114 protein-coding genes, 2 tRNA genes and 1 pseudogene (2 of these 117 only partly in view) are annotated in these 110830 nt (G+C 70.1%); 55 read left to right on the top strand and 62 right to left on the bottom strand.

Translation table 11 applies throughout. The features are described from left to right. A protein-coding gene (locus tag ND450_RS25635) for a nicotinate phosphoribosyltransferase (RefSeq protein WP_253321196.1) crosses the window boundary here: on the bottom strand, nt 1–1255 show its 5' portion. Its footprint begins 29 nt before the window's first position; the window shows 1255 of its 1284 coding nt (coding positions 1–1255); it begins with the start codon at nt 1253–1255; its stop codon lies off the left edge, out of view. A 79-nt stretch (nt 1256–1334) separates the two neighbouring features. On the opposite strand from ND450_RS25635, the gene clpS reads away from it, so the two are divergent. The 4 genes from clpS to ND450_RS25615 are packed head-to-tail and all read left to right on the top strand — an operon-like array spanning nt 1335 to nt 3412. Then, the gene (gene clpS / locus ND450_RS25630; protein WP_030479230.1) at nt 1335–1634 is read left to right on the top strand and encodes an ATP-dependent Clp protease adapter ClpS; all 300 of its coding nucleotides are present in this window, start codon (nt 1335–1337) and stop codon (nt 1632–1634) included. Next, nucleotides 1631–2188, top strand: a complete 558-nt coding sequence (locus ND450_RS25625) for a DUF2017 domain-containing protein (protein WP_371927412.1) — start codon at nt 1631–1633, stop codon at nt 2186–2188. Before clpS ends, ND450_RS25625 begins: the two co-directional genes overlap by 4 nt. Continuing rightward, nucleotides 2185–3096, top strand: coding sequence for a P1 family peptidase (locus ND450_RS25620; RefSeq protein ID WP_253321195.1), 912 nt, complete (start codon nt 2185–2187; stop codon nt 3094–3096). Before ND450_RS25625 ends, ND450_RS25620 begins: the two co-directional genes overlap by 4 nt. A 19-nt stretch (nt 3097–3115) precedes the next feature. After that, nucleotides 3116–3412 (top strand): hypothetical protein, encoded by a 297-nt coding sequence (locus ND450_RS25615; protein WP_089921970.1) that lies wholly within the window; start codon nt 3116–3118, stop codon nt 3410–3412. Here ND450_RS25615 and ND450_RS25610 read toward each other — a convergent pair. Genes ND450_RS25610 through ND450_RS25600 form a run of 3 tightly spaced genes read right to left on the bottom strand, consistent with a single transcriptional unit; the run spans nt 3396 to nt 4670 of the window. Further along, the gene (locus tag ND450_RS25610; RefSeq protein WP_253321194.1) at nt 3396–3815 is read right to left on the bottom strand and encodes an SRPBCC family protein; all 420 of its coding nucleotides are present in this window, start codon (nt 3813–3815) and stop codon (nt 3396–3398) included. The genes ND450_RS25615 and ND450_RS25610 overlap by 17 nt on opposite strands. Further along, nucleotides 3812–4333: an SRPBCC family protein gene (locus ND450_RS25605; protein WP_253321193.1), complete on the bottom strand. Its 522-nt coding sequence runs from the start codon at nt 4331–4333 to the stop codon at nt 3812–3814. The genes ND450_RS25610 and ND450_RS25605 overlap by 4 nt, the downstream gene beginning before the upstream one ends. Further along, nucleotides 4326–4670, bottom strand: a complete 345-nt coding sequence (locus ND450_RS25600; RefSeq protein ID WP_253327996.1) for a helix-turn-helix transcriptional regulator — start codon at nt 4668–4670, stop codon at nt 4326–4328. The genes ND450_RS25605 and ND450_RS25600 overlap by 8 nt, the downstream gene beginning before the upstream one ends. Before the next feature lie 110 nt (nt 4671–4780). Between ND450_RS25600 and ND450_RS25595 the strand changes: the two genes are divergently transcribed. The 4 genes from ND450_RS25595 (at nt 4781) to ND450_RS25580 (ending at nt 7181) form a co-directional block, all read left to right on the top strand. Continuing rightward, a complete protein-coding gene (locus tag ND450_RS25595) occupies nt 4781–5191 on the top strand; it encodes a Mov34/MPN/PAD-1 family protein (RefSeq protein WP_089921971.1) in 411 nt (136 codons plus the stop codon). 31 nt (nt 5192–5222) lie between these two features. After that, a complete protein-coding gene (locus ND450_RS25590; protein WP_089921972.1) occupies nt 5223–5495 on the top strand; it encodes a MoaD/ThiS family protein in 273 nt (90 codons plus the stop codon). Between the two features lie 8 nt (nt 5496–5503). Continuing rightward, a complete protein-coding gene (locus tag ND450_RS25585) occupies nt 5504–6454 on the top strand; it encodes a PLP-dependent cysteine synthase family protein (protein ID WP_253321192.1) in 951 nt (316 codons plus the stop codon). Between the two features lie 148 nt (nt 6455–6602). Beyond that, on the top strand, nt 6603–7181 hold the full coding sequence (locus ND450_RS25580) for a DinB family protein (RefSeq protein WP_253321191.1): 579 nt from the start codon (nt 6603–6605) through the stop codon (nt 7179–7181). Between the two features lie 3 nt (nt 7182–7184). On the opposite strand, the gene ND450_RS25575 is transcribed toward ND450_RS25580, so the two are convergent. Then, nucleotides 7185–8045: an SMP-30/gluconolactonase/LRE family protein gene (locus ND450_RS25575; protein WP_253321190.1), complete on the bottom strand. Its 861-nt coding sequence runs from the start codon at nt 8043–8045 to the stop codon at nt 7185–7187. 33 nt (nt 8046–8078) lie between these two features. On the opposite strand from ND450_RS25575, the gene ND450_RS25570 reads away from it, so the two are divergent. Genes ND450_RS25570 through ND450_RS25555 form a run of 4 tightly spaced genes read left to right on the top strand, consistent with a single transcriptional unit; the run spans nt 8079 to nt 10633 of the window. Next, complete coding sequence (locus ND450_RS25570; protein ID WP_089921976.1) at nt 8079–8690, top strand: rhomboid family intramembrane serine protease; 612 nt, start codon at nt 8079–8081, stop codon at nt 8688–8690. 11 nt (nt 8691–8701) lie between these two features. Further along, nucleotides 8702–9451 (top strand): glutamate racemase, encoded by a 750-nt coding sequence (gene murI / locus ND450_RS25565; protein ID WP_253327995.1) that lies wholly within the window; start codon nt 8702–8704, stop codon nt 9449–9451. A gap of 1 nt (nt 9452) precedes the next feature. Continuing rightward, nucleotides 9453–10220: an MBL fold metallo-hydrolase gene (locus tag ND450_RS25560; RefSeq protein ID WP_253321189.1), complete on the top strand. Its 768-nt coding sequence runs from the start codon at nt 9453–9455 to the stop codon at nt 10218–10220. Then, entirely contained in the window at nt 10217–10633 is a 417-nt protein-coding gene (locus ND450_RS25555; protein WP_089921979.1) for an OsmC family protein, read from the top strand. Before ND450_RS25560 ends, ND450_RS25555 begins: the two co-directional genes overlap by 4 nt. Here the strand turns inward: ND450_RS25555 and ND450_RS25550 are convergent. Continuing rightward, a complete protein-coding gene (locus tag ND450_RS25550) occupies nt 10591–11085 on the bottom strand; it encodes a DUF2231 domain-containing protein (protein WP_245786445.1) in 495 nt (164 codons plus the stop codon). The two genes, ND450_RS25555 and ND450_RS25550, sit on opposite strands and share 43 nt — an antisense overlap. A gap of 49 nt (nt 11086–11134) precedes the next feature. On the opposite strand from ND450_RS25550, the gene rph reads away from it, so the two are divergent. Both rph and rdgB read left to right on the top strand, forming a co-directional pair. Further along, nucleotides 11135–11899 (top strand): ribonuclease PH, encoded by a 765-nt coding sequence (rph, locus tag ND450_RS25545; RefSeq protein ID WP_089921981.1) that lies wholly within the window; start codon nt 11135–11137, stop codon nt 11897–11899. Beyond that, the gene (rdgB, locus tag ND450_RS25540) at nt 11896–12495 is read left to right on the top strand and encodes an RdgB/HAM1 family non-canonical purine NTP pyrophosphatase (RefSeq protein WP_253321188.1); all 600 of its coding nucleotides are present in this window, start codon (nt 11896–11898) and stop codon (nt 12493–12495) included. The genes rph and rdgB overlap by 4 nt, the downstream gene beginning before the upstream one ends. Here rdgB and ND450_RS25535 read toward each other — a convergent pair. From ND450_RS25535 to ND450_RS25505, 6 genes are all read right to left on the bottom strand, one after another. Continuing rightward, nucleotides 12492–15347: an NACHT domain-containing NTPase gene (locus ND450_RS25535; protein WP_371927411.1), complete on the bottom strand. Its 2856-nt coding sequence runs from the start codon at nt 15345–15347 to the stop codon at nt 12492–12494. The genes rdgB and ND450_RS25535 overlap by 4 nt on opposite strands. Nucleotides 15348–15357: 10 nt before the next feature. Beyond that, the gene (locus tag ND450_RS25525) at nt 15358–15696 is read right to left on the bottom strand and encodes a multidrug efflux SMR transporter (RefSeq protein WP_089921984.1); all 339 of its coding nucleotides are present in this window, start codon (nt 15694–15696) and stop codon (nt 15358–15360) included. 284 nt (nt 15697–15980) lie between these two features. Beyond that, complete coding sequence (gene bcp, locus ND450_RS25520; protein WP_177229999.1) at nt 15981–16448, bottom strand: thioredoxin-dependent thiol peroxidase; 468 nt, start codon at nt 16446–16448, stop codon at nt 15981–15983. A gap of 23 nt (nt 16449–16471) precedes the next feature. After that, the gene (locus ND450_RS25515) at nt 16472–16999 is read right to left on the bottom strand and encodes a hypothetical protein (protein ID WP_253321185.1); all 528 of its coding nucleotides are present in this window, start codon (nt 16997–16999) and stop codon (nt 16472–16474) included. Nucleotides 17000–17336: 337 nt separating this feature from the next. Next, complete coding sequence (locus tag ND450_RS25510) at nt 17337–18365, bottom strand: LLM class flavin-dependent oxidoreductase (RefSeq protein WP_089921987.1); 1029 nt, start codon at nt 18363–18365, stop codon at nt 17337–17339. A 7-nt stretch (nt 18366–18372) separates the two neighbouring features. Then, nucleotides 18373–19122 (bottom strand): hypothetical protein, encoded by a 750-nt coding sequence (locus ND450_RS25505; RefSeq protein ID WP_253321184.1) that lies wholly within the window; start codon nt 19120–19122, stop codon nt 18373–18375. Between the two features lie 94 nt (nt 19123–19216). On the opposite strand from ND450_RS25505, the gene ND450_RS25500 reads away from it, so the two are divergent. Beyond that, nucleotides 19217–20263 carry an FAD-dependent oxidoreductase gene (locus ND450_RS25500; RefSeq protein WP_253321183.1) on the top strand — a complete coding sequence of 349 codons (1047 nt, stop codon included), beginning with the start codon at nt 19217–19219 and terminating at the stop codon, nt 20261–20263. Between the two features lie 9 nt (nt 20264–20272). On the opposite strand, the gene ND450_RS25495 is transcribed toward ND450_RS25500, so the two are convergent. Next, complete coding sequence (locus ND450_RS25495) at nt 20273–20887, bottom strand: DedA family protein (RefSeq protein WP_253321182.1); 615 nt, start codon at nt 20885–20887, stop codon at nt 20273–20275. Between the two features lie 223 nt (nt 20888–21110). Here ND450_RS25495 and ND450_RS25490 point away from each other — a divergent pair, with 223 nt between their 5' ends. Then, complete coding sequence (locus tag ND450_RS25490; protein WP_253321181.1) at nt 21111–22178, top strand: hypothetical protein; 1068 nt, start codon at nt 21111–21113, stop codon at nt 22176–22178. Between the two features lie 13 nt (nt 22179–22191). Here the strand turns inward: ND450_RS25490 and ND450_RS25485 are convergent. Further along, nucleotides 22192–22265 (bottom strand) — tRNA-Leu (locus ND450_RS25485). A 193-nt stretch (nt 22266–22458) separates the two neighbouring features. Here ND450_RS25485 and ND450_RS25480 point away from each other — a divergent pair. Further along, the gene (locus ND450_RS25480; RefSeq protein ID WP_030469566.1) at nt 22459–22680 is read left to right on the top strand and encodes a DUF3618 domain-containing protein; all 222 of its coding nucleotides are present in this window, start codon (nt 22459–22461) and stop codon (nt 22678–22680) included. Here ND450_RS25480 and ND450_RS25475 read toward each other — a convergent pair. From ND450_RS25475 to ND450_RS25465, 3 genes are all read right to left on the bottom strand, one after another. After that, a complete protein-coding gene (locus ND450_RS25475; protein WP_245786449.1) occupies nt 22677–23291 on the bottom strand; it encodes a TetR/AcrR family transcriptional regulator in 615 nt (204 codons plus the stop codon). The two genes, ND450_RS25480 and ND450_RS25475, sit on opposite strands and share 4 nt — an antisense overlap. Nucleotides 23292–23436: 145 nt before the next feature. After that, nucleotides 23437–24189 carry a trans-aconitate 2-methyltransferase gene (locus tag ND450_RS25470; RefSeq protein ID WP_253321180.1) on the bottom strand — a complete coding sequence of 251 codons (753 nt, stop codon included), beginning with the start codon at nt 24187–24189 and terminating at the stop codon, nt 23437–23439. Continuing rightward, nucleotides 24186–25322 (bottom strand): carboxylesterase family protein, encoded by a 1137-nt coding sequence (locus ND450_RS25465; protein ID WP_253321179.1) that lies wholly within the window; start codon nt 25320–25322, stop codon nt 24186–24188. Before ND450_RS25465 ends, ND450_RS25470 begins: the two co-directional genes overlap by 4 nt. Nucleotides 25323–25432: 110 nt before the next feature. Between ND450_RS25465 and ND450_RS25460 the strand changes: the two genes are divergently transcribed. Further along, nucleotides 25433–26467: a zinc-dependent alcohol dehydrogenase family protein gene (locus ND450_RS25460; RefSeq protein ID WP_253321178.1), complete on the top strand. Its 1035-nt coding sequence runs from the start codon at nt 25433–25435 to the stop codon at nt 26465–26467. Here the strand turns inward: ND450_RS25460 and ND450_RS25455 are convergent. Then, nucleotides 26451–27923 (bottom strand): NAD(P)/FAD-dependent oxidoreductase, encoded by a 1473-nt coding sequence (locus ND450_RS25455; protein WP_253321177.1) that lies wholly within the window; start codon nt 27921–27923, stop codon nt 26451–26453. The genes ND450_RS25460 and ND450_RS25455 overlap by 17 nt on opposite strands. Before the next feature lie 115 nt (nt 27924–28038). Here ND450_RS25455 and ND450_RS25450 point away from each other — a divergent pair, with 115 nt between their 5' ends. Then, nucleotides 28039–28608 carry a TetR/AcrR family transcriptional regulator gene (locus ND450_RS25450; protein WP_253327994.1) on the top strand — a complete coding sequence of 190 codons (570 nt, stop codon included), beginning with the start codon at nt 28039–28041 and terminating at the stop codon, nt 28606–28608. Between the two features lie 55 nt (nt 28609–28663). Here the strand turns inward: ND450_RS25450 and ND450_RS25445 are convergent, their stop codons facing one another. From ND450_RS25445 to ND450_RS25430, 4 genes are all read right to left on the bottom strand, one after another. Continuing rightward, the gene (locus tag ND450_RS25445) at nt 28664–29371 is read right to left on the bottom strand and encodes a type 1 glutamine amidotransferase (protein ID WP_253321176.1); all 708 of its coding nucleotides are present in this window, start codon (nt 29369–29371) and stop codon (nt 28664–28666) included. Continuing rightward, nucleotides 29364–30611 carry a MurT ligase domain-containing protein gene (locus ND450_RS25440; RefSeq protein WP_253321175.1) on the bottom strand — a complete coding sequence of 416 codons (1248 nt, stop codon included), beginning with the start codon at nt 30609–30611 and terminating at the stop codon, nt 29364–29366. Before ND450_RS25440 ends, ND450_RS25445 begins: the two co-directional genes overlap by 8 nt. A 90-nt stretch (nt 30612–30701) precedes the next feature. Beyond that, entirely contained in the window at nt 30702–31187 is a 486-nt protein-coding gene (locus ND450_RS25435) for a helix-turn-helix domain-containing protein (protein WP_245786451.1), read from the bottom strand. A 116-nt stretch (nt 31188–31303) separates the two neighbouring features. Then, complete coding sequence (locus ND450_RS25430; RefSeq protein ID WP_253321174.1) at nt 31304–33301, bottom strand: LCP family protein; 1998 nt, start codon at nt 33299–33301, stop codon at nt 31304–31306. Nucleotides 33302–33453: 152 nt separating this feature from the next. Between ND450_RS25430 and ND450_RS25425 the strand changes: the two genes are divergently transcribed. After that, entirely contained in the window at nt 33454–36384 is a 2931-nt protein-coding gene (locus tag ND450_RS25425; RefSeq protein WP_253327993.1) for a glycine--tRNA ligase, read from the top strand. 63 nt (nt 36385–36447) lie between these two features. On the opposite strand, the gene ND450_RS25420 is transcribed toward ND450_RS25425, so the two are convergent. From ND450_RS25420 to ND450_RS25405, 4 genes are all read right to left on the bottom strand, one after another. Continuing rightward, the gene (locus ND450_RS25420; RefSeq protein ID WP_371927786.1) at nt 36448–37218 is read right to left on the bottom strand and encodes a chitosanase; all 771 of its coding nucleotides are present in this window, start codon (nt 37216–37218) and stop codon (nt 36448–36450) included. A gap of 222 nt (nt 37219–37440) precedes the next feature. Then, complete coding sequence (locus ND450_RS25415) at nt 37441–38901, bottom strand: alpha/beta hydrolase (protein WP_253321173.1); 1461 nt, start codon at nt 38899–38901, stop codon at nt 37441–37443. Between the two features lie 54 nt (nt 38902–38955). Next, nucleotides 38956–39672 (bottom strand): MerR family transcriptional regulator, encoded by a 717-nt coding sequence (locus ND450_RS25410; protein ID WP_253321172.1) that lies wholly within the window; start codon nt 39670–39672, stop codon nt 38956–38958. Between the two features lie 171 nt (nt 39673–39843). After that, complete coding sequence (locus ND450_RS25405) at nt 39844–41547, bottom strand: S8 family serine peptidase (RefSeq protein ID WP_253327992.1); 1704 nt, start codon at nt 41545–41547, stop codon at nt 39844–39846. 229 nt (nt 41548–41776) lie between these two features. On the opposite strand from ND450_RS25405, the gene ND450_RS25400 reads away from it, so the two are divergent. Then, entirely contained in the window at nt 41777–42874 is a 1098-nt protein-coding gene (locus ND450_RS25400) for a sugar ABC transporter substrate-binding protein (RefSeq protein ID WP_089922000.1), read from the top strand. Nucleotides 42875–42890: 16 nt separating this feature from the next. Here ND450_RS25400 and ND450_RS25395 read toward each other — a convergent pair whose 3' ends face one another. Together ND450_RS25395 and ND450_RS25390 are read right to left on the bottom strand one after the other, a co-directional pair. Next, on the bottom strand, nt 42891–43643 hold the full coding sequence (locus ND450_RS25395; RefSeq protein ID WP_253321171.1) for a hypothetical protein: 753 nt from the start codon (nt 43641–43643) through the stop codon (nt 42891–42893). A gap of 27 nt (nt 43644–43670) precedes the next feature. Then, nucleotides 43671–43886: a hypothetical protein gene (locus ND450_RS25390; RefSeq protein WP_253321170.1), complete on the bottom strand. Its 216-nt coding sequence runs from the start codon at nt 43884–43886 to the stop codon at nt 43671–43673. 237 nt (nt 43887–44123) lie between these two features. Between ND450_RS25390 and ND450_RS25385 the strand changes: the two genes are divergently transcribed. The 5 genes from ND450_RS25385 (at nt 44124) to ND450_RS25365 (ending at nt 47577) form a co-directional block, all read left to right on the top strand. After that, nucleotides 44124–44330, top strand: coding sequence for a cold-shock protein (locus ND450_RS25385; RefSeq protein ID WP_030468404.1), 207 nt, complete (start codon nt 44124–44126; stop codon nt 44328–44330). Nucleotides 44331–44440: 110 nt separating this feature from the next. Beyond that, nucleotides 44441–45319 (top strand): glutamate ABC transporter substrate-binding protein, encoded by an 879-nt coding sequence (locus ND450_RS25380; RefSeq protein WP_253321169.1) that lies wholly within the window; start codon nt 44441–44443, stop codon nt 45317–45319. Further along, nucleotides 45316–45930 (top strand): amino acid ABC transporter permease, encoded by a 615-nt coding sequence (locus ND450_RS25375; protein ID WP_253321168.1) that lies wholly within the window; start codon nt 45316–45318, stop codon nt 45928–45930. Before ND450_RS25380 ends, ND450_RS25375 begins: the two co-directional genes overlap by 4 nt. Next, the gene (locus ND450_RS25370) at nt 45930–46697 is read left to right on the top strand and encodes an amino acid ABC transporter permease (RefSeq protein ID WP_253321167.1); all 768 of its coding nucleotides are present in this window, start codon (nt 45930–45932) and stop codon (nt 46695–46697) included. The genes ND450_RS25375 and ND450_RS25370 overlap by 1 nt, the downstream gene beginning before the upstream one ends. Next, nucleotides 46678–47577 (top strand): asparaginase, encoded by a 900-nt coding sequence (locus ND450_RS25365; RefSeq protein ID WP_253321166.1) that lies wholly within the window; start codon nt 46678–46680, stop codon nt 47575–47577. Before ND450_RS25370 ends, ND450_RS25365 begins: the two co-directional genes overlap by 20 nt. Here the strand turns inward: ND450_RS25365 and ND450_RS25360 are convergent. Continuing rightward, complete coding sequence (locus ND450_RS25360; RefSeq protein ID WP_253321165.1) at nt 47574–48014, bottom strand: ester cyclase; 441 nt, start codon at nt 48012–48014, stop codon at nt 47574–47576. The genes ND450_RS25365 and ND450_RS25360 overlap by 4 nt on opposite strands. Before the next feature lie 68 nt (nt 48015–48082). Between ND450_RS25360 and ND450_RS25355 the strand changes: the two genes are divergently transcribed. Further along, the gene (locus ND450_RS25355) at nt 48083–48709 is read left to right on the top strand and encodes a TetR/AcrR family transcriptional regulator C-terminal domain-containing protein (protein WP_253321164.1); all 627 of its coding nucleotides are present in this window, start codon (nt 48083–48085) and stop codon (nt 48707–48709) included. Here the strand turns inward: ND450_RS25355 and ND450_RS25350 are convergent. Continuing rightward, on the bottom strand, nt 48706–50388 hold the full coding sequence (locus ND450_RS25350; RefSeq protein ID WP_253321163.1) for an acyl-CoA dehydrogenase: 1683 nt from the start codon (nt 50386–50388) through the stop codon (nt 48706–48708). The two genes, ND450_RS25355 and ND450_RS25350, sit on opposite strands and share 4 nt — an antisense overlap. Before the next feature lie 147 nt (nt 50389–50535). On the opposite strand from ND450_RS25350, the gene ND450_RS25345 reads away from it, so the two are divergent. After that, complete coding sequence (locus tag ND450_RS25345) at nt 50536–51615, top strand: exo-alpha-sialidase (protein WP_253321162.1); 1080 nt, start codon at nt 50536–50538, stop codon at nt 51613–51615. Continuing rightward, nucleotides 51612–51896: a MoaD/ThiS family protein gene (locus ND450_RS25340; protein WP_089922046.1), complete on the top strand. Its 285-nt coding sequence runs from the start codon at nt 51612–51614 to the stop codon at nt 51894–51896. The genes ND450_RS25345 and ND450_RS25340 overlap by 4 nt, the downstream gene beginning before the upstream one ends. Before the next feature lie 83 nt (nt 51897–51979). On the opposite strand, the gene ND450_RS25335 is transcribed toward ND450_RS25340, so the two are convergent. The 3 genes from ND450_RS25335 to ND450_RS25325 form a co-directional block, all read right to left on the bottom strand. Beyond that, nucleotides 51980–52126 carry a hypothetical protein gene (locus tag ND450_RS25335; RefSeq protein ID WP_253321161.1) on the bottom strand — a complete coding sequence of 49 codons (147 nt, stop codon included), beginning with the start codon at nt 52124–52126 and terminating at the stop codon, nt 51980–51982. 167 nt (nt 52127–52293) lie between these two features. After that, nucleotides 52294–53262, bottom strand: coding sequence for a zinc-binding dehydrogenase (locus ND450_RS25330; protein WP_253321160.1), 969 nt, complete (start codon nt 53260–53262; stop codon nt 52294–52296). Nucleotides 53263–53336: 74 nt separating this feature from the next. Beyond that, nucleotides 53337–54803 carry an aromatic amino acid ammonia-lyase gene (locus ND450_RS25325; RefSeq protein WP_253321159.1) on the bottom strand — a complete coding sequence of 489 codons (1467 nt, stop codon included), beginning with the start codon at nt 54801–54803 and terminating at the stop codon, nt 53337–53339. Nucleotides 54804–54833: 30 nt separating this feature from the next. Between ND450_RS25325 and ND450_RS25320 the strand changes: the two genes are divergently transcribed. Both ND450_RS25320 and ND450_RS25315 read left to right on the top strand, forming a co-directional pair. Beyond that, entirely contained in the window at nt 54834–57809 is a 2976-nt protein-coding gene (locus ND450_RS25320) for a DEAD/DEAH box helicase (RefSeq protein ID WP_253321158.1), read from the top strand. Then, a complete protein-coding gene (locus ND450_RS25315) occupies nt 57802–58641 on the top strand; it encodes an SWIM zinc finger family protein (protein WP_253321157.1) in 840 nt (279 codons plus the stop codon). The genes ND450_RS25320 and ND450_RS25315 overlap by 8 nt, the downstream gene beginning before the upstream one ends. Here the strand turns inward: ND450_RS25315 and ND450_RS25310 are convergent, their stop codons facing one another. The 4 genes from ND450_RS25310 to ND450_RS25295 form a co-directional block, all read right to left on the bottom strand. Next, nucleotides 58642–60831 carry an esterase-like activity of phytase family protein gene (locus ND450_RS25310; protein WP_253321156.1) on the bottom strand — a complete coding sequence of 730 codons (2190 nt, stop codon included), beginning with the start codon at nt 60829–60831 and terminating at the stop codon, nt 58642–58644. Between the two features lie 883 nt (nt 60832–61714). Beyond that, nucleotides 61715–61987: a GlsB/YeaQ/YmgE family stress response membrane protein gene (locus tag ND450_RS25305; protein ID WP_089922051.1), complete on the bottom strand. Its 273-nt coding sequence runs from the start codon at nt 61985–61987 to the stop codon at nt 61715–61717. Nucleotides 61988–62054: 67 nt separating this feature from the next. Continuing rightward, nucleotides 62055–62537 carry a hypothetical protein gene (locus tag ND450_RS25300; protein ID WP_253321155.1) on the bottom strand — a complete coding sequence of 161 codons (483 nt, stop codon included), beginning with the start codon at nt 62535–62537 and terminating at the stop codon, nt 62055–62057. A gap of 75 nt (nt 62538–62612) precedes the next feature. Continuing rightward, nucleotides 62613–63665, bottom strand: a complete 1053-nt coding sequence (locus tag ND450_RS25295) for a DUF2786 domain-containing protein (RefSeq protein WP_253321154.1) — start codon at nt 63663–63665, stop codon at nt 62613–62615. Between the two features lie 62 nt (nt 63666–63727). Between ND450_RS25295 and folP the strand changes: the two genes are divergently transcribed. The 3 genes from folP to ND450_RS25280 are packed head-to-tail and all read left to right on the top strand — an operon-like array spanning nt 63728 to nt 65838. Then, a complete protein-coding gene (folP, locus tag ND450_RS25290) occupies nt 63728–64552 on the top strand; it encodes a dihydropteroate synthase (protein WP_089922054.1) in 825 nt (274 codons plus the stop codon). A 14-nt stretch (nt 64553–64566) separates the two neighbouring features. After that, the gene (locus ND450_RS25285) at nt 64567–65505 is read left to right on the top strand and encodes a hypothetical protein (protein ID WP_253321153.1); all 939 of its coding nucleotides are present in this window, start codon (nt 64567–64569) and stop codon (nt 65503–65505) included. A gap of 48 nt (nt 65506–65553) precedes the next feature. Beyond that, nucleotides 65554–65838 (top strand): hypothetical protein, encoded by a 285-nt coding sequence (locus ND450_RS25280; protein ID WP_089922056.1) that lies wholly within the window; start codon nt 65554–65556, stop codon nt 65836–65838. On the opposite strand, the gene ND450_RS25275 is transcribed toward ND450_RS25280, so the two are convergent. Further along, the gene (locus tag ND450_RS25275) at nt 65795–66847 is read right to left on the bottom strand and encodes a cytochrome P450 (RefSeq protein WP_253321152.1); all 1053 of its coding nucleotides are present in this window, start codon (nt 66845–66847) and stop codon (nt 65795–65797) included. The genes ND450_RS25280 and ND450_RS25275 overlap by 44 nt on opposite strands. 84 nt (nt 66848–66931) lie before the next feature. Between ND450_RS25275 and ND450_RS25270 the strand changes: the two genes are divergently transcribed. The 3 genes from ND450_RS25270 to ND450_RS25260 are packed head-to-tail and all read left to right on the top strand — an operon-like array spanning nt 66932 to nt 70261. After that, nucleotides 66932–69208, top strand: coding sequence for a LuxR C-terminal-related transcriptional regulator (locus ND450_RS25270; protein ID WP_253321151.1), 2277 nt, complete (start codon nt 66932–66934; stop codon nt 69206–69208). Nucleotides 69209–69239: 31 nt separating this feature from the next. Then, on the top strand, nt 69240–69740 hold the full coding sequence (locus tag ND450_RS25265) for an exonuclease domain-containing protein (RefSeq protein ID WP_253321150.1): 501 nt from the start codon (nt 69240–69242) through the stop codon (nt 69738–69740). 17 nt (nt 69741–69757) lie between these two features. Next, nucleotides 69758–70261, top strand: coding sequence for a hypothetical protein (locus ND450_RS25260; protein ID WP_253321149.1), 504 nt, complete (start codon nt 69758–69760; stop codon nt 70259–70261). Here the strand turns inward: ND450_RS25260 and ND450_RS25255 are convergent. The 9 genes from ND450_RS25255 to ND450_RS25215 form a co-directional block, all read right to left on the bottom strand. Next, nucleotides 70242–74018, bottom strand: a complete 3777-nt coding sequence (locus tag ND450_RS25255) for an SbcC/MukB-like Walker B domain-containing protein (protein ID WP_253321148.1) — start codon at nt 74016–74018, stop codon at nt 70242–70244. The genes ND450_RS25260 and ND450_RS25255 overlap by 20 nt on opposite strands. Then, nucleotides 74011–75075 (bottom strand): TIGR02678 family protein, encoded by a 1065-nt coding sequence (locus tag ND450_RS25250; RefSeq protein ID WP_253321147.1) that lies wholly within the window; start codon nt 75073–75075, stop codon nt 74011–74013. The genes ND450_RS25255 and ND450_RS25250 overlap by 8 nt, the downstream gene beginning before the upstream one ends. Then, complete coding sequence (locus tag ND450_RS25245) at nt 75072–76475, bottom strand: TIGR02677 family protein (protein WP_253321146.1); 1404 nt, start codon at nt 76473–76475, stop codon at nt 75072–75074. Before ND450_RS25245 ends, ND450_RS25250 begins: the two co-directional genes overlap by 4 nt. 90 nt (nt 76476–76565) lie before the next feature. Next, on the bottom strand, nt 76566–76988 hold the full coding sequence (locus tag ND450_RS25240; RefSeq protein ID WP_253321145.1) for a DUF6346 domain-containing protein: 423 nt from the start codon (nt 76986–76988) through the stop codon (nt 76566–76568). Beyond that, nucleotides 76946–77455 carry a hypothetical protein gene (locus ND450_RS25235; RefSeq protein ID WP_253321144.1) on the bottom strand — a complete coding sequence of 170 codons (510 nt, stop codon included), beginning with the start codon at nt 77453–77455 and terminating at the stop codon, nt 76946–76948. Before ND450_RS25235 ends, ND450_RS25240 begins: the two co-directional genes overlap by 43 nt. Next, nucleotides 77452–77895 carry a DUF6346 domain-containing protein gene (locus ND450_RS25230; protein ID WP_253321143.1) on the bottom strand — a complete coding sequence of 148 codons (444 nt, stop codon included), beginning with the start codon at nt 77893–77895 and terminating at the stop codon, nt 77452–77454. The genes ND450_RS25235 and ND450_RS25230 overlap by 4 nt, the downstream gene beginning before the upstream one ends. Continuing rightward, the gene (locus tag ND450_RS25225) at nt 77892–79193 is read right to left on the bottom strand and encodes a WXG100 family type VII secretion target (RefSeq protein WP_253321142.1); all 1302 of its coding nucleotides are present in this window, start codon (nt 79191–79193) and stop codon (nt 77892–77894) included. The genes ND450_RS25230 and ND450_RS25225 overlap by 4 nt, the downstream gene beginning before the upstream one ends. Then, nucleotides 79190–79498: a type VII secretion target gene (locus tag ND450_RS25220; RefSeq protein ID WP_253321141.1), complete on the bottom strand. Its 309-nt coding sequence runs from the start codon at nt 79496–79498 to the stop codon at nt 79190–79192. The genes ND450_RS25225 and ND450_RS25220 overlap by 4 nt, the downstream gene beginning before the upstream one ends. Next, nucleotides 79495–79947 (bottom strand): YbaB/EbfC family nucleoid-associated protein, encoded by a 453-nt coding sequence (locus ND450_RS25215; RefSeq protein WP_253321140.1) that lies wholly within the window; start codon nt 79945–79947, stop codon nt 79495–79497. Before ND450_RS25215 ends, ND450_RS25220 begins: the two co-directional genes overlap by 4 nt. 56 nt (nt 79948–80003) lie before the next feature. Between ND450_RS25215 and ND450_RS25210 the strand changes: the two genes are divergently transcribed. The 3 genes from ND450_RS25210 (at nt 80004) to ND450_RS25200 (ending at nt 82635) form a co-directional block, all read left to right on the top strand. Continuing rightward, nucleotides 80004–80564, top strand: a complete 561-nt coding sequence (locus ND450_RS25210; RefSeq protein ID WP_253321139.1) for a type VII secretion system-associated protein — start codon at nt 80004–80006, stop codon at nt 80562–80564. Nucleotides 80565–80647: 83 nt separating this feature from the next. Continuing rightward, the gene (locus ND450_RS25205) at nt 80648–81268 is read left to right on the top strand and encodes a hypothetical protein (RefSeq protein WP_253321138.1); all 621 of its coding nucleotides are present in this window, start codon (nt 80648–80650) and stop codon (nt 81266–81268) included. A gap of 56 nt (nt 81269–81324) precedes the next feature. Continuing rightward, nucleotides 81325–82635 (top strand): cytosine permease, encoded by a 1311-nt coding sequence (locus tag ND450_RS25200; protein WP_253321137.1) that lies wholly within the window; start codon nt 81325–81327, stop codon nt 82633–82635. A gap of 2 nt (nt 82636–82637) precedes the next feature. On the opposite strand, the gene ND450_RS25195 is transcribed toward ND450_RS25200, so the two are convergent. Then, nucleotides 82638–83696, bottom strand: coding sequence for a sensor histidine kinase (locus ND450_RS25195; RefSeq protein ID WP_253321136.1), 1059 nt, complete (start codon nt 83694–83696; stop codon nt 82638–82640). A gap of 206 nt (nt 83697–83902) precedes the next feature. Then, nucleotides 83903–84730: a DUF4082 domain-containing protein gene (locus ND450_RS25190; protein WP_253321135.1), complete on the bottom strand. Its 828-nt coding sequence runs from the start codon at nt 84728–84730 to the stop codon at nt 83903–83905. 111 nt (nt 84731–84841) lie between these two features. Between ND450_RS25190 and ND450_RS25185 the strand changes: the two genes are divergently transcribed. The 11 genes from ND450_RS25185 (at nt 84842) to ND450_RS25135 (ending at nt 95564) form a co-directional block, all read left to right on the top strand. After that, nucleotides 84842–87055, top strand: coding sequence for a xanthine dehydrogenase family protein molybdopterin-binding subunit (locus tag ND450_RS25185; protein WP_253321134.1), 2214 nt, complete (start codon nt 84842–84844; stop codon nt 87053–87055). A gap of 14 nt (nt 87056–87069) precedes the next feature. Then, the gene (locus ND450_RS25180) at nt 87070–87525 is read left to right on the top strand and encodes a (2Fe-2S)-binding protein (protein ID WP_089922073.1); all 456 of its coding nucleotides are present in this window, start codon (nt 87070–87072) and stop codon (nt 87523–87525) included. A 42-nt stretch (nt 87526–87567) separates the two neighbouring features. Beyond that, nucleotides 87568–88800 carry an SLC13 family permease gene (locus ND450_RS25175; RefSeq protein ID WP_371927785.1) on the top strand — a complete coding sequence of 411 codons (1233 nt, stop codon included), beginning with the start codon at nt 87568–87570 and terminating at the stop codon, nt 88798–88800. 2 nt (nt 88801–88802) lie between these two features. Beyond that, nucleotides 88803–89228, top strand: coding sequence for a universal stress protein (locus ND450_RS25170; RefSeq protein ID WP_253321132.1), 426 nt, complete (start codon nt 88803–88805; stop codon nt 89226–89228). A gap of 52 nt (nt 89229–89280) precedes the next feature. Then, nucleotides 89281–90264, top strand: coding sequence for a hypothetical protein (locus ND450_RS25165; RefSeq protein ID WP_253321131.1), 984 nt, complete (start codon nt 89281–89283; stop codon nt 90262–90264). A 43-nt stretch (nt 90265–90307) separates the two neighbouring features. Next, nucleotides 90308–91093, top strand: a complete 786-nt coding sequence (locus ND450_RS25160; protein WP_253321130.1) for a TIGR02452 family protein — start codon at nt 90308–90310, stop codon at nt 91091–91093. Between the two features lie 99 nt (nt 91094–91192). Next, nucleotides 91193–91714, top strand: a complete 522-nt coding sequence (locus ND450_RS25155) for a ribbon-helix-helix protein, CopG family (RefSeq protein WP_253321129.1) — start codon at nt 91193–91195, stop codon at nt 91712–91714. Nucleotides 91715–91782: 68 nt separating this feature from the next. Beyond that, entirely contained in the window at nt 91783–92625 is an 843-nt protein-coding gene (locus tag ND450_RS25150; RefSeq protein WP_253321128.1) for a DUF4097 family beta strand repeat-containing protein, read from the top strand. Nucleotides 92626–92635: 10 nt separating this feature from the next. Further along, the gene (locus tag ND450_RS25145) at nt 92636–93571 is read left to right on the top strand and encodes an ATP-binding cassette domain-containing protein (protein ID WP_253321127.1); all 936 of its coding nucleotides are present in this window, start codon (nt 92636–92638) and stop codon (nt 93569–93571) included. Next, nucleotides 93568–94350, top strand: coding sequence for an ABC transporter permease (locus ND450_RS25140; protein WP_089922080.1), 783 nt, complete (start codon nt 93568–93570; stop codon nt 94348–94350). The genes ND450_RS25145 and ND450_RS25140 overlap by 4 nt, the downstream gene beginning before the upstream one ends. A gap of 17 nt (nt 94351–94367) precedes the next feature. Next, a complete protein-coding gene (locus ND450_RS25135; protein WP_253321126.1) occupies nt 94368–95564 on the top strand; it encodes a cytochrome P450 in 1197 nt (398 codons plus the stop codon). Nucleotides 95565–95567: 3 nt separating this feature from the next. Here ND450_RS25135 and ND450_RS25130 read toward each other — a convergent pair whose 3' ends face one another. After that, nucleotides 95568–96269 (bottom strand): SDR family NAD(P)-dependent oxidoreductase, encoded by a 702-nt coding sequence (locus tag ND450_RS25130; protein ID WP_253321125.1) that lies wholly within the window; start codon nt 96267–96269, stop codon nt 95568–95570. Nucleotides 96270–96320: 51 nt separating this feature from the next. Beyond that, nucleotides 96321–97319, bottom strand: coding sequence for an acyl-CoA desaturase (locus ND450_RS25125; RefSeq protein ID WP_253321124.1), 999 nt, complete (start codon nt 97317–97319; stop codon nt 96321–96323). A 213-nt stretch (nt 97320–97532) separates the two neighbouring features. On the opposite strand from ND450_RS25125, the gene ND450_RS25120 reads away from it, so the two are divergent. Continuing rightward, nucleotides 97533–98681 (top strand): 4-hydroxybenzoate 3-monooxygenase, encoded by a 1149-nt coding sequence (locus ND450_RS25120; protein WP_253321123.1) that lies wholly within the window; start codon nt 97533–97535, stop codon nt 98679–98681. An 18-nt stretch (nt 98682–98699) separates the two neighbouring features. Continuing rightward, complete coding sequence (locus ND450_RS25115; RefSeq protein ID WP_253321122.1) at nt 98700–100358, top strand: acetylserotonin O-methyltransferase; 1659 nt, start codon at nt 98700–98702, stop codon at nt 100356–100358. Here ND450_RS25115 and ND450_RS25110 read toward each other — a convergent pair. From ND450_RS25110 to ND450_RS25095, 3 genes are read right to left on the bottom strand one after another with little or no spacing between them, the layout of a single operon-like run. Next, the gene (locus ND450_RS25110) at nt 100348–100698 is read right to left on the bottom strand and encodes a VOC family protein (RefSeq protein ID WP_253321121.1); all 351 of its coding nucleotides are present in this window, start codon (nt 100696–100698) and stop codon (nt 100348–100350) included. The genes ND450_RS25115 and ND450_RS25110 overlap by 11 nt on opposite strands. 48 nt (nt 100699–100746) lie before the next feature. Beyond that, entirely contained in the window at nt 100747–101469 is a 723-nt protein-coding gene (locus ND450_RS25105; protein ID WP_305885175.1) for an anti-sigma factor, read from the bottom strand. Then, on the bottom strand, nt 101466–102065 hold the full coding sequence (locus tag ND450_RS25095; protein WP_253321120.1) for a sigma-70 family RNA polymerase sigma factor: 600 nt from the start codon (nt 102063–102065) through the stop codon (nt 101466–101468). Before ND450_RS25095 ends, ND450_RS25105 begins: the two co-directional genes overlap by 4 nt. Nucleotides 102066–102307: 242 nt before the next feature. Here ND450_RS25095 and ND450_RS25090 point away from each other — a divergent pair, with 242 nt between their 5' ends. Continuing rightward, nucleotides 102308–102964 carry a fasciclin domain-containing protein gene (locus ND450_RS25090; protein WP_253321119.1) on the top strand — a complete coding sequence of 219 codons (657 nt, stop codon included), beginning with the start codon at nt 102308–102310 and terminating at the stop codon, nt 102962–102964. 66 nt (nt 102965–103030) lie between these two features. Here ND450_RS25090 and ND450_RS25085 read toward each other — a convergent pair whose 3' ends face one another. The 5 genes from ND450_RS25085 to ND450_RS25065 all read right to left on the bottom strand — a co-directional run bounded on the left by ND450_RS25085 (nt 103031) and on the right by ND450_RS25065 (nt 107171). After that, the gene (locus ND450_RS25085; RefSeq protein WP_253321118.1) at nt 103031–103945 is read right to left on the bottom strand and encodes a CPBP family intramembrane glutamic endopeptidase; all 915 of its coding nucleotides are present in this window, start codon (nt 103943–103945) and stop codon (nt 103031–103033) included. Between the two features lie 80 nt (nt 103946–104025). Continuing rightward, entirely contained in the window at nt 104026–104799 is a 774-nt protein-coding gene (locus tag ND450_RS25080) for a maleylpyruvate isomerase family mycothiol-dependent enzyme (RefSeq protein WP_253321117.1), read from the bottom strand. Between the two features lie 96 nt (nt 104800–104895). Next, nucleotides 104896–104969: transfer RNA gene (locus ND450_RS25075), tRNA-Lys, on the bottom strand. Nucleotides 104970–105047: 78 nt separating this feature from the next. Then, nucleotides 105048–105656, bottom strand: a complete 609-nt coding sequence (locus ND450_RS25070; protein ID WP_253321116.1) for a lysoplasmalogenase — start codon at nt 105654–105656, stop codon at nt 105048–105050. A 30-nt stretch (nt 105657–105686) separates the two neighbouring features. Next, nucleotides 105687–107171, bottom strand: a complete 1485-nt coding sequence (locus ND450_RS25065; protein WP_253321115.1) for an NAD(P)/FAD-dependent oxidoreductase — start codon at nt 107169–107171, stop codon at nt 105687–105689. A gap of 98 nt (nt 107172–107269) precedes the next feature. Between ND450_RS25065 and ND450_RS25060 the strand changes: the two genes are divergently transcribed. Continuing rightward, nucleotides 107270–107896: a TetR/AcrR family transcriptional regulator gene (locus ND450_RS25060; RefSeq protein WP_253321114.1), complete on the top strand. Its 627-nt coding sequence runs from the start codon at nt 107270–107272 to the stop codon at nt 107894–107896. Between the two features lie 74 nt (nt 107897–107970). Here the strand turns inward: ND450_RS25060 and ND450_RS25055 are convergent, their stop codons facing one another. The 3 genes and pseudogenes from ND450_RS25055 to ND450_RS25045 all read right to left on the bottom strand — a co-directional run. After that, nucleotides 107971–108753, bottom strand: coding sequence for a hypothetical protein (locus tag ND450_RS25055; protein WP_253321113.1), 783 nt, complete (start codon nt 108751–108753; stop codon nt 107971–107973). Between the two features lie 169 nt (nt 108754–108922). Next, nucleotides 108923–109932: pseudogene (locus tag ND450_RS25050) on the bottom strand (amidohydrolase). A 246-nt stretch (nt 109933–110178) separates the two neighbouring features. Next, nucleotides 110179–110830 carry the 3' portion of a class I SAM-dependent methyltransferase gene (locus ND450_RS25045; protein ID WP_371927410.1) on the bottom strand. The gene runs 86 nt beyond the window's last position, so only the last 652 of its 738 coding nucleotides appear in the window; the start codon falls outside the window, past its right edge; the stop codon is at nt 110179–110181.

The raw sequence follows: 110830 nt of genomic DNA, 5'->3' as shown, positions 1-110830 counted from the left end.
CGGGCTCGCCGCGCGAGAGCTTGAGGCCCTCCCACGGCACGCTCACCAGAGCCGCGCGCAGGCGTTCGCGGCTCTGCTCCAGCGTGGGCACCTCGTCGGTGAGCTCCCCGGCGCGCACCAGCGGGATCTGCACCAGCCTGTCGTGCGGGCCGAGCTCGGGTTCCGCCGGGGCCTGGAACACGACCTCCTCGATGGCCGTGCCCGTGTCCTTGTGGCGCCGCAACGCCTTCTTCCAGCCGCCGCGCGACTGCTTCGACGTGCTGCGCTTCTCGACGTGCCTGCCGTCGACCTCGACCAGCTTGTAGACCATGCCCGCGGTCGGCGCGCCGGAGCCGGTCACGACCGACGTGCCGACGCCGTACGCGTCCACGGGCTCGGCGCGCAGGGCGGCGATGGCGTACTCGTCGAGGTCGCTCGACACGACGATCCGGGTGTTCTTCGCGCCCAGCGAGTCCAGCAGGTCGCGGGCCTGCCGGGCCATCACGCCCAGGTCGCCCGAGTCGATGCGGATCGCGCCCAGTTCGGGGCCGGCTACCGCGACCGCGGTCTTGATGCCCTCGGTGATGTCGTAGGTGTCGACCAGCAACGTCGTGCCGACGCCCAGGGCCTCGACCTGGCTGCGGAACGCCTCTTCCTCGGTGTCGTGCAGCAACGTGAACGCGTGCGCGCACGTGCCGGCCGTCGGGATGCCGTGGCGGCGCCCGGCCTCCAGGTTGGACGTCGCGTGGAAGCCCGCCAGGTAGGCCACGCGGGCACACGCCACAGCGGACTCCTCGTGCGTGCGGCGCGAGCCCATCTCGATCATGTGACGGCCGTTGGCGGCGGTCACCATGCGGGCGGCGGCGGACGCGATCGCGCTGTCGTGGTTGAGGATCGAGAGGGCGAGCGTCTCCAGCACGACCCCCTCGGCGAACGACGCCCGGACCGTGAGCACCGGCGATCCGGGGAAGTAGAGCTCGCCCTCGGGGTAGCCGTCGATCTCGCCGGAGAAACGGTAGTTCGCGAGCCATTCCAAAGTGGAGTCGTCGACCACCGAGTTCCGGCGCAGCTGCTCGATCTCCTCCTCGCCGAAGCGGAAGTCGCCGATCGCGTCCAGCAGCCGGTTCACGCCGCCGACCACGCCGTAGCGGCGCCCGTCCGGGAGCCGGCGCGCGAAGACCTCGAACACGCACGGACGGTCACCGGTGCCGTCACGGAGCGCGGCCGCGAGCATCGTGAGCTCGTAGTGGTCGGTCAGCAAGGCCGTCGAGTTCATGGTCACCAACCCTAAGGTCGCATCCGGTTTACCCGCACGCGGTCTCCGTCACTGCGGCGAACATGACACCATTGGCGGTATGACCACGCCCGTCGAACAGGAACGGACGCAGCCGGAGGCCGTCGGTGAGGAAGTCGCCGCCGAGGACCGACCCTGGCAGACCGTGGTCTGGAACGACCCGGTAAACCTCATGTCCTACGTGACGTACGTGTTCCAGAAGCTGTTCGGCTTCAGCAGGGACCATGCGACCAAGCTGATGCTCGACGTGCACCACAAGGGCAAGGCGATCGTGACATCGGGGACGAAGGACAAGGTGGAGGCCGACGTGGCGAAGCTCCACGCGGCAGGGCTCTGGGCGACCATGCAGCGGGCCTCGTGAAGAGGTGGATGCGCGACGGTGACGTCGTCGTCGGCAGGCTGGACCGGCAGGAGGCCGCGGTCGTGCGCGGTCTGGTGAGCCAGATCCAGGACATGCTGCTGGCGCGCGCCGAGGAAGCGCCCCAGGACGAGCTCGCGGAGCTGACCGGCATCAGGACGGGCCCGTCGGAGGCTCCCGACGACCCGATCCTGGGCAGGCTCCTGCCCGACTTCCACCGCCTCGACGACGACGCGCCCGACCCGGACGAGGTCAACTCGGCCGCGGCGTTGCGCTCGCTGCACGAACCGGAGCTTCTGGACCACAAGACGGCGGCGGCCGAGACCGTGCTGCAGACGTGCTCGCCCGACGGCGGTGAGCTGCGGCTGACCATCGCGCAGGCCGAGGCCTGGATGGCGTCGCTCAACGACGTGCGGCTGGCCCTCGGGACCGCTCTCGACGTCACCGAGGACATGCCGGACGAGCTGCCGCCGGAGGACCCGAGATCGCCGCACCTCGGCGTCTACCACTGGCTGACCTGGGTGCAGGACACCCTGGTCGAAGCGATGATGCCGTGATCCCCGGCGTTCTCGTCGGTCACCACCACCGCATCGAGGACGGCTGGGCGACGGGCACGACCGTCGTGCTCGTGCCTTCCGGGGCCGTCGGCGCCGTGGACGGACGCGGTGGCGCGCCCGGCACGCGGGAGACCGACCTGCTGGACCCGGCGAACCTGGTCCAGCAGGTGCACGCGGTGTGCCTGTCCGGCGGGTCCGCGTACGGGCTCGCGGCCGCGGACGGCGTCATGAGCTGGCTCTCCGCGCGCTCGATCGGCTTCCGCGTGGGCGCCGAGCCGCACCACGTCGTGCCGATCGTGCCCGGCGCGGTGATCTTCGACCTGCCGATGTCGGAGTGGGGCAACCGGCCGGACGCCTCGTTCGGCCACGCGGCCTGCGAGAACGCCGCCGAGTCGTTCGACCTGGGCTGTGTCGGCGCCGGTGCCGGTGCGCGGGTCGGATCGCTGAAGGGCGGCGTGGGCGCGGCCTCGTCGACGGTCGGAGCGCACCGGATCGGTGCGCTGGCCGTGGTCAACGCGGCCGGCGAGGTCGTCGACCGCGCTTCCGGGCTGCCGTGGCTGCCCTCGCTCGGGACGTCTCCCGTGGCGTTGCCCGACCGCAAGCCCGAGGGCCTGAACACCACGATCGGGGTCGTCGCGGTCGACGCGGACCTGTCCAAGGCGGAGTGCCAGCGGCTCGCGATGGCCGCGCAGGACGGCCTGGCCCGCGCCGTGCGGCCCGCGCACTCGATGTTCGACGGCGACACGGTGTTCGCGCTGGCCACGGGTGCCGTGCCGCTGGCGGAGCCGCGTGCGTTCGCGTTGGACGCGCTGTGCACCGCCGCCGCCGAGGTGTTCGCGGAGGCCGTGGTGTCCGGTGCGCACGAGGCGACTTCGCTCAACGGTGTGACGGCGTTCCGCGACCTCTGAGCCTGGGTAACCACCTCGCATGGCCGATGTCATCGATCAAGCAGCAGGTGTCGTCACCGAGCTCGCGCCGCCCGGTGCGGCCCGCGAGATCCCCGGCAGGGAACTGGCCGTGGTCGCGCCCGCCGGGTTGTTCGCGCTCGCGTTCCTGGTGCCGCCCGGAGTGGGCAAGGTGCTGATGAAGCTGGGCGTCGCCGCCACGCCGCTCGCCGCCTGGGCGGAGCTGGCCGCGTGGCGGGGACTCGACCAGGCGCAGCGGCGGCGCGGGGTGGCGTTGCTCGCGCTCTACGCCGTGGTGGTGCTCAGTCGGCGTCGATGAACGTCTTGAAGTTGCCGACGTTGCGTTCGACCTGCTCGCGCAGCGACTTCTCCAGCATCCTGCGGCCGAGCGCGAGCAGGCCGGAGAGCTGGAACTCGTTGTCGCACACCAGGAGCGTGCGCTGGTCGTCGATCGCCGAGTAGCGGTTGGTGATCGTGTGGACCATGCCGCGCGTCTCGTAGCGGGAGATCCGTTCGTCGGCGTTCGCTGCCAGCACGGTCTCCTCGAGCGTGAACTTGCGGTAGGTCAGCGTCGCCGTGGAGCCCACCGCGCCGGGCGTCTCACCGTGCGGGGTGATGCCGACCAGGTCCGGCTGCCAGCGGTGCAGGTGCGCGGGGTCGGACGTGAGCACCCGCACCCGTTCGATCGGCTGCTCGAGGACGACCTCCTGGGTGAACCTCATCGCAGCACCTCCGTCCACGCGTCGCTGATCTGCTGTGCCTGGACACCCGCGGCCATCAGGTCCTCGGGGGACGCGGTGGCGATCCAGTCCTTCGCGGCGCCCTCCGGCAGTTCGCCGTCGAGGAACTTCTCCAGCGCGTTCAGGCCCATCTCCCAGCCCGCGCCGAGACCCCAGACCGCGGGGGACGCGTTCGGGACGAGCTCGCCGGGCACTGGGGAGTGCGACAGCGTGAGCACCGTGGAGTCGCCTTCCGCCTCCAGTCGCACGACGACCTCGGTGACACCACCGCCCATCTCCCAGGTCAGGCCGATCTCGGCGGGCCGGTCGCACCGGACGATCTCGCCGCCGGCGTTGCCCTCCAGCTGGTACCGGCCGCCGACAGACAGGTCGCCGCTGATCGGGAGGAACCACCTGACCAGGCGTTCCGGTGTGGTGATGGCGTCCCAGACGTCCTCGCGGTCCGCCTTGTAGATCCGCCGGATGACGAGCTTGCCGTCCTCGTAGGCGCGGTCAGTCACCTTCTGCCTCCAGTCTGCGTTCCCTTTTGCCCCGTGCCAGTTCGGTGGCGAGCGCGTCGAGGTGCGGTTCCCAGAACCGCCGGAAGTGGGCGAGCCACGCGTCGACCTCCCGCAACGGGCCGGGCGCGACCGCGTACAGCCGCCGGGTTCCGGACGCTCTGACCTCGACGAACCCGTTCGAACGCAGCACCTTGAGGTGCTGTGACACAGCAGGCTGGGTGATCCCGAACTCGGCCTGGACCACCTCGCCGACGTCCCCGGCCGCCCGTTCGCCACTGGCGAGCAGCTCCAGGATCCGCCGGCGGACCGGGTCCGCGAGTACGTCGAACGCGTGCACGGCGCCCACTGTAGTAGTCATCGCTAATATAAGCCAGTACTGAATAATGCTGCGTGACGTGGGTATCTCGCATACCGAGACAACTCTCGCCAGCCCGTAGGATTGAGCGCGTGCTGGTGATTCGCCGTGACCTGGTGGACGCGATGGTGGCCCACGCGCGCCGCGACCATCCCGACGAGGCGTGCGGGGTGATCGCAGGGCCGTACGGCTCCGACCGCCCCGAGCGCTTCATCGAGATGGAGAACGCGGAGCGGTCACCGACGTTCTACCGGTTCGACGCGGCCGAGCAGCTCAAGGTGTGGCGCGAGATGGACGCGAACGACGAGGTGCCCGTGGTCATCTACCACTCGCACACCGCGACGGAGGCGTACCCGTCCCGCACCGACATCTCGTTCGCGGGCGAGCCGGAGGCGCACTACGTGCTGGTCTCCACGCGTGACCCGATCGAGCACGAGCTGCGGTCGTACCGGATCGTCGACGGTGTCGTGACCGAGGAACCGGTCAAGATCACCGAATCCTGAGTTGCCCCTGTTTCCCGGAGGTAGAACCACCATGGCAGTCACCGTGTCGATCCCGACCATCCTGCGCACCCACACCGGGGGCGAGAAGTCGGTGTCCGCCAGCGGTACGACGCTCGCCGAGGTCATCGACGACCTGGAGAACAACCACGGCGGCCTCAAGGCCCGCCTGGTCAAGGAGGGCTCGCTGCACCGCTTCGTCAACGTCTACGTCAACGACGAGGACGTGCGCTTCTCCGGTGGCCTCGCGGCCGAGGTGAAGGACGGCGACAACGTCACCATCCTCCCGGCCGTCGCCGGAGGCTGATCCTCCCCATGGCCCGCTACGACTCGCTCCTGGACGCGCTCGGCGGCACGCCACTGGTCGGCCTGCCGCGCCTGTCGCCGTCCGAGGACGTGCGCATCTGGGCGAAGCTCGAGGACCGCAACCCGACCGGCTCGATCAAGGACCGGCCCGCGCTGGCCATGATCGAGGCGGCGGAGCGGGACGGCGTGCTGCGTCCCGGCGCGACGATCCTGGAGCCGACGTCCGGCAACACCGGCATCTCGCTCGCCATGGCCGCGAAGCTCAAGGGCTACGGCCTGGTCTGCGTGATGCCCGAGAACACCTCGACCGAACGCAAGCAGCTGCTGCAGGCGTACGGCGCGCGGATCGTGTTCTCACCCGCCGCCGGCGGGTCGAACCAGGCCGTCGCCACCGCCAAGGAGCTCGCCAAGCAGAACCCGGACTGGATCATGCTGTACCAGTACGGGAACCCGGCGAACGCCGAGGCGCACTTCCGCGGCACCGGTCCGGAGATCTTGAAGGACCTGCCTGAGATCACGCACTTCGTGGCCGGACTCGGCACGACGGGCACGCTGGTGGGCGTCGGCCGGTACCTGCGCGAGGCGAAGCCGGACGTGCAGATCATCGCCGCCGAACCCCGCTACGGCGAGCTGGTCTACGGCCTGCGGAACCTCGACGAGGGCTTCGTGCCGGAGCTGTACGACGAGTCGGTGCTGACCGGCCGCTACTCGGTCGGCTCGTACGACGCGTTGCGCCGCACCCGGCAACTCCTCGAGACCGAGGGCATCTTCGCGGGCATCTCGACGGGCGCGATCCTGCACGCGGCGCTGGCCGTGGCGCAGAAGGCGTTGGTGGCGGGGAAGTCCGCGGACATCGTGTTCATCGTCTGCGACGCCGGGTGGAAGTACCTGTCGACCGGGGCGTACGCGGGGACGCTGGACGAGGCCGCGGCGAAGCTGGACGGGCACCTCTGGGCGTGAGCCGGCCGATCTTGTCGGTGGTGCCGAGTACGTTGTGACGCAGGGGTTCCCGGCTCGGGGGTACCCCTGCGCGAGCGCGGCCGGTGACGTGGGGTGGTACGGGTGACCACAGGGCTGTGGGGTCGCCGGTGACCACTATCCTGCGGCGGTGCCGGTGACCGCTGACGACCTCGAAGCCGCCGTCTCCTGCCTGGCCGACGCGCTCGCCCCCGCGACCACCCGCGACTGGACGACCCGGCCCGGCACGGGGGAGTGGCACGCCCGCCAGACCGCCGAACACCTCGGCGACTGCCTGCTGTCCTACGCGGCCCAGCTCGTCGCCCGGCCCGCCGACCGCTACGTGCGCTTCCTCGCCGTCGCGGACGAGAAGGCGAGCCCGGCCGAGGTGCTCGAGTTCGCGGTGGCCGGCGGCAGGATCCTCGCCTCGGTGGTGCGGACGACGGAGCCGTCCGCGCGCGCCTACCACCCCACCGGCGTGGCCGGTCCCGCGCACTTCGCCGGCATGGGCTGCGTCGAGGTGCTGGTGCACGGCGAGGACGTCGCCCGCGGCCTCGGACTGGCGCTCGACCCGCCCCGCGACGTCTGCGCCCGCGTGCTCGCCGCGATGTTCCCCCACGACGACCTCGACGTGGATCCCTGGACCGGTCTGCTGTGGGCGACCGACCGGGTCAGCCTGCCCGGCCGCGCGCCGCAGACGGGCTGGCGCTGGCAGGGCCCGCCGGAGTGAGCGTCAGCCGTTGAACGCGGTGCCCGGCACGCCCTGGCCCACACCCGGCAGCACCAGCACGGACCCGTTGAGCTGCCGGTCCATCAGCGCCTGGTCGGACAGCCCCGACCGCGCTGAGGTCACGTAGAGGTCGGTGAAGTCCGCTCCGCCGAAGCAGCACGCCGTCGGGTTGTCGACCGGCAGTTCGATCTCCCGGTCCAGCTCCCCGCCGGGCGTGTACCGGCGCACCGCGTGCCCGCCCCACAACGCGACCCACACGCAGCCGTCGGCGTCCACGGTCAGTCCGTCCGGCCAGCCCTCGGTGTTGCCGACGTGCACGAACGGACGCCGGTGCGCGATCGTTCCGGAGGCGTTGTCGAAGTCGAGGACGTCGATGCGGCGGGTCGGCGTGTCGATGAAGTACATGAGCTTCGCGTCCGGGCTCCAGCCGACGCCGTTGCTCGTGTTCACCTTGTCCAGCATGACCTTCGCCGCGCCCTCGCCGGTGACCCTGGCGAGCCAGCCCTCGTCGGCGGCCTGGTCGTAGCGCATCGTGCCGGCCCACAGGCGGCCCGACGGATCGATGCCCGCGTCGTTGCCGCGCACGCCCTCGCGCGCCCAGTAGACGAGCCACGACTTGGTGCCGTCGCGGTCGATCAGCGCGATGCCGTCGCGCAGGTTGCAGACGATGCCACCCTGCGCGCGCGGCTTGGCGGCGCCGACGTGCTGCGGCACGGTCAGCACCGCGTCGTCGTCGCGCGCCGGTGCGTACCGGTGCACCTCGGAGGCGAGGATGTCCACCCACAGCAACGTGGAACTGCTGTGGTCCCACGTCGGGCCTTCGCCCAGCTGGGCGGACGCGCGCACCGCTACTTCGATCGACACCCAACCACCCTAAACGCCACGTACTCTGAGGACGTGGACCGCACCGCGCTCGCGAAACGGGTCATCCCGCCGCACCCCGTGCTGTCGTTGCTCGTCGTGGCCGGGTTCGTCGGCTTCCTCTACGTCGTCGAGGCCTTCGACGTGGCGACCGGCGGCTCGCTGGAGGACGACGGCGTGCGGCCGCGCGACTTCAGCGAGTGGGACAACCTGCTCTGGATGCCGCTCGTCCACGGTGACTGGAGCCACCTCACCGGCAACGCCGTTCCGTTGCTGCTGCTCGGGTTCCTCGCGACGTCGGGCGGGTTGAAGCAGTTCTTCCAGATCACCGCGGTCATCTGGCTCAGCAGCGCGCTCGGCGTGTGGGTGTTCGGCAGTCCCGGCAGCCACATCGGCGCGTCCGGGCTGGTGTTCGGGTTCCTCGCGTTCCTGCTGGTGCGCGGCGTCTTCGCGCGCTCGTGGCTGCAACTCGTGATCGCGGTCGGCGTGTTCGCGCTGTACGGCGCCGCGCTGTGGGGCGTGCTGCCCGGTCAGCCGGGTGTGTCGTGGGAAGGCCACCTGTTCGGCGCAATCGGTGGCGTCCTGGCCGCGTGGGGCGTGGCTCGTGACCACCGCCGCAGTACAACACCGGCTACATTCACCGCGTGACGATCGGGATCATGGACTCGGGCGTCGGCGGCCTCACGGTCGCCCGCGCGATCATGGACCAGTTGCCGGGCGAGTCGATCCACTACATCGGCGACACGGCGCACGGTCCCTATGGGCCGCTCCCGATCGCGCAGGCGCGCAAGCACGCGCTGGAGGTCTGCGACCGGCTCGTGGACGAGGGCGCGAAGATGCTGGTGATCGCGTGCAACACCGCGTCCGCCGCCTGCTTCCGCGACGCCCGCGAGCGCTACGACGTGCCGGTGGTCGAGGTGATCCTCCCGGCCGTGCGGCGCGCGGTGATGACGACCCGCTCCGGCCGCGTCGGCGTGATCGCGACGGTCGGCACGATCAACTCGCACGCCTACCAGGACTCGTTCCAGGCCGCGCGCGACGTGACGGTGACGGCGGCGCCGTGCCCGCGGTTCGTCGACTTCGTGGAACGCGGCGTCACCTCCGGCCGGCAGGTGCTCGGGCTGGCGCAGGCGTACCTGGAACCGTTGCAACGCGCCGACGTCGACACGGTCGTCCTGGGCTGCACGCACTACCCGTTGCTGACGGGCGTGATCCAGATCGTGATGGGCGAGCACGTGACGCTGGTGTCGAGCGCCGAGGAGACGGTCAAGGACGTCGTGCGGCTGCTGACCGAGCGGGACGAGTTCGCCACCGAACCCGCCGTGCACCGCGTGACGTGCACCGGCCCGCCCGAGCGGTTCGCGAAGCTCGCCGCCCGGTTCCTGCCGACCTTCGAACAGTGGGGCTGACGTGCTGCTGACCGTGCTCGGCTGCTCCGGCAGCATCCCCGGACCGGGCGAGGCCGCGTCGGGCTACCTGCTGGAAGCCGACGGCTTCACGCTGGTGCTGGAGTTCGGCAACGGCGTGCTGTCGCGGTTCCAGGAGGAACGGCCGCTGTTCTCGATGGACGCCCTGGTGCTCTCGCACCTGCACCCCGACCACTGCGTCGACGTGTCGTCCCTCTACGTGGCGCGCAAGTACCACCCGGAGCCGCCTGCGGGACCGTTGCCGGTCTACGCGCCCGCCGAGGCCCCGTCGCGGTTCGTCGCCGCCTACGCCCCGAACGCCGACGAGCGGTCCTCACTGGACTTCACCGACGTGTTCTCGTTCCACGGCCTGGGTGCGAAGGTCGAGATCGGCCCGTTCACCGTGGACTCCGCCGTGGTCGCACATCCTTGCGAGGCCTACGGGTTCCGCATCTCGTGCGGCGGCGTGACGCTCGCCTACACCGGGGACAGCGGGCCGTGCGCGGCGCTGGACTCGCTGGCCGACGGCGTCGACGTGCTGCTGAGCGAGGCGAGCTGGACGCACGCCCCCGGCCGCCAGGCGGACCTGCACCTGTCCGGGCGCGAGGCGGGCGAACTGGCCGCGCGGGCGGGAGCCGGGCGGCTGCTGATCACGCACGTGCCGCCGTGGACGTCCCGCGAGGCCGTGCTGCAGGAGGCCCGGTCGGCGTTCGGCGGGCCCAGTGAGCTGGTCGTGCAGGGCGGCCGGTACGAGGTGGGGGAGCGGACATGATCAACCTGGAGCGCGTCGGCGAGCACGAGTTCGTCGCGACGAACGACAGAGGCGCGTCGGTGCGGATCGGGCGCAAGGGCCAGGACGGCTCGTTCAGCCCGGTCGAACTGCTGGTCGCGGCCGCCGCGGGCTGCGCGGCGGTGACGTCGGAGACGCTGATCCTGCGGCGAACGGGCGGCGAGGAGCTGACCGCCGTGGCGGACGCGGTGCAGTCCGAGAGCGGCAACGAGGTGATCTCCATCCCGGTGACGCTCTCGTACGACCTGTCCGCCGTCGACGACCCGGAGGCGCTCGAAGTCGTCGTCCGGCGCGCCGTGGAGCAGTTCTGCACGGTCACGCGGACGCTGAAGCAGTCGGCGACCGCCCCGCTTCAGCTGCCGACACCGCTCCAGACGGCCTCCGACCCGCTGTGACCGGCGCGCACGGTCTGGACGGTCGTCCCGATCGCGAGCAGTACGACCAGCACGGACACCACGACTGAGACCACCCGCCACGTCTTCGTGGTGGGGGCCTCGGCCTGGCGTTCGCGGTCCGCGAGCCGCCCGGCCACGAGCAGCGCGATCACCGCGACGCCGAAGCCGAGCGCGATGGGCAGCAGCATGTCGCCTAGGTCCGCGTGGGTCTGGATGGCGGGGTTGGGCCCGACCCTGGACTCGAGCGCCGCCTGGAGGTCCTCACCGGCCTGCTTGGCGACGGGAACGGCCGCGACACCGGCCAGCGTGACGCCCAGAACGGGCCACGCGTACCTGCGCCGCCAGGCCGGGACCAGGGCGATCGCGATCGAGCTGAGCGCCGCGAGGGGCAGCAGCACGACCACCGCGTGCACCAGCAACGGGTGAAGCGGAATACCGTCGATCGTCAGCATGTCTCTCCCTACGCCATGGCGCTCCGCAGGGTTCATTAGGGTAGGCGCCGTGGTGCGAAGCGACGGGCGAAACGACGACGTGTTGCGTGACATCCGGATCACGCGTGGATATCAGACCTGGCCCGCGGGCTCGGTCCTGATCGAGTTCGGGAACACCCGCGTGCTCTGCGCCGCGAGTGTCACCGAAGGCGTCCCCCGGTGGCGCCAAGGCTCCGGCCTCGGCTGGGTGACCGCCGAGTACGCGATGCTCCCCTCCGCCACGCACAGCCGCAGCGACCGCGAGTCCGTGAAGGGCCGCATCGGCGGCCGCACGCACGAGATCTCGCGCCTCATCGGCCGTTCGCTGCGCGCCTGCATCGACCTGGCGGCCCTGGGCGAGAACACGATCGTCATCGACTGCGACGTCATCCAGGCCGACGGCGGCACCCGCACGGCCGCGATCACCGGCGCCTACGTGGCCCTGGCCGACGCCGTGACGTACCTCGGCGCGGCCGGCCGCCTGGCCGACCCGTCGCCCCTGTCGTGCGCGGTCTCGGCCGTGTCGGTGGGCGTGGTCGACGGCCGCGTGCGCCTCGACCTGCCGTACGAGGAGGACTCGCGGGCGGAGGTCGACATGAACGTCGTCGCCACCGACGCCGGCACCCTGATCGAGGTGCAGGGCACCGGCGAGGGCGCCACCTTCGCCCGGTCCACTTTGGACCGCATGCTCGACGTCGCCCTGCAGGGCTGTGCCGAGCTGAACCGCCTCCAGGCCGAGGCGCTCTCCGCCCCGTACCCCGGCGTCCTGCCCGAGCCCAAGGCGAGCAAGCGATGAAGCTGTTGCTGGCTTCGCGCAACGCGAAGAAGCTCCGCGAACTCCAGCGCATCGTCGTGGCGGAGTCTTTGGACGGCATCGAGGTGCTGTCGCTGGCCGACGTGCCCGAGTTCCCCGAGGCGCCCGAGACCGCGCCCGACTTCGAGGGCAACGCCCTGGCCAAGGCGCGTGACGCCGCCGCGGCCACCGGTCTGGTGTCCGTCGCCGACGACTCCGGGCTGGCCGTGGACGAGTTGAACGGCATGCCCGGCGTGTTGTCCGCGCGGTGGTCGGGCCGGCACGGTGACGACGAGGCCAACCTGGACCTGCTGCTGGGGCAGTTGGGCGACGTGCCTGACGAGCGGCGTGGTGCGGCCTTCGTGTCCGTGGTGGCTCTTGTTGTTCCTGGCGGCGAAGAGGTCGTCGTTCGCGGGGAGTGGCGCGGCACGTTGTTGCGGGCTCGTCGTGGGACCAACGGGTTCGGGTACGACCCGATCTTCGTGCCGGAGGGGTCGGAGATCACGTCGGCCGAGATGACGGCGGAGGAGAAGGACGCGGAGTCCCATCGGGGCCGCGCCCTCAAGCTCCTGGTCCCGCACCTCCGCAAGCTCGCTTAGTCGAACCAGTACACCCTGACGTCGGGGCCGAGTTCTTCGATCCCGACATAGGTGCTCGTTCGGCGCAGTCGCAGGGTGAGTGACCGCTTGCTCAGCGGACGAACGTCGATCGGCTCTGTTCCCGCCAGGGAGAGATCCTTTAGGAGCGGTAGCGCTGCGAGCATCTCCGGATCACTCCAGTTTCTGCAGTAGAGGCTTTCCAACCGCGGCAGCTCGTTGAGCACGCTCAGATCACAGCCGGTGGCCGGCGCGCTCAAGTGCAGGCTCAACAACGACCTGCCACGCAGGAAGTCGAGGCTTCGCCACTTCTCGAGTTGGTACAAGGCCAGCGAGATGACCTCGGGCAGGTGCTCGACGTTTCTGTACCGCTGGGCATTCACCAGATAAATCGTCTGCAGGGGGTGCCCCGCCAAGGGGGTTAGATCGATCTCGCCCGTCAGATTCGCAGAAAGATGTACCAGCGAAGACAGCTGCCCGACGAAACCCAAGCTCGACAGCCGCTCCTCCGTCAGCGACATGTCCACGCGTGTCAGGTGCCGAAGGTGGATCAGGTGAGGTAGCTGCGTGGTCGACTTCACGATGGCCATGCCGTTGATCAGCGGTGCTTCCGCGAGGACCTTTTCCGCATACAGCCGAAGATCAAAGCTTTGCCACGCTTTCAGCAGTTCTGACTGGACCCGTCGATCGCTTGCGTAGCTGGCGAGTTTGGCCATGGCTTCCGGTGATGCCACTAACGCAGCGCTGCGTACCGTCTCCTCAGCTTCGGCCAGGGAGAGTTCGTCCAGCGAAGCCGGCAGGTAGCGGAGGATTCGATGACCGATCGTCGCGAGTGACGCGGTCTCTTCCGGGGTGCGTGGTGGTACCAGCCGGTCCTTGACGATCGCGTCGATCCGGTCGCACAGGTCGGCGTCGACATCGCTGACGGTCTCCAGGCACGCGGCCGCCAGCAGGTGCAGCCGGCGTGCGTCCTCCGGCTGTCGCTCGGCGAGGTCCAGCAACGACGTCAGCAGTTCGTTCACCTGGGAGCGCTGGCCGTGCCCGCAGGCCAGCACGATCGTCTGCGTCCACGAGTCCTGAACGGCGTGCGCGACCAAGGTCTCGACCTGGCCGTCCTGCATCGCCTCCTCACCCGCCAGGTACTCCTGGAAGGTCCTGTGCACGAAGTCGACCTGCCCCGGCACAGGCTCGCGGATCACACCGCTGCGCTCCAGCAGGTGCGCGACGACGGCGTCCGGTTCCTCGTCCACGTTGGGCATGGAGCGGATCTTGCGGGCGACGTGCTCGTGCACCTTGGCGGTCGGCAGCTGCGACAGGCCACCCAGGGTCAGGCGCCAGGCCAGGTCTCGCAGCAACACCGTCTTGTCCGACGTGGTCAAGATGCGGGCGATGCCGCGTTCCGCGTCACGCAGGTCGAGCAGCATGGTCAACGCCGCCGCGTACAACTCCATGCGGTTGTGCGGGAGGTCGGAGACGCGGCCCAGGTTCAAAGCGCACAACATCGCGCACAGCAAGGGAGAAGAGGCCAGGCCCTGGAGGTGCTGGCGGCTTTCGATCTGGGTGACCAGACGCCGCTGGGCTTCCTCGGATGCCTCGGCCGCTTCGTGCCAGCGTTGCAGGAAGGCCTTCACGTCGGCGGGGCTCATCTGCTCCAGCGAGACAGCGGAGAAGTTCAGCTCTGCCAACCACTTGTCGTCCGTGGCGGCGGGGCGTGCGGTCACAACGGCCCGTGCGTCGGGGAAGGCCTGCAACAGGTCGCGCAGCCACTCGCGGACCTTCGGGCGTATCTCGAGCGGCACCTCGTCGACGCCGTCCACGAGCAGAAGTCCTTTGCCCGCGCGGAGAACTCGGTGCACCCAACCCGCCGGCATGATGCCCGCCAGCCAGCCGGTGACGAAGTCCTCCGGCCTGGTCGGGAGCGGCTTGTCGGCGTAGGAGCGCAGGCGGATCGGGAACGGGACCATGCCGTTCCACCGCTGGAGTCTGCCGGTGAAGCCGCTGCGGGCCGCGGTGACGGCCAGCCAGTCGAGCAACGTCGTCTTGCCCGAACCCGCTTCGCCCCGCACGTAGGTGCGCCTCACCAGTGCCGACTCGACTCGCATGCCGGAGTAGGCGTGCTGGTCGGGTTCGGCGAACCAGTTGTCGCGTGCCCGTTTCTCGCCGGAGACGGTGAGGCTCAGGTAGGCGACGCTCAGCGCCAGGCGGGGGCGGTCCTTCATGGTCAGGCCGAGGAGTTCGAGGCGGTCGAGGGTGGCGCCGATGTAGCGGAGGTACTCGTCGCGGAACTCGTCGTCGTTGTCGGTGCCCTGCGGGGCGTAGAGCGAGGTTCGTGGGAGGCGGGAGAGGACGTCGTCCAGCATCGCGGCCTGGGCGGTGGCGCGGGACAACACCTCGGCCAGCGCGCGGGGCTGGAAGGACGGCAGGTTGCGGATGATCTGCACCAGGTAGCGGCAGGACTGGTCCAGTGCGATCTCGTGGCAGCGGCCCAGGTCGGCCCGCGGTAGTGAGCGGCGGATCCGCTGGGCCAGGACTTCCGGGTCCGCGTCGGCCGCCAGCAGTGCCGCGTCGGAGAGGTCCACTGACGACAGCGCCTCCTCCACCGCGGTGAGGGAGGAGGCGATGTCGGCGTCGGAGAAGCGTTCCAGCGCGGTCTCCAGCTGCTCGGTGACCTGGTGGCCGATGTGGTCGACCAACGTCTTGAGCTTGGCCTGCTGGGTGGGCTTGGAGAGTTCGGCCGCGGCGATCTCGGTCAGCGACAGGGTTCGTTCGTCGGTGTTGGTGGCGAGCCACTCGGTGGCGGCGCGCAGGGCGACGGACTGGCCCAGCTTGGAGACGGCGGCGATTTCTAAGCCCACCCAAACGAGGTTAGACGGCCGCCTGGGCGTGCGAGGCCACCGACACGACGCAGACGCCCGCGGCGATCAGGGCCATGCCGCCCAGCATCGCGAGGTTCAGCGGGTCGGCGAACAGCACGCGGCTCGTGATGGCCACGAGCGCGATGCCGGCGCCCGCCCAGATCGCGTAGGTGATGGCGACGGGCAGGCCCATTCTGATCACGAGCGATTCCAGGTAGAGCGCGGTGAGGAAGCCCGCGGCCAGACCGGCGACGGGCCACGGTTTTGTGAAGCCCTCGGAGTATTTGAGGCAGAGGGTCGCGAAAACCTCCGCGCCCACGGCGAGGGCGAGCAACATCCACTTGAGCATTGAATTTTCCCAGCACGAAATGCGCGCAGCCTGAGGCGTGCGCGTGGAAGACAACAGGTGACGTCGAGGCGAAAAGTCCTGGTCAGCCGCCGCGTGCGGGGAAGTGGACTCGCAAGGTGAAATCAGACGGGATGTCGGGGCCGTTAGGTGCCGTCAAACGACACACGGTGTATCACCCTCACCGGAACAGGGGCGGCTTTGTTGCACGCCCTCCATCCGACCATACCTGAAAAAAGGGCCGCCGTTGCAACCATTGCGACGGCGGCCTCACATCGGGTGGGAATTCAGGCGGGGAGTTCGCGCAGGAGCTTGGCGACGTGGCCGGTGGCGCGGACGTTGTACATCGCCTTGACGATCTTGCCGTCGGGGCCCACGAGGAACGTCGAGCGGATGACGCCCTGGACGGTCCTGCCGTAGTTCTGCTTCTCGCCGAACGCGCCCCACTCGGTGAGGACCTTCTTGTCCGGGTCGCCGAGCAGCGGGAAGTTCAGGCCCTCGCTGTCGCGGAACTTCGCGAGCTTCTCCTGCTTGTCGGGCGAGATGCCGACGACCTCGTAGCCCGAGTCGGCGAGCACGCCGAGGTTGTCGCGGAAGTCGCAGGCCTGCTTCGTGCAGCCCGGCGTGCTCGCTGCCGGGTAGAAGTACACGACCACGGACTTGCCGAGGTAGTCGGACAGGGACACCGGCTTGCCCTCGCTGTCGGGCAGCGTGAACGCGGGCGCGGTGTCACCAGGTTCGAGACGACTGGTCATGCCCCAGAGACTATTCCGGGGAGCTACGCCTGGCCCTCGAAGACGGTGGGCGCGTCCTGGTCCTGCCCGCCCGGCTTGATGGTCAGTTCCACCTGCGCCGGCGACTCCGGCACCACGAACGCCAGCTGGAGTTGCGTGTCGCGGCCCGGCGGGAGCTCCGCCACGGCCGTGGCGAGGCCGTTGAGGCCCTGCACGGAGTCGACGAGCTCGGGGGCGGGCTGGCCGTTCGCCAGTGCTCTGACGGCGAGCTGGGAGGGGCGGTAGGACGTCTTGGAGCCGTTGTAGACGGTGATCGTGAAGACCGCCGTGCGCCTGGCCGGGGGAACGGCCGTCTCGGACGGCTTGAGCGAGCGGGGCGCGGAGACCACAACGGACAGACCCGACGCCCACACGCGTTGCGTGCCGAACGCGGCGGCACCGGACGCGCTCGGCGTCTCGGCCCGCTGTTCGACGGTCAGGTTCTCGTCGGGGGTGACGGCGACACTGGGGCCCGCACATCCCGCCACGGCCAGCAGCAGGCACAGGCCCGCGGCCGTGTTGGCGAACTTCACGAACTCCCCTTTCCCACCCCGGCGGTGGGTGTGAGCGACTCCCGTCAACTGTGACGGTGCTGAAGGGGGAGTGCGAACGAAAGAGCCCTGAAGAAGCGGACCTGGTGCCGGGCCGTGGCCGACTCGTGATGGGCGGCGTGGGCGGCGCCACAGCGGCACCGGCCCCACGCCGTCCTAGTGGTCGAGACCACTGGGTGAAGCTAGGGAGCGCGTCGGGGGGCGTGCGCGCTCACTCCGATCATCGCCCACTGTGTGCCACGCGCTACAAGCGGAGCCGGTTTTCACCCGTTCAGAGCAACGCCAGTCGTACAAAACGTGAAGCTCACGCCTGGGCGACTCACGTATGTGCGGCTGAACGGCCCAGCGACGGCGTCCGTTCGGCCACTTCGCTGAGCAGTTGGAACGAACGCAGACGGTCATCGTGCCCGTGGACGATGGTCGTCACCATGAGCTCGTCGGCCGCCGTCGACTCCATCAACTCGTCCAGCCCGGCGCGGACCGTTGAGGGGGATCCGATGATCTGGGTGGACATGCGGTCCTCCACCACCAGCTGGTCGATCTCGGTGTACGGGTAGTCCGCGGCCTCCTGCGGCGTCGCCAGCGGACCGGGGCGGCCCTGGCGCAGCTTCACGAAGGAGAGCGCTCCCGGGCCCGCCAGGTACCGCGCCTGCTCGTCGTCGTCGGCGATGAGGACCGAGGCGCACACCATCGCGTACGGCGCGTCGAGCGTCTCGGACGGCCGGAAGTTCCGCCGGTACAGCTCCAGCGCCGGCAACGTGTTCTGGGCGCTGAAGTGGTGGGCGAACGCGAACGGCAGGCCCAGCAGCCCGGCGGCCTGCGCGCTGTAGCCGGACGAACCCAGCAGCCAGATCGGCGGCTTGTTGCCCGCGGCCGGCACGGCGTTGAGCTCGGCGGTGCCCTCGAAGTACTTGATCAGCTCGGTCAGCTCCTGCGGGAAGTTCTCCGCGGACAGACCGGCCTCCGTGCGCCGCAACGCCCGCGCCGTCTTCTGGTCGGTGCCGGGGGCGCGGCCGATGCCCAGGTCGATGCGGCCGGGGTGCAGCGCCTCCAGCATGCCGAACTGCTCGGCGACGACGAGCGGGGCGTGGTTGGGCAGCATGACGCCGCCCGAACCGACGCGGATCGTCTCGGTGGCGTCCGCGACGTGCCCGATGAGCACGGCGGGCGCCGACGAGGCGATGCCGGGCATGTTGTGGTGCTCGGCGAACCAGTAGCGGTGGTAGCCGAGGCGTTCTGCCTGCTGAGCGAGTTCCCGCGAGTTCCGCAGGGCGGTCGTCGCGTCGGACCCCGCCGTGATGGGCGCGAGGTCGAGTACGGACAGCGGGATCTCACTCAGACGGCTCATACATCGATCAACACCGATACTTCGTCACTTCTTCCGTGAGCCGGGTAACTCGTTTCGCCGCCTTCTCGTAGCTGGTGCCCTCGGGGTGCAGGGTCAGCACCGCGACGACGCTGAACCAGCACGTCCCCGAGGTGTGCAGGGCAGGTGACTTCGTGTCCAGCTCCCACTGGATGCGCGGCCGCGGCCGGTCGACGCACGGTTTCGCGGGGTCGCCGAACCCCGACCAGCCCTGCTTGAACGCGGGGTTCCACGTCACCGACGGCAGTCCGAACGACTGGTCGAACCCGTCCGACGCGCACTTCTCGGCCCGTTGGAGGTGCCCCATGATCGTGCGCCGCACGTGTGGTTTGGCGTCCTCCAGGAGGTACTTGTAGATCTTCACGACGTCATGCGCACTCACGGCCGTGTAGCCCCACATGCCCCGGTTCTCGGGCGGCAGCGTGTCCTTGAGCTTCAACCGCTCGGCCGTGCGCACGACGAGCTGCTCCCAGCCGTTCTCCACCCACAGCTCACTGGCCGCGTTGTCGTCGCTGACCCGCAGCATGGGTTCGACGCGCGGGTCGTCGCCGCGCGTCTCCAGCTGTTCGATCGCGATCAGGATCTTCACCAGGGAGGCGGACCTGATCTTCTTGTGCACGTCCCGGCCGGTCACCTGGTGCGTGATCCGGTCGTAGACCGCGTAGGAGGCCGTCGGTGCGGGGACCGGGGCCGGGGTCGTCGGTGCCGCGAGCAACGCCATCGTCAGAAGTAGGTGCACGGCCCCGGAAGCTAGCGAGGTCCCGGACCTTTCGCCCGATGTTTCGTAGCTCACACGTGAGACGGACCGGTTGCCCCGGTTCGTTGTTCGTGATGTGACGGACGTGGTGGTGATCGGTGCCGGACAGGCGGGCCTGTCCGCCTCCTACTTCCTGCGGCGGCGCGGTGTGGACCACGTCGTGCTGGACGCGAACCCCGCTCCCGGCGGCGCGTGGCTGCACCGCTGGCCGAGCCTGCGCATGCGGACCGTGCACGGCATCCACGAGCTGCCGGGCATGCCGTTCGAGCAGCCCGCACCCGACGAACCCGCGAACGAGGCGATCCCGTCCTACTTCGCCCGCTACGAACAGCTCTTCGACCTGCCCGTCGTGCGCCCGGTGAACGTCACCCAGGTCGTGAACGACGGCGCGTTGCTCAAGGTCGAGACCAGTGACGGCGTCTGGACCACCCGCGGCCTGATCAACGCGACGGGCACCTGGCGCCGCCCGTTCTGGCCGTACTACCCCGGCCAGGAGACGTTCCGCGGCCGCCAGCTCCACACCGCCGACTACCAGGGCCCGGCCTCGTTCGCCGGCAAGCGCGTCGTGGTCGTCGGCGGGGGTGCCTCGGCCACGCAGCAGTTGCTGGAACTCGCTCCTCTCGCAGCGGAGACCCGCTGGGTCACCCGGCACGAACCGGTCTGGCGGGAGGGCCCGTTCACCGAGGACTACGGCCGGTGGGTGGTCGGCATGGTCGACGAACGCGTGCGGGCGGGCCTGATCCCGCGCAGTGTCGTCAGCGTCACCGGGCTCGCCCTGAACGCCGAGACCCGCGCCGGGCTGGAAGCCGGGGTGCTGGACCGGTGGCCGATGTTCGAACGGATCACGCCGTCCGGTGTGGAGTGGGCCTCCGGGGAGAGGTTCGACGCCGACGTGATCCTGTGGGCGACCGGGTTCCGGCACGACCTCGAGCACCTCGCGCCGTTGCACCTGCGTGCGGCCGGGGGCGGGATCCAGGTCGACGGCACGCGCGTGGTGTCGGACCCGCGGATCCACCTGGTGGGGTACGGGCCTTCGGCCAGCACCATCGGGGCCAACCGGGCCGGGCGGTCCGCTGTCCGGGAGCTGACGGCGCACCTGGACGGCGCGAAGGTCGCCGGGTAGCTCACGCGGTCAGGCGTTGGTGCCGGCCCGGCGTTTCGAGACGCGGGTGACCACGAAGACGACGACGGCCACGGCCGCGAGGCCCAGGACCACCTTCGAGCCGAGGCCCACGTACTGCTCGACCAGGTGCCAGTTGTCGCCCAGCAGGTAGCCCGCGAGGATCAGGGCCGTGTTCCAGAGCAGGCTGCCCGCGGCGGTGTAGGCGAGGAACGGCACCAGGCGCATGCGTTCGACGCCGGCCGGGATCGAGACCAGGCTGCGGAAGACCGGGATCATGCGGCCGAAGAAGACCGCGCGGTAACCGTTGCGCAGGAACCAGGCCTCAGTTCTGTCCACATCGGACACCCGGACCAGCGGCATGCGGGCGGCGATGCGGCGGACCCGTTCGCGGCCCAGCGACGCGCCCACCCAGTAGAGCAGGAGCGCGCCGGCCACGGAGCCGAAGGTGGTCCAGGCGATGGCGTCGAAGAGCGACATCTTGCCCTGGGCCGCGGTGAAGCCGGCCAGCGGCAGGAACACCTCGCTGGGCAGGGGCGGGAACAGGTTCTCCAGCGCGATCGCCAGTGCCGCTCCGGGTGCGCCGAGTGTGTGCATCAGGTCGGTGACCCAGTCGACCAGGTTCATGCCTTCCACGTTACGGACGGGATCGGCTGGTGACATTGGGGTGATCCGCACACTTGGGGTGGGGTTCACCCCACCCCGGCCCTCGGGGAAGTCCACTAGTGGACAGGCTGATCCGAACATTATTCACAATAGAGGGTCTACAAAGGACGAATTCCGGTCCGTTGGTGCACATCGCGCGGGAAAGGCTTTTCCGGACGGGATTCGTTTGACTACGATCATTTCGATGGCTGACCAGGTGGGGACGTGCTCGACCTGCGGCACCGCGACCGCCGCCTCCCGGCGCAGGCGCGCGCGGTACTGCTCGAACGCGTGCCGGCAGCGGGCCTACCGGCAGCGCGTGAACGAACCGGGTCCGGCGCTGGACAGCTTCATCGGCCGCGACACCGAACTGGCGCACCTCGCGAGGAGCGACGCCCGCGTGCTCACCCTCGTCGGGCCCGCCGGCGTCGGGAAGAGCAGGCTGGCCAAGGAGTTCGCGGGGGACCGGGCGGCGTGGGTCGACCTCGCCGGGACGTCGGAGGTGGCGAAGGCGTGCGCGGTGGCGCTCGGCCGGCCCACCGAGGAACCCGTTCTCGGCACGTTGGTCCGCGCGCTCGACGAGAAACCGCTGCTGGTGCTGGACAACTGCGAACGCGTCGCGGCGGACTGCGCGGCGTTGCTCGAACCGCTGCTGCTCGGCTGCCCGGCCCTGAAGGTCGTCGCCACCAGCAGGGAACCGCTGCGCGTGCCGGGCGAGGTGCTGTTCCCCGTGCGGCCGCTGTCGATCACGAACGCCGTGGAGCTGTTCGCCGACCGGGCCAGTGCGAACCAGGTGGGCCTGCGGCTCGGCGGACGGGACGCGCTCGCCGCCCTGTGCGCCAAGCTCGACCGCCTGCCGCTCGCCATCGAGCTCGCGGCACGGCTCGTGACCGTGCTGCCCGTCGACGAGCTGCTGAACCGGCTCGACGACCGGCTGGAGCTGCTCAACCGCGGCAACCGCACCGCCGCCGAACGCCACCAGAGCCTGCGCGCCGCGATCGGCTGGAGCTACGACCACCTCAGCGCCGAGGAGCAGCACGTGTTCCGGTGCATCTCGCAGGGAGCGGAGGACTTCGGGCTCGACGGCGCCGTGCAGGCGTGCGACCTGCCGACGGACCGGGTGCTGGTGCTGCTGTCCGCGCTCGTGGCCAAGTCGTTGCTCACGTCCACCGGCACCGGCCGGTTCGAGCAGCTGGAGTCGATCAGGCTCTACGGCCGGGAACGGCTGGCGGAGCAGGCCCGCCGCGGTCAGAGCACCGCGGCGAACCGCTGAAACCGCTGATCAATGAGGTCGGGGGGACTCGAACCCCCACTGGCTGGGACCTAAACCCAGTGCCTCTGCCAATTGGGCTACGACCCCTCGCGGGAAAGCCTATCCGCCTGCCGTGGACCCGCTCTCGCGGGTCGCGCGAAGCCCCGCCGAGGACCGTCCACTACGGTTGAGAGCAGAACCGCTGCTAGGGGGCTGTGTCGAGGTCTGATCCGCGACAGCCGGACCACCTCGAGCGCGGCTCTCCTCGAACCAGACCTCGCAACAGGCCCCAGGAGGACATGTGGCTCGCGATCCCGACACCATCCAGCGCGAGATCGAGCAGGCTCGCACCGCGCTGGCCGCCACCCTGGACGAGCTCAGCGAGCGGGCCAACCCGCAGAAGCTCGTCGAGCAGGGCAAGTCGTCCGTGCTCGACGTGCTGAGCCAGCCCAAGGTCAAGTACACGCTGATCGCGGTCGGCGCGGTGGTCGGCTTCGCGCTGGTGCGCAAGCTCTTCCGCTAGGAGATCCGCACCAGGGGCAGGAGCACCTGCTCGACGACCTTCTCCACGAACGGCTCGTCGAGCGGGTCCCCGGTCAGCATCAGCCGGTAGATCAGGGCGGCGCCCGCGATCTCGACGGCCATGCCGCGCGGGGCGTCGGCCCGCAGCTCGCCCCGGTCGGCGGCGCGGTCCAGGATGCCGCGCAGCACGTCGCGCTGGGAGATCAGGAACGTCTCGCGGAACGCCGTCGCGAGCTCGGGCTCGTGCGGTAGTTCGCCCACGAGCGCCTGGGCCGCCTTGCCGATCGGTCCCGAGAGGAACGCGGCGAACGACGAGAGGAACTCCCGCAGGTCTCCTGCGAGGGAACCGGTGTCCGGTGCCGCGAGGTTCTGCGTGGCGAGCTGGGTGCACGTGTCGATCACGAGATCGAGCTTCGACTCCCACCGCCGGTAGATCGTCGCCTTGCCCGCTCGCGCACGGGCCGCCACCGCGTCCATGGTGAGGGCCCGGTACCCGACCTCGGCCATCACCTCGAGCGCTGCCTGACGTAAAGCGTCGTCCCTGCTGGCGTCGCGAGGACGGCCCCGTTGCGGGGTCCTGCCCTCGTTGAACGCCGTTGTCGACACGGCCATGCCACCTCCTCGTACACGGGCACGGCACGCCGCGTGTCTCCCCGCCCCTTTGGCCGAACATCCTAGGCGTCCTGCCCACCTCTGAGGGTGAGCAGCACCCGTATGTTGCATCGTGTTGTAGTCGGTCGGGTTTTGCGCGATGCGCTCACCGGTACCGGGAAACAGCCCGTGCCCTGGCCAGCTGGGTCATGTACCGCTTCACGACCCGTCCGCCGTGCCGCGTGTCGATCAACCGCCGGATGTCCGCGATCAGCGAGTCGCGGTCCGGCAGCGCGATGTGGTTCGAGTACGTGAGCAACAGGTCGACGTACTGCTCGGTGTCGTAGGCCTGCTCCCACTCGAACCGGAAGAACTCCGGCGGTTCGAAATCCTCGCTCTCGTCGAACTCGAAGGGGATCTCCGCCGCGGCGGACTGCCGCAGACCCGGTGGTGTGGAAGGGTCCCAGCGCTCGTAGCACTCCTGCACGTCCACGAAGAACTGTTCGGTCCCGCCCGCCACGTGGTGCGTCGAGATCACCGCGAGCACGCCGCTGGGCCGCAACGCCGCCGCACAACGGGCCATCCGCGTGGCCGGGTCGAGCCAGTGGAACGCCGTCGCGGACACCACGAGGTCGAAGGGCTCCGCGGGCAGCGGCCAGACGTCGAAGTCCGCCACGACCACCTCGGCGGCCGGCGCGTGCGCGCGGGCGACGGCGGCGAGATCAGGACTCAGCTCGACGGCCGTCACGTCCCCGAGCGACGTCAGCGGCAGCGTGGCCTGCCCGGTGCCCGGCCCGATCTCGAGGATCCGGGGACCGGACAGCAGGGCGAACAGCTCGGCGGGGTAACCGGGACGCGCCCGGTGGTAGCGGGCGGCGTCCGTTCCGAACGTCGTGCGCAGGTGCTCGCGGTCGCTCACCCGCCGAATTCAAGCGAGCGGGACGGCAGCGCGTCCATCCCGTTTCGCGCGAACCCGGCCCACAGCGAGCGCATCGTCCCGGCCAGCACGGGATCCGGCTCCTGCCCGGCGAGCATGCCGGCGCCGCGCCAGCCGTCCGGGTCGAACAGGAACGGCAGCTCCATGCAGTGGCACGAGCCCAGCGGCGCGTCAGCGGGCGCCCACCTGAAGGTGTACGTGGCGACCTGGCCGCAGGCCGCCGCCCAGTCCCGCGCCAGCTCGCGGGCACCGCCGGCGAAGATCAGCTCGGTCACGGCCTCCCAGTGCTCGCGGCTCGGCACGTACGGGCTGCCGTCGTCGGCCGTGTGCCCGACGAGCAGTTCGACCCGGGACGCCGCCGCGGTGAGGTCGACGTCGTCCAGCACCGGCGCGAACGGCATGCCGCCCGACGGCGGGAACTTCGGCCCCACCTCGGTGACGGCGGCGGTCTGGGCCGCCAGCGCGTCCTCGACCGGCGTGGACTCGTCGACCGAAATGGACGATCGCAGCGCGGCCGTCATCTCCGCGCGCTCCGGGCTCCGCGTGCCCAGCGGCGCGCTCTGCAGGATCGCGCGGTGGAAGAGGTTCTCGGTGTCGACGAGCATCAGCGCGTAGACGGAGTCGCCGCCCGCCGACTGCCCGAACGCCGTCACGTTCGCCGGGTCGCCGCCGAACGCCGTGATGTTGTCCCGCACCCACCGCAGCGCCGCGAGCTGGTCGAGCAGCCCCAGGTTGTCGCGCAGGTAGCCGAAGACGCCGAGGCGGTAGCTGACGTTGACCACGACCACACCCTCCGAGGCCAGCAGTGAGGCCTCGTACTTCGTGGACTCACCGCTGCCGGTCACGTAGGCGCCGCCGTGGAACCAGACCATCACCGGCAGTCCGGAGGCGTCGGCGGGAGCGGTCACCGAGAGCACCTGGCACCGCTCGTCGAACGACAGCCCCTCGACCGAGTTGCCGACCAGCGCGACCAGTGCCGACGGCGGTTGCGGGCAGGCCGGGCCGCGCTCGGAGGGGCGCGCACCGTCCCAGGCGAGCGGTTCGGGCTTCGCGAAACGGGAAGCCGTCGCATAACGGATACCGCGCGCCCGGACGAGACCATCGTTGATCAGCACGCTCCCGATCCTAGGCACGCGTAACCAACTCCACAGCGTCCCGATTCGGCGGGAAGCGCCGACCAGGAGCACGATGCAAAGGACGAACACCGAGGCAGAGGAGGCGCCCCGTGCGGGCTACGACGATCTACGGCACCCGGGACATCCGCGTCGAGGAGGTGCCGGACGCGGCCGTCCAGGAGGCCACGGACGTCGTCGTCCGGGTCGAGCTCGCGTGCATCTGCGGCAGCGACCTGTGGGCGTACCGGGGCGTGGCCAAGCGCGAGGAGGGGCAGCGGATCGGGCACGAGTTCCTCGGCATCGTCGAGGAGGTCGGCGGGGACGTGAAAAGCGTCCAGGTCGGCGACCGCGTCATCGCGCCGTTCGTGTGGAGCGACGGCACGTGCGCGTACTGCGCGGCCGGGCTGCAGACGTCGTGCCGCAACGGTGGTTTCTGGGGCAGCAAGGGCAGTGACGGTGGCCAGGGCGAAGCCGTGCGCGTGCCGCAGGCCGACGGCACGCTGGTGCGGGTCCCCGCGGACGCGCCGGCCGAGCTGCTGCCCGCGTTCCTGAGCCTGAGCGACGTCATGGGCACCGGCCACCACGCCGCCATGGGCGCGGGAGTCGGTCCCGGTGCGACGGTCGCCGTGGTCGGTGACGGCGCCGTGGGCCTGTGCGGCGTGCTGGCAGCCAAGCGGCTCGGTGCCGAGCGGATCATCGCGATGGGCCGCCACGAGGACCGCGCGAAGATCGCGCAGCTCTTCGGCGCCACGGACCAGGTCGCCGAACGCGGTGAGGCCGCGGTCGAGCGCATCAAGGAGATGACCGGCGGCCTCGGCGCGTCGGCGGTGCTGGAGTGCGTCGGCACCGAGCAGTCGTGGGAGACCGCGATGGGCATCGTGCGCGACGGCGGCAGGATCGGGTACGTCGGCGTGCCGCACGAGATGCCGGGCCTGCCGCTGGGCAAGCTGTTCGGCCGCAACATCGCCATCGGCGGCGGTGTCGCGCCCGCACGGGCGTACCTGCCGGAACTGCTGGCCGACGTGCTCGCCGGCCGCATCGACCCCGGACCCGTGTTCGACAGGACGGTCTCGCTCGCCGACGTCGCCCAGGGCTACCAGGCGATGGACGAGCGGACCGCCCTGAAGGTCATCGTGAAGCCGTAGTCAGAACATAGTCCTCGGCGCGCACGCGCTTGGTCCGCATCCAGTACCGCCAGGTGAAGCCCGGCCACACGGTGCGGTTCACACCCTGCGCGTCGAGGTACCAGCTCTTGCAGCCGCCCTGGGTCCACACGCCCTTGGTGAGCTTCTGCTGGATCTCGGTGTTGAACTCCTGCTGGGCCTCCAACCGCACGTCCAGCTCCGCTGCGCGGTGTTGGTCGAGGAGCCGGAGGCACTGCGCGATGTACCGGATCTGGGACTCGATCATGAACACGACCGAGTTGTGCCCGAGTCCGGTGTTGGGGCCCAGCAGGAAGAACAGGTTGGGGAAGCCCGAGACCGTGATGCCGTAGTAGGTCTCGATCCCCTGCTGACGCCACTTCTTGGCGAGGTCGACGCCGTCCTTGCCCTGGATGTCCAGGTAGTCGAACGAGTCGACGACGTGGAACCCGGTGCCGTAGATGATGACGTCGACCTCGTGCTCGACGCCCGCACTGTCCACGATGGACTTCTCGCGCACCTCGGAGACCTTGTCGGTCACCAGGTCGACGTTCGGGTGGCCCAGCGCGGGGTAGAAGTCGTTGGAGATCAGCACGCGCTTGCAGCCCATGGTGTAGTCGGGCTTGAGCTTGCGGCGCAGCGCGGGGTCCGGCACCTGCTTCTTCATGTGCCGCAACGCGATGCCCTGCGCGAACTGCATGATCTTCGGGTTCACCGCGAAGCCCAGCGCGGACGACTCGCGCGTCCAGTACACGAAGTTGCGGTAGGCCCGCTGCGTGAACGGCAGGGCGCGGAACAGCTTCTGCTCCCAGCCGTTGATCGACCGGTCGGCCTTGGGCATGATCCACGGCGGCGTGCGCTGGAAGATCTTCATCGACCCGACCTGGCCCGCGATCTTCGGCACGAACTGGATCGCCGACGCGCCCGTGCCGATCACGGCGACGCGCTTGCCGGTCAGGTCGTGGTCGTGGTCCCACTGCGCGGAGTGGAACGTCTTGCCGGTGAAGTTCTCGATGCCCGGCAGTTCGGGGATGTGCGGGATGTGCAACGCGCCGACGCCCGCCACCAGGGCCTGCGCGGTGTACGTGTCGCCCTGCTCGGTCGTCACGTTCCAGCGCTTGGCCTCGTCGTCCCAGCGCGCGCCGGAGACCTTGGTGTTGAACCGGATGTGCGGCCGCAGCCGGTACTTGTCGGCCACGCGCTGCAGGTAGTCGAAGATCTCGCCCTGCTGCGCGAACATCCGCGACCACTTCGGGTTCATCTCGAACGAGAACGAGTACATGTGCGACGGCACGTCACACGCGCAGCCCGGGTAGGAGTTGTCCCGCCACGTGCCGCCGAGGTCGGCGGCCTTCTCGAGAACCACGAAGTCGTGCTCGCCGCGGCGCTTCAACTCGACGGCCATGCCCAGGCCGGAGAATCCGGTGCCGATGACGAGGACTTTCGTCTCTCGGTGCATGGGGAGGTCCCTCCGCTCGCGGTGGCTACTTCGCAGTAGGTTACTCGAAGTAAGTTACGAGCGGTAGACTCCTTTCGTGACTGCTCCGCGGCGCCGCATGCCCAAGGCCCAGCGCATGGCGCAGATGCTCACCGTCGCCGAGGAGATCTTCGCCGAGCAGGGGTATCTGGCCACGTCGATGGACGAGATCGCCGAACGCGTCGGCGTCTCGAAGCCGATGCTGTACGAGTACTTCGGCTCGAAGGAAGGCCTGCTCATCGGCTGCATCCACCGTGCGCGCACCGAACTGCGCGAGAAGACGGCGGCGGCGATAGCGGGCGCGGCGACCCCGGAGGAGTTCCTCCGGCTCGGGCTGCTCGCGTTCTTCGAGTTCATCGACGAGCACCGCAGGTCGTGGGCGCTGCTGCGGCAGGAGGCGGCCGTGGCCGTGCCGTCGGCGCAGGAGGAGGTCGAGGGCATCCGCCAGCAGCAGACGGACATGATCGGGGCCGTGCTGGCGTCGTTCACACCGGAGATCGACCCGCTGGAGGCGGAGGCGTTCGCGGAGATGGTCGTCGGGGCGACCGAACGGCTCGCGGTGTGGATGGAGCGCAGGCCCACCGTGGGACCTGCGCTCGCAACCGATTACGTCATGAACGTGATCTGGCCTGGAGTGGCTATGACACACCTGAAGATCACGTCCTGATTGAAGCGAAAAGGGCGCGCGGTCCTGAAGGACCGGGCACCCTTTTCCGCTTCAATCAGGAAGCTGCCCGCACCCGTTCCGCACGCATAGCGGTGACGGCGGGCAGGTCGATCGGCGCGACCTTCGTGCCCGTGGCCCACTCGATCAGCATGTCGGCGAGCGCCGGGTTGCGCGGCAGCACCGGCCCGTGCAGGTACGTGCACACGATCCGGCCCTGAACAGCGCCTTCGACGCTGCCGTCGTTGCCCGTGCCCACCTTGACGTGCGCCAGCGGACGCGCGGCCGGGCCCAGCACCGTGCGGCCCTGGTGGTTCTCGAACCCGGTCAGCGGGCCCGCGAACAGGCCGTCTGCGGGCTCGGCGATGACCTCGCCGATCGCGCGGCTGCCGCCGGCGTGCGAGGTCGAGTCGATCAGGCCCATGCCGGGGTGCGTCACGTTGTCGGCGCGGGTGAAGCTCTCGCCGAAGATCTGGATGCCGGCGCAGACGCCGAGCACGACGGCGTTCTTCGTGACGGCGCGCTGCAGGCCGGGGTGCTCGCGGAGGTGCTTCACCGCCAGCGTCTGCGCGGTGTCCTCACCACCGCCCACGACGTAGATGTCGCAGGAGTCCGGCACCGGCTGGCCGTAGTTGATCGGCACGATCTCGGCGGAGATCCCGCGCCACGTCATGCGCTTCTCGAGGACCACGGCGTTGCCGAAGTCGCCGTAGGTGCCGAGGAGATCCGGCAGCACGAGCGCGATCTGGATTGTCGACTCACTCATCAGCGGCAGCCCTGGCATTCAAGTCGCGGAACGCGGTGTAGTTGGCGATGACCTCGACCGCGCCCTGCGGCATCTGGTCGATGGCCTTCAGGGGGTCGGGCACGATCGTGTGCTGGACCTCGGCGTAGGTCAGGCGGACGGCCAGGTCGGTGGCGCGCTCGCCGGACGCGATGACCGTGCGGCCCTGCAGGCGCTCGAAGGGGACGTCCCACAGCCAGCTCAGGTCGCGGCCGTCGGCCTCCTGGGCGTTGATCACCAGGGCGGCCGGGTGGTTGGCCTCCTTGACGACCGTGAGGGTCTCGCTCCAGCCCGCCGGGTTCTTGCTGAGCAACAGGCGCGCACTGCGGCCGTTGCGCTGGATCGTGCGGTAGCGGCCGCTCACGTTCGAGACGCCGCGCAGCCTGCGCACGGCCTCGTCCGCGGAGACGCCCATCGCGTGGGCGGCCGCGGACGCCATGACGGCGTTGGCCTGGTTGAACTTGCCCGGCAGCGTGAGGCGCAGCTCGAGCTTCTGGTGCTCCGGCGTGATCATCGCTTCGTCGGCGGTGATCCAGTTCGGGTGCGGGCGCGCGAGGTCGCAGCCCGTGCAGTGCCAGTGCTCGCCCTGCCACTGGATGGGGCTGCCGCAGCGCGGGCAGCTCGCCGAGTCGTGGTGCCAGCCGGTGCCGGTGGCGACCCAGACGACCTTGGAGGCGTTCCAAGCCGCGCTCGTCACCATCACGTCGTCGCAGTTGGCGACGATCGTGCAGTTCTGCAGCTTGTCGATCGCGTCGCGCAGCGAGCGCTCGATGGTGCGGACCTCGCCGACGCGGTCGAGCTGGTCGCGGCTCAGGTTCAGGATCACGGCGACGGACGGGTTGCTGGCGCCCGCGACGGCCGGGAAGTAGGCCTCGTCGCACTCCAGCACCGCGTAGGGGGCGTCCGGCTGCTTCGAGAGCGCCGTGACGTGGCCGTCGGGCATGTTCGCGCCGCTGTGGTTCGTGGCGACCTCGCCCAGCGCGCCCACGGCTCGTGCCAGCATCATCGTGCTGGTGGTCTTGCCGTTGGTGCCCGTCACGACGGCGACCCTGCGGCCCTGGGTGAGGCGGTTCAGCGCCTGCGGGTCGAGCTTCAGCGCGACCCGGCCGCCGATCATGCCGCCGGCGCCGAGGCCCATCTTCTGCGACAACGTGGAGCTCAGGTTGCCCAGCTTCACGGCGGCTGCGGTCCGCAGGGGGAGGCGGGCGGGGGAATCGTTCACGCAGGCGACTCTACCGGCGGTGGAATTCCACCCTTTCCGGACGGTCGTTGCGTTGGTGTGAACGGGGTTCGGTACAACTACCGGCTCAGCTCACCTGCTCAGGCCGCGCAGGATCCGGATGAGTTCGACGGTCGGTAGCTGGCACAGCTGTGCCATGTTCTCGAGCGCGGGCAGGTCGAGGTGCACCTCGGGTGAGGCACCTGGCGGAAGCGCGTGCAGCCGTCCGGCCGCCCACCGCCGCAGCGGCAGGATCCGCGGGTTGTCGGTGGCGGCGACCGCGGTGAGGCTGAGCGACAGGTGGCCGGCCGGGGTGTCGCCGAAGAAGCGCTCGTGCACGCGGGCGAGGACCTCGTGCGCCGGGACGTCGAGGGCGTGGCAGATCTCGACGAGGCGCACGACGGAGCACTGCCGCGTGCCGAGCTCGTACGTCGCCAGCGTCTGCAGCGAGATCTCGGTCTGCAGGCGCTTGTTCAGCTCCTTGCGGGTCCATCCGCGCTGCTTGCGAAGGCTGCGGATCTCATCACCGAGCACGCGCTGGTACGCCGCTGTGTCGATTTGGCCGTTCGCAGTCTGCACTCTGGTCCTCCACCCCGTGAGCGGGTCTCACGGTGATGGAAGGCGCTGGTGCTTCGTCGCTTACGCAACTTGCTGGCAGAACCCCCCGAATGGGGGATACATCTCTACTCTGAGTATCAGTTCACGCAGCGCACACCGTCTGCGGAGATGGGCGGAGGGGCCGCGGGGTCAGCCGGTTGCCGACGCGCACCGTCCAGGGCGAGCATCCCGGACCCGGCGAAGCCCTGGGAGCCGGGACCGGCGTAGTCGGAGCCGAGGAAGACGCGGGCGGCACCGGCCGGCACGTTGACGTCCTCCTCGATCTTGAGGCCGCCGAGGGCCTCCTGGACGGCGTTGGCACCTGCCTCGCCGCCCTTGCCGTAGCGGACGACGGACTTCGTCATGGCCTCGGCGTTGCCCGTCTGGCCCTCCTTGAAGCCCTTCGCGACGAGCGACTGGAGCACCTGGCCCGCGAGGCCTGCCTGGCCGGACGCGTTGCGGACGTCGACGGTGACCGTGGACCTGTCGAACTTCGGGTCGGCCGGGTTCGACGACGCGGGTGCCTTGCCCAGGTTCTTGACGAACGACTTCACCTCGGCGGCGTCGACCTCGACCGCCGAGCCGTCCTCCGGCGTCTGCAGGTCGGGGTTGCCGGTCGGGATCGTCTGGAACGTCAGGTTGCCGCCCGTCAGGTCCTTCATCTGCAGGGCGAAGTTGGTGATGTCCCAGCCGTCGTCGAGCACGATCGCGCTGCCCAGGGCCTTGATCAGGTCGGCGCGCTTGGTGCTGTCGGTGAGCACGCCCGCGGACAGCACCTTCTTCGCCAGGCCCGCCATGAACACCTGCTGGCGCACGACGCGGTCGAGGTCGCCCATCGGCAGGCCGTGGCGCTGGCGGACGAACGCGAGCGCGTCCTTGCCCGCGATGGTCTGCTGGCCCGCGGGGAAGTTCGCGCCGGAGAAGCTGTCGCGGACCTTGGCGTTGAGGCAGACGTCGATGCCGCCGATGGCCTTGGTGATGTCGTAGAAGCCGACGAGGTTGACCTCGGCGTAGTGGTCGATCGTGGCGCCGGTCAGGTCCTGGATGGTCTGGATGAGGTTGTTCGCGCCGGCCTTGCGCGACTCCATCTCGACCTCGGGCCCGGTCTTGCCGCTGCCCTGCAGCTTCTCGGCGGCTTGACCCTTGGCGTAGCCGTAGGCAGAGTTGATCTTGTGCCGCCCGAACCCGCCCGCGATCTTCACGTAGGAGTCGCGCGGGAACGACACGGCGTAGGCCTTGCCGCTGTCGTTCGGGATGTGCAACAGGATCAGCGTGTCGGTGTTGAACCCGCCGTCGTCGCTGCCGCCCGCCTGCAGTTCGTTCAGGATGTTCTGCGGCAGCGGGTTGCCCTTGGAGTCGGTGCGGCTGTCCATGCCGACCAGCAGGATGTCGATCGCGCCGTCGGCGGGCCGCTCGCCCGCGTCGGCCAGGTTCAGGTCCTGCTTGGTCAGGCCGTCGGTCAGCGCCGTCAGGTTCTGCCAGGCGATGCCGGTGACCAGCAGGATCGTCGCCGACAGCATGGTGATGAAGATCTTGGCGCCGGTGGGGGCGCCGCGGTCGGCCCTGCTCGGACGGCGGGCGGCGGCGGCGGCGGGCCTGGGCCTCGGGCGGGGCGCGGGGGCCTCGGCCTTCGCCTTGGCCGGGGTCGTGCGGACCGTGGGGCGGTCGGCGACCGGACGCGGGCGCGGTGCGGAGGACGACTCGCGGCCCGGCACGCGGCGCGGGGACTCGCGGCGGGGCGGTTCGGATCGGCGCGCGGACTCGCTGCGGCTCGCTGATTCGCGGCGGGGGGAGTCGTTGCGGCCGGCGGACTCGCCGCGGCGCGGGGACTCGGAGCGACCGGCTGGTTCGCCGCGCCGTGGGGGCTCGCTGCGACGCGGGGGCTCACCGCGGCCCGCCGACCCGCGCGGGGGTTCGGAGCGCTTCGGGGGCTCCCGCCTCGGCGGTTCGGCCTTGCCCGGCTCCCTGCGGGGCTGGTCGGAGCCGCGCGGCGGCACCTGCGGGCGGCGGGGCTGGCCCGCCTGCGGACGCGGGGTGGCAGAGGGTCGCCTGGGATTCCCGTTCGGGTCTCCCGGCCGCGGCGGCCGGTTGTCCACACCCACTCCTCTCAGCGCATTCGGGTACTCCAAGTAGACGTGCGGGAGGTCCACTCGGTTGTGCAAAGCGTGACACAGTGGCGGAGGCCACCCGATTCAGGCCCCTTGACCAGCGGTTTTGTCTGTTTCGTAGACTCGTCGCCGTGTTGACGATGCAGGACGCGCTGCTCGCGCTGACCAAGTACTGGACCGACCGAGGTTGCATCGTGGTGCAGCCGTTCAACACCGAGGTCGGGGCGGGGACGCTGAACCCCGCCACCGTGCTGAGGGTGCTGGGTCCCGAGCCGTGGCGCGTCGCGTACGTGGAGCCGTCCGTGCGGCCCGACGACGCCCGTTACGGCGAGAACCCGAACCGGCTGCAGACCCACACCCAGTTCCAGGTGATCCTCAAGCCCGACCCGGGCGACCCGCAGGAGCTCTACCTCGGTTCGCTGGAGGCGCTGGGCATCGACGTGCGCGCGCACGACGTCCGGTTCGTCGAGGACAACTGGGCCTCGCCCGCGCTGGGTGCCTGGGGCCTCGGCTGGGAGGTCTGGCTGGACGGCCTCGAGATCACCCAGTTCACGTACTTCCAGCAGGCCGGTGGCATGACGCTCGACCCGGTGTCGGTGGAGATCACCTACGGCATCGAGCGGATCATGATGGCGCTGCAGGGCGTCGACCACTTCAAGAAGATCGCCTACGCGCCCGGCATCTCCTACGGCGAGGCGTTCGGCCAGGCCGAGTACGAGATGTCGCGGTACTACCTCGACGACGCGGACGTGGAGGCGAACAAGCGCCTCTTCGAGGAGTTCGCGACCGAGGCCCGCCGCATGCTCGACGCCCGGCTTCCCGTTCCCGCGCACAGCTTCGTGCTGAAGTGCTCGCACATCTTCAACGTGCTGGACGCGCGCGGCTCGATCTCGACGACCGAGCGCGCCCGTGCGTTCGGCCGGATGCGCGGACTGGCCCGCGAGGTGGCCGCGCTGTGGGCCGAGCGCCGGTCCGAGCTCGGACACCCGCTCGGGGTCGCCGAACTCCCGGCCGTCGTCGAGAAGCCCTCGTCCTTCGAGGACGTCGTCGCGCCCGCGACGCTGCTGTTCGAGATCGGCACCGAGGAACTGCCGCCGCACGAGGTGCTGCGGACCGTCGACGCGGTGCGCTCGGCCGTGACGGCGAAGCTGGAGGCCACGAGGCTGACGTCCGGCGAGGTGACCGTGCACGGCACCCCGCGCCGGATCGTGGTGCTGGTGCCCGCCGTCTCCCCGCGGGAGCCGGACGCCGAGCGCACCGTGCGCGGCCCGCGCGTCTCCGCCGCCTTCGACGCCGACGGCAACCCGACGAAGGCCGTGCAGGGCTTCGCGCGCGGCCAGGGCGTCGAGGTGTCCTCGCTGGGACGTGTGGTCGAGAACGACGTCGAGTTCGTGGCGTCGACGAGGACCGAGGCCGGCCGCGGTGCCGTCGAGGTGCTGAGCGGACTGCTGGGCGAGGTCGTCGCGGAGCTGCGCGCCGAGAAGAACATGAAGTGGAACGACCCGAAGCTGTCGTTCACGCGGCCGATCCGCTGGCTGCTCGCGCTGCTCGGCCGGACCCCGGTGCCGGTCGCGGTGTCGTCGCTCGCCTCGGGCACGTCGACCCGCGTTCACCGGACCGCGGACGAGCCGGTCGTCGAGGTGTCCACGGCGGACGGGTACCTGGACTTCCTGGCGGGGCACGGCATCCAGGTCGACGGCACCGCCCGTGCGGCCACGATCGTCGCCGCCGCGCAGGAACTGGCCGCGTCCGTCGGTGGCGTGGTCGAGGTCGACGGCCTGCTGGACGAGGTCACGAACCTCGTCGAGTGGCCGACGCCGATCCTCGGCTCGTTCGAGGAGCGGTACCTCGAGCTGCCCGCGCAGATCCTGACGACCGTGATGCGCAAGCACCAGCGCTACCTGCCGGTGCGCACCGCCGACGGCGCGCTGCTGCCGCACTTCGTGGCCGTGGCGAACGGGTCCGTGGACGCGGACCTGGTGCGGGCGGGCAACGAGGCCGTGCTGCGGGCGCGGTACGAGGACGCGGCGTTCTTCTGGCGGGCGGACCTCAAGACGCCGCTGGAGGAGATGAAGGCCGGTCTCGCGAAGCTGACGTTCGCGGACAAGCTCGGCTCGATGGCCGACCGCGCGGCCCGGATCGCCGCGCTGGCCGGCCGGTTCGCCTCGGTGGTCGAGGTGGATCGCGAGACCCTGGACCGGGCCGGCGCGCTGGCCAAGTTCGACCTCGGCTCGCAGATGGTGATCGAGCTGTCGTCGCTCGCCGGGGTGATGGCGAGGGAGTACGCGGCACGGGCGGGGGAGACGCCCGAGGTCGCGCTGGCGCTGTGGGAGATGGAGCTGCCCCGCTCGGCCGGTGACGCGCTGCCGTCGTCGGTGCCGGGTGCGCTGCTGTCGCTCGCGGACCGGTTCGACCTGCTGGCCGGGCTGTTCGGGATCGGCGCGCAGCCGACCGGCTCGTCCGACCCGTTCGGTCTGCGCCGGGCCGCTCTGGGCGCGGTGACGGTGCTGCGGGCCTTCCCGGATCTGCGGGAGATCACGCTGCCGGTGGCGCTGTCCCTCGCATCCGTTGGGCTCGAGGTCTCCGCGGAGGCCCTGGAGACGGCACGCGAGTTCGCCGTCCGGCGGTACGAGCAGGCGTTGCTCGACGCCGGGCACGAGCACCGGTTCGTGCAGGCCGTGCTGCCGCTGGCCGATTCGCCCGTGCTCGCGGACGAGACGCTCGCGCAGCTGGAGTCGTTGGCGGGCAACGAGTCCTTCGATGCCCTGGTGGCCGCGTTGCAACGCGTGCGGCGCATCGTGCCGGGCGCGGTCGAGGCCTCGTACGACGCCTCGGTGCTGTCCGAGCCGGCGGAGGTGGCGCTGCACGAGGCGTTCGACGGCGTGCCGCGTGACGTCACCGGTCTGGCGGCGTTCTTCGCCGCCGCCGAGGGGCTCACCGGGCCGATCAACACGTTCTTCGACGAGGTGCTCGTGATGGCCGAGGACGAGAAGGTGAAGGCGGCCCGGCTCGGGTTGCTGGCATCGATCCGCGACTTCGCGGCGCCGGTGCTGGACTGGACCCAGCTGTAGGACCGACGTGCACAAGAGGGGCGCTCCAGGCGGAGCGCCCCTCTTGTGCTGTGGCACCAGGGTTCAGTTGATGCTGAAGCTGTCCCCGTAGACCTTCCACTTCAGCGGCGTCTTCAGGTCGAAGTTGCCCGCCTTGAGCCACACGCGCTGGGCGGTCTCGATGCGGGAGACGTCCTCGTGGGCCGCCTCCTGCTTCATCGCCCACACCCGTGCGTCCATGAAGGCATTGAGCCACGTGGTCTCGTTGCCGCCCTGCGACGGGGGCTTCGCCTTGCCGAGGGCGCGCTTGCGGATGTTGCTGAAGCTCGTCTTGTCGCCGCCGTCGCCGTGCACGACGATCGCGTCGTAGTAGGCGAACTGGCCGAGGGCTCGCACGCCGTCCGCTTTGCCTTGCGCCACAGCGGGGTTGAAGTAGACGCGGTCGCGTTCGGACTCCTGTGCCGCCTTGAAGGTGGAGTCCTTCGCGGCGGTCTTCCAGTCCTTGGTGAAGTTCGGGTCGAGGCCCGTGTGGGAATCGCTGCCGTTCACCTTGCGCAGGGCGGGGAGGTACTTCTCCAGCACGTTGCCGGGTTTGCGGTTCTTGTACAGCTCGACGAGGTCGAGCATGTCGCCGGTGCCGCTGCAGAAACCGATGATGCCCGCGGTGTAGCCGCGGCCGTCGTCGATGTCCTCGATGTAGCCGAACTGCGCCTTCCAGTCCGTGGAGGAGTTCTCCGCGCTGGACACGATCTGCATCGCGATGTCCTTGAGGCGCGGTTCGTCCAGGTTGGCGGCGGACGCGGTGCCGATGGTGGTGGTGAAGAGCGCGGCGCACGTGAGCAGTGCGGCCGCGATGCGACCAGTGGTTTTCACGACTGTCCCTCCGGGGCAGGGATGGTGGGGTCCCGGGCGGCGTGAATGCCACGGTAAGGGGTGCAGACCTTTATTGGCAAGGGTCTTTACTAATTCGCGAAACGGACAATTGTTGCCAGGCGGTGCATTCCGGGGCATGTCGTCTCGGTCCACTGTGGACGCGGCGAGGCCGGCTCACCCCCGGGTGAGCCGGCCTGTCGTGCGTCAGCCGGTCTGGGCCGCACACTTCGTGTCGTTCGGGCGCATGCCGCCGAGCAGGTACTCGGTCACCTTGTCGTTGGCGCACGTGTTCTTGCCGAACACGTAGGCGCCGTGGCCGCCCTGGTCGATGGTGATCATCGCGGCCCTGTCGCCGAACGCGCGGCGCGTCGTCAGGGCGCCGGCCAGCGGCGTCGCGGGGTCGCGCTCGTTCTGCACCAGCAGCACGTTGCGCGGGCCCCGGTCGGACGGCAGGACCTGCTTCTCCACCGGCTTCGGGAAGAAGGCGCACGGCTGGATGTTCGCCGCCGCCGCACCGAACATCGGGTGGCGGATCCGGTCGATCGCCACGTTGCGCTCGTACGCGCCGACCGACGACGGCCAGGCCGAGTCACCGCACATCACGTTCAGGCGACCCGCCAGCAGGGCCTGCACGCGCGGGACCTCCGGGTACTCCTGCGGCGGCTGCGGCTTGCCGGTGTCGAACGCCTGGTAGGAGGCGGCGAGCTTCTTGAAGGCCTGGTCACCGGTGGCGTAGAGCCCCGAGAACGTCAGGAAGCGGAACAGCCTGCCGTCGACGCCCTCGACCGAGGGCTTCTCGTCGAGGCGCGCCGCCAGGTCGAAGAACTTGGCGCGCACCTGCTGCGGTGTGGTGCCGAGGCCGTACTCGGGGTGCGCCGCCGCCCACTTCGCGAAGTCGGGGAACGTGTCCTCGACGCCGCGGCCCATCATCCGGCCGCCCTCGACGTCCCAGCCGCCCTTCGGCAGGTTGCTGTCGATCACGACGCGGTCCGAGGTCTTCGGGAACAGCGTGGCGTACACCGAACCCAGGTACGAGCCGTACGAGTACCCGAGGAACGACGCCTTCTTCTCGCCCAGCGCCGCACGAACCGAGTCCATGTCACGCGCGATGTTCGCGGTCGTGTTGTACGGCAGTTCGTCCGCCGAGTGCGACTTCAGGCACTGCTCGGCGATCTTCTTGACCTCCTCGGCACGCTGGCGCACCTCGGCGGAGTTGTTGGCGTACGGCGGCACGCTGCCGTCCGCCATCTGCTCCTCGGTCATGTCGCACGTGGACGGTGAGCTGTAACCGATGCCCCGCGGGTCCATGCCGATGATGTCGTACGAATCCAGCACGCTCTGCGGCAGTCCCACCGCCTTCAGCACGGCCGGGAACGTCAGCCCCTCGCTCGGCCCGCCGGGGTTCGTCAGCAGGATCCCCTTGCGCTGCGCGGGGTTCTTGCTCGCCAGCCGGGTGATCATCACCTCGGTCTTGCGCCCCTGCGGCTTGCGGTAGTCGAGCGGCAGCTGGAGCTTCCCGCACTCCAGGCCCGGCAGCCCCACGTCGGTGGGGCAGGTGACCCACTGCACCTCGGGCTTCGGCGTGGCGGCGGACGACACCCCCGGCACCGCCACCAGGGCTGCGGCGGCGGTCACGACCGCGGCCAGCGACAACGTTTTTCGCATTAGCAAATACCTCCCCGACGACGTGCCCCCTCGGCACGTCAGACCAATGGAACGTCAGGCGTTCATGCGGACGAGAACGTCCAGCTGGGCCTTGTTGTAGAGCTCGACCATGACCTTCACGACCGTTCGCCTCGCGTGCTCCACGCCACGGGGCGCGTCGCTCCACAAACCGGTCGGATCAGGAAACGCCGCACGCATCTCGGCCATGTAGGGCATGGCGCGCATGCGTTCGGCCAGGCGCTGCCGAGTCTGCTCGTCCGCGTCCTCCGGCAGGTGGTCGAACTCGATGACCGCCGGATCCCGCGAGTAGTCCTTCAGCGTCTCGGCGTACCTCACCAGCGTCTCCGGTGAGAGCAGCTGGGCCAGCACGACCGTGAACGAGCGGTCCTGCGGCGAGAGGTCCGCGTCCTCGATCATCACCGCCACGTCCGGCGGCAGATCGGTCGGCGTCTCCTGGCGCAGGACCAGCGCGAGCTCGGCCCGCACCCGTTGCAGACGTTCGATCTGCGCCTCCAGCTCGGCGTCGAGCTCCCGCAACGCCTCGCGCGGGTGTTCGTCGGAGTCACCGAGGTCCGCGATCTGCGCGAGCGACAGCCCGAGGTCGGTGAGCCGCTTGATCCTGAGCACCCGCACCAGGTGCGGCACGCCGTAGCTCTTGTAGCCGTTGGCCCTGCGTTCGGGCTCGGCCAGCAGTCCCACGTCGTGGTAGTGCCGGATCGTGCGCAACGTCGTGCCGGCGAGGTCGGCCAGCTGGCTGGTGCTCCACCCCACGACGCCTCCCGTTCTCGTTCCGCTCTGACGACGATCAGTGGAAACCATGCCGCTACGGCACGGTCAAGGCACGCCGGAACAGTTCAGACGAAGGTGGTTCCGGTAGTCCACTTTCGTCGCACGAGAAAGGCCCCCGGCAAGACACCGGGGGCCTTCGTCGTCGAGCAGGGGTTACAGGAACTGACCACCGCGGGTGACAGCACCGTAGGCGTCCACGATGCCGTGACCGTAGAAGCCGTTGAACTTCGCGTCACCCTCACAGGTGGCGTCGAACTCCGGCGTGCGGCCCACGTTGACGTACGAGACAGTGCGCGGGTTCGGGCAGGCGCGCTGGGTCGCGGTCTTGTAGAGCACCTTCTCGACCTTGTCGGGGTCGAGGGTCAGGCCGGGGTTCTTCTTGTCCTTCTTGCCGTACTGGCTGACGATCAGCGCGGCGACACCGGCGGCGTGCGGGGCGGCCATCGAGGTGCCCTGCAGGAACTGGTAGTAGCCGACCTTGTCGCCCTGCACGGCCTTCTTCACGCCCGCGGCCTCACCGTCGGGGGTGATGTTGCCGGCCTCGTCGATCGCGCCTTCGGCGAGAGCGACGTTGCGCGGGTAGGTCGACAGGATCATGTTCTCGTTGGTGCGGTACCACGGCGTGCCGAGGCCGTCGCGGAAGTAGCCACCGGGAGCCGAGACCGCGGTCTGCTCGACGCCGTAGTTCGAGTAGTCGGCCTTGTTGGTCGACGGGCCGAGGGACGACACGGAGATGACGTGGTCACCCTCGGTCGGCAGGTTGAGGCAGGTCGCGTTGTCGACCGGACGCGGACGGTTGTGGCCCGGCGGGTAGTTCGGGCTCACGGTGTCCTGGCGCGGCTTGCCCAGGTCCTCGTGGTTGTTGCCACCGGCACCGATCAGCGTGACGCCCTTGCGGTGCGCGTAGTTCAACGCGCGCTGCACGGTCGCGATGATCGTGCGCTGCTCCAGCTGCTCCTCGGCCGAGGCCGTGGGGTCGTTGGCGCAGTTCATGTACCAGGGGTCGACGTAGAACGACATGTTGATGACGTCCAGGCCGATGTCGGCGCCGTAGGTGAGCGCGTCGACGACGGGCGTCAGGAAGAACGAGCCCGCGTCCTGGCCGCCGCGGATGTTGACGAGCGACACGCCCGGTGCGACACCGGAGATGCCGAAACCGTTGGCAGCGGCGCCGATGGTGCCGGCGACGTGCGTGCCGTGGCCGCCGTCGTCCCAGTTCGCCGGGTCCACGCAACCGCGGAACTCACACGGGCCGTCGAACACGCCACCGTCGGAGTCGTTCGGGATGTCGACGGTGAAGTTGCGCGAGAGCTCGTTGTTGAAGTTCGGCGCGATGTCCGGGTGGGAACCGTCCACACCGGTGTCGAGGATTCCGACGTACACGCGCTTGTCGCCGGCCTGCTTGGCCCGCGCGATGTTGGAGCGGACGAGGTTCAGGCCCCACAGGTCCCCGTCGAGCGGGTCCATGCCGGCCGTCGACCCCTGCTGGGCGGGAGCCTTGTTCGGCTTCTCGCCCTTGTTCTCCTTCTCGACGTTGTCGCGCTTGGTCTTCTCGGCCTTCTTCGCCGCGGGCGCGTGCCCGATCGGCTTGGCCCGAGCGGCACCGACGATCGCGCTCGAAGCGGAGACCTTCTCCGCGAAGCCTGTCGCGGGCGCCTTGACCGTCAGCAGGCCGACGGCGTCGTTGCTCCGCACGACCTCGCCACCCGCCGCCTCCACGGCGTCGATCGCGAAGTCGCGGTTTCCGGGTTCCTCCAGGAGGACGGTGTACTCCATGGTCGGCCCCGTGGAGGCCGGAGCGGCCCCCGCCGCCGATGTGCCCGCCGCGATCAGCGACACCGTCGCCGCCACCGCCATCACGGTTCTGCGCGTTCTCACCTAGCTGTCTCCTCACACCCGGTCAGGGCTGGATCCAACAACACGGAACGGCCCCCGTTCGCCGCCCAAGTCCGACACACTGACACGAAAAAGCGTCCTACATCAGCGCCTTTCGTACGGAATCGAACTGTAGCCGAACGGAAGCGGAGCGTGATGTTATGAGAAGAAATCTTGACTTAACAAGATTCAAGGACTGAACTCCGCGTTTATGCGAAGACGGGTAATGGCATCGTCGGCGTGCCTGCTCTTTCTCCTGACTGCTTGTGGTGATGCTGGTCAGGGCTCTCCGACGCTGCCTACGCGCGGTCCCAAACCAATCGTCGGGGTAATCCTTCCCGACCGAACGACATCCGCGCGTTGGGAAGAGCAAGACCGCCCCCTGCTCACACAGGCGTTCAACTACGCGGACATCGAACCGTTCATGGAGAACGCCGAGGGCGACGAGGCGAAGTTCGCGCAGATCGCCGACGAGATGATCCGCCGCAAGGTGAAGGTCATGATGATCACGCCGTTGTCGGCGGCGGGCGGCCTCGCGGTGCAGAAGAAGGCGAAGGCCGCGGGCATCCCGGTCATCGACTACGACCGCGTGACGCTCGGCGGCCAGGCGGAGTACCACGTCGGTTTCGACAGCGTGAACGTCGGCCAGCTGCAGGCGGACGGCCTGCTCGGCTGCCTCGGCGAGAAGCCGGGAGCCCAGATCATCGAGATCCAGGGCGCGCCGACGGACCACAACGCCACGCTCTTCGCCCAGGGCCAGAAGTCGAGGCTCGCGCCGAAGTACGACAGCGGTTCGCTGAAGCTCGTGAAGACGCAGCCGGTCGCCGACTGGAACAACGAGCTCGGCGGCAAGCTGTTCGAGCAGATCCTCACCGAGAACGGCGGCAAGGTCGACGGCGTCGTCGCGGCCAACGACGGTCTCGCGGGTGCGGTCATCGGCGTGCTCAAGAAGAAGGGCATCAGGGTCCCGGTCACCGGCCAGGACGCCACTGTGGACGGTCTGCGGGCCGTGCTCGGCGGCGACCAGTGCGTCACCGTCTACAAGCCGGTGCGCGACGAGGCCGAGGCCGCCGCCAGGCTGGCGATCGCCATCGCCCGCGGAGACCTCGAGGGTGCCGACGACCTCGCCACCGGCAACCTCAGGGACCCGGTCGCGCGGCGCGACATCAAGTCGGTGCTGCTCGGCGCGACGCTCATCAAGAAGGACACCGTCCGGACGCTGGTCACGGAGGGCATCGTCAAGCCGGCGGAGCTGTGCGCCGGTGAGCTCGCCCCGGTCTGCGCCCAGCAGGACATCGTCGGCGGTTAGCCGGCGCCCGGACCCGTCACGGCCTGTCTTGATCAGGCAGGTCGTGACGCCCCGAGATGAACTCCTGCACGGCGATCTTCGCCCGGATGATCGGCTGCCGGATCCGGGCCTCCCGGCGGTAGGCGCGGGTCAGCTTGCGCGAGCCCTCCGGGTAGCGCCAGCGCGCCCACGGTGAGCCGGGCCTGGCCAGCCGCACGGCGCCCACGGCGGGCACCACCGGCACGAGCAGCCCGAGCAGGCCGGTCCAGATCTTGCCCTTGAGCAGCGCCGCGATGGCGAAGCACAGGTTCACCCCGATGGCGATCAGCCGGAGCGTGAACGTGGACGCGGGCGTGGTCTCCGGGTTGAGCGACAGCACCTCGTCGTAGCCGAGCGGCCGTGCGCCGAGCAGGAACAGGCCCGTGAGGCCCACGGCGAGGAACACCGCGTCGACGGACAACCGGCCCGCCTTGGTCCAGTACACGTCCCTGAGGTGCAGGATCAGCGCGAACTCGTCCAGCACGAGCGCCGCGCCCACGCCGAGCCCGGCCGCGGCGACCAGCCGGGCGCCGTGCAGGTCGTCCGGGATGACGAGGCTCGTGACGCTCGACAGGAGCAGCAGCACCGTGCCGAACACGACGTGGTGCACGTGCGTGTCACCGGCCACGATGTTGCCCGGCCACCAGCGCACCTTCGCCCTGATCATGCGCACGCTGATGCGGATGAACACGAACGTGGTCACCAAGCCGATGAAGAAGAAGAGCAGTCGTTCGCTGCCGGTCAAAGCCACGGCCCCCTGGGTGTACGACCCTCCAGGTTACCGGCCGTCCGGCAGGTTCATGTTGTTCACGTGGCCGATCTGGAACAGGGTGCCGTGGACGTCACCCGTCACCTTGTTGACCACCGACCTGCGCCCCTCGCCGCGGCCCTTCTGCTGGGCGCTCGGGAGGTGTCGCAGGACGAACGCGGACAGGCCGCCCGGGACCGGCGGGGCGACGGCGACCGTGATCGACATCGTCGTCAGCTCGGACACGAGGACCTCCGCGCGTTCGTTCGGGATCTCACGGTAGCAGCGAAATCGATGGCTCGACTGAGGGCGGGGAGCCGTGGTTGACTGTCTGCGGTCGTACGTTTCGTGTTCGTGGATCACCCCGCTCGCGGAACGAGGTCGCGAGTGTGCGGGTTCTCCAGGTTCCGGAGCTCTCGCTGCTGTGACTTGACCCGGTGGTCGCGAGCGCGATCCGGCACCTGTTAGAGGAGAAGTAGCAAGATGGCAGTACAGGGCACCGTCAAGTGGTTCAACGCGGAGAAGGGCTTCGGCTTCATCTCCCCCGACAACGGTGGCGCCGACGTGTTCGTCCACTACTCCGAGATCCAGATGAACGGCTACAAGGCTCTCGAGGAGAACCAGCGGGTCGAGTTCGAGATCGGTCAGGGCCAGAAGGGCCCGCAGGCCCAGGGCGTTCGCGCCGTCTGAGTCTGACCGGTCAGCACATCTGATCTGACACCGAAGCCGTCTGTCCTGTTCCGGACAGACGGCTTCGGTGCGTCTTGTGCCAGGCCGAACACGATCAGTAGCTTCGGCGCATGGGGAGACTGTTCGTAGCCGCGCTGTTGCTCTTCGTGGCCGGGTGCTCCGGCGGTTCCGAAGCCGTTCCCGGCGCGGGCAAGATCGACGCGCTGCTGGCCAAAGCCCCTGTCTACGCAGGTGAGGTCACCCCCGGTTCGGCCGTCGACCGCATCAGGAAGCGCGGTGAGCTGCTCATCGGCGGCTCCCAGGACGCCCCGCTGCTCTCGCAGCTCGACCCGATCAGCGGCGAGCTCACCGGCTTCGACGCCTACCTCGGCAAGCTGCTCGCGCACTACATCGTCGGCAAGCCCTCGACGGAACTGCTCACCGCGACGTCCGAGACGAGGGAACCGTTGCTGGCCAACGGCACGGTCGACGTGATCATCCAGACGTACACGATCACACCCGCGCGCGAGGAGCGCGTGTCGTTCGCCGGGCCTTACTACCAGTCGGGACAGGCGATCGCGGTGCGGAAGGGCACGTCCGGCATCGCGAAACCCGCCGATCTGGCGGGCAGGACCGTCATCGTCGGCGCCAACACCCCCGGGGTGAAGGCGGTGCGGGACGCGGCGCCCACCGCGAAGATCGTCGAGTTCGGCTCCGACCCCGAGTGCGTGACGGCGTTGAAGCAGGGCCGCGGCGAGGCCTACGTGCAGGACCAGGCGATCCTGGTGGCGGACGCGTCGAAGGACGAGGAACTGCAGCTCGTCGGCGAGCCTTTCACCGAGGACCCGTACGGCATCGGGATCAGGCACGGCGACGCCGAGTTCACCGCGTTCGTCGACGACTGGTTGCGCGAGATCGGCAAGTCCGGGCTGTGGCAGGAGGTCTGGAAGCAGACGATCGGCACCGTGGTCACCGGCGACGCGCCGGCGCCACCCGCGATCGCCTCATGAGCCTGGTCCTCGAAGGCTTTCTGAACACCGTCGCCCTCACCCTGCTGTCGTTCGCGGGCGCTCTTCTGGCCGGTCTGCTGGTCGCGGTGCTGAGGATCGTTCCGGTGCCGCTGTTGCGGGGCGTCGGAGCGGTGTACGTCGAGGTGTGGCGGAACGTCCCGCTGCTCGCGTGGCTGGTGCTGTTCGTGTTCGGGCTGCCCGAGGTGGGCGTGACGATGCCGTTGTTCTGGACCGCTTTCCTGGCGATCTCGCTGTACGAGGCGGCTTTCGTGGCGGAGGCGCTGCGGTCGGGCGTGAACTCGGTGGCGTCCGGCCAGGGCGAGGCCGCGCGGGCGCTGGGGCTGTCGTTGCGGCAGTCGTTGCGGCACGTGGTGTTGCCCCAGGCCTCCCGGCGGGTCGTGCAGCCGCTGGCGAACATCGCGATCGCGTTGACGATGGCCACGGCACTGGCCGGTGCGGTCGGCTTGGTGGACATGACCCGTGCGGCACAACGGATCAACCTGGAGCTCGCGCAGCCGTTGCTGGTCTTCACCGGGGTCGGGCTCTGCTACCTGGTGATGGCGGCCGGGATCGGGTTCGGGGCCCGTGCGCTGGAACGGCGGCTGGCCTGATGTTCGACGCTCCCGGCCCCCGGTCCCGCCGCAGGGTCTTCTGGGTCTCGGTGGTGTCCGCCCTGGTGCTGCTCGGGCTCGTGGCGCTGGGGCTGCGGCAGTTCGCGTCGAACGGGCAACTGGATCCCGCGCGGTGGCGGCCGTACCTGACCTGGCCCGTGTGGCGCTACCTGCTGGACGGTCTCCGGTCGACGGTGCTGGCGGCGGGTGCGACGGGCGTGCTGGCGGCGGCGGGAGGGCTGGTGCTCGCGTTGCGGCCCAACCGGTTCACCCGCGCCTACGCCGAGGTCATGCGCACGGTCCCGGTGCTGCTGCTCGTGTACGTGATGCTGTTCGTGCTGCCGTCGTTCGGTGTGAACCTGCCGCTGTTCTGGAAGCTCGTGGTGCCGTTGGCGTTGTCGCACGCGGCCTCCTACGCGGTGATCTTCCGGGCCGGTGTCGCGTCGGTCGACCCCGGTCAGCGCGAGGCCGGGCTGTCGCTCGGGATGCCGGACGGGGTGGTGACGCGGTTCGTGGTGCTGCCACAGGCCGTGCGGCACATGACGCCGTTGCTCGTCACTCAGGCCGTGAGCCTGTTGAAGGACACCTCGCTGGGGTATGTCGTGTCCTACACGGAGTTGTTGTTCAACGGCCGTGTGCTCGCCAACTACAACGGTCTGCTGATCCAGACCTTCATCGTCGTCGCGTTCGTCTACCTCGTGGTCAACCTGGGACTGTCCAGGCTGGCCCACCGGCTGGAGGCCGCCCGTGCCCGCACTGCTCGCTGAGGTGACCCGGTCGGGGTTCGTCGAGAGCCTGCATCACGGCAGCGTCGTCGGCCTGCTGCCGTCCGGTGAGGTGGGCGTGTCCCTCGGCTCGGTGCGGGACGTGGTGCTGCCGCGGTCGTGCATGAAACCGTTCCAGGCGCTCGCGTGCCTGTCGGCGGGAGCCCCGTTGACCGGGCCCGGCCTGGCGATCGCGGCCGGGTCGCACACGGGGGAGGACCGGCACGTCGAACTCGTGTCGCGGCTGCTCGGCGGGCTGTCCCCGGACTCGTTGCAGTGCCCTGCCTCCTGGCCCGAGGACGAGGAGACGCGTGCTCGGCTCGAGAAGCCGTCTCGGGTGCGGATGAACTGTTCCGGCAAACACGCGGCGATGCTGGCGGCGTGTGTGGCGGCGGGGTGGCCCGTGGAGACCTATCTGGAGCCTTCACATCCGTTGCAGCACGCGGTGAAGCGCACGGTGGAGGATTTGTCCTTTGAGTCCGTTGCGCACACGGCGATCGACGGCTGTGGTGCGCCCGTGTACGGGTTGTCGTTGCACGGCCTGGCGCGCGCGATGCAGGGGTTGGTGCGCACTCCGGTGGCCGAGGCCATGCGGGAGTTCCCCGAGTACGTCGGCGGGACCGGGCACGTGAACACCCTGGTCATGCAGCGGTTGCCGGGGGTGGTGGCGAAGGGTGGTGCCGAGGGCGTGCTGGTGCTCGCGTCCGCCGCCGGGCACGCCGTCGCGGTGAAGGTGCTCGACGGGAACCCCCGCGCCACCACGGCCGTGGGGCTGACCGCGCTGGCGGCGATGGGGTTCGACGTGTCGCCCGCGCGGGAGCTGCTGTCGGTGCCCGTGCTCGGCGGCGGGCAGGTCGTCGGAGAGGTCCGGGTGGTGATCTAGAACCTCTCGGGGACGTCCAGCAGGCCGAGTTGGGCCATCACGGTCGCCGTGTCGCCGTAGACGCGCTGACAGGTGAGGACGTCCTTGTCGAACAGGAAGAAACCGACCATCCTCACCTTGAACGACCGTCCGGTGACCTCTTCGCCGGTGAGGCTGCCGAGGTGGGTGCCCTCCAGCTCGAACTCGAGGATCACGGCGTCGTCCGCGTGGTGGACGTCCACGACCTTGTTGCGCTGGTCGGGGAACGCCGCGCGGGTGCGCTGCCAGTAGCCGCGCACGGCGTCCACGCCTTCGAAGACCTGGCCGGACGCCATGATCTCGTAACGGGGGTGCGGAAACGTGTTCAGAGAGGTGTCGAAGTCGTGCTCGTTCTGCGACTCCATGTGCTCCAAGACGATCGCTTCACGCAGCGCTCTGAGCGCCTTGGACTCGGTCATTCCGGCCGACCCTCCTACGTACGCCGTACGTCGCAGGGAAGCTACTCCACGTCACGGGGTCTTCGCCAGTGTCGTCCCGTGAACCGCTGACCCGCGGCCGCATCGTGGATGCGGCGGTGCGGTTGATCGAGCGAGAAGGCGTCGAGGCCGTCTCGATGCGGCGCCTCGCGGCCGAACTGGGCGCGGGCACGATGTCGTTGTACAACCACGTGCCGAACAAGGCCGTGCTGGTCGACCTCGCGGCCGAGCGGATCATGGCCGAGGCGCGTCCGTACCACGTGGACAGCGACGACTGGCGTGACCACATCCGGGCGCACGCCCGTGCGGTGCGGGAACTGGCCCGCCGGCACCCCCGCGCGTTCGTGATGCTGGCGACGCGGCGGCTGAGCAGCGAGGCGGGGTTCCGGACGATCGAGGCGGCGTTGGTGAACTTCGACCGCGCGGGGTTCCGGGGCGAGATCGCCGTCGGGATGATGCGGGCGATGGTGTCGTACCTGCTCGGTACGTTGATGCGGGAGGTCGCGACGTCGCCGGAGCTCGGCGGGATCGCGTTGTCGCCGTACTCCGAGGTCGACGTGTCGGCGTTCCCGCTGTCCGCTGAGGTGATGGACGAGCTGGGAACTTACGACCACGATCATGAGTTCGAGTTCGGGCTCGAACTCATGATCGCGGCGTTGGAGCGCTACCAGTCCTAGGGGCGCATCTCGTACCGGCCGGAGAGCGCTTCCACCTGCTGCCAGACGGCGTCGAACCGGGCCTGGTCGACGTGCGGCTTGCGGATCTGGCCGAGCGCCCACTGCTGCTGGGCCTCGGTGCTGCTCGCCTTGCCGTGCAGGGCGGTCGCGTAGCCCGCGAAGTCGCGGACCAGGACGTCGAAGACCTGGTCGAGCACGTGCTGGTCGGTGCCCGTGATCTTGGCCTGCTCCAGCACGAGCTGGCCGTAGACGACCAGCGTGAAGAGGTGGCCGAGGTTCAGCAGGAAGTCGAGGTCCTTCTGCTGGGCCTCGTCCGGCGCCGCCGTGGCGAGGAGGGTCTTGATGGCGCTCGCCTGCTCGTGGAACAGCTTCACGTTCGGCAGGTGGGCGTGCTCGGCGTAGACCGGCTCCCAGTCGTGGAACTGGATCTTGCCGAGGCCGCGCGCGGGGCCCTGGCGCCAGAAGAAGTCGTCGTCCGCCGCGTCGTGGCGGGTCGGGACCTCTTCGTACTCTGCGGGGTTGAACAGGTAGTTCGGCATGAACTTGAGCACCAGGGCCAGGTTCACGTGCACGGTGCCCTCGAGCTTGGGCAGCGCGCGGATGTCGGCCGTGGCGCGGGTGAAGTAGGTGTCCTTCTCGAAGCCCTTGGCCGCGATGACGTCCCAGAGCAGGTCGATGACCTGCTCGCCCTCGCTCGTCACCTTCATCTTGGTGATGGGGTTGAAGAGCAGGTAGCGGCGGTCTTCCTCGTTCGCGCTGCGGAAGTAGTCGACCGCGCGGTCCGAGAAGAGCTTCATGGCGGTGAGGCGCGCGTAGGCGTCCACGAAGTTCTGGCGCACGTGCGGGAAGTCCGTGACCGGGTTGCCGTAGAGGATCCGGTTGTGGGCGTGGGTGATCGCCTCGTGGAACGAGTGCTCGCAGATGCCGATGCTCGCCGTGCAGAGGTTGAACTTGCCGACGTTGACGGTGTTCAGCGCTGCGCTGAAGGCGTCGGGGCCGCGGTGGAGGATGTCCGCATCGGTGAGAGGGTAGTCATTGAGGCGGAACTCGCTGACGAACATCTGGCTGTCGACGACGTTCTTGACGAGCTCGAAGCTCTCGTGCCGGCTGTCGACGGCGAAGAAGAGGTACTCGTCGTCGATCTTGCCGAAGACGCTGACCATGCCGGCGACGTTGCCGTTGCCGATGTAGTACTTGCTGCCGTTGGCGCGGTAGCCGTCCTCGGTCTTCGTGACGATCATGTCGGTGCTGTAGACGTCGGCGCCGTGCTCCTTCTCGGAGAGGCCGAACGCGAAGACCGCGCCCGAGTCGAGGAGGGCGGCCGCCTTCTGCTTGGCCTCCTCGTTGCCGCTCATCCAGATGGGGCCGAGGCCGAGGACCGTGACCTGCCACGCGTACCAGTACTGCAGGCCGTAGAAGCCGAGCACCTCGCTGAACGCGGCGTTGCGGGCGGCGTCCCAGCGCTTGGTGCCGTCGACGCCGCTCGGCGTGCAGAAGGTGGCGAAGAGCTTCTCGCGCTTCACGAAGTCGAGGAAGTCCGTGTACCAGACCCTGTCCTGCGCGTCCGCGATGAGCTGCCGCTTGCCGCGGGCCTCGAACCAGTCGACGGTCGCCCTGAGCAGGCGGCGCGTCTCCTCGTCGAGGTGGGCGGGGTCGTAGTGGTTCGGGTCGAGCAGCACTGGTCGCCTCCTTGCGTCTTCTGCTTCGGACGCTACCAGTGAGTAACTTGTGGGTCTACGTGGGGTTTCCCGCGCCCTCGGAAATTGTCAGACCCCCGGCGTAACGTGCTCCGCATCACACCTATGGAGTCTGGAGGCGGCGTTGCGATGACGGTGGTCGTGGCGATCGGTACGCGCAAGGGGCTGTGGCTCGCCCGCAGCGAGGACCGTGTCTCGTGGCAGGTCGACGGTCCGCACCACGCGATGCAGGAGGTGTACGCGGTCGCTTTCGACACGCGCGCCGGCGTCCGCCTGCTGGCCGGCGTGGCCTCACCGCACTTCGGCCCCGGCGTGTCCATTTCGGACGACCTGGGGGCGTCGTGGGAGGAGTCCGCGACGCCGCCGATCGCGTTCCCGGTGGAGGACGCCGCCCTGGAGCGCGTCTGGCAGCTGCAACCCGCCCCGGCCTCCCAGCCGGGCGTCGTCTGGGCGGGCACGCAGCCGTCGGCGCTGTTCAAGTCCTCCGACGGCGGCCGCTCGTTCGAGTTCGTCGAGGGCCTGTGGAACCACCCGCACCGCCCGGAGTGGGAGGCGGGCTTCGGCGGCCAGGCCGTCCACACGATCGTGCCCGACCCGGCCGACCCCGACCGCATGCTGGTGGCGATGTCCACCGGCGGCGTCTACCGCACCGCCGACGGAGGCAAGTCCTGGGAGGCCCGCAACAAGGGCATCAAGGCGTACTTCTTCCCGGACCCCTGGCCGGAGTTCGGCCAGTGCGTCCACAAGGTCGCGCAACACCCGGCGCTGACTTCCCGCTTCTACGCCCAGAACCACCACGGCGTCTACCGCAGCGACGACGGAGGCGACACCTGGCAGTCGATCGCCGAGGGCCTCCCCACCGACTTCGGCTTCGCGATGGTCGTCCACCCCCACGACCCGGACACGATCTTCACGTTCCCGATCGAGGCCGACGGCCGCCGCTTCCCGCCGGAGGGCAAGTGCCGCGTCTACCGCTCCCGGGACGCGGGCGAGACCTGGCAGTCCCTCGGCGCGGGCCTGCCGGACGACTTCTGGACGGCCGTGATGCGCGACGCCATGTGCACCGACACCGCCGAGGTCCCCGGCGTCTACTTCGGCTCCCGCTCGGGCGAGGTCTACGCGAGCCCCGACGAGGGCGAGACCTGGCACCAGGTGGCGGCGCACCTCCCGGACGTGATGTCGGTCAGGGCGGCGGTGATCCCGGCGTGAAGGTGAAGGTCCTGATCCCAGGCGTCCTCAGGTCAGCAGCGGCCGGCGCCGCCCACCTGGACGTCGAAGTCCCACCCCCAGCCACCCTGGGCGCGGCACTGGACGTGCTGGCAGAGACCTACCCGGGCCTGGACCGCCGCCTCCGCGACGAACGAGCGGGCCTGCGCCGCTACGTGAACTTCTACGTCAACGGCGAGGAGTGCCGCCGCCTGTCAGGCCCGGACACACCGCTCCCGGCAGGCGCGGAGATCCAGATCCTGCCAAGCGTGGCAGGAGGCTGACCGCCCGGCCGGCCGGGCTGCGCCGCACGGGGATGGCAGCGCAACCCGGCCCCGGCGGCCGCACGCACCCACGCGCTGCCCGGTCACCGCCTCGGCGACGGGTGGTGGCTGCCGCCTGCGTGCCAGGCCGCTGCTTGCTGCCCGCTGGCACCTGCTGCCGCCAGCGACCTGTCTGCTGCCGCCTGCCCTGCCAGCACCTGCCCGCTGCCGCCCGCCCTGCTGCTGCTCACGCCGCCTCCACCCCGCGACCCGCCTGCCTCCACGACCCATCGGCCTCCGCCACTGCCGCCGCCCCCCCGCGACCACCGCCCCCCGCGACCACCGCCGCGCCCCTATCCCCGACCGCCCCCGCCACCCGGCCGCCCCCGCCACCCGGCCGTCCCTCAACCGCCCGCGCTCACACCACCAGCAGCAGCGACTTGCCGAGCGTCGCCCGCTCCTCCAACGACCGGTGCGCCTTCTCCGCCTCCTCCAGCGGATACGTCGCACTGATCACCGGCCGAATCCGCCCCCGCACCACCAACTCGAGCGCCTCAGCAAGGAGCTCCGTCACCACACCCACCTCAGGCGCCCCGTCCGCCAGCACGTTGTCCACGTGCACCCGCCGCCGTGCCGCCTCCTCCGGATCGATGTCGGCCAACCCGTCCGAAGACCCGTAGGTGACGAACCGGCCCCCCTCGGCCACAACCCCGAACGTCTCCCGGCCGAGCACCCCGCCCGCGCCGTCGAACGCCAGCCCGACACCACCCGTCGCCGAGCGCACCTGGTCCTGCCAGCCCGGAAGCGAGTAGTCGACGACCACCTCGGCGCCCAGTTCGCGGGCCAGCTCGAGTTTGCGCGCGCCGCGCGCCGCGCCGACGACCCGTGCGCCTGCCGCGCGCAGCAGCTGCACGAGCAGCGACCCGGCACCCCCTGTCGCGGCCCCGACCAGGACCCACGCGCCCTTCTCCACCCGCACGCGGCGGAGGATCAGCAGTGCCGTCACGCCGTCGTGCACCATGGCCGCGGCCTCGGCCGAGCTGAGGCCGTCCGGCACCTCGACGATCCCGTCGACCGGGAAGACGGCCTGCTCGGCGTAGGCGCCGGTCACCGAGTTGCGGGATGCGACGCGCCTGCCGAGCCACGACGGGTCCACCCCCTCGCCCACGGAGATCACCCGGCCCGCGCCGCCCTGGCCGGGCACGTGCGGCAGCGTCAGCGGGAAGTACTCGCGGCCCCAGCCGCCGCGGAGCAGTGCGTGCAGGAAGATCACGTCAGCGACCTCCAGAGCCACCACGACCTGGCCGGGGCCGGCCACCACCTCGGGAACCTCTTCCACGCGGAGCACCGAAGGCCCGCCGAACTCGTGCACACGGACGGCACGCATCACAGTCACATCCCCCACCTCGGACAACCTGGTGGTGGCGACCGTAGGAGCTCCAGCAAAGTGGAGGTCAAGCCTCAGCAGGCGGCGAAGTCGTCCAGCAGCGCCGAGGCCACCTCCACGTCCGGGCTGAGCTGCCGGTCGGACATGTCCGGGTTGAGCTTCGCCTCGGCTGCCTCGAAGGCGGCGCGCAGCGGCGGTGTCAGGGGCGTGATGCCGCGCAGCCGCAGCGCGCGGACGGCGGCGACGACCTCGCACGCGAGCACCAGGCGGAACGCGCCCAGCGAGCGCAGGGCCTGTGAGGCGGACTGGAACGCGAAGCTCGAGTTCTCCTCCTGGCCCCGCGACACCACGGCGTTGCCGATGCTCGCGGGCTCGGCGAGGGTGCGGACCTCGGCCAGCGCGGAGTTCGCGCTGTACTCCAGGATCATCACGCCCGAGCTGCCGCGCACACCCTCCGCGAGGAACGGGCGCAGGCCCGTGAAGTTCGGCTCGACCAGCGTCGCGAGACGCGCGGTCGAGATGTGGCCGGTGTGCAGCATCGCGAGCCGCAACCGGTCGAGCGCCTGGCCCAGGTAGGCGCTGTGGAAGGCGCCGTGGTGGTACGCGGCGTCGTCCTCCGGTCCGAAGTGGTCGGCGACGATCAGCGGGTTCTCGGCGGCCGCGTTGAACTCGACGTCGAGCACGCGGGCTAGGTCGGTGGCGGCGTCCACGGCCGGGCCGTGGATCTGCGGGAAGCAGCGGTAGCCGAACGGGTCCTGGATGCGGGCGGGCGGGCGCGGCGGGTCGCCGATCAGGCGGCGCATCTCCGCGGCGACCGCCAGCTGACCGGGGTGCGGGCGGCCGAGGTGGACGCGTTCGTCGTAGGCCTCGACGGCACCGTCCACGGCGAGGAACGACAGCGCGGCGACGACGTGGGTCGCCTTCAGCAGCTCGTGGGCGTCCTTCCAGGCGAGGCCCGCCATGCCGATCGTGAGGGCGTTGCTGCTGATCAACGCCAGCGCGTCGCCCGAGTCGAGCTCGATCGGGTCCGGGGTCTGCGTCGAGCCGAGCCAGTAGCGCTCGCCGAGCAGGGTCAGGCCCGTCTCGGCCAGCGCGGTGAGGTCGCCGGTGCCGATGGCGCCGTACTCGTGCACGCCGGGGTAGCAGCTGCTGTTCAACGCGGCGAGCAGCGCGTCGGCCACGGCCCTGCGCACGCCGGCGCCACCCGCGAGGAGCTGGTTCAGGCGCACGACCATCATCGCGCGCACCTGCTCCTCGGGGAGCATGCCGCCGAGCCCGCCCGCGTGGCTGCGCAGCAGGCGCAGACCGTGCTCGGCCCATCCCTCGGTGCTGACGAGCTGGTCGCGATTCGCGCCGACACCGGTCGTGCGGCCGTACACCTGTCGTCGCACCACAAGACGCTGGCTGGCGCCCCACGACGCTTCGAGCCGTGCGATGCCATCAGCGTGCAGAGACACCGGCGCGTGATACCGCGCGACACGCACCACGTCGTCGGCGCTGAGGGACTGACCGTCCAGCACGACAGGGGAGTCTTCGACCATGGCCCCAATGTGAGCACATAGGGTTCGGAGGTGCTCGTACTGCATGGCCTGTGCACGACCGATGGCGTCCTCACGCTGTGGGCCGAGGACTCCGGCCTGCCCGCACGCAGTGAGAGCACGCGCCGGGACGCGCCGCACCCGTTCGCGGCCTCGGCCGAATCGCTGGCCGCCGCGCTCGGGCAGGAACCACGCAAAACGACCGCGCGCGCGTTGCTGCTGCCGTCGTTCGCGTCGGGACCGATGGCCTCGCCCGAGCTGGTGCGCGATCCGCTGACGGCGGGACGGGCACCGCGCGGCAAGGTGCAGCTGAGGCAGTGGGGTGTGCCCACGATTCCTCTCGACGGCGTGCCGGAGCTGGGCGCCGAGACGAGGCTGAGCGACTCCGCGCGGTTCGTGTTCGACGTGGCCGGGTTCGCCACCGACCTGGTCGACCGCGGCCGTGTGCTGCCCTCGGTCGCGCCGGAGCGGGCCGTCGCGCGGTGGGTGCCGGTGCTGTCGGGAACGGACTCGGCGCGGTTCGCGGCGTTGCAGGCCGCGATGCCGCCCGCCTGCCGGTGCGAGGAGATCGCCGGCGACCCGGCGGAACTGGTCCGCGCCGCGCTCACGAACGCCGTCGACGAGCAGGTGCGCGACCGGTTGAGGGGCACCGGCCTCCTCCCGGGGAAGCGGGGCCGCGAGACGACGGCGGAGGCGTGGCTCGCCGCGCTCACGGGCGAGCCCGCGTTCGACGCGGACCCGGTCGAGCTCTACGAACTGCGCGAGCAGCTGGACCGCTGGCGCGTCAGCGCGGGCAACGAGAGCCCTGTGCGCACGTGCTTCCGGCTGCGTTCGCCCGAACAGCGCGACGAGGACGAGTGGGCCGTCGAGTTCCTGCTGCAGGCCGTCGACGAGCCGAGCGTCCTCGTGCCCGCGCAGCAGGTCTGGTTCGCGGACGACGGCGTGCTGCGGCGCTGGATCCCCGCGCCGCAGGAACACCTGCTGGCCGACCTCGGACGAGCGAGCAAGCTGCACCCCGACCTCGACGAGGCGTTGCGCGGCTCGCACCCGGCCGAGATGGAGGTCGGTGCCGAGGGCGCGTACCGGTTCCTGCAGGCGGCGCCCGTGCTGGCGCAGGCGGGGTTCGGTGTGCTGCTGCCGTCGTGGTGGCAGCAGACCACGAAACTGGGGCTGAAGCTCACGACGAAGAGCCGCGGCACGGCCGGGACCGTCGCCAAGGAGAGCGAGATCGGCCTGAAGTCCATTGTGGACTACAAGTGGGAGCTCGCTCTCGGCGAGGACACGCTCACCGACGCCGAACTGGCCGAGCTGGCGCGCGCGAAGGTGCCGCTGGTCAAGGTGCGCGGCCAGTGGGTCCAGGTCGACCAGAAGCGGCTCGCGGCCGGGCTCGCGTTCCTCCAGCGCGGCGGCGGGCAGATGACCGCGGCCGAGGTGATGCTCCACAGCGGACTCACCGAGGAGGACGAGAGCCTGCCGCTCCCGCTGATGTCGGTCGAGGCCGACGGCTGGCTGGGCGACCTGCTGTCCGGCAGGGCCGACGAACAGCTCGAACCCGTTGAGCCGCCGGCGAACTTCGGCGCGCAGCTGCGTCCGTACCAGCAGCGCGGCCTGGCCTGGCTCGCGTTCCTCGACAAGATCGGCCTGGGTGCCTGCCTGGCCGACGACATGGGCCTCGGCAAGACCGTTCAGCTGCTGGCACTGGAGGCGCTCAACCGCGCACACGGCACGCGCCCGCCGACGTTGCTGATCTGCCCGATGTCGGTCGTCGGCAACTGGCAGCGTGAAGCAGCGCGGTTCACCCCGGAGCTGAAGGTGCACGTGCACCACGGCACCGGCCGCCTGGACGGCGACGCGCTGCGCGAGGCCGTGGAGAGCAACGACCTGGTGCTCACCACCTACGCGCTGGCCGCACGCGACGCCGACGCGTTGAGCGAGCTCACCTTCGACCGCGTGGTGCTCGATGAGGCGCAGAACATCAAGAACAGCGCCACCCGCCAGTCCCAGGCCGTGCGGCAGCTCAAGGCGCGCCACCGCGTCGCGCTGACCGGCACGCCCGTCGAGAACCGCCTGGCCGAGCTGTGGTCGATCATGGACTTCGCCAACCCCGGCGTGCTCGGCACGGTCAACACGTTCCGCGCGCGCTTCGCCGTCCCCGTGGAGCGCCACAACGACCAGGACGCCGCCGCCCGCCTGCGCAAGATCACGAACCCGTTCGTGTTGCGGCGCGTGAAGACCGACCCGCGCATCATCAGCGACCTGCCGGACAAGGTCGAGATGCGCCAGCTGTGCAACCTGACGACCGAGCAGGCCTCGCTCTACCAGGCCGTCGTCAACGACATGCTGGAGAAGATCGAAGAGGCGGAGGGCATCGGCCGCAAGGGACTGGTGCTCGCGACCATGTCGAAGCTCAAGCAGGTCTGCAACCACCCGGCCCACTTCCTCGGCGACGGCTCCCGCGTCGCCGGCCGTTCCGGCAAGCTCGCGCGCCTCGAGGAGGTGCTGGAGGAAGTGCTCGCCGAGGGCGACAAGGCGTTGTGCTTCACGCAGTTCACCGAGTTCGGCAGCATGCTCGTGCCCTACCTGGCCGCGCGCTTCGACACCGAGGTGATGTTCCTGCACGGCGGCACGAACAAGGCGTCCCGCGACCGCATGGTCGAGCGCTTCCAAGACAGCAAGGGGCCGTCGCTGTTCCTGCTGTCGCTGAAGGCGGGCGGCACCGGGCTCAACCTCACCGCCGCGAACCACGTGATCCACCTCGACCGCTGGTGGAACCCGGCCGTCGAGGACCAGGCGACCGACCGCGCGTTCCGGATCGGCCAGCGCCGCAACGTGCAGGTGCGCAAGTTCGTCTGCATCGGCACCCTGGAGGAGCGCATCGACGCCATGATCGAGGAGAAGCGCGCCCTGGCCCAGCTGGTGGTCGGCGCCGGCGAGAACTGGCTCACCGACCTGTCCACCGCGCAGCTGCGGGACCTGCTGACGTTGTCCGGGGAGGCCGTCGGTGAGTGAGCACTGGTCGGGCGAACGCCCGCGCTACGGCAAGACCATCAAGGTGGACAACGGCATCAAGGCGCGCAGCAAGCGCGGCGACATCGGCGCCACCTGGTGGTCGCGGCGCTTCATCGAGGTGCTGGAGTCGTTCGGCATGGGCGGGCGGCTGACCCGCGGCCGCAACTACGCGCGGCAGGGCCAGGTCCTGTCGTTGTCGCTCTCGACGAGCATGGTCATCGCGTTGGTGCAGGGCTCGCGGCCCACGCCGTACAAGACGCGGATCGCCATCAAGGCATTCACCGGCCAGGAGTGGCAGCGCATCGAGCACGCCCTGGCGGGCAAGGCCCTGTACGCCGCGAAACTGCTGGCCGGCGAGATGCCGGCCGACATCGAGAGCCTGTTCTCGTCGCTCGGCCTCCAGCTCTTCCCGGCGACGCAGCGCGAGCTGACGATGGACTGCACCTGCCCGGACTGGGAGGTGCCGTGCAAGCACCTCGCCGCCACCTGCTACCTGCTGGCCGAGTCGTTCGACAACGACCCGTTCGAGATCCTGGCCTGGCGCGGCCGTGGCCGGGAGGACCTGCTCGAACGCCTCCGCACGCTGCGCGGCACCGCGCGCAGCGTCGTGGCCCGCGAGGAGGCGCCACCGCTCACCAAGTGCCTGGAAACGTTCTGGCAGAAGCAGACCGTGTCCGGCGTGAGCCTCGGCGACCCGACCGCCGCCGTGCGCGCGGACGCGGTGCTCGACCAGCTCGACGCCGTGCCGATCACGGTGGGCCGGGCGTCGCTCGTGGAGCTGCTGCGCCCGGCCTACCTCTCCCTGCCGCCGGAGGACCGGCCGCCCGCCTGATCAGATCCGGCCGAGGCGCAGGAACACCGACTCACCGGGAGCGTCGTCCAGCCCGTCGTTGTCCACCACGCCGACCAGCCTCCGGAACGGGCCGCTGCCGACCACGGCCAGGCCCTCGGGCTTGTCGTGCGTGGCGGCGCCGCCCGCCCTCAGCGCGGGAACGAGGTCCTGCGCCAGTTCCTTCGACACCACCGGCTTCTCGGCGCCCGCCGGCACCGGCTGGAGCCCGCTGATGTCGACGCGGTAGACCTTCTTGGTCCTGGCCGCGTCACCACGCTGGTTGTCGCGTTCGAGGACGAGCAGCGTGCGGTCGTCGAGCGCCGTGATCTCGGACAGGCCGATCCACGCACCGGCCTGAGGCGCGTCGAGCGGGTACGCCGCGAACGCCCACTCACCGGTCGCCGGGGTGAAGCGCGCGAGCGTGGCCTGGCCCGCCCTGTCGGCCTTCCACTCCCGCTGCACGGCGAGCCACACCTGCTCGGACGTGCCGCTGCCGGTCACGGTCACACCTTCGAACCCGTTGCTCGTGGCGGTCTTCGCGACCACCTCGGGCAGCGGGACCTCCCTCGTGACCGCCCCGTTCGCGGCGACCTCCACGAGCAGGTTGGGCTTCTGCTTGCCGTCTCCCTCCACCGCGATCCAGTAACCGCTCTTCCGCGCGGCGATGCCCTCACCGTCGTACCCGACGGGCTCGCCGTCCTTGGTCAGCGTCAGCTCCCCGCGGACCTTCGCCGGCGCCACCGCCGTGTCGATCGTCAGGATCCGCGTCGGGTCGAAGGCGGCGTCCGTCACGGCGACGACGTTCCGGTGGTCACCCGGAACGCCGGACAGCCCCGACAGCGCCCCGAACCCGATGCCGTCCGACACGATCGACGGCGTGCCCTGGTTGCGCGCCAACGACAACGCGAGCGGCGTGCGGGTCAGCCGGTACCCGCTGAGCGACGAGCGGATGCCGTCCTGCGCCGAGTCCTCCTCCGCCGCGACGACGAGCGTGCCGGTCGCGGGGATCGGCAGCAGACCCTCCGGCGCGACACCGGTGGGCAGCGCCTGCAGGAAACGCGGCCTGCGCGGGTCGTTCACGTCGTAGACCGCGACGAGGTTGGCGCGCTCCAGCCCGACGAACGCGTACCGGTCACGCCCGAACGTCGCTACGGCCAGACCCTCCGGCTCGACACCCTTGTTGTCCGACCGGCCGTCCGGGTACTGCCCCTGCTCGACCGCGATCCGCTGGAGCTCGTTGCCCGAGGAGAACACGACCCGGCCGGAGTCGGCGTCGAAGACGGTCCACGTGCGCGACCCGCCGAGGTAGTCGCCCTCGTCGGCGGTGCCGAGCGTGTGGTCGTCCAGCCACGCGACCGCGTCGGGTTCGCGCGCGGCGGTGATGGTCTCGGTGGGGTCGTACCTCCCGTCGTCCTTGGTGTCGGTGTCGCGGACCGTGGCCGTGCCCGCGGAGAAGTGCTTGACCACGGTGCCGGACCTGAGGTCCACGATCGCGATGTGGTTGTTCTCCTGCAACGTCACGGCCACCTGGTTGCGACCGTTGATGCTGACGTACTCCGGCTCCGGGTCGGTGGGCGCGACCTCCGCGATCCCGGTCAGCCCGACCTTGCGCAGCGTCCACCGGTCGGGCTTCTGCCCGGCCAGATCGACGATGGTGAGGAACCCCGCGGGCGCCTGCGGGATCGCGCCCCCGTTGACGTCCTCGTCGCGCTCGTTCTCGATCGCGACGGCCGCGTACCGGCCGTCCTTCGAGATGTCGATCGAGTCGGGCTGCCCGCCCAGCTCGTGCGTGGCCACGACCGCGCGCCTGCCGAGGTCGACGACCACCAGCACACCCGACGGCTCGGTGTACGACTTCGAGGTGTTGACCGCGACCAGCGCGAGCCCGCCGACGACGTCGACCGACGTCGGCTCACCCGGCATGGCCAGCACACCGTCCGGTGTCAGCGCCCGCCCCGATCTGGCCGGTCTGGCGAACCCGATACGGCGCGCGGGCGAGTCGGTGTAGACGACCAGCCGCCCGTCCGCGGTGGCGGCCGCGATCTCGGCGGCCGTGTGCTCCGCCGCGGAACTGTTGCGGAACACCGGCATCGTGTCGAACCGCTGGAACCGCGACGGCGCCGACGCCTGCGCCGGTGCGGCCGACACGAGCAACACCAAGGCCACCAGGCCTGTGCACAACCGGACCACTGGTCCTCCTCAAGGCTCGGAGGCGCGCATTGTGGCCGACCTGGGCGACTGCCGGATGAACGTTCGCTGATCATCCGGGGTGGACCGGGTTGAGGGTGGGGCGATTCTGTTGTGGGGAGGGCGGTCTGGAGGTGGGGCGGGGTCCTTTCGGTCGGGCGGCGGGGGCGGTGGGCGGTTGGAGGCTGTGGTGGGCGGGGAGCGGGCGGATCAGGGTTGGGGCGGCCTCCTTTCGGAGGGGCGGTAGGCGGGTGGCGGGGCTGTGCGGGGCAGGCGGCTGGAGCGGTAGATGAGTCGTGGCGTCTTGATGTGGCAGGCGCCAGCCTGATCGCCGGGTTGCCGGATGCGCGAGACCGGTCTTGCGCTGGGGCACGCACGCTCAAGCGCGGTGCGGCAGCGGGACGACGTGTCCTCGGGGCGTCGGCTGGTTGCCGGGGTGCGGCTGCCGGAGCTGTCAGAGCGCTGGGGCACGCGCGTTCAGGCCCGGTGCGGCAGCGGGATGCGCTCGCGGATGGCTGCGCGCGAGATGGTGCTTGGCAGCGTGGCGAGGTGGCCGGTTGTGGAGCGGGTGCTGAGGTCTCGGCCCGTTGATGGCGCCGGGGTGCGCGCGTTCAGGCGCAGGACGGCGGCGACGAGGTGACCGAAGGCTTCGGCTGTCCGGTGGTGGCGGGGCTGCGGCGCCCGGTGGCGGCGCTGGGGTTCCGCGATCCGGCGCGGGACGGCAGCGTGGCTCGGGATGCGGGCGGTCGGTGGCCGGGACGGGCTGCCGGGCCCGTTGGGCGCTGGGCGGTCCGGGCGCGGTGGCGCGCGGAGGGCTTCGCGGCTCGGGCGTACCGGCAGCGGGGTGGGGTGGGAGGGCGGCTGTGCGGCCGCCCGTCGCCGGGGGTCAGTGGGGGAGCTTGCGCCTGGAACGGGTGGACCACAGGGTCACGCCGGCGCCGGCGAGGCCTACCTGCAGGGCCAGTTCGATCCAGTCGATGCCCGGGGTGTCGGCGACGCCCAGGGCCGTGGCCGCCGCGGTGCCCAGGAGGGCGGCGACGATGCCCACGAGAACGGTGGCGAGCAACGAGATGTGTTGCCTGCCCGGCATCACCAGGCGGCCCAGGCCGCCGATGATCGCTCCGAAGAGCAGTGCGGTGAACAAGCCGCCGATTTCCACTGCGTACCCCCTGCTGAGACTCTGGTGCCTGCTCCTCCAGGGTCTGCCGGGCGCGGGGGCTCGCGAATCAGGTCTTTCCCTGACCCGCCCCTGAGTTTCCCCCTAGCAGCACCGCGCCCGCCGCGGAGAGTTCGCGGCCCGGTACGTCCGGGTCGCAGCCCACGCGAGCGAGGCGGGCGCGGATGGCGGTGGGGGAGCGCTCCATGTCGTCGGCCAGGGACCTGATCAGCTTCGGCGAGTCGGACTCGGTCGGGGTGAGCCAGGCGGTGCGCAGTGCGGTGTCGAGGGCTTCGGTCCAGGGCTGGTTGGCGTTGGCGTGGCGGGTCGGACGGCTGCGCAGGCGCGTGTGGGCGCCCAGGACGCGCGAGAGGAGCTTGCCGATCGTGGCGCCGCCCTCGACCGGCAGGCGGAGGCGGCCGTCCGCGACCACCTCGCCGGAGCCGAGCGACCCCAGCAGGTCGAGCACCATCGACTCGTCGGAGTCGGTCGTCGCGCTCAGCCGGTAGTGGACCTCACCGAGCTGGACCTCGTTGTGGAAGGTGGATGTCATGGGGTCGACGTTAGGGAGGGGGTCTGACGGTTTTCCGGGGTTGGGGCGCTCCGGAGGCCGTTGTGGGCCAGGGGTTCACTCGAAGGGGTGGCCGGAGGTCACCGCGCCGCGGCCCGCGCCGATGTCGGCGGCGTCCGCGGCGGCACGTCCCGCACCCCACCCGGCGGCCGAACGCACGGTCACGCGCGAGGTGCGCGTGCGCGTGAACATCTCCGAGAACAACGTGTCCACGGCCTGCTTGCGGTTCGCGAGCACCGGCAGCAGCCGCTCGTCCTCGGCCTCCGGGGTGTCCGGCGTCAGCCGCTCCCCGATCCGCGACGCGTAGGCCACCAGGAACGACTTCCGGAACGGCCGCGAGCGCGCCTCACTGCCCTTCCCGGCCCGCCCGCCCACGGCGACCATCGCCCGTGTCGCCTGCACGAGCAGAGACGTCGCCAGCAGCTCCACGCTCTCCAGGTCCACCTCGTCACCGACCAGCGCGACGAACCCGAACCCGTCGTACGCCACCGCCCGCGACCGGAACGCCTCCGCCACCACGTGCACGAGCTGCGACTTCTCCTTGAAGTAGCTCTTGTCGAGCCACAACCGCCGCGACGTCGCCTGGGCGGGCAGGTCGGCGTCGAGCACCGCCCGTTCCAGCGCGTGCCGGTTCATCAGCTCCTGCGCCTTGGCCGACAGCGCCTCCGCCTCCTCGGGGAACGCCGTCGACTCGGCCTTCGCGAGCAGGCCGCGCACCCGGTTGAGCACCTTCGGGTCCAGTCCCGCGCGCACGGCCGACATCAGCGCGTCACCCGGCAACGGCAGGATCTGCGGCAACGACGGCAAGCGCCCGAGGAACTTCAGCAGCTCGGCCGCCGTGCGTTCGGCGTACGACCGCGTCTCGATGTGCCGCGTCGCCCACGCCTCCAGCAGCGGCCCCTCCCACCACACCGAAGCGCCGATCTCGTCCAGCTGACGCCGCCACCGCGGGTGCACCGTCGACTCGACGTGCGGCGAACAGGACAAAGCGATCACGTCCACCACGAGAGAGATGGCCGACTCATCGAGCGAACGCGCCACGATCTCGCGCACGTCGTACGGCAGCCAGCCGCGCTGCCAGAGCGCGTCGACCGCTTTCACCAGTTCCACGCCACGCAGTATGAGACGTCCGCCATGTGCAAAGGTCGGGGACCACCTGGTAGACACGGGATGTGATCGAGCTCCAGTTCCGCGGCCGGACCGTCGTCCGCGACCACGCGCTGGTGATGGCGATCATCAACCGCACCCCCGACTCGTTCTACGACAAGGGCGCCACCTACGCCGAAGACGTGGCCATGGAGGCCGTGCACCGCGTGGTGGCCGAGGGTGCGGACATAGTGGACATCGGCGGCGTGAAGGCGGGCCCCGGCGATCTGGTCGACGCGAGCGAGGAAGTGCGTCGCGTCGTGCCGTTCATCGCCCGCGTGCGCGACGCGTACCCCGATCTGATCATCAGCAGCGACACCTGGCGCGCGGACGTCGGCAGGCTCGTCTGCGAGGCCGGCGCCGACCTGCTCAACGACACCTGGGCGGGCGCGGACCCGCAACTGGCCGAGGTCGCCGCGGAGTACGGCGCCGGTTACGTCTGCTCGCACACGGGCGGTGCGGTGCCCCGCACGCGTCCGCATAGGGTGAGTTACCCGAACCTCGTCGCGGACGTCGTCGCGGAGACGACTGAACGCGCCGAGAGGGTGGTCGCGCTCGGTGTGCCTCGCAAGAGCGTGCTGATCGACCCCACACACGACTTCGGCAAGAACACATGGCACAGCCTCGCGCTGGTGCGGCACACGGACGCCCTGGTGGCGACCGGCTGGCCCGTGCTGATGGCGTTGTCCAACAAGGACTTCGTCGGGGAGACCCTCGGCGTGGAACTGCACGAGCGCGTCGAGGGCACCCTCGTCGCGACCGCGATCGCGGCGTTGGCGGGCGCCGCGGTCTTCCGCGCGCACGAGGTGGCGCGCACCAGACGAGTACTCGAGTCCGTCGCTCGACTGTGAGCTGGAGGTATCAGGTGGACGACGTCTTCGCCCGGTTTTCGGACGACCGGTGGGACGACTTCCTCGACGAACTCGACAAGATCCGCGTGAGCGTGGTGGATCCCGCGGAACGGCAGCAGGTGAAGGCGACCGCGCGCCGCGACGCACGGGAGGCGGCAGGCCAGCCGTTGCTCGTGCGGATGGCCCTCGCGGACCACTACCTGAACCTGCTCGCCATCGGCGTATGGGCGGGCGACGAGAGCTGGCGCGCAGAGCTGCGTGACCTGGTCGTCTCTCTCGTGCCCGAAAACGACGAATCGCGTGACGACGCCCTGTTGAGCTCTGTCATCGCCGTGGTGCTCGCACAGCTGCTGCAGGACGCACGGCTGCGCGGCGGCTCCGAGGCCGATGTCATCGCACGGTCCGCATGGGAGAAGGCCCAGGAGTGGGCGGCCTACGCGGAGGACCGCCACGTCGAACGGCTCCTGCACCACTCCACGGAGGCCGGTGCGCGCGTCGTCACGGCCTCGGAGGTCCAGGAGGTCGTCGAGCTCGCCACGGCCGCGGCGGACGACGACCACGCCGAGACGATCGCCGCGCTGGAGACGGAGGGCTTCACCGCGGAGTTCATGAACGGCGTGTGGGTCGTGGAAGGTGAGTTCCGCAACCCCGTGCGTGCCGCTGCGCGCGCGATCACGCTCACGGGCCACGGCTGCGTCCTCGCGCGCAACGCGAAGCAGTCGGCCGTGATGCTGTGGCAGGAGAACACGCTCGCCATGGCCGACTCGAAGGTGCCGCGCTGGCGCGTCTACCCGATCCTCGCGCCCGTCACGCCGCAATCGAAGTTTTCGGGCGGTGAAGGCCTGCCGTTCACCCGCGAGACACACCCGTTGGCACCCGCACCGGAAGTCGTGCGCCGGTTGGCGGACGCCGTTGGTGTCAACCTGTCCCATCTGCTGGCTGCATTGCGGTGAAAGGGTGATCTTTGCCTTTCCGCTACCTCGACTCGTTATCTTGGTGTCATGCCCAGATTTGCCGAGTTCGATGTGGAAGGCCTGAGAAAATCCAGCGCCGTCGCGGACTTTCCCTGGTCAGAGACGTGGGTCACGTTGATCCGCGTTGATGCCAAGGGAGTTGTCCGGCAAGCGAAGTCGTTGACTGAGAAAGTTTCTCTGCTGACGGTCGCGTCAGACAAGGACCTCGTCATCGCGTCCTGTCCGGAGATTTACGCGGTCGACGACCTGTCGGCTGCCCGTGCCGCCGTCAAGGCTTCGGTCGCACGCGAAATGATGCCAAGCCTCGGATGAATGACTCCCGCCACTCGGGCTCAGCGACGAGCGCGAGTTCCGGGAAACGACGGAGGAGCGTTCCGAAAGCGATCTCACCCTCGATGCGGGCGAGCCGTGCGCCCACGCAGTAGTGGATCCCGTGACCGAACGCGACGTGTGGGTCTCTGCCCAGCTGCACCACGTCGGGTCCGGGAAACCGGGACGGATCCCGGTTCGCCGCCCCAAGTGAGACGGTGACCTGCGAAGATCTTGGAATCGTGACCCCTCCGATCACCACGTCGGACGTGGTGACCCGCCCCACGCCCAGCGCGAGCGGACCGTCGTGGCGCAGGAACTCCTCGACGGCCTCCGGGATGAGGATCGGATCGTCGATCAGCGACTGCTTCAGCGCGGGCCGGCGCAGCAGCGCGAGCAGGCCGTTGCCGATGAGGTGCGAGGTCGTCTCATGCCCCGCTGTGATGAGCAGCACGAGGGTGTTCACGAGGTTCGGCTCGTCGCGGAGCTCGGTGATGAGGTCGTCACCGGGCTCCTTGGTCTCCAGCAGGCGCTGCACGTAGGCGGCGAACCTGCCGTAGGCCTCGGCCATCGTCGCCGGGTTCAGCAGGTCCGAGGTGAGTCCGCGGACCTCGTTCCTGTCCTCTTCGGGCAGACCCAGGAGTTCACAGATGACGGTGATGGGCAGCGGGTAGGCGAACGTCTCGACGACGTCCACCTCCTCCGCGCCCTGCCACACGTCGAGCAGCTCGTTGGTGATTTCCTCGATGCGCGGCCGTAGCGCCTCCACGCGTCGTGTGGAGAACGCGCGCGCGATGGGCTTGCGCAACTGCGTGTGCTCCGGCGGATCGGTGTGGTTCAGCATCCCGCCCGGGATGATGGCGCTGCTCAGGGCGGGATGGCTGAGGGCCTGGACGACGTCGTCGTAGCTGCTGATCACCCACGACGTCTGGCCGTCCGGGGTCTCGACCAGAGCGGGGCCCCGCGCCCGCCACTCGTCGAAGTACGGGGTCGGATCGGTGAAGAAGCTCATGCGCCCATCGTGGTGTTCGCGCTGCTCAGAGGCATGAGTGGGCGATCACCCATCTCGTCGGTGGCGATCCCCTAGCCTGGTCGCGTGGGGTGGCCGTTCGTGGGGAGGGACGCCGAGCTCGCCGCGGTCCGGCGGGCTGTTCGCGGCGCCGGGCTGATCGTGGCGGGCCCGGCCGGCGTCGGCAAGACGCGGCTGCTGGACGAGGTCACGTGCGACGTCCGGCTGCGGGCGTCCGCGGCGATGTCCGAGATCCCGCTGGGCGTGATGGCGCCCTTCTTGCCATCGGCCGACTCCTCACCGTTGGCGATGTTGACCGCCGTACGGATGGCGTTGCGTGGTCGTGTCGTGGTGGTGGATGACGTCCATCTGCTCGACGACGCCTCGGCGGGCCTGCTGCACCAGCTCGTGCAACACCGGGAAGCCGTCGTCGTGGCGACGCTGCGGTCGGGCGAACGCGCGCCCGACCCGGTGGTGGCGCTCTGGAAGGACGAACTGCTGCCGCGCATCGAGCTCGAGCCGCTCGGGCGCACGGCGGTGGTCGAGGTGCTGGAGACCGTGCTCGGCGGAGTGCTGGACAGCGTCACGGCCGATCGGCTGTGGACGGCGTCGGCCGGGAACATGCTGCTGCTGCGGGAGATGCACTTCGCCGCGCAATGGGTGTCGCACGGCGGTGTCTGGTCGTTGGACGGCCCGCTGCCGTTGTCCCCACGGCTCGTGGAGCTGATCGAAGTACACCTCGCCGCAGTTCCCGCGGACGAGCGCCGCGTGCTGGAGCTGCTCGCGTTCGGTGAGCCGCTGGACCTGGCCGCGTCGGAGGCGTTGGACGGCCTCGTGACCGTGACGGACGACGGCCTGCGGCTCGCGCATCCGCTGTACGGCGAGGTGTTGCGCGCGCAGTGCCCTCCTCTGCGCAAGCGGAACCATCAGCGTCACCTGGCCTCGTTGCTCGACGATCCGTTGCGGGTGGCGGTGCTGCGCCTGGACAGCGGCACGGCAGATGACCCCGCGCAGCTGCTCACGGCCGCGAACATCGCCAGCGCCACAGGCGGCGTCGTCCTGGCAGAACGACTCGCACGCGCCGCATGGTCCATCGGTGGTGGTGTGGAGGCAGCACGGCTGTTGGCGTACGTCCTGCTGTTCACGGACCGTCCGGAGGAGGCCGAAGAGGTCTTCGCGATGGCCGCGACCGACGACGACCCGATCGAGGTGCGCACGATGCGCGCCATGAACCTGGGCTGGGGGCTCGGGCGCAGCGACGAGGCCGCCGAGATGGACGTGATGCCGGCGGCACGGGCGGCGCTCCTGTTCTTCGCCGGCAAGTACGAAGAGGCCCGTGCGCTGCTCTCGGAGTCCGATCCGGGTGAGGCGTCGATCATCGCGATGATCGACGTGGTGCAGGGCCGCTACACGGGGCCGTTCCCGGCCGTCCCGCCGAACCCCGAGTTCGCGCTGAGTGCGGAGATGAACGCGTTCTCCGAGGTGTTCGTACACTCCTTGCACGGCGATCTGGCCCGTGCGGAACATCTTGCCGTGCAGGCGCATCGCGAGAAGGCGGAGTGGGACTCCATGCGGTCGAGCTGGGCCGTGTCGTGCGCGGGCCTGGCGCGAGCCGGGGGACGACTGCTCGAAGCCCGGCGGCTGCTCCAGGAGGCGCGGCCCGCCCAGCCGTTCGTCCGGCTCTGCGAACTTGCACAGGTCGAGGCCCTGCTGGGCAACGACGCGCGCGGCGTGCTCGCCGAGGCCGAAAAGCACGTGCCACAAGGGATGCGGGTGTACCGGCACGGCCTGTGGACGGCGCGGATCTGGGCGGGCGGCGCCTCGCCGTTGGAAGGTGCGGCGGAGGCACGCGCGCACGGCGAGTTCGCGGCAGAAGCCCTCCTTCTGCACGAGGCCGTGCGTCTGGGGCGTGCCGCCGAAGTCGTGGAACGCCTGCACGAGCTCGCCTCCACGATCACTGGCCTGCTGGTACCGGTGTTCGCCGCCCACGCCGAGGCGTTGGTGCGCAACGACTCCGCAGGGTTGGAGACGGTGGCCGCACGGTTCGAGGAAGCCGGTTTCATGCTGCTCGCGGCCGAAGCCGCCGCCGAATCGGGCAACCGCGCGCTGGCGGGCCGCCTGATCGCCCTGTGCGAGAGTGCGAGCACGTCGGCGCTGGCGACGTTGACGCCACTCACGCCCCGTGAGCGCGAAGTAGCCGTGCTCGCCGCACGCGGCCTGACGAACAAGGAGATCGCGTCGTCGTTGGTGATCTCCGTGCGGACCGTGGACAACCATCTGTCCAACACGTACTCGAAGCTCGGCATCACGACCCGCGGCGAGCTGGCGTTGGTCCTTACGGATGACCTCGGCGGCCGGGGATAACGCGAGGCACCCGTTCGAACGACATTCCGGCATGGGCAAGGGGTACGCGGTCGTCGACGTCGCCACCACGGGACCTGCTCCGGGCGACAGGGTGATCGAGGTCGCCGTGGTGCACCTCGACGCGTCCGGGCGCCGGACCGACGAGTGGTGCACGCTGGTCAACCCGCGCCGCGACTTCGGCCCCCGGCACGGCATCAGTCCCGCCGACGTGCGCAGGGCGCCGCAGTTCGCGGGCGTCGCCGGAGAGCTCGCCGCACGGCTGTCCGGCCGGGTGTTCGCGGCACAGGACCTGACGTTCTGCCAGGGATTCCTCACCGCGGAGTACGCGCGGCTGGGCCACGCCTTCGCCGTCTCCGGCCTCAGCACCGGGCCGCTGGAAGCACCGAGGGGGATCGCCTTGCAGGACGCACGGGCGTCGGCCCGTCTGCTCGTGCGGAGTCTCGACCGCATCGGGACCGTGGAGCCGGTACGCCTCGAGGTGCCGCGGACTGTGCGTGCGTATGCCATGCAACGCAGCGGAGGAGCGCGATGAGTGACGACGTGCGACGTGTGGCAAAGCTGATTGAGCAACGCAACAGCATCGACACCGAGCTGGCCGCGATCATCCGGCGGCCGGCGTTGCCCGGCCACCTCGGCGACTGGATCGCGGCACGGATCTTCGGCATCACGCTGGAGCCGCAGGCGAACAAGGCCGTCGGCGGGCGGCTCGACGACGGCCGAACGGTGGGCATCCGGTGGTACCCGAAGCGCGAGAACATCCTCGACCTGAAGGAGGGCGGCCCGGAGACCTACCTGGTGCTCACCGGGCCGAAGTCGGTGCCGGCGAGTTCGGTGGGCACCTCGCGGCCGCTGGTGATCGAGGCCGTGTACCTGTTCGACGCCGCCGCGCTCATGGACGACCTGCGCGCGCGTGGATGCAACATAGGCATGGCGTCCAGCGTGCGTGAAGAACTCTGGCGGGCCGCGGAGGTCTATCCGCGGCCCAACCCCGCGTTCCCGCTCACCGACGACGAGCGGCAGCTGTTGGCGTTGTTCAGTCCTCATCAGCCGTGAGGCTGTGACCGTCCCATGTGAACCGCACGGTCGTGACGGCGTCATCGCCGTCCGTGCCCGTGGTGAGCTGGTGGATGGCGATGCCGGTCAGCTCCCGGTAGTCGCACCACTCGTGGTCCGACGTGAGCACCAGGTCGAGGTCGAAGTTGACCAGCAGCTCCAGCAGCTGCCCGCGGTTGGTGGCGTCGACGCCGACGAAGACCTCGTCCAGCAGGATCAGCCGGGGTGCGGTCGGGGTGGCGTGGTAGTGCGCGGCCGCCGCGGCGAAGAGCGGGAGGTGCAGCACGATGGCCTTCTCGCCGCCGGACAACGCGCCGTGCACGCGTTTGGTGACCGGTACCCAGCCCTCGCCTCTGTCCACCTTCACGACGAACTGGTGCCACGTCGTGTAGTCGAGCACCTGGGCGAGTTGTTGTTCCCAGCCCGTTGCGGAGTCGTGCGCGCGTGCTTCTTCCACGCGCTCGCGGAAGAAGTCGTGCAGCAACGCGCGTTCGTGGTCGTTCAGGTCTGAGCGCAGCAGGAGGTCGCGGGCCTCGCGCGTGCCCGGTGGCAGCTGGGGGTCGACCTGCCAGTCGAGCTGCACGCGGATGCCGGACGCGGTCTGGACGCGCTCCAGGCGGTGGTTCATGGTGGCGACGAGCTCGGAGGCGCCCTGGATGCGCTGGGCGATGTGCCTGCGGGTGTCGCCGGTGAGGGTCTGGTCGAAGAGGTCGCGTTCGACGTCCGTGATGTGCGTGCGCATGCGGTCGCGTTCGGCCTGCAGTGTCTGCAACAGGGCGTGGGCGCCCATGCGCGTGCCGTCGAGCGTTGCGGTGAGGACGGTGACGTCGTCGTCGGGGTCCAGCGACAGCTCGATGCGGCCGGCGAGTTGCTGCTGGGCCTCGTGCACCGCCATGCCCAGGCGGGACTCGGAGTCGCGGATCAGGCGCGGGTCGACCGGGCCGTCGGGCACCTCGCCCGCGTCGGCGGGGAGGTGGCCGCTCGTGAGGTGGCGATAGCGCGTTTCGGCGGCCTCGTGCGCGAAGGTGGCTTCCGCGGCGCGTGAGGTGTCTGTCCTGCGCTTCTCCTCCAACGTGCCGAGTGTGCGCGCCAGGCCCGTTTGCTTGTCCTGCAGCAGTTCGCGTTGCTCGGCCAGTTCGAGGGCCTTGGCGCGCAACGTGATGAGCCGCTGGTCGAGGGCGTGGAACTCGGAGCTCGCGGCCCGTTCGACGGTCTCCAGCGTGACGGCGAGGTCGGAGGCCTCCTGCTGACGTGCCGAGGCCGTCTCCTCCGCCTCGTCGGCCAGCGCGCTGCTGGCGGACGCACGGCTGCCGGCCTCGACCGACAGCGCTTCCGCGGTGAGGGCGTCACGGCGGTCGTCCAGCCAGCGGTGGGCCGCCGTGCCGAACGCCGTCAGCTCGTCCGCGTCGGGCACCTCGGCGACCTGGCCGAGCCGGGCCACGGCGGCCTCGGTCTCGGTCACCCGGAGCTGGTCGGCGGCGACGGCGTCCTTGCGCGCCGCCGACCGCAACTGGGCCTTCGTGCGCTGTTCCTCGGCGACGTCCATCGGGTCGGTCGAGGGCTTGCGCGCCATCTCACCGGCGAGGGTCGCGCGGCGGACGGCGATCTGGTTCCGTGCCGCGTCCACTCCGGACAGGTCCGTCGCGAGTTGCTCGATCAGTCCGGTGAGCTCGGCGATCCGGCCCGCGCGGGCGCGTTTGCGGGCGTCGGCGCCGATGTAGGTGGGAGCGGGCTTGGTCCAGCGGCCGTGGGCGTTGCCCAGGCGCCACGTGCCGTCCGCGCCGATCGCGGTCGTGTGGCCGGACGCGGTCTCGCCGAACGCGACGCCGTCGAGGAACCGGTGGCAGCGCTCGTCGTCGGTGACGAGCACCTCCAGCAGCGTCGTGCCGGGGGCGGGGCCGGAGAGCAGCGGTTCGGCGAAGCGGTCCCGGGCGGTCAGATCGAACGAGGCGTCCGGCGTGAGCCACGCGTCGAGCAGTCCCGACGCCTCCAGCGCCGCCTCGACCGCAGCGCACACGGATGGCGGTGTGCCGGGGCGGAAGTCGACCAGACGCCACAGAGGGGCCCCTGCGGCGGAAACGCGGAAGTCGTCGTCACGCGTGTACGGCGCCGGTGGCGGCACGTCGACCTGGTTGGCGAGCTTCTCGCGGATCGACCTGTACTGCGAGAGCTGGCCGTTCAACGCCGTGCGCGTCTCGTCCAGGCGCGCCTCGATGCGGCTGAACTCCTCGCGCGCGAGAGCGGCGGCCTCGACGACCTCGTGGTGCTCGGACACGTTCAGCTCGGAACAGCCGCGCGCCCACGTGTCGACGTCCGCGCAGAACTTCGCAAACGCTTGCTCGAACGTGCGCTGCGCCGCGGTCTCGGCTTCCGTGGCGAGTTCGAGCTCGTCACGGGTTTCCTCGAGCCGTTGGCGTGCGGCGTTCCGTGCGTCGACGGCTCTCTTGTGTGCGGTGACGGCACGCGTGATCGAGTTGATCTCGGCGGACCGGGCCTCGACGGCGGCGGTGAGCAGCTGACGCCCCGCCTTCGCGTCGGCGCCGGACTCGATCTCCTCGAGCACCGACGGCATGCCCGCCTGCTCAGCCGCTTCCCGTGCGAGGACGACGGACCGTCGCAGTTCATCGGCCCGTGCGGCCGCCTCGGACTTGGCCTGCCCGGCCAGTTCCTCGTCGGCGACGGCCCGTGCGCGGAGCTTCGCGGCGTGCGCGGCCGCCTCCGCAGCGCGCTGCGACGCGGCGGAGAGCTGCTGCCGCAACTGGTCGAGCTGCCTGCCCTCCTGGTACGCGGGCAGGTCGGAGATGCCGGAGATCTCCGCGTCGACCGCTCTCGCCTCGCGTCCCAGCGCCGCGAGCTGGTCGAACGCCTCGTCGGTGAGCGTGATCTGGCGCTCGTAGCGCCGGTCGCTCATCCGCGCGGCCCTGGTCAGCTCATCGAGCTGCTCGGTCGCGGTCTCCAACGCCCACGCGGCCGAGCCCAGCACGCGCTGGGCGTAGACGCGCTGCACGCCCGCAAGCCGTTCGGCGGTGGTGATCTCCTCGTCGAGCCGCCGCAGGCCCTCGCGCTGGCGGTCGAGGCGTTCGAAGCCCTCGGCGATCTCCGTGAGATCGGACTGGTCGAGCGGCGGAAGTGCCTTGGACAGCAACGAGGACAGCACGCTCGGGTCGAGCCGCTCGGACAGCTTCGGCGTGCGCAGCTGCAGCAGAGCCGTGATCAGCGAGTCGTACCGTTGCTCGGTCACGCCGGGGAACAACGTCGTCCGCACCGTGTGCCGGTAATCGGCCGGTGAGGTGTGCACGACGCCGTGCTCGCCGATCGCCGCCGTGAGGTCCGTGGTGGTCAACGGGCGCCCGGCCTCGTTCACCAGCGCCAGGTCGCCGACCCGCAACGACGTCGTGAAGTACGTGGCGGAGACGTTCGTGGTGTTCGTGGTGGCCTGAAGGCGCGCACCGCACGTGAACCACTCTTCGCCGTGCTGGAACTCCAGCCACACGTACCCGACGCGCGTGCTGCCCTGGTTGCCCTCGCCCATGAGGTTCCAGTGCATCGTGCGGTCCGCGCTGCCGAACGTCGACAGGCGGTGCGGACGCAGGTTCGCGTCGAACAGGTACGGCAGCAGCAACTCGAGCGCCTTCGACTTGCCCGTGCCGTTGGGACCCCTGAGCAGCAGTCTGCCCTGGTAGAACGAGAAGATCTCGTCGTAGTAGCGCCAGACGTTGATGATGCCGGCGCGGCTCGGTTGCCACCGGTCAGTCATGCAGCTCCTCGACCGCGTACCTGGCTGCGGCGGGCAGCCTGTGAACGGTGCCGTTCTCCGTGCGCGCGAGCCCGAACGCCTCGAGCAGTTCGAGCCCGTCCGCCGCGAGCCTGTCCGCACCACCGTCCGACTGGTAGGCCTTGGCCCAGTTCCGGAACCTGGTGAGCACCTCGCGTGCTTCCTCGGTCAGCTCCTCCGTCGTGGCAGGGCCCAGCGCCAGCCGGTCGAGCAGCAGCAACGCGGCGACCTTCGCGTTGTTGTCGTCGTCCGGGAACCTCGTGTCCGTGGCGATCGCGTCGGCGTCGACCACGACGTACCCCTCCTTGCGCTCCTCCAGCGTGCAGCCGGCGAGCGTGATGCCGGTCTGCACGACCTTGCGGCCGGCGGGGGAGCCGAGGAACGCGAGCTGACTCGCGTTCAGGTCTTCCTTGTACACCACGGGATCGTCGATCAGCCTGCGCATGACGGAGTGCCGTTGCCACAGACTGCGGTGCGCGTTCTCGTACCGCGACTCGTAGGTCAGGTCCTCGACCGTGTCCACAGTGGAGGGAGCCACAGGCGCGGACAGCAGTCGCGTGATGAGCGTCGGATCCGCGCGGACCTGCTCGTCGACCTCGATCGCGCCGTGCTCCTCGAGGAACGTCAGCACGTCGTTGAACGCGTTCCGGTCGCTGCGCCTGCCCGGCTCGAACTCGATCTCGTCGGCCTGCTTGAGGCGCGACGTCAGCTCGTCGAGCGTCGTCAGCGGTGTGGTCAGCAGCTCCGCGCACATCAGGCACAGCAGGACGTACCGGCGCCGGTCGAACGCCGGTCGCGTGCGGTCAGGCCGTTGGGTGGTCTTGAAGAGACGCGCGTACCCGGCCCGCGGCTCGACGACCACGCGCCAGCCGCAGTAGTAGTCGAACCACTTCGTGATCGGCTCGCGGCGCCTCCTGATGAGGTCGAAGCCGTCCGGATCCTGGCCGTTGGTCAGCAACGGGCGCGCGAGCAGCAGACGAACGCCACGCGCCACTTCCTCGCTCTCCAGCCGTGCGAGCTGGTTTCCCGTGTTCCTCATCGGCTCTGCACGTCGATTACGTAGTCGGGCCCGCTCAGCGTGCCCTTCTGGGTGGTCATGGTCGCCCAGCCGCGGGCGTTGCGGAGGTTGATCTGCATCCGCCCGTCACTCGTGCCGGCCGAGCGCGTGCCGGTGCTGTCCGGATCGCTGCCGAGCGCCCTGCCGACGAGGTCGATCAGCCGGTGGAACGTGTCGTGGTCGAGGTTCGTGAGCGTGGAGATGCGAATCGCGCCGTCGGTCTGGATCTGCGACCACGCGTACTCCAGCTCCTCACGCTCCTTCTGCGCCTGTTCACGACGGTTGCGGCGCACCTCGTCGACGTTGCGGACCTTGCCCGTGGCACCGATGTGCTCCTGCTTGCCGGTCGCGCGCAGCTGCGGCGACACGGGCACGGGCGGCGTGTTCTCCCACGCCTCGGCACTGGGCAACAGCTCCCCGTCGGCGTGCGCGAGGTGCGCGTGCCGCGCGGAGTAGAGCCCGAACGCGGCGTTGAACAACTCGTGCGCCTCGTCCTCGGTCTCGGTCCGCGCGAACCACTGGGCGAGCGCCTTGAAGTCGGCCGCGGTGTTCGTGGGCTTCTTGCGCTGCTCGCTGATCCGGTCGAGCACCCTGAGCAGCTGCACGATCGCCTTGCGCGACACGTCCTGCAACTCCTCGACGCGCGGCGGGTTGTCGCAGAACCAGCTCCGCAGCTCGGTCCACCTGGCCTTCCGCTGCTGCGCCCACTGCTCGTCCTGGACGAGCCCGGCACCGCGCCGCGCGCGTTCGTGCAGCTCGGCGGCGTCGATGGAGACGACGGCCTCGCGAATCCCGTGCTTGCGCGCGTCCAGGTCGGCGATGAAGTCGCGCAGGTAGGTGACCGTGGTGCGCTTGACGTCCTGGAACGTGTCCAGGTCGGCCTGGTCGTCCCGCAGGATGCGCTGCAGGTCGGCGTTGAACCGCGTCGTGTTCGCCTTGAAGGCTTCGAGGTGCCCTTCGAGTTCGGAGAGCGTCGTGAAGGCGTCGTGGTCGTTCAACGGCCCTGCGAGGGCGTCGAGGCGGGCCGCGATGGCGTCGAGCACGGCGGTCTGCAACGCACCGTTCGCCGCGAGTGTGTGTGTCGCGTGCTGGACGCCGGCGTACGCGGCCTCGCCTAGCTTCGTGAGCCCGTAACGGTGCTGTGCGGCGTCCAGCAGACCCCAGCCCCTCAGAGCGGCGAGGGATGCCTGCAGGTCGTCGTCGGCCAGCTGCTCGGACCAGCCGACGGTGCGGAGCCGTTGCTGCACGTCATCGGCGGTGAGGACGGTCTGCAGGCGCTCGTTCGCCACCCCGAACACGCGCAGCACCGCTGTGTGCAGCTCCGCCTGGTCGGTCGTGGTGAAGCGGAACAGGTCCGCGGGCACCGGTGGAAACGTCGTCACCTGTGCCACCGTAGCTTGTGCCCGCACCTCCTCCGGGTGGCACGGTGCACGGTCATCACGAGCCGTCGCTGCCGCTCGCCCACCACCCGGTCACCGGATGGGCAGGAACCGCGCCGGCAGGTTCGGGTCCTCCAGCTCCCGGATCCTCGCCAGGTCGTACGTCGGCTTGATCAGCAACGCGATGCCGCCGGCCAGCAACAGGACGAACAACGCCTTGGCGAATCTGTGTTCAAAGGGCTGGTCGACGACCTCCCATCTGGCGCCGACGGCTGTCACGGGCTTCGGGATGCCGATCTCCGCCTGAGCGAACTGCGAGTGGCTCAACGTCCGCATGAGCTTCTGGCCGGTGTCCGCGGTTATGTCGACATCGCAACGCCACAGGGCCCCTAGGTAGCGCCAGTCTCGCTCACACGATGTCGCCACACCCGTGCCCTCGGCCCGTCGGGGCCAGACGTCGGCGCGGGCGGTGATCAGCACGCCGTGGGTGAAGTGGGCAGCGAGGAAGGCGAGCATGCCTGCTCCGACGTACCAACGGGCCTGGGCGCGCAGGCGCCGCACCTCCCCTTGGCGGCCGGTCGTTTCCCGCGGCTGTTCTGCCACAGCACACCGGCGCCGACGAGGCCGAGCGCGATGGAGGTGACGGCGCCCGTGGTCGGCCACGGTGCGGGATTGAAGGATGCGCGGGCAGGGGCGAAGTGCTGCGGGGCGAGGCGTTGCATGGGGACGGAGGTGTCGGCGGGCGACAGCAGCGAGGAGTCGCTGGTGTAGCGGTACCGCATCCCGTTGTCGGTGAGGATCGCGGTGCAGCTCCAGCGGGTTCCGAGGAGCAGCCAGTTGCGTTCGCAGTGGATGTCGTCGGCCTGCGCGACCGGGCTGCCTGCTGGACCGTGGTCCTCCCAGAACAGCAGGAGGAAAGCTGAGGCGTAGGCGCACAATGCGAGCCATGCCAGGGCTAGCCAGCGTTGGTGATGTCCTTTCACGTGATCGGCTTCTTGTCGCGGAACATGCGGAACGTGATGAACAGCGCGATCCCGGGAAGGCCCATGAGGCACAGCATGTATGCGACCTTGTTCGGCTCCCTGCGTTCGGCGAGTGCCCACGTCGGGCTTGCCTGTGACGATCTTCCGGATCGCACGAGGTTGTTGGTCATCGGGACTTGCTTGCCGATGTCCGTGGGGGTGAGACCGGAGTTCTTGCTGCTGTAGGGATACCGCTTGCCGTCATCGGCCACGATGGTGGCATCGCAGTACCAGAGGGCGCCGAAGGCCCACCAGTTGCGCTTGCACGAGACGTTCTCCGCGTAGCCCTTCGGCTGCCCGCCTGAGCCCGCCTCACCGTCGAAGAACAGCGTGCCCGCGTGGGCGGTGTATAGGGCGACGATCCACAGGACCGCGGCGACGGCGATGCGCTTCGTCTTCATCCCTGGTCTTCCTTCGGGTCCTTGTGGCCGCCGCCTTCGGCCTTGTTCAGCTCCTTCGACAGCTCCTTCGCCGGATGCACGAGGTCGCCCCAGTTCGGCATCAGGTGGCTGATGTCCCTGCTGGCCACGGCGCGGACCCAGTTCTGCCCGTCCAGCAGTCCCTTGCTCATCGGCGCGTCCACCCGGTCGGCGGCGCGGCCGAGCCCGGACTGAGGATCGCCCATGTTCTCCTTGCGCGTGGACAACGGCGGCTGGTTCATCGACTCGTAGAAGTCCCGGACTCTCTGTTTGCGCGCCGGCCCGTTGTCCTTCACGCGAGCTGCCCAGTCGTCGACCTTCTGGCTCGTGCGCTGCGCCATGTCGTCGATTTTGTTCATCGCGTTGTCGACGCCGTCCTGGATGCGCCTGCTCGCGTTGCCGAGCCCGTCGCCGAGGTTGTCGAGCGAGTCCGCCCTCGACACCTTCGTCGAGGAGTCGGCGGCGAGTTCTGCTGCTCGTTGGTTGCCGTAGCGGCTGTTGGGCATCTGCCGGCTCAGGGCGGCGAGGTCGTCAGCCTGCTTGCGCATCGCGGCGCCCGCGCTCTTCGCCAGCGAGCCGAGCTTGTCCAACGCATTGAACAGCTTGGCGACGAACCGGGCGATCTTGGTGCCGATCTCGACGGCCTTGGTGACCGCTCGCGTGATGAAGGCTGCTATCGAGGCACCCGCGGTCGGGACCGCCGACGCCGCGGCCGGAATACCCCACATCAACAGGGTGCCCGCCAGATCGGCCAGCAGATCGCGGATCAGGGCTCTCGTCGCGGCGACCACCGCTCCGGCCACCTTGATCTTGTTCGCGGCGGACGACGCCGCAGCGGATGACCCGCGCAGTTGTGCGGCAAGGGTGGTGCAACGGCTCCGGTAGCCATCGGCGGCGTCACCCGTCCAGTCAGCGAGCGTCTTGGCGTGAGACTCGTACGCGGTGGCCTCATCGCTCAGGCGCTTGGAGATGTTCTCCCAAGTGGTGCCGATCGCCTCGATGGACGGTGGATCACCCATGAGCTTGTCGAACGGTTCCCGGATGAAGCCGACGTTCTCGATGATCCAGCCGACCACCGACGAAGCCAGCGTTCCCAGCGGGTCCGTGAGGAAGCCTGCGACGTCCAGTGCCAGCGCGGCGCCGTCGATGCCGAGCGCGACCGGGTCGATGGTCTTGCCCTCGGCGAACGGCTTGACCAGGTCTTCGGCGGTGTCGAACAGGCCGGCGCCGGCGAGCCGCTTCCTGTCGTCCTCCTTCTGCGCGATCAGGGGGTTGCTCATCGGTCCATCCCCTGCATGGCGCTGCGGTTGCCTTCGTCGACCTGCTGGTAGGTCTCGGCGGTCGAGCAGAGTTCGTCACCGGTCGCCTCGAACGCCTTGGGCAGGGCCGCCAACAGGCTCTTGGCGTCGTCAAGTTCCTCGTTGAAGATCCACGACCACGCTTGGCAGAGTTCGCCCATCACGTTCGGCCCCAGGCTCACCTGCGAGGCGGACACGGCCTCCTGCAACGACGGGGACAGCCGGCCGACGAGCATCTTGCCGTGGGCGGCGACGGTCTCGGCCTGGGTCTGGAAGCCGCCGCTCATCGCAGCACCGAGTTTCCGCCGAAGTCGTCGTCATCACCCTGCGGCGGCGCGGGGCGAGGTGACGCCGGCCTCGGCTCTTCGACCGTGCCCGCCGGGTCGATCACGGCGATGCCCTGCTCGACCTGTTCGCGCAGGAACGCCATGCCTTCGCCCTCGCCCAGCAACGGGCGCATCGTGTCCTCGATCTTGCGCGCGGCTTCCACCTGGGCGCGGCGAATGGTGTCCATGATCGTGCGGCCCAACGCGGTGTGGCCGAGGTCGTCGGCGCGCGGAGTGAGCTGGAGCGACTCGATGCGGCCGCCGGAGCCCACCGTGACGATGACCGAGCCGTCCGGGCTCTGGGCCTCGGTGCGGGACTCGCGGAACGCGGTCTGGATGGCGTTCGCCTGTTCCTGGGCTTGCTGGAGGCGCTGTTCGAAGTCGGCGAGGTACTGGTGCGGATCTGTCACGACCGGATGATCCCATTTGGTCGCACTCTCCGCGCACGATTCGGCACAATGCGTGCATGGTCAAGCCGCTCGTGACGAGGGAGATGAGGGAACGCGCCAGGCGTGTGCCCAACAACTGGCTGCACGTGATCGACCCCGCACACGACAGCGCCGCTGACGTTCCTGCGGAAGCTGTGATCGGGCGGTACCTCGTCGACGCTCGAGGCGAGATCACCGACCAGTACGTGCCGAATCCCCGGTATCAGCCGCGTGAGGTCACCTTCGAGAACGACCTCGAATCGGTGATGTACCTCGTGCAGCGCGGATACGGGGACAAGCAGGCGCTCGTGGACGCGGTGCTCGCGGCCGATCTGGTGCTGCCCGCCGATCCGGCTCGCGAGCCGCGCAGGCACCTGGTGATGCGCGGCGACACCGTTGACGTCTTCGCCTCGGAGCAGGCCCGGCCGCGTGACTGGCCGCCGCACTGGCACCGCTTTCGCGGGGTGGAGCTGGCGGTCGTCGTCGACGCGCTCGACCGGCCCGTCACGCTGCTGGTCACCGCGCAGGGCGGGGTGCAGTTCGAGATTCCCGGTGACCTGCTCGTCGAAGGGCTGCGTGACGTGATCACGATGGGGTGATCCGCGTGGTGGCGTTGATCGGAGAACGGGTCGCGTTGCGCCGATCGGGCTAACCTCCGGCCGTGCGGACGAGGCTGACCCCCATGCAGCAGGCGGTGGTGGACGCCGGGCGCCCTCTGCCGCAGCTCACCGATCCGCTCGAGGTCGAGCTCCAGGTCAGCGCGGTCGCCGGGCCGTTCGCCGACAACGAGGAGCTGTGGGAGGTCGTCGTCCGGCACCTGGGGGAGGTGCCGAGCCGGCGCAGTGCGGCGCTGTTGACGGCGTTGGCACATCTCCTGCCCGGGCGGCCCGGGGGGTGGGCCCGGGAGGCGGCGCGGCGGCAGGCCAGGCCTCGGTGGGATCTTGGCGGGTTGACGTTCGGCGAGTGCTGGATCGGGGACCGGTCGATCGACGCCGGGTATTTGGCGCTGCTGTGCAGTTATGCGTATGGGGATGTGGGGCACGCGATGGTGTTCATGATCGACGAGCTCAACGGGAGCCTTACGCGGCACGCGTTCCTCACTCGGGAGGTGGGGGAGGCGTTGGACGGGCTGCGGGGTGAGATGCGGTTGGAGTCGATCACGCCCGAGGCCGCTCATTGGCTGTTGAGCCGCAGTTACGACCGGTTCGAGCGGCGGCCCGGGCTCGGGGTGAGCCTGGACGTGCACCAGACGCGGCTTGTTGCGCGGCGGCGGATCGCGCTCGCGATGAATCAGCTTTCGTGACACGGTTGTGCGGTGTGTCTGTCGCTCGATCGTGGGGTTGCCATTACTGTCCCTGTGTGATCAGCGGGATGGTCGCCGGGCGTGATGATCAGGCCCTCAGTCGTGTGCCCGGCGTGGCGCGGCACCCCTGGTGGTCCGTCGCCGTTCAGCGGTTCGGGCAGACGACGGCGCTGAGCCAGTTGGTGCTGGGGGCGGCGCTCGGGTTCGGCATGCGGTTCTGGGACGCGGTCCTCGCGCTCACGATCGGGGCGGTGCTGCTCAGTGCCGTCGCGGTCGCCGTGGGTGTGATCGGGCAACGTGAGGGGCTGCCGACGGCCATCCTGAGCCGGTGGACCGGGTTCGGGCACGCCGGGTCGGCGGTGCTCGGGCTGGTCATCGCCCTGTCGTGCACCGGGTGGTTCGGGGTGCAGACCGGGCTGGCCGGCGCGGCGCTCGCCGCGACCGCCGGGGTGGTGCCGGCGCCCGTGTGGTCGTTGCTGGTCGGGATCGTCATCACGGTCGTCGCCGCCTGCGGTGTGCGGTGGATGGCGTGGACGTCGTATGTGGCCGTGCCCGCGTTCCTGGGGTTGCTGGCGTGGCTCGTCATCAGGAATGTCAACGATGTCGGCGTCCTCGGTGGTCCGGCGCCGGGGCCCTCGATCGGGATGCTGACGGCGATCACGCTGGTCATCGGCAGCTTCATCGTCGGGGCGGCGATCGCGCCGGACCTGACGCGCTTCCACCGCAGTGGGCGGGACGTCGTCAAGCAGACGGTTCTGGGGGTCGCGGCCGGGGAGTGGGTCATCGGGCTGGCCGGCGTGGTGCTCGCGCACGGGCTCGGCACGACGGACGTCATGGGCGTCCTCAGCGAGACCGGTGGCTGGGTCGGCGCGCTGATCGTGGTCACGGCGGTGCTGAAGATCAACGACTGGAACCTCTACTCGGCCTCGCTCGGCCTCGTGAACTTCTTCGACGCCGTGTTCTCGCTCAGGATCAGCCGGACGCAGATGACGGTCGTGGTCGGGTGCGCGGGCAGCTCCCTCGCGGCCGCGGGCGTCGTGCACCAGTTCACCCACTTCCTGGTGCTGCTCGGCGTGGTCTTCCCGCCGGTCGCCGGGATCATGCTCGCTGAGTACTACGTCGTGCGGCGGTGGCGCAACGAGATCATCTCCACGCGGCCGAACGTGCCGCGCTCGGCGCCGTCGTGGGTGCCCGCCACGGTGGTGATCTGGCCTGCGTCAGCGGTGATAGGTGAGCTCGCGCCGATCGGACAGTCGGGCGTGAACTCTCTCGTGCTCGCGTTTGCGCTGTATGTGTGTGCTGGGCGGCTGAACCTGTTGAGGATGCGTACTCGCCGTGCCACCAACCGCGACATGAAGGCCGCCTGACGTCAGGTCGGCACGAACGCGGGCAGCACGGCGTCCACCTCGAAGCCGCCGTCGTCGGTCGGGCCGGCGGTCAGCGTTCCCCCGACCACCTCCACGCGGCCGCGCAGGCCGAGCAGCCCGCTGCCGGAACCGGGCAGGGCGAGGGGCGGCAGGACCGACGGCCTGGCGTTGCGGATGACCGCGCGGACGCTGCTCGGTCCACAGTGGATGGTGATCTCGGTGAGGGCGCCCGGCGCGTGCTTGTGCACGTTCGTGAGCGACTCCTGCACGACCCGGTACATCGTGCGGCGCACGGCGGGGGAGATGGTGCCGTCGTCGCCGTGCTCGGTCAGCGTGACCTCCAGCCCCGTGGCGGCGGAGTCGGCGACCAGCCGCGAGAGCCGGTCGGGCAGCACGTCCGGAATGCGCGGCGCGCGGCCCGAGCGCAGCACACCGACGAGGTCGCGCAGTTCGGCCAGCGCCTGGCAGCCCGCGGTGCGCAGTTCCTCGGCTGCCTTGCGCACGCCGTCGTCCTTCGCGGCCATCCGCAACGCGCCCGCGTGCAGCACCATCAGGTTCAGCCGGTGCGTGACGACGTCGTGCATCTCGGCGGCGAGCCGGGTGCGTTCGTCGGCACGAGCCTGTTCCACGCGCAGTGCGCACTCCCGCTCGGCGATCGAGCGCGTGAGCCTGCGCCGGTCGCCCAGGTGCAGGCCGAGCAGGCCGGCGATCACGATCAGGCCGGGACCGACCAGACAATCGGGCAACACCCACGTCCCGGCTCCGATCGCCCACGCGAGGGCGTGGAGCGGGAAGAGCCAGCGGTACCGGGTGGCGTGCGCGGCGACGGAGTACGCGGACACCACCGATGCGTAGTTCGGCGTGAGCAGCGTGAAGAAGGTGATCACCAGGCTGGACGCGACGGGGTGCGTGCGCCGCCACCACAGGGCCGCGGCCGCGAGCAGGTGGACGGCGAGGTGGAACGCCAGGGACGCCGGTGGGAGTTGGGGCGGCGTGAACTCGCGCCACATCCCCAGCGCTGCCACGAGCAGCACCAGCCCCAGGTCTCCTGCCCGTGTCACGCGGGTGACGATACTGCTGCGTTGTGCTCCGGATCACCTACTGGAGCAGGGGATCGACCCTACTTTCGCAGGTGGCGGGCACCGACATTTCCGCCTGCCGGACACACGCGTCCGTTCGCTGCGCACACTGCTTGCGGAACAGCGCCGGGCGGCAGTCGTGGCGAGGATGAGGCGCCCGGCGGCTCTGGAAGACGGGCGCCGTTTTCCTACGGCCGGAAGATCGGCTCGATCCAGTAGTTGCTCGCGTTCCAGGTGTCGGTCGGGAACCCGCCGCCGTAGCGGTACACGCCGGCGTTCACCGGCAGCGTGAACGGCGTCTGCACGACGTTGCCGGCGAAGTAGTCCTGCGTGGCCCGGTAGCCACCGGACGGCGTGTAGTACGAGACGACGTACTCGGTGCCCGGTGCCACGGGAACCGGTGTGCCGAAGGTGATCCGCTGGACGTAGGCGGCGGCGGGGGCGTCCTGCTCGGCCAGCAGGACGCCGTCGGCCCAGATCCGCGCGGTAACGGGACCTGTGTACGTGCCGCGGTAGATGATCACGGCCGGGATCGAGCCCGCGCGGTCGACCCGCAGGCGCACGCCGAGTTCGACGGCCTCGGTGTCCGGGTCGTTGATCGTCGGGCTGTGCGTGTCGTTGAGGATGAGCAGGGTGTCACCGGCGAGCGGCGGGGTCGTCGTGCCGCCGACGTGGACGGTGCGCGAGACCGTGACCGGGCCGGTCGTGGACGCGGTGCGGGCGCGCGCCTTGATCGTCAGCGGGCCGGGGACGGAGGGCCACAGCACGACGGACCACCGTTCGCCGTGGGCGTCCGCGGTGGTCCAGTTGGTGCCGTCGTCGGTGGAGAAGTCGACCTCGGAGATGCCGCCCGACTCGCCGTTGACGGCGCCGCCGACCACGAGCAGCGGTTCGTTCAGCGGGACGGAGGCCTCGGCGGTGGGCGCGAAGATCATCGCCATCGGCGAGTCCGCGGCGAGGGCCGGAGTGGGAGAGACCAGGACAAGTGCCAGCAGCAGTACTGCTAATCGTCTCATGTACGGCGGATCGTCCCGGGTAGATCCGCAGTTACGGTGGTCCGCTGTTCGGTCGTGCACCCATTCGGCTGACGGTCGTACCCGTGTGGACCAGATGTCGTTGACGAGTACATGACCTGTGACAACGAAGTCCCGGTCCCCGAAGTCCGGGCCCCGGTGCGTCGTCGGCAGTTCCTCACGTTCCTGGTGGCCGCGCCGGTGCTCACCGTCGCTGTCCCCGGCACGGCCGAGGCCGTCATCCCGACACTGCCGCAACCGGCCGAGGTCCTCGACCTCGGCGACGTCCTCATCCTGGCCGGCACGCCCACGGCCGGAGCGCTCGCCGTGCTCAGCGTCGGCGAGGACGGTGTGGTCACCCTCGAACTGCCTCGCGCCGAGGTCGGTCAGGGCATCACGACGGCGTGCGCGATGCTCGTCGCGGAGGAACTCGACCTGCCGCTCGAGAAGGTCCGCGTGACGCTCGCCGACGCGCGGCCCGAGTTGCTGATGAACCAGCTCACGGGCGGTTCCAACACGATGCGGTCGGTGTACGGCCCGGTCCGTCAGGCGGCGGCGGCCGCACGGGCCAGGCTGCTCGCGGCGGCCGCCCAGAGGCACGGCGTCCCGGTCGAGCGACTGTCCACGAAGGACGGTGCGGTGATCCTCCCGGACGGCCGCCCGATCGTGTACGGGCTGCTGACCTCGGCCGCCGCGCAGCTCACCGGAACCTTCGCCGCACAACCGAAACCGGCCGAGGAACACCGGCTCGTCGGCACCCCGCAGTCGCGCATCGACGCCCGCGCGATGGTCACCGGTCAGTTCAGGTACACGCTCGACCAGGACGTGCCGGGCGCGATGCCGACGGTCGTGCGCCGGCCACCGACGATCAACGGCTCGGTGAGGTCGGTCGACTCGGCGGCTGCCAAGGCGATGCCCGGTGTACTGGCGATCGGGGTCGTGCCGACCGGGGTCGCGGTGGTCGCCGAGACGTTCGGGCAGGCCATGGCCGCACGGGACGCGCTCAAGGTGACCTGGAACGCCGGCACGATCGACTCGTTGTCGGACAAGGAGATCCGCGCGAAGTTGCAGGCCGCGGCGCTGCCGTTCGTGGTGCCACCGCTGCTGACCCAGCACCTCGACATGGACTTCGACTTCGCGTTCGTCAGCCACGCGCCGATGGAGACGAACTCGGCGATCGCGGACGTCCGCGACGACCGGGCCGAGATCTGGGCGGGCCTGAAGTCGCCGATCGTGGCGCAGCAGACCATCGCCGCCGCCATCGGACTGCCCGAGTCGGCGGTGAAGGTGCACGTGATGCAGGGCGGCGGCTCGTTCGGCCGCAGGCTCTTCTTCGACGCCGCGCTGGAGGCCGCGCAGATCTCGAAGGCGTTGCGGCGCCCGGTGAAGCTCATGTGGGACCGCAAGGACGACATGCGGCACGGCCGGGCGCGCGCCGCGAGCCACCACAAGCTGCGGGCGACGTTCGGGCTCGGCAACGTGCTGACGTTCGAGCACCGCGTGGCGTCGGTCGAGACCGACTTCCGGCACGGCCTCGGCGAGATCCTCACCGCCACCGCCGCGAAGCTGCCCGTCGGGGGCAACCTGTCGTTCGCGCAGACGGTGTTCCTCACGACGTGCAAGGTGCCGTACAACTTCGGCGTCGTCACCTCGCTGCTCAACGAGGTGCCGCTGCGGATGCACACGGGTTCGTGGCGCTCGGTCTACTCCGCGAACACCCGTGGCGCCGAGGAGATCCTCGTCGACCAGCTCGCGAAGAAGATGGGCAAGGACCCGGTCGAGTTCCGCCGCGAGTTCCTCAAGACCGCGCGGCAACGCGCCGTGCTGAACAAGGTCGTGGCCGAAGGCGAGTGGGGCAAGGCGATGCCCCGGGGCTTCGCGCAGGGCATCGGCTTCCACGACGAGTACAAGTCGTGCACGGCGTGCCTGGTCGAGATCGATGCCCGCGACCCGAAGAACCCGCGCGTGGTCAGGGCGACGATCGCGGTCGACGTCGGCCGCCCGATCAACCCGCGCGGCCTTGAGGCGCAGATGCTCGGCGGCCTGACCGACGCCATCTCCACCACGTTGCGCGCCGGTCTGCACATCGACAGGGGTCTGCCGCTGGAGGGCTCGTACTCGCAGTTCCACTACGCGCGCCAGAAGGACGCGCCGCTCGACGTGAAGATCCACGTCATGCCGGCGACCGGCGAACCGGGCGGCGCGGGCGAGCTGGGCGTGCCGGCCGCGGTCGGTGCCATCGCCAACGCCTACGCGCGGGCCACCGGCGTCGTGCCGCGCAGCTTCCCGATCATCTTCCCGGTCGACTTCGAGCCGTTCCCGCGCTGAAGGAGCGTCCCCCTGTGCCTACCTACACCATGATCGTCAACGGGAAGCCGGTCACCGTCGAGGCCCCCGCCGACATGGCACTGCTCTGGGTGCTGCGCGACAAGCTCGGCGTGCGCGGGCCCAAGTTCGGCTGCGGGATCGGCGTCTGCCGCGCCTGCACGTCCCACCTCAACGGCGCGGAGATCCAGCCGTGCGTCACGCCCGTCGCGGAGTGCTCCGGGCAGGAGGTCACCACGATCGAGGGCCTCGCCTCGGGTGACGACCTGCACCCCGTCCAGGAGGCGTGGCTGGAGCAGGACGTCGCGCAGTGCGGCTACTGCCAGCCCGGCCAGATCATGGCCGCGGCGGCGTTGCTCCGGACGAAGCAGGAGATAACGGACGAGGACATCGACCGGATCGCGAACGTGTGCCGGTGCGGTACCTACTTCCGCATCCGCCAGGCCATAAAGTCAGCGGCGGCCAAGATGTGAGGTAGCCGGGGCCCGCCGGCGCAGGAGGATCCCGTGCTGGCGCTGTCCGTCGTGTTGCTGGTGGCTGTTCTGGTCTGCGCGGTCGTCCGGCCGTGGGGTCTGCCCGAGGCGGCGGTCGCGGTGCCGGCGGCCGTGCTGGTCGTGCTCGTCGGCGCGTTGCCGTTCGACCACGTCGTGGACGAGGCGGTGCGGCTGGGGCCCGTGATCGGGTTCCTGGCCGCCATCCTCGTGCTCGCGCAGCTCTGCGACGACGAGGGCCTGTTCCACGCGGCGGGCACGTGGATGGCGCGGGCGTCCGGCGGCAGGCCGAGAACGTTGCTGGGCGGTGTGTTCGTCACGGCCTCGGTCACCACGGCGGTGCTGAGCCTGGACGCGACGGTCGTGCTCCTCACGCCCGTGGTGTTCGCGACGGCCGCGCAGCTCGGCGTCCGGCCGAAACCGCACGTCTACGCGTGCACGCACCTGTCGAACAGCGCGTCGCTGCTGCTGCCGGTGTCGAACCTGACGAACCTGCTGGCGTTCGCGTCGAGCGGGCTGAGCTTCACGCGGTTCGCGGCGCTGATGGCGTTGCCGTGGGTCGTGGCGATCGTCATCGAGTACGTGGTGTTCCGGCGGTTCTTCCGCACCGACCTCGACGCGCCGGTGCACGAGCCGGACACGCGGCCCGCCGCCGAGCTGCCGGTGTTCGCGCTGACCGTGGTCGGGCTGACGCTCGTCGGGTTCGTGGTCGCCTCCGCCACCGGTGTCGACCCGGCGTGGGCCGCCTGCGCGGGTGCCGTGGTCATGGCGGTCCGGGCGCTCGCGAAGAAGCGCACGACCGCGGTCAAGGTGGTGCGTGCGGCCTCGTTGCCGTTCCTCGCGTTCGTGCTCGGCCTCGGCATCGTGGTGCGCGCGGTGGTCGACAACGGGCTCGACGAGGTGCTGAAGCTCGCGATCCCGGGTGGCGACGGCCTGCTGGCGTTGCTCGGCGTGGCCGCGGTCGCCGCCGTGCTCGCCAACGTGATCAACAACCTGCCCGCGGTCCTCGTGCTGCTGCCGCTCGTGGCGCCGATGGGGCCGGGCGTCGTGCTGGCGGTGCTGCTGGGCGTGAACCTCGGCCCGAACCTCACCTACGCCGGGTCGCTCGCGACGTTGCTGTGGCGGCGGATCGTGCACGACCACGACGCCGAGGTGCACCTGCCGGAGTTCACGAAGCTCGGCCTGCTCGCCGTGCCTGCCACCCTGATCGGCGCCGTCGTGGCACTGTGGGCGTCCCTGCGGCTGATCGGAGGATGATCATGACGGTGGTCGTGTGGATCGCCGACGACACCTGGCAGGACTGCGTCGACGCGGCTCGTGCGCAGGACGGGGACTTCCTGCTGCTGCACGTCAGCGATGTGGCCGGTACGGCCCACGGCGCGTTCGCCGGGCTGCTGGGCAGGCACTCCTCGCTCGACCCCGGCACGCGCCTCGACGACCTGGCCGCCGACCACGCCACGCACCTGCTGGACGCGGCCGCCGAACGCCTCGGGCGCCCGTGCGCGACACAGGCGCGCGTCGGCCGGGTCGAGCACGAGGTCGTCGAGGCGGCACGGGAAGCGTCGCTGCTGGTCCTCTGCCGTGACGGCGACGTCAGTCACGCCGGTCCGCGCAGCCTCGGCCCGGCGACCCGCTTCGTCGTCGACCACGCCCCGTGCCCGGTGCTCCTCGTCTGGCCGACATAACTGCCTGAGCGCAAACTTGCGCGCACGCACTTTTCTCGCATAGCCTGAGGCCATGCGAGCCAAAGGCATCGCGTACGACACCGGTTTCGTGCGCCACGGGGACATTTCGCTCAAGACGTTCGACCTGGACGAGGTCAGGCGGGACCTGACCGCGATCAGGGACGACCTGCACTGCAACGCCGTCCACCTCGTCGGAGGTGATCCCGAACGGCTCGAACGGGCTGCGGAGATCGCCGCCGGGCTGGGGCTGGAGATCTGGTTCTCGCCCTATCCGCTGGAGCTCACGCCGTCCGAGGTCCTCGACCTGTTCGCCGACTGCGCGCGCAGGGCCGAGCGGGTCCGGGCGCACGCGGAGGTCGTGTTCGTGACGGGCGTCGAGCTCAGCGTCATGAACCCGGGCTTCCTGCCGGGTGACGACGTCCTGCAGCGGGTGGAGCAGCTCATGGGACGACCCGAGCGGATGCGGGAGGCGGGGGAGAGGCTCAACGCGTTCCTCGCCGAAGCCGTCGGCGTTGTGCGGCGACACTTCCACGGCGAGCTCACCTACGCCTGCATCCCGTTCGAGAACCCCGACTGGGACCTGTTCGACTTCAAGTCGTTCGAGCTGATCCGGTCCGCCGAGGTCGCCGGCGTCTACGCCGAGAGCATCAGGAACGTGGTGGCGCAGGGGAAACCGGTCGCCATCACGGGCTTCGGCACGGCGGCGTGGCACGGGTCGGGCGCCGTCGCGCCGCGCAGCATGGAGATCGTCGAGCACGACGAGGCCGGGCTGCCGGTCCGCGTGAAGGACGGCTACGTGCGCGACGAGGAGGAGCAGGCCACGTACCTGCGCGAGGTGCTGGAGACCTTCGAGGCCGAGGGCGTCGACAGCGCGTTCGTGTACATGTTCGCGCTCGCCGACTACACCCACCGGCCGGACGACCCGTCCCGAGACCTCGACATGGCGGGTCCCGGGATCGTGAAGGTGCACGAGGACGGCCGCTGGGAGCCCAAGGCCGCGTTCGGTGCCGTCGCCGAGGTCTACGCCCGGATTTAAGCGCTTGGCGGGCACGGGAACGCCAGCCAGACTCGTGGGCACCATGAGCGCAAGGTTGCGAGCGATCGCCCACGACACCGTCGCCATCTCGGAGCGCGGTTCCTACTCCACCCCCGCCGGCGAGGTCGCCGTCGCCGTCACACCCGCGGTCGAGGGGACCCGGCTGCACCTGCCGGACGAGGTGCTCCCGCTGCCCCCGGAGACGGGCGAGGCGCGGATCGACGTCACCAACGAGTCCACTTTGGACGCGAGTCGCCGGCTCGGCGGTGACGTCGCGGCGCTGAACTTCGCGTCCGCCCGCAACGCCGGCGGCGGTTTCCTCAACGGCGCGCAGGCCCAGGAGGAGAGCCTCGCCCGTGCGTCGGCGCTCTACCCGTGCCTGCGTGCCGCAGGCGAGTTCTACACGTACCACCGCGCGCACGAGGACCTCACCTACACCGACCGCGTGATCTACTCGCCGCGCGTGCCGTTGTTCAAGGACGACGAGGGCACGTTGCTGCCGGAGCCGTACGAGGTCTCGTTCCTCACCGCGGCCGCGCCGAACCTGGCGGCCGTCCTGCGCAACCAGCCCGAACGCGCCGACGGCGTGCCGCTCGCGTTGCTGCGCCGCGCCATCCGCGTCCTGCACGTCGCCGCGTCGCACGGCCACCGCAGGCTCGTACTGGGCGCGTGGGGGTGCGGGGTCTTCGGCAACGACCCCGCGACCGTCGCCCGGATCTTCGGGCTCGCGCTGCGGGACAACCGCTACTTCGAGCACGTCGTCTTCGCGGTGCTCGACCGCCAGAAGGGCGCGCCGACCTTCCAGGCGTTCGCCGACGCCCTCGGCTGAGCCGCGATGGCACCACTCCTGACCTGCGCTGAGCCAAAATGATGCCAAATTGAGCCAGAATTGCTTGTGGGTGGTGCCACCGTGTGCCATAGTGGTGCCATGGATCTGACCCCGTATGTGGCTTCCCTCGGTCGCGAACTGCTGACCGCCGTCGAGACCGGCGGCGGCGAAGCGAGTGCGCTGGTCGAGCGGTTGACCGTGACGATGGAGTCGGCGATCCGGCTGGCACTGCTCGAAGCGCTGTCCGCCGCCGCCGACGAGATCACCGCGGACCTGGCACCGGACTCGGTGCAGGTGTTGCTGCGGGGCCGTGACCCGAAGTTCGTCGTGACGCGCAGGGCGCCCGAACCGGCCGTCGCGCCGGAGCCCGCCCCCGCGCCGCCCGCCGAGGACGTGGCGGCCGGCTTCGAGGACGGCACCACCGTGCGCATCAACGTCCGCCTGCCCGAGCCGCTCAAGGCCGCGATCGACGAGGCGGCGGCCAAGGAGGGGCGTTCGGTCAACGCGTGGCTCGTGCGCGCCGCGTCCGCCCAGCTGAACCCGAAGCGCGAGCAGACCGTCGCCGAGGCGGTGACGAGCAACATCACCGGCTCGCAGCGTTTCGTCGGCTGGGTCCGCTAGCACCGGCTTCTCATCACATCGCCCCGACCTGCGGGGATGCTCCACCGACACCTTCTGAGGGGACAGCCATGCCTTCTTACGACACGCCAGAACCGATTTCCGTACTGCTCGACGTCTACGCGGGCCACGTCCAGGTGGTCGCGTCCGACCGCGCCACCACCGCGGTCGAGGTGCGGCCCACCGACTCGTCCGACGCCTCGGACCGGGAGGCCGCCGAGAAGATCAGGGTCGACTACGCCGACGGCACCCTCGTCGTGCGCGGCCCGAAGCGGACCTTCGACTTCTCCCGCAAGACGCGCTCGGTCGACGTCGTGATCGAGCTCCCGACCGGGTCCAGGGTGGACATCGACCTGGCGGCCGGCAGCGCCCGCACCTCCGGCGTGCTCGGCGTGACCGAGGTCGACCTGTCCGCGGGCAACATCCACCTCGACCGCACCGGCCCGCTGAAGGCCGACACGGGCGCCGGGCAGGTCAAGATCGGCGCGGTCACCGGCGACGCCGAGGTCAAGACCGGCAGCGGCCACATCCGCGTCGGCAGGGTCGACGGCTCGCTGGTCGTCAAGAACTCCAACGGCCACATCGACGTCGGCACGGTCGAGGGCGAGCTGCGGGCCCGTTCCGCCAACGGCGACATCAACGTCGAACGCGCCGGCGCGCTGGTGGACGCCCGGACCGCGATGGGCTCCATCGAGGTCGCCGAGGTCGTCCGCGACACCGTCTCGCTGAACACCGCGATGGGCGGCATCGAGCTCGGGATCGCCCAGGGCACCGCCGCGTGGATCGACGCCAAGACGTCGTTCGGCCGCGTCAGCAACACCCTCGACGGCAGCGACGGCCCCGGCAACGCCGCCCAGACCGTCAAGGTCACCGCCCACACGTCCTTCGGCGACATCTCCGTCCGCCGTGCCTGAGGGGAACCCCATGAACGCGATCGAGGCAAGAGGCCTGCGCCGGTCCTACGGCGACAACGAGGTTCTCAAAGGCGTCGACCTGAACGTCAAGCGCGGCACCGTCTTCTCGTTGCTGGGCGCGAACGGCGCCGGCAAGACCACCACCGTCAAGATCCTGTCCACGTTGATCCGGGCGGACGGCGGCAGCGCGTCCGTCGCCGGTCACGACGTGGTGGGCGACGCCGACGCCGTCCGCGCCGCGATCGGGGTGACGGGCCAGTTCTCCGCCGTCGACAACCTGATGACGGGTCGCGAGAACCTGAAGCTGATGGCCGACCTGCACCACCTCGGCAAGGCCGGTGGCAGGCGCAGGGCCGAGCAGCTGCTGGAGCAGTTCGACCTCGTCGACGCCGCCGACAAGTCCGCGTCCACCTACTCGGGCGGCATGCGGCGCCGGCTCGACCTCGCGATGACGCTCGTCGGGTCGCCACAGGTGATCTTCCTGGACGAGCCGACCACCGGCCTCGACCCGCGCAGCCGCCGCACCATGTGGCACATCGTGCGGGGACTGGTGGCGAGCGGCGTCACGATCTTCCTCACCACCCAGTACCTCGAGGAGGCCGACGAGCTCGCCGACCGGATCGCGGTGCTGGACCACGGCAGGATCGTCGCCGAGGGCACCGCGGACGAGCTCAAGCGCCGCATCCCCGGTGGCCACGTCCTGCTGCAGTTCGCGGAACTGCGCGAGCTGGAGTCCGCCGCGCGGATCATCCGCCACGCCTCGCGCGACGGTGACGCGCTGTCCCTGCGGGTGCCGAGCGACGGCAACGTCCGTTCGCTCAAGGCACTGCTCGACCGGCTCGACGAGAACGCGGTCGCCGTCGAGTCGCTCAGCACGCACACCCCCGACCTCGACGACGTCTTCCTCGCCCTCACCGGCACTCCCGACAAGGTGGCCCAGAGATGACCTACGTGCTGACCGACTCGGCGACGATGGTGCGCCGCAACCTGAAGCGGATGATCCGCTACCCGTCGATGACGTTCCAGCTCCTGATCATGCCGGTCGTGTTCCTGCTGCTGTTCGTCTACGTCTTCGGCGGCACGCTGGGCGCCGGGCTCGGCGGGCCCTCCGGCGGCCGGGCCGAGTACCTGAACTACGTGACGCCGACGATCGTCCTGATGGCGATCACCGCCGCGGTGCAGGGCACGAGCATCTCGATCGCGATGGACATGACCGAGGGCATCGTCGACCGCTTCCGCACCATGAAGATCGCACGGGTGTCCGTCCTCACCGGACACGTCGTGGGCAGCCTGGTCCAGACGGTCCTCGCCATGGCGTTCGTCTTCGGCGTCGCGGTCGCGATCGGGTTCCGGCCGCAGGCGAGCGCCCTCGACTGGCTCGCGCTGGCCGGCCTGCTGGTGGCGATGGCGTTCGCGCTGATCTGGTTCTCCGCGGCGCTCGGCCTCGCCAGCAAGTCCGTCGAGTCGTCGAGCAACGTCGGCCTGCCGCTGATCCTGCTCCCGTTCTTCGGCAACGGTTTCGTGCCCACCGACTCGATGCCGACCGTGCTGCGCTGGTTCGCCGAGTACCAGCCGTTCACCCCGTTCATCGACGCCCTGCGCGGCCTGCTGATGGGCACGCCGATCGGCAACAGCGGCTACATCGCCTTCGCCTGGTGCGCCGTCATCGGCTTCGGCGGCTACCTCTGGTCCAAGAAGCTCTTCAACCGCGAATCCACCCGCTGACAAGGAGAACACCGATCATGCTGCACGGTTTACCGATGGACCGCGACGTCACGCCGTTCGATCCGCCGAGCGCGATCACGAAGGTGCGCTCGACCCGCCCGGTCAGCCCGATGCTCTTCCCCGACGGCCACGAGGGCTGGCTGATCAGCGGCTACGACGCCGTCCGGCAGGCGTTGGCCGACACCAGGTTCAGCTCCCGGCAGGACCTCGGCGTCCTGCACGCGCCGTACCCGACACCCGGCATGCCCGAGTTCACCGAGCCCGCCCCGCCGGAACCCGGCGTGTTCATCAGCATGGACGCGCCCGAGCACACCCGGCTGCGGCGCAAGCTGACCGGGGCGTTCACCGTCCGGCGGATGAAGGCGCTGGAGGACCGCATCGCCGAGATCACCACCCGGCAGCTCGACGAGCTCGCGAAGCTCACCCCGCCGGTCGACCTGGTGCGGGAGTTCGCGCTTCCCGTGCCGTCGCTGGTGATCTGCGAGCTGCTCGGCGTCCCGTACGAGGACCGCGACACGTTCCAGACGAACACCGCGAGGTTCATGGAACGCGAGATCTCCCTCGAGGACAAGATGGCCGCGTACATCGCGACCAACACCTTCCTGGCCGGCCTGATCGCGGCCAAGCGCGCCGAACCCACCGACGACCTGCTGTCCGACCTGGCCCGCGACGAGGACCTCAGCGACCAGGAGCTCGTCGGGATGTCGTTCCTGCTGCTGCTCGCCGGCCACGAGACGACCGCGAACATGCTGGCGCTGGGCACGTTCGCACTGCTGGAACACCCGGACCAGCTGGCGGCGCTGCGGGCGGAGCCGGAGCTGATCGCGGACGCCGTCGAGGAGCTGCTGCGCTACCTGACGGTCGTCGACATCTTCTTCCGCTACGCGGCGGAGGACATCGAGTTCCACGGTGAGACCATCCGCGAGGGCTCGACGGTCGTGCTGTCACTGCTGGCCGGCAACCACGACCCCGGGCGCTACGAGAACGGCGACGAACTGGACGTCCACCGCAACGCCCGGGGCCACCTGGCGTTCGGGCACGGCGTGCACCAGTGCCTCGGTCAGCAGCTGGCCCGCATCGAGATGCGCGCCGGGTTCGAGGGACTGCTGCACCGCTTCCCCTCGCTGCGACTCGCCGTTCCGGCGGACGAGGTGAAGCTCAAGACCGACATGAACATCTACGGCGTGCACGCCCTGCCGGTCACCTGGGCGTAGCCGTCAGACGGTGAACCCACCGTCGGCGTTGATGCTGGCGCCGGTGACGTACGCACCGGCCTCCCCCGCCAGCGCCGCCACCACCTCCGCGATCTCCGCGGGTGTTCCGTAGCGTCCCAACGCGGTCAGTCCGCGGATCGTGTCCGACATCGGCCCGTCCGCGGGGTTCATGTCCGTGTCGGTGGGACCGGGGTTGACGACGTTCGCCGTGATGCCCAGCGGGCCCAGCTCGCGAGCGAGCCCCTTCGTCATCCCGATCAGCGCGGTCTTGCTGGCCGAGTACAGGGCGAAGCCGGGGAACGGCGCGTACACCGCGACGTTGCTCCCGATGCTGATGATCCGGCCACCTCCACGCATGTGCTTGGCCGCCGCACGCGCCGCGAGAAAAGGCGCGCGCACGTTCACGGCCATGGTGTGGTCGAACTCCTCGCGTCCCAGCTCGTCTAGCGGGCCGACCTGGAAGACCCCGGCGTTGTTGACGAGCACGTCGAGGCGTCCGAAGTGGACCGCGGTCTCCTCGACCGCGGCCACGACGGCGTCCGGGTCGGCGCTGTCCGCCCGAATGGCGAAACCGTTGTCCGGCTTGGTGTTCTGGTACGTGACGGCGACGTGGGCGCCGAGGGCGGTGAGCTTCTCGGCGACCGCGGCCCCGATGCCGCGGCTCCCACCGGTGACGAGAGCGGCTTTCCCCGCAAGTGATCCCATGCCGTTCAGCCTGCTGCACCGGCGGCCGGGGATCTGGCGGGAATCGGACCGTCAGTTCGCCCCGGGGACGAGGGGCCTGGCCCGCAACGGCGCGGCGACCTCGTGCAGGTGCTGGAGGACGTGGCCGTACGAGCGGAACAGCCCGCACTGCGCGTAGGAGATGCCGCGCTGGTCGCAGAAGTCGTGCACGATCACCTGGGCCTTGCGCAGCGCGGGCCGCGGCATGCTCGGGAACAGGTGGTGCTCGATCTGGTAGTTCAGCCCGCCGAGCAGGATGTCGGTGAACCAGCCGCCGCGGATGTTGCGCGAGGTCAGCACCTGCTTGCGCAGGAAGTCGAGCGTGTGCCCGGCCGACAGCACCGGCATCCCCTTGTGGTTGGGGGCGAACGAGCACCCCATGTAGAAGCCCCACAACGCCTGGTGCACCAGCACGAACGCGATCGCGTACACGGGGGAGAGCACCCAGAACACGACGGCCAGGTACACCACCACGTTCGCGATCATCACGGCCCGCTCGCGGCCCGAGTGCCGGATCGAGTGCCAGTGCAGCGCGAAGCCCTCGAGGAACAGCAACGGGAAGAACAGCACGGCCTGGTGCGAGGCGATCCACCTCAGCGGGCCGCGCTTCGCGAGGCCCTGCCGCTGCGTGAACGCCAGCACCGTGATGTCGACGTCCGGGTCCTCGTCCTCGTGGTTCGGGTTGGCGTGGTGCCGGTTGTGCTTGCCCACCCACCAGTCGTAGCTGACGCCGACCAGTCCGCTGTGGACGTAGCCGACGACCTCGTTCCACTTCCTCGACGCGAAGATCTGCTTGTGCCCGGCGTCGTGTCCGATGAACGCGAGCTGGGTGCTCATCGCCGCGAGCACGACGGCCACCGCGAGCTGCCACCACGAGTCGCCGAGCAGCGCGAAGACCACCCACGTCGCCGCGTAGACCGCGAGGTTCACCCCGATGCGGGCGTAGTAGTACCCGCGTCGTCGTTCGAGCAGCCCGGCCTGCTTGACCAGGGCGGACAACTGGGCGAAGTCACTCGCCTGCCGAAGCGCCATTCGCGAAGAATGCCGGATCGCGGCGACGAAGTCATAGACGGCCGGTGAAGTCGTTACAAACCGCCGCGGTCGGGCCCTTCTGCGGTACGGCGCGGTCTCGCATCGACACGATGGAGTGATCATGATCTTCATCTCCGGCGAGCCGCGCGCATCCGCTCGTGCCGTTGTTGTCCAGTGCTGCCGAAACCGGATCGGTAGAGAGGACCAGAAGGCGTGGTCGACCACACAGCCGTGCTCATCGCGGGCGCGGGGCCGGCGGGGCTCGTGTTAGGCAACTTGTTGCAGGCTCAAGGGATTGACACGCTCGTCGTCGAGCGGGCGAGCCGGGAGCAGGTGCAGACCCGTGCCAGGGCGGGGTTCTTGGGTCCGAACACCGCCAGGATCCTCACCGAGCACGGCCTCGCGGCCGGAATGCTCCACAAAGGACGATCGCACGGGGTGTGCGCGTTTCGCGGTGAGGACGGGGAGTTCGAGCTCGACTACTCGACCCTCGGACGCGGCGAGGTGCACACCGTGTACCCGCAGCAGGACCTCGTGACGGACCTCGTCGCCGAGTACCTGGACCGCGGCGGTGAGATCCGGTTCGGCAGCACCGTCACGGACGTCGACGCGAGCACCGCCACGATCCGCTACCGCGACGAGCGCGGCGAAGGCGTTGCGACAGGCCGTTTCCTCGCGGGCTGCGACGGCGGCAACGGGGTGACGAGGCAGGCCGTGCCGGGCCCGCGCCTCACCCAGGACCACGGCGTCAGCTGGCTCGCCGTGCTCGCCGAGGCGCCGCAGAGCATGGCGGCGGTCACCTACGCGGTCCACGACGACGGCTTCGCGGGCCACATGGCGCGCAGCCCCGGGGTGACGCGGTACTACCTGCAGGTCCCTCCCGGCGACGACCCCGGGGAGTGGACCGACGAACGGATCTGGGCGGCGCTCGACACCCGGATGCGCACCGAGGAGTTCGGGCAGCTCAAGAAGGGCCCGATCGCCGAACGGCGGATCGTGCGGCTGCGGTCGGAGGTCCTCGACCCGATCCAGCACGCCCGGCTCTTCCTCGTCGGTGACGCGGCGAGTTCGATCAGCCCCTCCGCCGCCAAGGGCGCCAACCTGGCGATCATGGAGGCCGAGCTGCTGGCCTCCGCCCTGATCTCCGCACTGCGACACGACGACGAACGGCCCTTGGTCGCGTACTCGCGCACCTGCCTGCCCCGCATCTGGCGGGCGCAGGAGTTCTCCCGCTGGATGATCGACCTCCTCCACCCCCAGGACGACGACTTCCACCGCGCGCTGCGCCGCGCCCGGCTGCACAGCCTGCGCGACTCCCGCACCCACCAGGACTTCTTCGCCGAGCACTACGTCGGCATCTGAGCCACAGGAACCTCCACCATGATCACGACCAGCACACCCGTCATCGCCGCGGCCGACCTCGACCGCCTGACCGCCGCGATGGCCCTCATCGGCGCCCACGACACGCACTCGGCCCTCGCCGCCGCCGTGCCTTCGCTGCCCGCGGACCAGCGCGCCGCCGTGGCGCGGCACGCCACGCTGGATCACGCCGCATTGCTCATCTTCCCGGAAACCCTTGCGGGACTTGCGGACGAGCTCGCGCACCACGGCATCGAGGTCGGCACGATGACCCCGAGCGTCGTCGTCCGCGAACGGCTGAGCACGCGGTACTCGGTGCCGGTGGCGGACCTGAACGTCGGCATCCTGCGCGCCCCCGTCTCCGACCGCAACGGCTGGCCGTGCGAGCTGGAGATCTTCGTGATGGTGACGCCGCCGGAGCTCGCGCACATCGCCGAGGACGAACGCCGCCACGAACACGAGAACCACGTCGCGCTCGCCGTCCGCAGGCCGGACCCGGTGCTGCTGCGCGGTCTGCGCACGATGATCGCGGGCGTCATGCGCCCGGACGGCGGTGGGTACAACGGCTACGAGAACACCTCGGTGCTCTACTTCCGCGACGCCCGCTGCGCCGACCCCGCGTTCCGCCGGCTGGAACTGCTCGCGACCGGCAGGTTCGCGCAGCTGCAGGCCACCCACCAGCGCGAGTCGTGCGCGGGAACGGAGCTGCTGCGCCTGCTGACCGGCGCGTGGGCGACGCAGGCCATCGCGACCGCGGCCGAGCTCCGATTGCTCGACCACCTCGTCACGATCCCCGGTCTGGAGGGGCTCGCCGCGGCGACCGGCACCGAACCCCGCAGTCTCGCAAGGCTTCTGCGCTACCTCACCTCGCTCGGCGTCGTCCACCTGTCCGGTGAGAGTCACAGCCTCACCGACCTCGGCGAGCTGCTGCGCTCGGACCTGACGGGCTCGATGCGCCCGCTCGCGCTGATGTACGGCGGTCCGTTCTACCGGTCGTTCGCCGAGCTGACCGAGGCCGTCCGCAGCGGTGAGGAGTCGTACGCGAAGGCGTTCGGCGCGCACCACTTCGCCCACATGGCAGCGGATCCGGCGTTGTCGGAGCTGTTCCACGGGTCCATGGCGGCGAGCAACGCCATGTTCACCGGGGTCACCAAGGTCGTCGACTTCTCGACCGCCCGCACGGTCGTCGACGTGGCCGGGGGCAACGGCGAGCTGCTGGCGCGCGTGCTGCACGCCAACCCGGCGTCGCGCGGCGTCCTGCTCGACCTCCCGAACGCCCTCGCCGCCGCCCGGCCGCGCCTCGCCGACCTCGCGGACCGCGTCCGGCTGGTGCCCGGCGACTTCACCCGCGCGATCCCCGAGTCCGGCGACGTCTACCTGCTGTCCCGCGTGCTGCACGACTGGGACGACGAGCAGTGCCGCACGATCCTGGCCACGTGCGCGCGGGACATGCCCGCACACGCCGAGCTCCTGGTGATCGAGCGGCTGCTGCCCGAGGAGGGGGAGGCCGACTCCCTCGCGATCCCGTGGGACATCCACATGCTGTGCAACACCGGCGGCCGCGAACGCACCGAGTCGCACTACCGCGCATTGCTCGCGGAGGCGGGCTTCGAGCTGGTCGAGACGCACGCGCTGCCGTTGGACGCGCACGTCATGCGCGCCCGGCCGATCACCAGCTGACGAGGCAGAAGGGGTGGCCGGCGGGATCCGCGTAGACGTGGAACCGCTCGCCACCCCCTTCGAGCCTGCGCGCGCCGAGGGCCAGCACCTGTTCGCCCGCCGACGCGAGGTCGTCCGCGCGCACGTCGAAGTGCATCCGCGCGGTTTCCTCCGGCCACTTCGGTGGTAACCACCCCTCGACCCGTGCGAACGCCACGCCGGGCCGGTCCGGGGCGTCACCGATGACGACGAACCCGTCGTCGTCCTGCACCCGGACCATTCCCAGCAGCTCCTCGTAGAACTCCGCCAACGCCCGGGGTTCCGGGCAGTCGATCACCAGGCCGTGCCACCGTCCGATCATGCGCGGCATGGTGACACCCGTTGCGGACATCCGCCGCCCTGGTTCTCGCTAGACGAGCGCCATCGCCATCACCGTCTCGCCGGCCGGCTTCTCCGAACCTCCGCGCGGCTCCACCGTGAGCGCGACCTTCTCCACGCCGGACAGGCCGTTGAGCACGACCGGAGCCGAACGCGAGCCGATCAGCCCGGCCGAGTGCGGCTCACCGTCGGCGCCGATCGTCCAGAGCTGGTAGTCCTTCTCGCCACCGGGATCGGGCAGGCCCTTGGCGAGGAACAGCGCTTCGTCGCGGCTGGCCGACACCACGGCCGTGCCGGTGGCGCCGTTCGGAGCCGTGCCGTTGACGAGCCTCGCGTCCGGTGTGGACAGGAAGTCGGCGAACCGGCTGTACTCGCTGGAGAGCTGCGCGAGCTGCCGTTCCTGGCTCGACTCGGTGTACTGCACCGTCAAGAACACAGCGGCGACGAGGCACGCCGCCGCGAGCAGCCCGCCCGCCCAGCGCACCCGGCGCGGGTTCGGCACGCGAGCCGTGCGCGGGGGCACCTGCCGGGTCTCGGCCGCGGCGGCGAGCACGCGGGCGCGCAGCTGCGGAGGTGGCGCGAACTCGACCGCGAGCCCCAGCCGCGAGGCCGTGGACGTGAGCTCGGCGACCTCGGTGGCACAGCTCTCGCACCGGGGCAGGTGCGCCTCGAAGGCGGTTCTCTCGATGTCGGACAACGCGTTCACGGCGTAGGCGCCGGTGAGCGTGTGCAGATCAGCGGATGTGGTCCTCATCCGGTCACCCCCATGCAGTCCCGCAGTCGGATCAGGCCGTCGCGCATCCTGGTCTTGACCGTGCCGAGCGGGATGCCCAGCAGGCTCGCGACCTCCGGATAGGAGTAGCCCTGGTAGTAGGCGAGCAGCACGGACTCGCGCTGCAACTCGGTCAGGAAGCTGAGACACCGCCGCACCTGGCGTTGTTCGAGTCTGCCGTTGACCTGCTCGCTCACCTCGTCGAACGGCCTGGCCGGGTCGAGGCGGGCCGCGCGGTCCTCGCGGTGGCTGGCCGCCTGCGCGGACCGGACCCGGTCGACGGCGCGCCGGTGCGTCAGCGTGAGGATCCAGGTGGTCGCACTACCCCGCTCGGGGTCGAACCTCGTCGCGGTCCGCCACACCTCGAGCATCACCTCCTGGAACACCTCCTCCGACTGCGCCTGGTCCCGCACCACTCGTCTGATCAGCCCGAACACCGAGCCCGACACGACGTCGTAGAGCCGCTCGAACGCGGCCTCGTCCCCCCGTGCGACCAGCGCGAGCAGGTCGTCGGCGGTCGGGCCGACGTCACGAGGGGTGCTCTGCAGGCTTTGCAGCGCCCGCTCACGCTCAGGCATCCCGGGTCCTCTCCTCGAGCGTTGTCCGTCTGGTATTCGCAGCAGGAGCCCCGGTGGATCGGTCGGGAATGCGTCGCCACATCACTTCGCCTGGATAGGTGCCCTGTACTGCGAAGAAGAGCTCTGGAATCGACTGTGGACGATCGAGTTCGGTAACGGATCGGTAACCGCACCCATCCGCCTCCGAGGGGGTGCCGAATCACGAGCAGCAACCGCTCGATCACCCTTGGAGATGTCCTGTCATGAAGAAGACCGTCCGCAACACCGCTCTCGCCCTCGGCGTCGCGTCCCTCGCCCTGTTCGGCGCGGCGTGCGGCTCGGGTGACATGGCCAGCAGCGGCAGCAGCTCCTCCAGCGCCGCGCCGACCTCGACGGCGACCTCGTCGTCCGCGGCGATGGCCGACCCGGCCGCCAACCTCGTCGGCCCCGGCTGTGCCGACTACGCGAAGCAGGTCCCGACCGGCGCCGGTTCGGTCTCGGGCATGGCCGCCGACCCGGTCGCCACCGCCGCGAGCAACAACCCGCTGCTCACCACCCTCGTCAGCGCCGTCTCCGGCAAGCTGAACCCGAAGGTCAACCTCGTCTCGACCCTCAACGGCGGCGAGTTCACCGTCTTCGCCCCGGTCGACTCCGCGTTCGCCAAGATCGACGCCGCGACGATCGAGACGCTCAAGACGGACGACGCGCTGCTGACCAAGATCCTGACCTACCACGTCGTCCCCGGCCAGATCACGCCCGACAAGATCGTCGGCGACCAGAAGACCGTCCAGACCGGCACCGTCAAGGTCACCGGCACCAAGGACGCGCTGAAGGTCAACGACGCCAACGTGATCTGCGGTGGCGTGAAGACCGCCAACGCCACCGTGTACCTCATCGACTCGGTGCTGATGCCGGCCTGACGTCTTCGAACCGCCTGAAGTCCGGGAGCCGCCTCGCGTGGCTCTCGGACTTCTTGCTGTGCGGGGCTATGCGGTTGTCGCAACCGCACGAACCTCGGCGTCGGTGTACCCGAGCCGGCCCTTGGTGAGGACGATGACGACGAGGGCCAGCACGCCGAGTCCGAGCACGGGGCCCCACAGCAGGTGCTCGCTCGCGCCGGGGAAGAACTCGGAGAAGGCGACGGACTGGAAGTTGTTGATCGAGCAGTGCAGCAGCATGACCAGCGGCAGGCTCTGGCGTCCCTTGTTGTAGACCAGCGTGATCAGGAAGCTCATCTCCATCGCCAGGACGGCGAAGCGGACGATCGTCTCGGCGGTGACGTCCGGGCCTCCCCAGGGCGTGAGGAACAGCGGCAGGTGCCAGATGATCCACAGGACGCCCAGGACGAACGTGGCGATCATGGGCTGGTGGCGCTGCTGGAGACGGCTCAGAGCGAAGTCGCGCCAGCCCGGTTCCTCGGCGAGGCCGGTGGTGAAGAACTGGAGCACCAGCATCGGCACGTAGAGGGCCAGCACCATCAACGACGGCACCTGGAAACCCTGGCCGTCGCTTGCCGCCAGCGTGCCGAGCAGGACCGCCACGGGAACGGCGAAGAGTGCGAACGCGTACCACAGGACGCCGGCCCGGAACTGGAACAGCCGCTTGCGCCACCGCCGCAGGCCTTCCCTGCCCTCGGTGACGGCGGTGACCGTGAACGCGGCCGTCAGAGGACCGAGGTACGCGCCGGGCAGGATGGCGGTGAGCTGGTTGCCCATCAGCAGGTCCGGGTACCGGAAGTGCAGCACGCCGAACCCGTCCAGCGACAGGATGTAGGGCAACCAGGCCAGCCAGCTGATGCCGTTGGCCAGGGTGAAGAACGTGATCAGCGGGAAGCGCTGGACCAGCGCCTGCCAGCGGTTGCGGGCAGCACGGCCGGAGTCCGCAGGGGTGGTCGAAGTCATGGTCGGAACACTAGAAATCGACCTTGCCGGAGTCAGTGCAGCCAAGGGGCGTTCTCGGGGTGGAGTCTGCTCCACCCCTGTCAGAAACCGGGGAACACGCGACGCAGGTCGTCGAGTGTGACGGCGCCCTCGACGGTGACGCCGTTGTCGTGGGGTGCCTTGAGACGGCCGCTGGTCAAGCGGACGAACGCTTCCTGCGGCCCGGTGAAGGTCGCGGAGGGCGACTCGAGGTGGTCCGTCACGGTGACCGCGCCATCGATCACCAGGCCGCCACCGGGGATCGCGACCGACGTGGGGGCCGTGAGCTCGGCCGGCTTCGAGAAGAAGCCCAGCAGGAAGCCCATGGGTCCGGCCAGGAGGTCCACGAGCACCGCGGCCGAATCGGCGTGCACTCCGGCGTGCGGATCGAACGCCACGCGCACGTCCCAGGAGTGGTTGGCCACTTCGTTGAGCCGCATGCCCAGCGCGGTCAGCAGCGGGACCGGCTCCGGCAGGAAGCCGAGGTCGACGGTCAGCGACGAGCGCTGTTCGGGCGTGAGCGCCTCGACCAGGTCGAGCCAGCGGCCGTTGTGCTCCAGGAAGCCCTCGGCCTGCACGCGCGGCGCGGACGCGTCCCAGCGGGCCCAGATCGTCCGGTTGTCCTCGGCCGCCACGGTCTCCCCGGCGGCCACGGCGATCGGCGCGTGACCGATCTCCGCGCCACTGCCGAGATGTGAGAGGGCTTGGGCGACGGTCCAGTCCGCAGCACCACTGGTGAGCGCCAACTGCTCGTCGGTCAAGGTGCCGACGAGACCGGCGAGCACGTCGTGCTCGGCACGCAGGGCGGTGATCGTGCGGTCGAGGAGTTGGCTCATGTCCACTCCCAACTCCCGGAACCGGCCCTCTGTTCCGCCGCGCGTCGGAAAAACGGAGAAGCGGGTAGAGACGAATCTCCACCCGCTTCTCCGGTGTACGCCGCCAGGGACTCGAACCCCGGACCCGCTGATTAAGAGTCAGCTGCTCTAACCAACTGAGCTAGCGGCGCTTGTTTGTGTGCCGGAGCCTTGCTCGTTCCGACGTGAAGAACGTTAGCACAGGGCATCCAACGGGTTTTCACGCGGGGTCACCCGCGCCGCGCGAAGCCCGTGTGCAGGAGCCACTGGGCGGCCGTGTAGGTCGGCATGACGCCGGCCGACGCCACCCGTGCCGCGCGTCCCGAGAGGACGAACCGGCTCGCGCCGAGGAGGGCGTCCGAGGCCGCGAACAGTGCCGCACCACCGAAAACGCGTCGTGCGCCGGTGCCCCGGGCCGTGGAGGCCGCGGCGACCATCGTGCCCAGGGTGAGGACGTAGAGGGCCACCGGCCTGCCCAGCGGGCCTGCCGCGCGGGCGAAGACCGCCGCGCCCGCGGCCGATGCTGTGAGGATCGGCACCACCGCCTTGCGCGAGCCCGGTTCCGAGCGGCGGGCCAGTGCCGCGGTGTAGCCGACGTGGGCCATCAGGAAGCTGAACAGTCCTGTTCGGAATGCCTGGTCGGAGTCGCCCAGCAGGGCCACGTCGCCTGCCCACGAGCCGGCGAGGCCCAGTGCCATTCCGGGGTCTCGGGGTGGGGTGGCCACGGCCAGGGCGGGCATGAGGGATGTTTTCGTGACTTTGCGCACGGATCTGGTGCCGCGCACGGCCGCCGCGATCGAGTCGACGGCTGCGGCCACCGCGTACGCCTGCTTCTTCATGGAACACCCCTCGTCGTCAAGGCGCTCAGACTAGGAGACGCGGGCCGGTGCGAAGTCGTAGTGCGACACCGGGAAGCTGCCGGCGGCGCGGTGTGCGCTCGCGGTCGACGTCGGTCGCAGCAGGGTGGCCTCGCCGTGCTGGTTGAAGTAGTAGCTGCGGGCGGTGGCGCACTGGCCGAGGGAGAACACCGTGTTCTGCGTGACCTTCGCGCGCATGCGGTCGAGGAACTCGTCGTTGGCGCGCCGGGTGATCTCGAAGGTCGACGCGCCGCGGGAGCGCATCGCCGTGAACAGGCGGCGCATGTGCGTCATCTGGCACTCGATCGTCGTGAAGTACGACAGGCCGCTGTAGGAGTACGGGCTGTTGAGCGACAGGTAGTTCGGGAACCCCGGCACGGTCACGCCCTCGTAGGCCTGGAAGCGGTTCTGCCGCCACCACGTGCCCAGGTCCTCGCCGTCGCGGCCGATCACCTCGAACGCCGGGAAGTTGGTGTCCCAGAGGTCGAATCCCGTTGCCAGCACGAGAACGTCGACGTCGGTGCGGCCGTCCGCCGTGACGATGCCGGTCTCGTCGATCCGGTCGATCGTGGACGTTTCGAGGTGCACGTGCGGGCGCGTGAACGTGCGGAAGTAGTCGTTGGAGAACGTGGGGCGCTTGCAGCCGAACGAGTAGTCCGGCGTGAGCTTGCCGCGGAGCCCCGGATCGCGGACCTGCCGGTGCAGGTGCGCGCGGCACCACAGTTCGGCCAGGCGGTTCGCGACGCGCAACTGCTTGTAGCGGACCACTCCCGAGATCATCATCAGCTCCAGGACGGAGTTGCCCAGCCACCGCACGGCCCGTTGGACGAACGGCAGGCGTGCGAACACCTTCCTGACCGCCGGCGGGATCGGGAGGTCGGGCTTCGGGCTGACCCAGATCGGCGTGCGCTGGAAGACGGTCAGGGCGGACGCCTCCCGTGCCAGTTCCGGGATCAGTTGCACGGCGGTCGCGCCGGTGCCGATGACCGCGACCCGCTTGCCCGCCAGGTCGCACGGCTCCCACGCGGCCGTGTGGACGACCTCGCCCCGGAACGAGTCGATGCCCGCGATGTCCGGCTTCCTCGGCATCGACAGGAATCCCGTGGCGGTCACGAGGTACCGCGCGGTGAAGGTCTCCCCGCCCGCACTCACCTCCCAGTGCTCGCCCTGCCAGCGGGCGCCGGTGACGGTCACGCCGAAGCGCATCAGCGGCCTCAGCCCGTACTTCACGGCCACGTGCTCGGCGTAGCGCTTGAGTTCCTCGCCGGGTGCGAACAGCCGTGACCAGTGCGGATTCGGCTCGAACGAGTACGAGTAGGTCGAGGACGGGATGTCCACGGCGAGGCCCGGGTAGCGGTTCACGTGCCAGGTGCCGCCGAGGTCGTCCTCGCGCTCGAGGATCAGCAGGTCGTGCAGTCCGAGCCGTTTCAGCTCGATGGCCGCGCCCATGCCGCCGAACCCCGCTCCGACCACGACCGCGTCGTACCGCCTGGTCATCCCGGCCTCCCGAGTCGAACGGAATCGCGTGTCAGTTTCGGAACCGTATGTCAGTTCCGAGGTGATCGCAAGAGTCCGCAGGTCATAGACTTGGGTGCATGACGTCCAGTGCCGAGCCCGTCAGCCGCGCCGAGCGCAAGAAGCAGGAGTTGCGCCGCGAGATCATCGACGCGGCCTTCGACTGCTTCGCCGAACGCGGTTACCACGCCACGGGGATCGCCGACGTCGCCGCGCGGCTCGGCATCGGGCACGGCACGTTCTACCGCTACTTCCAGAACAAGCGGGACATCGTCGACCACGTGGTGGACGACCTGGTGGGGCGCGTCACCGGCGCCCTGACGGCCGAGAACGCGCCGGACGCGGTGTCGACGCTCGACGAGTACCGCGCGCAGTCCGCGCGCATCGGCGAGGCGCTCGGCCGCATCTTCGGCGAGGACCCGCGGGTGCCGCGCCTGCTGCTGTTCGAGGCGCCCGGCATCGACCGGGCGATGGCCGAGCGGATCCTCGACCTGTTCGACCTCGCCGCCGCGCTGACGGCCGCCTACCTCTCGCACGGCGTCGAACTCGGTTACCTGCGCGCGGATCTCGACGTCGAGAACACGGCCAGGGCCATCAACGGCATGATCCTCGGCACGGCCATCTCGTCGTTGCGCACGCCGGAAGCCCAAGCGGCACAAAGCGAAGCGCTGCGGCGCGTGATGTACGACGGCATCGCGGCCCGCTGACCGGGGAACGCCGAAGGGCCCGACCGGCGAACCGGTCGGGCCCTTCGTCACCGCGGGAAGAACCGCTTGCCCGATCAGCCGATCAGGCGGGTGCCGTTCCAGCCCCAGCCGCGCACGGTGGGGACCCAGTTGCTCGCCGCGTCGAGCGCGTATTCGAGCAACGTGCCATCGGTGGTGACGACCGTGAAGTGCTCGGCGTCGTTACCGGCGATGAGACGCATCCAGGTGTTGTCGGAACCGTCGTTCTCGCGGAACTCCTGCAGGCCGGTCGACGTGTTGACCCACCACGATAGGGTGTTCAGCTCGTCGCCCTTGAGCTCGAAGAAGAGGAACTGGTCGAGACCCGTGATGCTCTTCGTGCCCTGCCAGCCCCAGCCGCGGACGACCTTGGACAGGTTGTTGGAGCCGTCGAACGTCCAGTAGGCGAGCTCGCCCTGGTTGTTGATCTCGATGAACTGGTTGCCCGCGACGCCCGTCACGAGGCGCGCGTTGTCCCAGCCCCGCCCGACGACGGCCTCGATGTACGTGCCGCCGTTCCACGTCCACTTGGACAGGCGGCCGTCGCCCTTGACCTCCAGGAACGTCTGGTTGTCGAGGGTCGTGATGGCGCGGGTGTTCTGCCAGCCCCAGCCGCGGAGCTGTTTCGCGTAGCTCTCGCCGGAACGCTGCCAGTGCACGAGCTCACCGACGCCGTTGATCTCCAGGAACGACTGGCCGTCGGTCGTGAGGGGCTTCGGTCCCCGCTCGCGCTCGACACCCTTGATGGACGGAACATCCCCCTGCGCGGAGCTCGGCGCCGCGCTGATGACGGTGATCATGGCCGACAGGCCGACCACGGCCGCGATTGCACGCTTCAAACGCATGATTCGACTTCCCCCAAAGAAATCTGTCGTGTCCGACGCCGCCATCTAATCGGCACGAAGCGCAGGTCACAACCTATTTGTGCGCTATGCGTAACGCCTGCGACACACCGGGCGATGGAGGAGGTGCGCGGTGCTCCGCGCTTTTCCGGAACCGGGAAACCGTTTACCGCAGCCACGTCCGCGCGGCGACGACGAGAGCGGCCACTCCGATGGACAGCGTCGGCTCGACGTCCGGCGCGTACTCGGGGGAGTGGTTCATCGCGACCGGCCTGCCGGGCTCGCGGCGGCCGAAGTCGGTGCCGCCGAGGAACCAGAACACGGTCGAAACCCCTGCGGCAGAACCGAAAACGCCGACGTCCTCGCTCGCGTTGACCACCGCACCGGGGATCAGGTTCTCCTTGCCGAAGCGCTCGGCGAACGCGGCCATCGTCGTCGTGGTCGCGTCCGGGTCGGACACGAGCACGGGAGTGCCGTCGTACCAGTCGAACTCGGGCTCGCGCGGTGCGCCGGACGCCGCGGCCTCGGCACGTGCGATGCGTTCAACTGCGGCACGCACGACGCCGCGCACTTGCTCGTTGAACGTCCGGATGTTGACGCCGATCTCGGCCGTCTCCGGGATGACGTTCTCCTTGGTGCCGGCGTGCAACCGGCCCACCGTGACGACCGCCCGCTCGGACGGCGCCACCTCGCGCGCGACGATGCCCTGCAACCGCACGACGGTGTGCGCGGCCATCAGCACCGGGTCGACCGCGCCCTCCGGTGCCGAACCGTGGCCGCCGCGCCCGAACAGCGTGACGCGCACCGAGTCGGACGCCGCCATCACCGGACCGCCGCCGTACGCGATCATCCCGGCTGGCAGCGGGCTGACGTGTTGCGCCAGCACGACTTCCGGCTTGCCGAACCGCTCGAACAGCCCGTCGGCGACCATGTCCCGGGCGCCCGGCCCAGTTCCTCCGCCGGCTGGAACACGACGAGCAGCGTTCCGGCCCACTCCTCGCGGGTCCGCGCGAGCTCGGCGGCCGCCCCGACGAGGCACGTCGCGTGCATGTCGTGCCCGCACGCGTGCGCCACCGGCACGTCCTCACCGTCCACAGTGGTCGCCCGAGCCGTTGAGGCGTAGGGAAGCCCCGTCGTCTCCTCGACGGGCAACGCGTCGATGTCCGCCCGGAGCATGACGAGCGGGCCGTCGCCGTTGCGCAGCACGCCCACCACGCCGGTGCCGCCGACCTCGGTGGTGACCTCGTACCCCAACGGCCGCACCGCGTCCGCCAGCACGCCGGCCGTGCGGAACTCCTGCAGCGACAGCTCCGGGTGCTGGTGCAGGTCGCGGTAGAGCGCGTGCAGGTCGGGCACCGTCTCCTCCTCGGTCCGGGCCGAGCACCGAGGACGGCGGCCAGCGCGTCGATGATAGGCGCGCGCTCAGCGCCGTGACACGACGAGCCGGAACCCGGCGTCCCACGAGTCGAGGCCGAGCAGGTCCTGGTGCCGGTCGTGCCACCGGCCGGTCTCCAGGTCCGCGCGCAGCCGGGAGATCCCGCGCTCGACGGCCACCGGGTCGGTCTGGGCGAGGGCCGAGCACGCGCGGCGGACACCGGGGTCGAGGTACGCGGCGGGGCGCCGCCAGTGGGCCGGGAACACGCCGTCGGTGAAGTCCCAGGGGACCGGCAGGTGCAGGACGGTGTCCGCGCCCAGTTCGTCCGCGATGTCGTCGGCGGACGGCCGGCCGAGCTCGAGCTCGGCGATCTCCGGCACGTACTCGCGCACGAACCAGAACTCGGTGTGCCGGCGCGTGTCGTAGGCGAGGACGACCCGCAGCGGCGCGACCCGGCGGAGTTCGGCGAGCCCCGCCCGCCAGTCTGTCCAGTGGTGCACGGTGAGCACGGCCAGCACGGCGTCGACCGCGTTGTCCCGCAACGGAAGCGCTTCGGCCACGGCGCGAACGGCCGGGCTCGCGCCCGGCGGCCGCTGGCCGATCATCCCGGCGGACGGCTCCAGCGCCACCACCGTCCGGTCGCGCGGTTCGTAGGAACCGGTGCCCGCGCCGACGTCCGCGACGGAGCGGGCGGTGCCG

Origin of the sequence: Lentzea sp. HUAS12 (assembly GCF_024125735.1) — a bacterium.
Taxonomy (GTDB): domain Bacteria; phylum Actinomycetota; class Actinomycetes; order Mycobacteriales; family Pseudonocardiaceae; genus Lentzea; species Lentzea albida.
This window is presented reverse-complemented; position numbering and strand designations above follow the sequence as displayed.

What these genes read in the sequence shown, in the direction of transcription:
- clpS (WP_030479230.1), top strand. Translation starts at nt 1,335, where the DNA reads ATGACCACGCCCGTCGAACAGGAACGGACGCAGCCGGAGGCCGTCGGT.
- ND450_RS25615 (WP_089921970.1), top strand. Translation starts at nt 3,116, where the DNA reads ATGGCCGATGTCATCGATCAAGCAGCAGGTGTCGTCACCGAGCTCGCG.
- ND450_RS25610 (WP_253321194.1), bottom strand. Translation starts at nt 3,815, where the DNA reads ATGAGGTTCACCCAGGAGGTCGTCCTCGAGCAGCCGATCGAACGGGTG.
- ND450_RS25590 (WP_089921972.1), top strand. Translation starts at nt 5,223, where the DNA reads ATGGCAGTCACCGTGTCGATCCCGACCATCCTGCGCACCCACACCGGG.
- ND450_RS25585 (WP_253321192.1), top strand. Translation starts at nt 5,504, where the DNA reads ATGGCCCGCTACGACTCGCTCCTGGACGCGCTCGGCGGCACGCCACTG.
- murI (WP_253327995.1), top strand. Translation starts at nt 8,702, where the DNA reads ATGGACTCGGGCGTCGGCGGCCTCACGGTCGCCCGCGCGATCATGGAC.
- ND450_RS25555 (WP_089921979.1), top strand. Translation starts at nt 10,217, where the DNA reads ATGATCAACCTGGAGCGCGTCGGCGAGCACGAGTTCGTCGCGACGAAC.
- ND450_RS25550 (WP_245786445.1), bottom strand. Translation starts at nt 11,085, where the DNA reads ATGCTGACGATCGACGGTATTCCGCTTCACCCGTTGCTGGTGCACGCG.
- rdgB (WP_253321188.1), top strand. Translation starts at nt 11,896, where the DNA reads ATGAAGCTGTTGCTGGCTTCGCGCAACGCGAAGAAGCTCCGCGAACTC.
- ND450_RS25525 (WP_089921984.1), bottom strand. Translation starts at nt 15,696, where the DNA reads ATGCTCAAGTGGATGTTGCTCGCCCTCGCCGTGGGCGCGGAGGTTTTC.
- bcp (WP_177229999.1), bottom strand. Translation starts at nt 16,448, where the DNA reads ATGACCAGTCGTCTCGAACCTGGTGACACCGCGCCCGCGTTCACGCTG.
- ND450_RS25510 (WP_089921987.1), bottom strand. Translation starts at nt 18,365, where the DNA reads ATGAGCCGTCTGAGTGAGATCCCGCTGTCCGTACTCGACCTCGCGCCC.
- ND450_RS25495 (WP_253321182.1), bottom strand. Translation starts at nt 20,887, where the DNA reads ATGAACCTGGTCGACTGGGTCACCGACCTGATGCACACACTCGGCGCA.
- ND450_RS25490 (WP_253321181.1), top strand. Translation starts at nt 21,111, where the DNA reads ATGGCTGACCAGGTGGGGACGTGCTCGACCTGCGGCACCGCGACCGCC.
- ND450_RS25475 (WP_245786449.1), bottom strand. Translation starts at nt 23,291, where the DNA reads ATGGCCGTGTCGACAACGGCGTTCAACGAGGGCAGGACCCCGCAACGG.
- ND450_RS25455 (WP_253321177.1), bottom strand. Translation starts at nt 27,923, where the DNA reads ATGCACCGAGAGACGAAAGTCCTCGTCATCGGCACCGGATTCTCCGGC.
- ND450_RS25450 (WP_253327994.1), top strand. Translation starts at nt 28,039, where the DNA reads ATGGCGCAGATGCTCACCGTCGCCGAGGAGATCTTCGCCGAGCAGGGG.
- ND450_RS25445 (WP_253321176.1), bottom strand. Translation starts at nt 29,371, where the DNA reads ATGAGTGAGTCGACAATCCAGATCGCGCTCGTGCTGCCGGATCTCCTC.
- ND450_RS25425 (WP_253327993.1), top strand. Translation starts at nt 33,454, where the DNA reads ATGCAGGACGCGCTGCTCGCGCTGACCAAGTACTGGACCGACCGAGGT.
- ND450_RS25415 (WP_253321173.1), bottom strand. Translation starts at nt 38,901, where the DNA reads ATGCGAAAAACGTTGTCGCTGGCCGCGGTCGTGACCGCCGCCGCAGCC.
- ND450_RS25405 (WP_253327992.1), bottom strand. Translation starts at nt 41,547, where the DNA reads ATGGCGGTGGCGGCGACGGTGTCGCTGATCGCGGCGGGCACATCGGCG.
- ND450_RS25400 (WP_089922000.1), top strand. Translation starts at nt 41,777, where the DNA reads ATGCGAAGACGGGTAATGGCATCGTCGGCGTGCCTGCTCTTTCTCCTG.
- ND450_RS25385 (WP_030468404.1), top strand. Translation starts at nt 44,124, where the DNA reads ATGGCAGTACAGGGCACCGTCAAGTGGTTCAACGCGGAGAAGGGCTTC.
- ND450_RS25380 (WP_253321169.1), top strand. Translation starts at nt 44,441, where the DNA reads ATGGGGAGACTGTTCGTAGCCGCGCTGTTGCTCTTCGTGGCCGGGTGC.
- ND450_RS25375 (WP_253321168.1), top strand. Translation starts at nt 45,316, where the DNA reads ATGAGCCTGGTCCTCGAAGGCTTTCTGAACACCGTCGCCCTCACCCTG.
- ND450_RS25370 (WP_253321167.1), top strand. Translation starts at nt 45,930, where the DNA reads ATGTTCGACGCTCCCGGCCCCCGGTCCCGCCGCAGGGTCTTCTGGGTC.
- ND450_RS25360 (WP_253321165.1), bottom strand. Translation starts at nt 48,014, where the DNA reads ATGACCGAGTCCAAGGCGCTCAGAGCGCTGCGTGAAGCGATCGTCTTG.
- ND450_RS25345 (WP_253321162.1), top strand. Translation starts at nt 50,536, where the DNA reads ATGACGGTGGTCGTGGCGATCGGTACGCGCAAGGGGCTGTGGCTCGCC.
- ND450_RS25330 (WP_253321160.1), bottom strand. Translation starts at nt 53,262, where the DNA reads ATGCGTGCCGTCCGTGTGCACGAGTTCGGCGGGCCTTCGGTGCTCCGC.
- ND450_RS25325 (WP_253321159.1), bottom strand. Translation starts at nt 54,803, where the DNA reads ATGGTCGAAGACTCCCCTGTCGTGCTGGACGGTCAGTCCCTCAGCGCC.
- ND450_RS25300 (WP_253321155.1), bottom strand. Translation starts at nt 62,537, where the DNA reads ATGACATCCACCTTCCACAACGAGGTCCAGCTCGGTGAGGTCCACTAC.
- ND450_RS25280 (WP_089922056.1), top strand. Translation starts at nt 65,554, where the DNA reads ATGCCCAGATTTGCCGAGTTCGATGTGGAAGGCCTGAGAAAATCCAGC.
- ND450_RS25275 (WP_253321152.1), bottom strand. Translation starts at nt 66,847, where the DNA reads ATGAGCTTCTTCACCGATCCGACCCCGTACTTCGACGAGTGGCGGGCG.
- ND450_RS25265 (WP_253321150.1), top strand. Translation starts at nt 69,240, where the DNA reads ATGGGCAAGGGGTACGCGGTCGTCGACGTCGCCACCACGGGACCTGCT.
- ND450_RS25255 (WP_253321148.1), bottom strand. Translation starts at nt 74,018, where the DNA reads ATGACTGACCGGTGGCAACCGAGCCGCGCCGGCATCATCAACGTCTGG.
- ND450_RS25250 (WP_253321147.1), bottom strand. Translation starts at nt 75,075, where the DNA reads ATGAGGAACACGGGAAACCAGCTCGCACGGCTGGAGAGCGAGGAAGTG.
- ND450_RS25240 (WP_253321145.1), bottom strand. Translation starts at nt 76,988, where the DNA reads ATGCTCGCCTTCCTCGCTGCCCACTTCACCCACGGCGTGCTGATCACC.
- ND450_RS25230 (WP_253321143.1), bottom strand. Translation starts at nt 77,895, where the DNA reads ATGAAGACGAAGCGCATCGCCGTCGCCGCGGTCCTGTGGATCGTCGCC.
- ND450_RS25225 (WP_253321142.1), bottom strand. Translation starts at nt 79,193, where the DNA reads ATGAGCAACCCCCTGATCGCGCAGAAGGAGGACGACAGGAAGCGGCTC.
- ND450_RS25220 (WP_253321141.1), bottom strand. Translation starts at nt 79,498, where the DNA reads ATGAGCGGCGGCTTCCAGACCCAGGCCGAGACCGTCGCCGCCCACGGC.
- ND450_RS25210 (WP_253321139.1), top strand. Translation starts at nt 80,004, where the DNA reads ATGGTCAAGCCGCTCGTGACGAGGGAGATGAGGGAACGCGCCAGGCGT.
- ND450_RS25205 (WP_253321138.1), top strand. Translation starts at nt 80,648, where the DNA reads ATGCAGCAGGCGGTGGTGGACGCCGGGCGCCCTCTGCCGCAGCTCACC.
- ND450_RS25190 (WP_253321135.1), bottom strand. Translation starts at nt 84,730, where the DNA reads ATGAGACGATTAGCAGTACTGCTGCTGGCACTTGTCCTGGTCTCTCCC.
- ND450_RS25185 (WP_253321134.1), top strand. Translation starts at nt 84,842, where the DNA reads ATGACCTGTGACAACGAAGTCCCGGTCCCCGAAGTCCGGGCCCCGGTG.
- ND450_RS25170 (WP_253321132.1), top strand. Translation starts at nt 88,803, where the DNA reads ATGACGGTGGTCGTGTGGATCGCCGACGACACCTGGCAGGACTGCGTC.
- ND450_RS25165 (WP_253321131.1), top strand. Translation starts at nt 89,281, where the DNA reads ATGCGAGCCAAAGGCATCGCGTACGACACCGGTTTCGTGCGCCACGGG.
- ND450_RS25160 (WP_253321130.1), top strand. Translation starts at nt 90,308, where the DNA reads ATGAGCGCAAGGTTGCGAGCGATCGCCCACGACACCGTCGCCATCTCG.
- ND450_RS25155 (WP_253321129.1), top strand. Translation starts at nt 91,193, where the DNA reads ATGGATCTGACCCCGTATGTGGCTTCCCTCGGTCGCGAACTGCTGACC.
- ND450_RS25150 (WP_253321128.1), top strand. Translation starts at nt 91,783, where the DNA reads ATGCCTTCTTACGACACGCCAGAACCGATTTCCGTACTGCTCGACGTC.
- ND450_RS25145 (WP_253321127.1), top strand. Translation starts at nt 92,636, where the DNA reads ATGAACGCGATCGAGGCAAGAGGCCTGCGCCGGTCCTACGGCGACAAC.
- ND450_RS25140 (WP_089922080.1), top strand. Translation starts at nt 93,568, where the DNA reads ATGACCTACGTGCTGACCGACTCGGCGACGATGGTGCGCCGCAACCTG.
- ND450_RS25135 (WP_253321126.1), top strand. Translation starts at nt 94,368, where the DNA reads ATGCTGCACGGTTTACCGATGGACCGCGACGTCACGCCGTTCGATCCG.
- ND450_RS25130 (WP_253321125.1), bottom strand. Translation starts at nt 96,269, where the DNA reads ATGGGATCACTTGCGGGGAAAGCCGCTCTCGTCACCGGTGGGAGCCGC.
- ND450_RS25125 (WP_253321124.1), bottom strand. Translation starts at nt 97,319, where the DNA reads ATGGCGCTTCGGCAGGCGAGTGACTTCGCCCAGTTGTCCGCCCTGGTC.
- ND450_RS25115 (WP_253321122.1), top strand. Translation starts at nt 98,700, where the DNA reads ATGATCACGACCAGCACACCCGTCATCGCCGCGGCCGACCTCGACCGC.
- ND450_RS25110 (WP_253321121.1), bottom strand. Translation starts at nt 100,698, where the DNA reads ATGATCGGACGGTGGCACGGCCTGGTGATCGACTGCCCGGAACCCCGG.
- ND450_RS25105 (WP_305885175.1), bottom strand. Translation starts at nt 101,469, where the DNA reads ATGAGGACCACATCCGCTGATCTGCACACGCTCACCGGCGCCTACGCC.
- ND450_RS25095 (WP_253321120.1), bottom strand. Translation starts at nt 102,065, where the DNA reads ATGCCTGAGCGTGAGCGGGCGCTGCAAAGCCTGCAGAGCACCCCTCGT.
- ND450_RS25090 (WP_253321119.1), top strand. Translation starts at nt 102,308, where the DNA reads ATGAAGAAGACCGTCCGCAACACCGCTCTCGCCCTCGGCGTCGCGTCC.
- ND450_RS25085 (WP_253321118.1), bottom strand. Translation starts at nt 103,945, where the DNA reads ATGACTTCGACCACCCCTGCGGACTCCGGCCGTGCTGCCCGCAACCGC.
- ND450_RS25080 (WP_253321117.1), bottom strand. Translation starts at nt 104,799, where the DNA reads ATGAGCCAACTCCTCGACCGCACGATCACCGCCCTGCGTGCCGAGCAC.
- ND450_RS25070 (WP_253321116.1), bottom strand. Translation starts at nt 105,656, where the DNA reads ATGAAGAAGCAGGCGTACGCGGTGGCCGCAGCCGTCGACTCGATCGCG.
- ND450_RS25065 (WP_253321115.1), bottom strand. Translation starts at nt 107,171, where the DNA reads ATGACCAGGCGGTACGACGCGGTCGTGGTCGGAGCGGGGTTCGGCGGC.
- ND450_RS25060 (WP_253321114.1), top strand. Translation starts at nt 107,270, where the DNA reads ATGACGTCCAGTGCCGAGCCCGTCAGCCGCGCCGAGCGCAAGAAGCAG.